Source organism: Saccharothrix obliqua (assembly GCF_019375475.1).
Taxonomy (GTDB): Bacteria; Actinomycetota; Actinomycetes; order Mycobacteriales; family Pseudonocardiaceae; genus Actinosynnema; species Actinosynnema obliqua.
Genome location: NZ_JAHXGQ010000006.1, coordinates 115344 through 228561, shown reverse-complemented (window position 1 = coordinate 228561; position 113218 = coordinate 115344). Strand labels below are relative to the sequence as shown.

At 73.0% G+C, this 113218-nt stretch carries 109 protein-coding genes, 4 tRNA genes and 1 pseudogene (2 of these 114 only partly in view); 53 read left to right on the top strand and 61 right to left on the bottom strand.

Going from position 1 to position 113218, the window contains the following annotated elements:
- Together KZQ38_RS20590 and pheA are read right to left on the bottom strand one after the other, a co-directional pair.
- Positions 1 to 503, bottom strand: partial view of a histidine phosphatase family protein gene (locus tag KZQ38_RS20590; RefSeq protein ID WP_219443760.1) — the 5' portion only. It extends 118 nt beyond the left edge of the window; the window shows 503 of its 621 coding nt (coding positions 1-503); its start codon is at positions 501 to 503; the stop codon falls past the left edge of the window.
- Positions 500 to 1393 (bottom strand): prephenate dehydratase, encoded by an 894-nt coding sequence (gene pheA, locus KZQ38_RS20585; RefSeq protein ID WP_219443759.1) that lies wholly within the window; start codon positions 1391 to 1393, stop codon positions 500 to 502. Before pheA ends, KZQ38_RS20590 begins: the two co-directional genes overlap by 4 nt.
- 103 nt (positions 1394 to 1496) lie before the next feature.
- Here pheA and KZQ38_RS20580 point away from each other — a divergent pair, with 103 nt between their 5' ends.
- The gene (locus KZQ38_RS20580; RefSeq protein ID WP_219443758.1) at positions 1497 to 2108 is read left to right on the top strand and encodes a macro domain-containing protein; all 612 of its coding nucleotides are present in this window, start codon (positions 1497 to 1499) and stop codon (positions 2106 to 2108) included.
- 73 nt (positions 2109 to 2181) lie between these two features.
- Here the strand turns inward: KZQ38_RS20580 and KZQ38_RS20575 are convergent, their stop codons facing one another.
- Positions 2182 to 2664: a GNAT family N-acetyltransferase gene (locus tag KZQ38_RS20575; RefSeq protein ID WP_219443757.1), complete on the bottom strand. Its 483-nt coding sequence runs from the start codon at positions 2662 to 2664 to the stop codon at positions 2182 to 2184.
- A gap of 61 nt (positions 2665 to 2725) precedes the next feature.
- On the opposite strand from KZQ38_RS20575, the gene KZQ38_RS20570 reads away from it, so the two are divergent.
- Positions 2726 to 3349, top strand: a complete 624-nt coding sequence (locus KZQ38_RS20570) for a response regulator (protein WP_219443756.1) — start codon at positions 2726 to 2728, stop codon at positions 3347 to 3349.
- A 149-nt stretch (positions 3350 to 3498) separates the two neighbouring features.
- On the opposite strand, the gene KZQ38_RS20565 is transcribed toward KZQ38_RS20570, so the two are convergent.
- The 7 genes from KZQ38_RS20565 to KZQ38_RS20535 all read right to left on the bottom strand — a co-directional run bounded on the left by KZQ38_RS20565 (position 3499) and on the right by KZQ38_RS20535 (position 13747).
- Complete coding sequence (locus tag KZQ38_RS20565; RefSeq protein WP_372452264.1) at positions 3499 to 4614, bottom strand: GAF domain-containing sensor histidine kinase; 1116 nt, start codon at positions 4612 to 4614, stop codon at positions 3499 to 3501.
- 5 nt (positions 4615 to 4619) lie between these two features.
- The gene (cydD, locus tag KZQ38_RS20560; protein WP_219443754.1) at positions 4620 to 7772 is read right to left on the bottom strand and encodes a thiol reductant ABC exporter subunit CydD; all 3153 of its coding nucleotides are present in this window, start codon (positions 7770 to 7772) and stop codon (positions 4620 to 4622) included.
- Positions 7773 to 8357: 585 nt separating this feature from the next.
- On the bottom strand, positions 8358 to 9359 hold the full coding sequence (gene cydB, locus KZQ38_RS20555) for a cytochrome d ubiquinol oxidase subunit II (RefSeq protein WP_219443753.1): 1002 nt from the start codon (positions 9357 to 9359) through the stop codon (positions 8358 to 8360).
- Positions 9360 to 9368: 9 nt separating this feature from the next.
- A complete protein-coding gene (locus KZQ38_RS20550; protein ID WP_219443752.1) occupies positions 9369 to 10844 on the bottom strand; it encodes a cytochrome ubiquinol oxidase subunit I in 1476 nt (491 codons plus the stop codon).
- Positions 10845 to 11031: 187 nt separating this feature from the next.
- Positions 11032 to 11703 carry an IclR family transcriptional regulator gene (locus KZQ38_RS20545; RefSeq protein WP_219443751.1) on the bottom strand — a complete coding sequence of 224 codons (672 nt, stop codon included), beginning with the start codon at positions 11701 to 11703 and terminating at the stop codon, positions 11032 to 11034.
- 5 nt (positions 11704 to 11708) lie between these two features.
- Entirely contained in the window at positions 11709 to 12884 is a 1176-nt protein-coding gene (locus KZQ38_RS20540; protein WP_219443750.1) for a fumarylacetoacetate hydrolase family protein, read from the bottom strand.
- Complete coding sequence (locus tag KZQ38_RS20535; protein ID WP_308258501.1) at positions 12881 to 13747, bottom strand: hypothetical protein; 867 nt, start codon at positions 13745 to 13747, stop codon at positions 12881 to 12883. Before KZQ38_RS20535 ends, KZQ38_RS20540 begins: the two co-directional genes overlap by 4 nt.
- Positions 13748 to 13816: 69 nt before the next feature.
- On the opposite strand from KZQ38_RS20535, the gene KZQ38_RS20530 reads away from it, so the two are divergent.
- The 6 genes from KZQ38_RS20530 to KZQ38_RS20505 are packed head-to-tail and all read left to right on the top strand — an operon-like array spanning position 13817 to position 21996.
- A complete protein-coding gene (locus tag KZQ38_RS20530) occupies positions 13817 to 14992 on the top strand; it encodes a homogentisate 1,2-dioxygenase (RefSeq protein WP_219443749.1) in 1176 nt (391 codons plus the stop codon).
- A gap of 39 nt (positions 14993 to 15031) precedes the next feature.
- On the top strand, positions 15032 to 16177 hold the full coding sequence (locus tag KZQ38_RS20525; RefSeq protein ID WP_219443748.1) for an SWIM zinc finger family protein: 1146 nt from the start codon (positions 15032 to 15034) through the stop codon (positions 16175 to 16177).
- The gene (locus tag KZQ38_RS20520) at positions 16174 to 17598 is read left to right on the top strand and encodes a DUF5691 domain-containing protein (protein WP_219443747.1); all 1425 of its coding nucleotides are present in this window, start codon (positions 16174 to 16176) and stop codon (positions 17596 to 17598) included. The genes KZQ38_RS20525 and KZQ38_RS20520 overlap by 4 nt, the downstream gene beginning before the upstream one ends.
- The gene (locus tag KZQ38_RS20515; RefSeq protein ID WP_219443746.1) at positions 17595 to 18677 is read left to right on the top strand and encodes an ATP-binding protein; all 1083 of its coding nucleotides are present in this window, start codon (positions 17595 to 17597) and stop codon (positions 18675 to 18677) included. Before KZQ38_RS20520 ends, KZQ38_RS20515 begins: the two co-directional genes overlap by 4 nt.
- On the top strand, positions 18677 to 20851 hold the full coding sequence (locus KZQ38_RS20510) for a DUF5682 family protein (RefSeq protein ID WP_219443745.1): 2175 nt from the start codon (positions 18677 to 18679) through the stop codon (positions 20849 to 20851). The genes KZQ38_RS20515 and KZQ38_RS20510 overlap by 1 nt, the downstream gene beginning before the upstream one ends.
- Positions 20848 to 21996: a VWA domain-containing protein gene (locus tag KZQ38_RS20505; RefSeq protein ID WP_219443744.1), complete on the top strand. Its 1149-nt coding sequence runs from the start codon at positions 20848 to 20850 to the stop codon at positions 21994 to 21996. Before KZQ38_RS20510 ends, KZQ38_RS20505 begins: the two co-directional genes overlap by 4 nt.
- Here KZQ38_RS20505 and KZQ38_RS20500 read toward each other — a convergent pair.
- The gene (locus KZQ38_RS20500; protein ID WP_219443743.1) at positions 21993 to 22457 is read right to left on the bottom strand and encodes a hypothetical protein; all 465 of its coding nucleotides are present in this window, start codon (positions 22455 to 22457) and stop codon (positions 21993 to 21995) included. The two genes, KZQ38_RS20505 and KZQ38_RS20500, sit on opposite strands and share 4 nt — an antisense overlap.
- A gap of 90 nt (positions 22458 to 22547) precedes the next feature.
- Positions 22548 to 23021 (bottom strand): hypothetical protein, encoded by a 474-nt coding sequence (locus KZQ38_RS20495; protein WP_219443742.1) that lies wholly within the window; start codon positions 23019 to 23021, stop codon positions 22548 to 22550.
- Between the two features lie 155 nt (positions 23022 to 23176).
- Between KZQ38_RS20495 and KZQ38_RS20490 the strand changes: the two genes are divergently transcribed.
- The 4 genes from KZQ38_RS20490 to KZQ38_RS20475 all read left to right on the top strand — a co-directional run bounded on the left by KZQ38_RS20490 (position 23177) and on the right by KZQ38_RS20475 (position 26774).
- Positions 23177 to 23947 (top strand): DUF2470 domain-containing protein, encoded by a 771-nt coding sequence (locus KZQ38_RS20490; RefSeq protein WP_219443741.1) that lies wholly within the window; start codon positions 23177 to 23179, stop codon positions 23945 to 23947.
- A gap of 9 nt (positions 23948 to 23956) precedes the next feature.
- Positions 23957 to 24709 carry a CPBP family intramembrane glutamic endopeptidase gene (locus KZQ38_RS20485; protein ID WP_219443740.1) on the top strand — a complete coding sequence of 251 codons (753 nt, stop codon included), beginning with the start codon at positions 23957 to 23959 and terminating at the stop codon, positions 24707 to 24709.
- Between the two features lie 110 nt (positions 24710 to 24819).
- Positions 24820 to 26076 carry an alpha/beta hydrolase family protein gene (locus tag KZQ38_RS20480; protein ID WP_219443739.1) on the top strand — a complete coding sequence of 419 codons (1257 nt, stop codon included), beginning with the start codon at positions 24820 to 24822 and terminating at the stop codon, positions 26074 to 26076.
- A 41-nt stretch (positions 26077 to 26117) separates the two neighbouring features.
- Positions 26118 to 26774 carry a GOLPH3/VPS74 family protein gene (locus KZQ38_RS20475; protein WP_219443738.1) on the top strand — a complete coding sequence of 219 codons (657 nt, stop codon included), beginning with the start codon at positions 26118 to 26120 and terminating at the stop codon, positions 26772 to 26774.
- A gap of 207 nt (positions 26775 to 26981) precedes the next feature.
- Here the strand turns inward: KZQ38_RS20475 and KZQ38_RS20470 are convergent, their stop codons facing one another.
- Together KZQ38_RS20470 and KZQ38_RS20465 are read right to left on the bottom strand one after the other, a co-directional pair.
- Positions 26982 to 29102 (bottom strand): caspase, EACC1-associated type, encoded by a 2121-nt coding sequence (locus KZQ38_RS20470; RefSeq protein ID WP_219443737.1) that lies wholly within the window; start codon positions 29100 to 29102, stop codon positions 26982 to 26984.
- 1 nt (position 29103) lies between these two features.
- Positions 29104 to 29466, bottom strand: a complete 363-nt coding sequence (locus KZQ38_RS20465; RefSeq protein ID WP_219443736.1) for a hypothetical protein — start codon at positions 29464 to 29466, stop codon at positions 29104 to 29106.
- A 254-nt stretch (positions 29467 to 29720) separates the two neighbouring features.
- Here KZQ38_RS20465 and KZQ38_RS20460 point away from each other — a divergent pair, with 254 nt between their 5' ends.
- Together KZQ38_RS20460 and KZQ38_RS20455 are read left to right on the top strand one after the other, a co-directional pair.
- Positions 29721 to 30908, top strand: a complete 1188-nt coding sequence (locus KZQ38_RS20460) for an arginine deiminase (protein ID WP_219444006.1) — start codon at positions 29721 to 29723, stop codon at positions 30906 to 30908.
- A gap of 117 nt (positions 30909 to 31025) precedes the next feature.
- The gene (locus KZQ38_RS20455) at positions 31026 to 31580 is read left to right on the top strand and encodes a ferritin (RefSeq protein ID WP_219443735.1); all 555 of its coding nucleotides are present in this window, start codon (positions 31026 to 31028) and stop codon (positions 31578 to 31580) included.
- A gap of 43 nt (positions 31581 to 31623) precedes the next feature.
- On the opposite strand, the gene KZQ38_RS20450 is transcribed toward KZQ38_RS20455, so the two are convergent.
- The 3 genes from KZQ38_RS20450 to KZQ38_RS20440 form a co-directional block, all read right to left on the bottom strand.
- Positions 31624 to 31950, bottom strand: coding sequence for a DUF952 domain-containing protein (locus tag KZQ38_RS20450; RefSeq protein WP_219443734.1), 327 nt, complete (start codon positions 31948 to 31950; stop codon positions 31624 to 31626).
- A gap of 70 nt (positions 31951 to 32020) precedes the next feature.
- Positions 32021 to 32965 carry a DUF5926 family protein gene (locus KZQ38_RS20445; protein WP_219443733.1) on the bottom strand — a complete coding sequence of 315 codons (945 nt, stop codon included), beginning with the start codon at positions 32963 to 32965 and terminating at the stop codon, positions 32021 to 32023.
- Positions 32966 to 32982: 17 nt separating this feature from the next.
- Positions 32983 to 33690 carry a glycerophosphodiester phosphodiesterase family protein gene (locus KZQ38_RS20440; RefSeq protein WP_219443732.1) on the bottom strand — a complete coding sequence of 236 codons (708 nt, stop codon included), beginning with the start codon at positions 33688 to 33690 and terminating at the stop codon, positions 32983 to 32985.
- 93 nt (positions 33691 to 33783) lie between these two features.
- Between KZQ38_RS20440 and KZQ38_RS20435 the strand changes: the two genes are divergently transcribed.
- Positions 33784 to 35016 carry a cytochrome P450 gene (locus KZQ38_RS20435; protein ID WP_219443731.1) on the top strand — a complete coding sequence of 411 codons (1233 nt, stop codon included), beginning with the start codon at positions 33784 to 33786 and terminating at the stop codon, positions 35014 to 35016.
- 106 nt (positions 35017 to 35122) lie between these two features.
- Here the strand turns inward: KZQ38_RS20435 and KZQ38_RS20430 are convergent, their stop codons facing one another.
- Positions 35123 to 36214 carry a glycerophosphodiester phosphodiesterase family protein gene (locus KZQ38_RS20430; protein ID WP_219443730.1) on the bottom strand — a complete coding sequence of 364 codons (1092 nt, stop codon included), beginning with the start codon at positions 36212 to 36214 and terminating at the stop codon, positions 35123 to 35125.
- 152 nt (positions 36215 to 36366) lie between these two features.
- Here KZQ38_RS20430 and KZQ38_RS20425 point away from each other — a divergent pair, with 152 nt between their 5' ends.
- Both KZQ38_RS20425 and KZQ38_RS20420 read left to right on the top strand, forming a co-directional pair.
- Positions 36367 to 36870: a SigE family RNA polymerase sigma factor gene (locus KZQ38_RS20425; protein WP_219443729.1), complete on the top strand. Its 504-nt coding sequence runs from the start codon at positions 36367 to 36369 to the stop codon at positions 36868 to 36870.
- Positions 36863 to 37213 carry a hypothetical protein gene (locus tag KZQ38_RS20420; protein WP_219443728.1) on the top strand — a complete coding sequence of 117 codons (351 nt, stop codon included), beginning with the start codon at positions 36863 to 36865 and terminating at the stop codon, positions 37211 to 37213. Before KZQ38_RS20425 ends, KZQ38_RS20420 begins: the two co-directional genes overlap by 8 nt.
- Positions 37214 to 37298: 85 nt before the next feature.
- On the opposite strand, the gene KZQ38_RS20415 is transcribed toward KZQ38_RS20420, so the two are convergent.
- The 9 genes from KZQ38_RS20415 to KZQ38_RS20375 form a co-directional block, all read right to left on the bottom strand.
- The gene (locus KZQ38_RS20415) at positions 37299 to 37568 is read right to left on the bottom strand and encodes a hypothetical protein (protein ID WP_219443727.1); all 270 of its coding nucleotides are present in this window, start codon (positions 37566 to 37568) and stop codon (positions 37299 to 37301) included.
- A 134-nt stretch (positions 37569 to 37702) separates the two neighbouring features.
- Positions 37703 to 38605, bottom strand: a complete 903-nt coding sequence (locus KZQ38_RS20410; protein WP_219443726.1) for a DUF4328 domain-containing protein — start codon at positions 38603 to 38605, stop codon at positions 37703 to 37705.
- 2 nt (positions 38606 to 38607) lie between these two features.
- On the bottom strand, positions 38608 to 38946 hold the full coding sequence (locus KZQ38_RS20405) for a rhodanese-like domain-containing protein (protein WP_372452262.1): 339 nt from the start codon (positions 38944 to 38946) through the stop codon (positions 38608 to 38610).
- A gap of 84 nt (positions 38947 to 39030) precedes the next feature.
- A complete protein-coding gene (locus tag KZQ38_RS20400) occupies positions 39031 to 40617 on the bottom strand; it encodes a monocarboxylic acid transporter (protein WP_219443725.1) in 1587 nt (528 codons plus the stop codon).
- Positions 40614 to 40970: a DUF485 domain-containing protein gene (locus KZQ38_RS20395; protein ID WP_219443724.1), complete on the bottom strand. Its 357-nt coding sequence runs from the start codon at positions 40968 to 40970 to the stop codon at positions 40614 to 40616. The genes KZQ38_RS20400 and KZQ38_RS20395 overlap by 4 nt, the downstream gene beginning before the upstream one ends.
- A gap of 383 nt (positions 40971 to 41353) precedes the next feature.
- Positions 41354 to 43150, bottom strand: coding sequence for a sodium/solute symporter (locus KZQ38_RS20390; protein WP_219443723.1), 1797 nt, complete (start codon positions 43148 to 43150; stop codon positions 41354 to 41356).
- On the bottom strand, positions 43147 to 43587 hold the full coding sequence (locus KZQ38_RS20385) for a hypothetical protein (RefSeq protein ID WP_219443722.1): 441 nt from the start codon (positions 43585 to 43587) through the stop codon (positions 43147 to 43149). The genes KZQ38_RS20390 and KZQ38_RS20385 overlap by 4 nt, the downstream gene beginning before the upstream one ends.
- Positions 43584 to 44429: a LytR/AlgR family response regulator transcription factor gene (locus KZQ38_RS20380; RefSeq protein ID WP_219443721.1), complete on the bottom strand. Its 846-nt coding sequence runs from the start codon at positions 44427 to 44429 to the stop codon at positions 43584 to 43586. Before KZQ38_RS20380 ends, KZQ38_RS20385 begins: the two co-directional genes overlap by 4 nt.
- A 412-nt stretch (positions 44430 to 44841) precedes the next feature.
- Positions 44842 to 45708, bottom strand: a complete 867-nt coding sequence (locus KZQ38_RS20375) for a S49 family peptidase (protein ID WP_219443720.1) — start codon at positions 45706 to 45708, stop codon at positions 44842 to 44844.
- Positions 45709 to 45764: 56 nt separating this feature from the next.
- On the opposite strand from KZQ38_RS20375, the gene KZQ38_RS20370 reads away from it, so the two are divergent.
- Complete coding sequence (locus tag KZQ38_RS20370; protein WP_219443719.1) at positions 45765 to 45932, top strand: hypothetical protein; 168 nt, start codon at positions 45765 to 45767, stop codon at positions 45930 to 45932.
- Positions 45933 to 46258: 326 nt separating this feature from the next.
- Here KZQ38_RS20370 and KZQ38_RS20365 read toward each other — a convergent pair whose 3' ends face one another.
- The 4 genes from KZQ38_RS20365 to KZQ38_RS20350 form a co-directional block, all read right to left on the bottom strand.
- On the bottom strand, positions 46259 to 47518 hold the full coding sequence (locus tag KZQ38_RS20365; protein ID WP_219443718.1) for a sensor histidine kinase: 1260 nt from the start codon (positions 47516 to 47518) through the stop codon (positions 46259 to 46261).
- 50 nt (positions 47519 to 47568) lie between these two features.
- Positions 47569 to 48432, bottom strand: a complete 864-nt coding sequence (locus KZQ38_RS20360; protein WP_219443717.1) for an Fpg/Nei family DNA glycosylase — start codon at positions 48430 to 48432, stop codon at positions 47569 to 47571.
- A gap of 27 nt (positions 48433 to 48459) precedes the next feature.
- Complete coding sequence (locus KZQ38_RS20355) at positions 48460 to 48894, bottom strand: DUF983 domain-containing protein (protein WP_219443716.1); 435 nt, start codon at positions 48892 to 48894, stop codon at positions 48460 to 48462.
- Positions 48895 to 48992: 98 nt separating this feature from the next.
- On the bottom strand, positions 48993 to 50291 hold the full coding sequence (locus KZQ38_RS20350) for a sigma-70 family RNA polymerase sigma factor (RefSeq protein ID WP_219443715.1): 1299 nt from the start codon (positions 50289 to 50291) through the stop codon (positions 48993 to 48995).
- A 250-nt stretch (positions 50292 to 50541) separates the two neighbouring features.
- Between KZQ38_RS20350 and KZQ38_RS20345 the strand changes: the two genes are divergently transcribed.
- The 5 genes from KZQ38_RS20345 to KZQ38_RS20325 all read left to right on the top strand — a co-directional run bounded on the left by KZQ38_RS20345 (position 50542) and on the right by KZQ38_RS20325 (position 53099).
- Complete coding sequence (locus KZQ38_RS20345) at positions 50542 to 50940, top strand: DUF7674 family protein (protein WP_219443714.1); 399 nt, start codon at positions 50542 to 50544, stop codon at positions 50938 to 50940.
- Between the two features lie 27 nt (positions 50941 to 50967).
- A tRNA-Gly gene (locus KZQ38_RS20340) sits at positions 50968 to 51040 on the top strand.
- A gap of 147 nt (positions 51041 to 51187) precedes the next feature.
- Positions 51188 to 51613 (top strand): OsmC family peroxiredoxin, encoded by a 426-nt coding sequence (locus KZQ38_RS20335; RefSeq protein WP_219443713.1) that lies wholly within the window; start codon positions 51188 to 51190, stop codon positions 51611 to 51613.
- 93 nt (positions 51614 to 51706) lie between these two features.
- Positions 51707 to 52102 (top strand): hypothetical protein, encoded by a 396-nt coding sequence (locus tag KZQ38_RS20330; protein WP_219443712.1) that lies wholly within the window; start codon positions 51707 to 51709, stop codon positions 52100 to 52102.
- Positions 52103 to 52148: 46 nt separating this feature from the next.
- On the top strand, positions 52149 to 53099 hold the full coding sequence (locus tag KZQ38_RS20325) for a hypothetical protein (protein ID WP_219443711.1): 951 nt from the start codon (positions 52149 to 52151) through the stop codon (positions 53097 to 53099).
- Positions 53100 to 53105: 6 nt separating this feature from the next.
- Here KZQ38_RS20325 and KZQ38_RS20320 read toward each other — a convergent pair whose 3' ends face one another.
- Entirely contained in the window at positions 53106 to 54509 is a 1404-nt protein-coding gene (locus tag KZQ38_RS20320; protein WP_219443710.1) for an SdrD B-like domain-containing protein, read from the bottom strand.
- Between the two features lie 262 nt (positions 54510 to 54771).
- Between KZQ38_RS20320 and KZQ38_RS20315 the strand changes: the two genes are divergently transcribed.
- The 6 genes from KZQ38_RS20315 (at position 54772) to KZQ38_RS20290 (ending at position 63676) form a co-directional block, all read left to right on the top strand.
- Positions 54772 to 55896, top strand: coding sequence for a hypothetical protein (locus KZQ38_RS20315; protein ID WP_219443709.1), 1125 nt, complete (start codon positions 54772 to 54774; stop codon positions 55894 to 55896).
- Complete coding sequence (locus KZQ38_RS20310) at positions 55889 to 59551, top strand: FkbM family methyltransferase (RefSeq protein WP_219443708.1); 3663 nt, start codon at positions 55889 to 55891, stop codon at positions 59549 to 59551. Before KZQ38_RS20315 ends, KZQ38_RS20310 begins: the two co-directional genes overlap by 8 nt.
- A gap of 95 nt (positions 59552 to 59646) precedes the next feature.
- The gene (locus KZQ38_RS20305; RefSeq protein ID WP_219443707.1) at positions 59647 to 60279 is read left to right on the top strand and encodes a hypothetical protein; all 633 of its coding nucleotides are present in this window, start codon (positions 59647 to 59649) and stop codon (positions 60277 to 60279) included.
- On the top strand, positions 60272 to 61210 hold the full coding sequence (locus tag KZQ38_RS20300) for a hypothetical protein (RefSeq protein WP_219443706.1): 939 nt from the start codon (positions 60272 to 60274) through the stop codon (positions 61208 to 61210). Before KZQ38_RS20305 ends, KZQ38_RS20300 begins: the two co-directional genes overlap by 8 nt.
- Entirely contained in the window at positions 61207 to 62316 is a 1110-nt protein-coding gene (locus tag KZQ38_RS20295; RefSeq protein ID WP_219443705.1) for an acyltransferase family protein, read from the top strand. Before KZQ38_RS20300 ends, KZQ38_RS20295 begins: the two co-directional genes overlap by 4 nt.
- 28 nt (positions 62317 to 62344) lie before the next feature.
- On the top strand, positions 62345 to 63676 hold the full coding sequence (locus KZQ38_RS20290) for an acyltransferase family protein (protein ID WP_308258500.1): 1332 nt from the start codon (positions 62345 to 62347) through the stop codon (positions 63674 to 63676).
- Here the strand turns inward: KZQ38_RS20290 and KZQ38_RS20285 are convergent.
- Together KZQ38_RS20285 and gmd are read right to left on the bottom strand one after the other, a co-directional pair.
- Positions 63673 to 64980 (bottom strand): alginate O-acetyltransferase AlgX-related protein, encoded by a 1308-nt coding sequence (locus KZQ38_RS20285; RefSeq protein ID WP_219443704.1) that lies wholly within the window; start codon positions 64978 to 64980, stop codon positions 63673 to 63675. The two genes, KZQ38_RS20290 and KZQ38_RS20285, sit on opposite strands and share 4 nt — an antisense overlap.
- A gap of 60 nt (positions 64981 to 65040) precedes the next feature.
- The gene (gmd, locus tag KZQ38_RS20280) at positions 65041 to 66030 is read right to left on the bottom strand and encodes a GDP-mannose 4,6-dehydratase (protein WP_219443703.1); all 990 of its coding nucleotides are present in this window, start codon (positions 66028 to 66030) and stop codon (positions 65041 to 65043) included.
- A 373-nt stretch (positions 66031 to 66403) separates the two neighbouring features.
- On the opposite strand from gmd, the gene KZQ38_RS20275 reads away from it, so the two are divergent.
- Positions 66404 to 66778, top strand: coding sequence for a hypothetical protein (locus tag KZQ38_RS20275; protein WP_219443702.1), 375 nt, complete (start codon positions 66404 to 66406; stop codon positions 66776 to 66778).
- Between the two features lie 186 nt (positions 66779 to 66964).
- Here the strand turns inward: KZQ38_RS20275 and KZQ38_RS20270 are convergent, their stop codons facing one another.
- Positions 66965 to 67621 (bottom strand): response regulator, encoded by a 657-nt coding sequence (locus KZQ38_RS20270; RefSeq protein ID WP_257901880.1) that lies wholly within the window; start codon positions 67619 to 67621, stop codon positions 66965 to 66967.
- A complete protein-coding gene (locus KZQ38_RS20265; protein WP_308258499.1) occupies positions 67503 to 68432 on the bottom strand; it encodes a sensor histidine kinase in 930 nt (309 codons plus the stop codon). Before KZQ38_RS20265 ends, KZQ38_RS20270 begins: the two co-directional genes overlap by 119 nt.
- Positions 68433 to 68592: 160 nt before the next feature.
- Here KZQ38_RS20265 and KZQ38_RS20260 point away from each other — a divergent pair, with 160 nt between their 5' ends.
- Entirely contained in the window at positions 68593 to 68904 is a 312-nt protein-coding gene (locus tag KZQ38_RS20260) for a hypothetical protein (protein WP_219443700.1), read from the top strand.
- Between the two features lie 86 nt (positions 68905 to 68990).
- Here KZQ38_RS20260 and KZQ38_RS20255 read toward each other — a convergent pair whose 3' ends face one another.
- Both KZQ38_RS20255 and KZQ38_RS20250 read right to left on the bottom strand, forming a co-directional pair.
- Positions 68991 to 70784, bottom strand: coding sequence for a gamma-glutamyltransferase family protein (locus KZQ38_RS20255; protein ID WP_219443699.1), 1794 nt, complete (start codon positions 70782 to 70784; stop codon positions 68991 to 68993).
- A 76-nt stretch (positions 70785 to 70860) separates the two neighbouring features.
- Positions 70861 to 72156, bottom strand: coding sequence for a UDP-glucose dehydrogenase family protein (locus tag KZQ38_RS20250; RefSeq protein ID WP_219443698.1), 1296 nt, complete (start codon positions 72154 to 72156; stop codon positions 70861 to 70863).
- Between the two features lie 290 nt (positions 72157 to 72446).
- Between KZQ38_RS20250 and KZQ38_RS20245 the strand changes: the two genes are divergently transcribed.
- Positions 72447 to 73199 carry an SDR family NAD(P)-dependent oxidoreductase gene (locus KZQ38_RS20245; RefSeq protein ID WP_219443697.1) on the top strand — a complete coding sequence of 251 codons (753 nt, stop codon included), beginning with the start codon at positions 72447 to 72449 and terminating at the stop codon, positions 73197 to 73199.
- Here the strand turns inward: KZQ38_RS20245 and KZQ38_RS20240 are convergent.
- Entirely contained in the window at positions 73196 to 74833 is a 1638-nt protein-coding gene (locus tag KZQ38_RS20240; RefSeq protein WP_219443696.1) for a TM0106 family RecB-like putative nuclease, read from the bottom strand. The two genes, KZQ38_RS20245 and KZQ38_RS20240, sit on opposite strands and share 4 nt — an antisense overlap.
- A 118-nt stretch (positions 74834 to 74951) precedes the next feature.
- On the opposite strand from KZQ38_RS20240, the gene KZQ38_RS20235 reads away from it, so the two are divergent.
- Positions 74952 to 75386 (top strand): DUF6474 family protein, encoded by a 435-nt coding sequence (locus tag KZQ38_RS20235; RefSeq protein ID WP_219443695.1) that lies wholly within the window; start codon positions 74952 to 74954, stop codon positions 75384 to 75386.
- Here the strand turns inward: KZQ38_RS20235 and KZQ38_RS20230 are convergent.
- Positions 75364 to 77025, bottom strand: a complete 1662-nt coding sequence (locus KZQ38_RS20230) for a BCCT family transporter (protein ID WP_219443694.1) — start codon at positions 77023 to 77025, stop codon at positions 75364 to 75366. The two genes, KZQ38_RS20235 and KZQ38_RS20230, sit on opposite strands and share 23 nt — an antisense overlap.
- A gap of 91 nt (positions 77026 to 77116) precedes the next feature.
- On the opposite strand from KZQ38_RS20230, the gene KZQ38_RS20225 reads away from it, so the two are divergent.
- From KZQ38_RS20225 to KZQ38_RS20210, 4 genes are read left to right on the top strand one after another with little or no spacing between them, the layout of a single operon-like run.
- Positions 77117 to 77659, top strand: a complete 543-nt coding sequence (locus KZQ38_RS20225) for a hypothetical protein (protein ID WP_219443693.1) — start codon at positions 77117 to 77119, stop codon at positions 77657 to 77659.
- Between the two features lie 32 nt (positions 77660 to 77691).
- Positions 77692 to 78450 carry a YcnI family copper-binding membrane protein gene (locus KZQ38_RS20220; RefSeq protein ID WP_219443692.1) on the top strand — a complete coding sequence of 253 codons (759 nt, stop codon included), beginning with the start codon at positions 77692 to 77694 and terminating at the stop codon, positions 78448 to 78450.
- Complete coding sequence (locus KZQ38_RS20215) at positions 78447 to 78986, top strand: copper resistance CopC family protein (RefSeq protein ID WP_219443691.1); 540 nt, start codon at positions 78447 to 78449, stop codon at positions 78984 to 78986. Before KZQ38_RS20220 ends, KZQ38_RS20215 begins: the two co-directional genes overlap by 4 nt.
- Positions 78983 to 80005 (top strand): CopD family protein, encoded by a 1023-nt coding sequence (locus tag KZQ38_RS20210; RefSeq protein ID WP_219443690.1) that lies wholly within the window; start codon positions 78983 to 78985, stop codon positions 80003 to 80005. Before KZQ38_RS20215 ends, KZQ38_RS20210 begins: the two co-directional genes overlap by 4 nt.
- Positions 80006 to 80097: 92 nt before the next feature.
- Here KZQ38_RS20210 and KZQ38_RS20205 read toward each other — a convergent pair whose 3' ends face one another.
- The 3 genes from KZQ38_RS20205 to KZQ38_RS20195 all read right to left on the bottom strand — a co-directional run bounded on the left by KZQ38_RS20205 (position 80098) and on the right by KZQ38_RS20195 (position 82714).
- Positions 80098 to 80391, bottom strand: coding sequence for a hypothetical protein (locus tag KZQ38_RS20205; RefSeq protein ID WP_308258498.1), 294 nt, complete (start codon positions 80389 to 80391; stop codon positions 80098 to 80100).
- A gap of 95 nt (positions 80392 to 80486) precedes the next feature.
- Positions 80487 to 81377, bottom strand: coding sequence for an aminoglycoside phosphotransferase family protein (locus tag KZQ38_RS20200; RefSeq protein WP_219444002.1), 891 nt, complete (start codon positions 81375 to 81377; stop codon positions 80487 to 80489).
- Positions 81378 to 81391: 14 nt separating this feature from the next.
- On the bottom strand, positions 81392 to 82714 hold the full coding sequence (locus KZQ38_RS20195; protein WP_257901813.1) for a helix-turn-helix domain-containing protein: 1323 nt from the start codon (positions 82712 to 82714) through the stop codon (positions 81392 to 81394).
- 276 nt (positions 82715 to 82990) lie between these two features.
- Here KZQ38_RS20195 and KZQ38_RS20190 point away from each other — a divergent pair, with 276 nt between their 5' ends.
- Both KZQ38_RS20190 and KZQ38_RS20185 read left to right on the top strand, forming a co-directional pair.
- Positions 82991 to 83308: a hypothetical protein gene (locus tag KZQ38_RS20190; RefSeq protein WP_219444031.1), complete on the top strand. Its 318-nt coding sequence runs from the start codon at positions 82991 to 82993 to the stop codon at positions 83306 to 83308.
- Positions 83309 to 83321: 13 nt separating this feature from the next.
- Positions 83322 to 83684 carry a hypothetical protein gene (locus KZQ38_RS20185; RefSeq protein ID WP_121001034.1) on the top strand — a complete coding sequence of 121 codons (363 nt, stop codon included), beginning with the start codon at positions 83322 to 83324 and terminating at the stop codon, positions 83682 to 83684.
- A 242-nt stretch (positions 83685 to 83926) separates the two neighbouring features.
- Here KZQ38_RS20185 and KZQ38_RS20180 read toward each other — a convergent pair whose 3' ends face one another.
- Positions 83927 to 84826, bottom strand: a complete 900-nt coding sequence (locus KZQ38_RS20180) for an SDR family NAD(P)-dependent oxidoreductase (protein ID WP_308258497.1) — start codon at positions 84824 to 84826, stop codon at positions 83927 to 83929.
- Between the two features lie 113 nt (positions 84827 to 84939).
- Between KZQ38_RS20180 and KZQ38_RS20175 the strand changes: the two genes are divergently transcribed.
- Positions 84940 to 85554, top strand: coding sequence for a TetR/AcrR family transcriptional regulator (locus KZQ38_RS20175; RefSeq protein ID WP_219443688.1), 615 nt, complete (start codon positions 84940 to 84942; stop codon positions 85552 to 85554).
- On the opposite strand, the gene KZQ38_RS20170 is transcribed toward KZQ38_RS20175, so the two are convergent.
- Entirely contained in the window at positions 85551 to 86738 is a 1188-nt protein-coding gene (locus KZQ38_RS20170) for an amino acid deaminase/aldolase (RefSeq protein WP_219443687.1), read from the bottom strand. The two genes, KZQ38_RS20175 and KZQ38_RS20170, sit on opposite strands and share 4 nt — an antisense overlap.
- A 73-nt stretch (positions 86739 to 86811) precedes the next feature.
- On the opposite strand from KZQ38_RS20170, the gene KZQ38_RS20165 reads away from it, so the two are divergent.
- Positions 86812 to 88089 carry a D-arabinono-1,4-lactone oxidase gene (locus tag KZQ38_RS20165; RefSeq protein ID WP_443706242.1) on the top strand — a complete coding sequence of 426 codons (1278 nt, stop codon included), beginning with the start codon at positions 86812 to 86814 and terminating at the stop codon, positions 88087 to 88089.
- On the opposite strand, the gene KZQ38_RS20160 is transcribed toward KZQ38_RS20165, so the two are convergent.
- The 6 genes from KZQ38_RS20160 to KZQ38_RS20135 form a co-directional block, all read right to left on the bottom strand.
- On the bottom strand, positions 88086 to 88718 hold the full coding sequence (locus tag KZQ38_RS20160) for an NAD(P)H-binding protein (protein WP_219443685.1): 633 nt from the start codon (positions 88716 to 88718) through the stop codon (positions 88086 to 88088). The genes KZQ38_RS20165 and KZQ38_RS20160 overlap by 4 nt on opposite strands.
- A 14-nt stretch (positions 88719 to 88732) precedes the next feature.
- Positions 88733 to 89350, bottom strand: coding sequence for a hypothetical protein (locus tag KZQ38_RS20155; RefSeq protein ID WP_219443684.1), 618 nt, complete (start codon positions 89348 to 89350; stop codon positions 88733 to 88735).
- Positions 89351 to 89948: 598 nt separating this feature from the next.
- Positions 89949 to 92165 carry an ATP-binding protein gene (locus KZQ38_RS20150; RefSeq protein WP_219443683.1) on the bottom strand — a complete coding sequence of 739 codons (2217 nt, stop codon included), beginning with the start codon at positions 92163 to 92165 and terminating at the stop codon, positions 89949 to 89951.
- Positions 92159 to 92896: an SAM-dependent methyltransferase gene (locus KZQ38_RS20145; RefSeq protein WP_219443682.1), complete on the bottom strand. Its 738-nt coding sequence runs from the start codon at positions 92894 to 92896 to the stop codon at positions 92159 to 92161. The genes KZQ38_RS20150 and KZQ38_RS20145 overlap by 7 nt, the downstream gene beginning before the upstream one ends.
- Before the next feature lie 209 nt (positions 92897 to 93105).
- The gene (locus KZQ38_RS20140) at positions 93106 to 94062 is read right to left on the bottom strand and encodes a ketopantoate reductase family protein (RefSeq protein ID WP_219443681.1); all 957 of its coding nucleotides are present in this window, start codon (positions 94060 to 94062) and stop codon (positions 93106 to 93108) included.
- 271 nt (positions 94063 to 94333) lie between these two features.
- Positions 94334 to 94416 (bottom strand) — tRNA-Leu (locus tag KZQ38_RS20135).
- A 116-nt stretch (positions 94417 to 94532) separates the two neighbouring features.
- On the opposite strand from KZQ38_RS20135, the gene KZQ38_RS20130 reads away from it, so the two are divergent.
- The 7 genes from KZQ38_RS20130 (at position 94533) to pknB (ending at position 104002) form a co-directional block, all read left to right on the top strand.
- Entirely contained in the window at positions 94533 to 95696 is a 1164-nt protein-coding gene (locus tag KZQ38_RS20130) for an FHA domain-containing protein (RefSeq protein ID WP_219443680.1), read from the top strand.
- Positions 95697 to 95751: 55 nt separating this feature from the next.
- Entirely contained in the window at positions 95752 to 96213 is a 462-nt protein-coding gene (locus KZQ38_RS20125) for an FHA domain-containing protein FhaB/FipA (RefSeq protein ID WP_219443679.1), read from the top strand.
- Positions 96210 to 97595, top strand: coding sequence for a PP2C family protein-serine/threonine phosphatase (locus KZQ38_RS20120; protein ID WP_219443678.1), 1386 nt, complete (start codon positions 96210 to 96212; stop codon positions 97593 to 97595). Before KZQ38_RS20125 ends, KZQ38_RS20120 begins: the two co-directional genes overlap by 4 nt.
- A 4-nt stretch (positions 97596 to 97599) precedes the next feature.
- Complete coding sequence (locus KZQ38_RS20115; RefSeq protein WP_219443677.1) at positions 97600 to 99063, top strand: FtsW/RodA/SpoVE family cell cycle protein; 1464 nt, start codon at positions 97600 to 97602, stop codon at positions 99061 to 99063.
- Positions 99060 to 100523, top strand: coding sequence for a peptidoglycan D,D-transpeptidase FtsI family protein (locus KZQ38_RS20110; protein ID WP_219443676.1), 1464 nt, complete (start codon positions 99060 to 99062; stop codon positions 100521 to 100523). Before KZQ38_RS20115 ends, KZQ38_RS20110 begins: the two co-directional genes overlap by 4 nt.
- The gene (locus tag KZQ38_RS20105) at positions 100523 to 101944 is read left to right on the top strand and encodes a serine/threonine-protein kinase (protein WP_219443675.1); all 1422 of its coding nucleotides are present in this window, start codon (positions 100523 to 100525) and stop codon (positions 101942 to 101944) included. Before KZQ38_RS20110 ends, KZQ38_RS20105 begins: the two co-directional genes overlap by 1 nt.
- A gap of 69 nt (positions 101945 to 102013) precedes the next feature.
- Positions 102014 to 104002 carry a Stk1 family PASTA domain-containing Ser/Thr kinase gene (gene pknB / locus KZQ38_RS20100; protein ID WP_219443674.1) on the top strand — a complete coding sequence of 663 codons (1989 nt, stop codon included), beginning with the start codon at positions 102014 to 102016 and terminating at the stop codon, positions 104000 to 104002.
- Between the two features lie 35 nt (positions 104003 to 104037).
- Here pknB and KZQ38_RS20095 read toward each other — a convergent pair whose 3' ends face one another.
- Positions 104038 to 104682 carry an aminodeoxychorismate/anthranilate synthase component II gene (locus KZQ38_RS20095; protein ID WP_219443673.1) on the bottom strand — a complete coding sequence of 215 codons (645 nt, stop codon included), beginning with the start codon at positions 104680 to 104682 and terminating at the stop codon, positions 104038 to 104040.
- 66 nt (positions 104683 to 104748) lie between these two features.
- Here KZQ38_RS20095 and KZQ38_RS20090 point away from each other — a divergent pair, with 66 nt between their 5' ends.
- On the top strand, positions 104749 to 106095 hold the full coding sequence (locus KZQ38_RS20090) for an FAD-dependent oxidoreductase (protein ID WP_219443672.1): 1347 nt from the start codon (positions 104749 to 104751) through the stop codon (positions 106093 to 106095).
- Between the two features lie 6 nt (positions 106096 to 106101).
- Here KZQ38_RS20090 and KZQ38_RS20085 read toward each other — a convergent pair whose 3' ends face one another.
- Both KZQ38_RS20085 and KZQ38_RS37175 read right to left on the bottom strand, forming a co-directional pair.
- Positions 106102 to 106260, bottom strand: a complete 159-nt coding sequence (locus KZQ38_RS20085; RefSeq protein ID WP_219443671.1) for a hypothetical protein — start codon at positions 106258 to 106260, stop codon at positions 106102 to 106104.
- Positions 106260 to 107699, bottom strand: a complete 1440-nt coding sequence (locus KZQ38_RS37175) for a class E sortase (RefSeq protein WP_308258496.1) — start codon at positions 107697 to 107699, stop codon at positions 106260 to 106262. The genes KZQ38_RS20085 and KZQ38_RS37175 overlap by 1 nt, the downstream gene beginning before the upstream one ends.
- Before the next feature lie 145 nt (positions 107700 to 107844).
- Between KZQ38_RS37175 and crgA the strand changes: the two genes are divergently transcribed.
- Entirely contained in the window at positions 107845 to 108111 is a 267-nt protein-coding gene (crgA, locus tag KZQ38_RS20075; RefSeq protein WP_219443670.1) for a cell division protein CrgA, read from the top strand.
- Positions 108112 to 108324: 213 nt separating this feature from the next.
- Positions 108325 to 108738 (top strand): PH domain-containing protein, encoded by a 414-nt coding sequence (locus KZQ38_RS20070; protein ID WP_308258495.1) that lies wholly within the window; start codon positions 108325 to 108327, stop codon positions 108736 to 108738.
- Between the two features lie 37 nt (positions 108739 to 108775).
- On the opposite strand, the gene KZQ38_RS20065 is transcribed toward KZQ38_RS20070, so the two are convergent.
- Together KZQ38_RS20065 and KZQ38_RS20060 are read right to left on the bottom strand one after the other, a co-directional pair.
- Positions 108776 to 109636: a rhomboid family intramembrane serine protease gene (locus KZQ38_RS20065; protein WP_219443668.1), complete on the bottom strand. Its 861-nt coding sequence runs from the start codon at positions 109634 to 109636 to the stop codon at positions 108776 to 108778.
- A gap of 9 nt (positions 109637 to 109645) precedes the next feature.
- Entirely contained in the window at positions 109646 to 110194 is a 549-nt protein-coding gene (locus KZQ38_RS20060; protein ID WP_308258494.1) for a peptidylprolyl isomerase, read from the bottom strand.
- A 113-nt stretch (positions 110195 to 110307) separates the two neighbouring features.
- Here KZQ38_RS20060 and KZQ38_RS20055 point away from each other — a divergent pair, with 113 nt between their 5' ends.
- On the top strand, positions 110308 to 110907 hold the full coding sequence (locus tag KZQ38_RS20055) for a hypothetical protein (RefSeq protein WP_219443666.1): 600 nt from the start codon (positions 110308 to 110310) through the stop codon (positions 110905 to 110907).
- 51 nt (positions 110908 to 110958) lie between these two features.
- On the opposite strand, the gene KZQ38_RS20050 is transcribed toward KZQ38_RS20055, so the two are convergent.
- Complete coding sequence (locus KZQ38_RS20050) at positions 110959 to 111510, bottom strand: DUF2020 domain-containing protein (protein WP_219443665.1); 552 nt, start codon at positions 111508 to 111510, stop codon at positions 110959 to 110961.
- Between the two features lie 127 nt (positions 111511 to 111637).
- On the opposite strand from KZQ38_RS20050, the gene KZQ38_RS20045 reads away from it, so the two are divergent.
- A complete protein-coding gene (locus KZQ38_RS20045) occupies positions 111638 to 112060 on the top strand; it encodes a DoxX family protein (RefSeq protein ID WP_219443664.1) in 423 nt (140 codons plus the stop codon).
- Positions 112061 to 112377: 317 nt separating this feature from the next.
- On the opposite strand, the gene KZQ38_RS20040 is transcribed toward KZQ38_RS20045, so the two are convergent.
- From KZQ38_RS20040 to KZQ38_RS20025, 4 genes and pseudogenes are all read right to left on the bottom strand, one after another.
- A tRNA-Ala gene (locus KZQ38_RS20040) sits at positions 112378 to 112450 on the bottom strand.
- A 38-nt stretch (positions 112451 to 112488) separates the two neighbouring features.
- Positions 112489 to 112605, bottom strand: a pseudogene (locus tag KZQ38_RS20035) (DLW-39 family protein); the annotation flags it as partial.
- A 35-nt stretch (positions 112606 to 112640) separates the two neighbouring features.
- Positions 112641 to 112714 (bottom strand) — tRNA-Ile (locus KZQ38_RS20030).
- A gap of 54 nt (positions 112715 to 112768) precedes the next feature.
- Positions 112769 to 113218, bottom strand: partial view of a DUF3566 domain-containing protein gene (locus KZQ38_RS20025; RefSeq protein WP_219443663.1) — the 3' portion only. The gene runs 357 nt beyond the window's last position; the window shows 450 of its 807 coding nt (coding positions 358-807); the start codon falls outside the window, past its right edge — the gene reads right to left on this strand; it ends in the stop codon at positions 112769 to 112771.

Genomic DNA, 113218 nt, shown 5'->3' with positions numbered 1-113218 from the left:
CGCACGTTCGTCGCGAGGCCCAGCGCGCCCATCCGGATCGCGCCGCCGTGGCTGACCAGCACGACCGTCTCGTCGGGCCGGTGCCGCGCGGCCTGCTTCCCGACCGCCGCGACGAACCGGTCGATCACCTGCCGACCGCTCTCGCCACCCGGGATGGTCGCGTCCAGGTCACCCGCGGTCCACGCGTGGACGGCCACGAGGAACAGCTCGAACGCCTCCTTGTCGTGCCGGCCCTCCAGGTCGCCGCAGAAGATCTCGTGCACGCCCTCCAGCACCTCGACGTCCAGGCCGAACGCGGCGGCCACGGGGGCGGCCGTCTGCTGTGCCCGCACGGCCGTGCTGGCGTACACCGCGGTCACCCGCTCGGTCGCCGCGAGGTCGGCGGCCAGCGCCGCGGCCTGCGCCACGCCCGCCTCCGTCAGCGGCGGACCCGGTGGCCGCGTGTCCAGGGCCATCTTGAGGTTGGACGCGGTCTCCCCGTGCCGCACCAGGATCAGCTTCACGCGCGCCGCCCTCCCCGCACCTCGGCCAGCCACTCGGCCGCCGCCGCGAAATCGTCGTCGACCCGCGCCCGGTCACCGCCGCCGGACGCCTTCGGGTACGAGCCCAGGAAGCGCGTGTCGGGGCAGTGCCGCCGCAGGGCGGCCAGCGCGTCGCCGACGCGGGGTTCCGCGACGTGGCCGTCCAGGTCGATGTAGAACCGGTACTCGCCGAGCGCGCCCTTCGTGGGCCTGCTCTCGATCCGGGTCAGGTTGATCCGCCGCAGCGCCAGCTCCGCCAGCAGCTCCGACAACGCGCCCACGCGGTCGGTCGCCGTCACCACGACGGAGGTCCGGTCGTGGCCGGTGGGCTCGGGCAGCGGACCGGGCCTGCGCAGCAGCAGGAAGCGGGTCTTGGCGTCGCGCACGTCGGCGACGTCGGTCGCCAGGACCTCCAGCGGGTAGTGGTGGACGGCCACCGGCGCGCTCACCGCGGCGTCGTACTCACCCGCGAGGACGGCCCGCGCGGCGGCGGCGGTGGAGGTGGTGGCGACGACGTCGACCGAGGGCAGGTGCTCCGCCACCCAGTGCCGCACCTGGGCGAGGGCGTGCGGGTGGCTCGCGATGGTCTTCGGCTCCGCCGCGCCGGGGCGGACCAGGATGCTGAACCTGATGTCCAGCACGGTCTCCGCGACGGCGACGAGGGGTTCGCCCTCGGTCAGCGCGTCCATGGTCGCGGGCACCGCGCCCTCGACGGAGTTCTCCACCGGCACGCACGCCGCGTCCACCTCGCCCCGCCTGGTCGCGGCGAGGGCGGCGGGCACGGTGTCGAACGGCGTGAGGTCCCGCGCGTCCGCGAAGGCGCGGGCGGCCTGCTCGGTGAAGGTTCCCTGCGGTCCGAAGTAGGCGAGCACGGCCGCAACGATACGAGCAGCACGTCCGGTGATCGTCGTTGAGGCGAGGATCACCCGCCCGGACGGTGCCCGCCCCCGTTCCACCGGACCCCGGTGTCCTGGAATGCTTGCGGGTGTGTCCGCCGATACGGAGGGTGAGATCAACGCTCCGGCTGCTGTTCCCCGTCTGGTGCTGTGCGCCGTCGACGAGCCGCTCGCGACGGCGTGGTCCGGTGTCGCCGGTGGCCGGCCCGGTGTCGAGGTGCACCGGGGCTCGGTGCTCGACATCGTGGCCGAGGCCGTGGTGAGCCCCGCGAACTCCTCGGGCTGGATGCGCGGCGGGATCGACGCCGTGTACGCCCGTGCGTTCCCGTTGGTCGAGGAACACGTGCGCAGCGCGATCCTGGCCCTGCACGGCGGTGAGCTGCCGGTGGGCGAGGCGCTGGTCGTGCCGACCGGCGAGGTCGAGCCGGAGTGGTTGATCAGCGCGCCGACCATGCGCCTGCCGGGTGAGCTGCTGCCGGCCGACACCGTGCACCCGTACCTGGCGGCGCGGGCGGTGCTGAGGCTCTGGCGGGACGGCCGGCTGGACGACGGCAGGCGGGTGCGGGACGTGGTGCGCACGATCGCGATGCCGGGCCTGGGCACGGGTGTCGGTGGGGTCGCGCCGGAGACGTGCGCACGCCAGGTGGCCGCCGCGTGGGACGAGGTGTTCAGCCCACTGCCCCGCAAGTGAGCCTCGTCACACAGGTTGTGCACAGCCTTGTGGACAACTACCACAACGCCTGTGGACAACCTGGGGAGCGCGGCTAGCGCGGCGCGATCCACCGTTCGAGGTCCAGTTCGTCGGTGATGGGTATGCCGTACTCGCCGACCGAGGGGATCTCCGGTTTCAGCCGGCGGGACTCGCGGACCGCGTCCGGGCGCAACGCGGTGAGCCGGAACCCCCGCCGCTGGTAGAAGCGCAGGGCGTCGAGGTTGTCGTTGGTCGTGGTGAGCCGGATGCGGGAGCAGCCGAGCTGCCGTGCGCGTTGCACGGCCGCGTCGACCAGCGAGCTGCCCACACCCCGGCCTCTTCGGAGCGCGTCGATCGTCACGATCTCCATCAGGCCCTCGGACGTGGCGTAGGTGAGCAGTCCGACGACCTGGTCCTGGTGTTCCACCAGGAACCCCGGCAGGCTGGCCGGGAAGAAGACCTGTCCGTGGGCGACCGCGGTGTGCGCGCCCCACAGTTCGAGGACCAGTCGCCCGACGACGATCCGGTCGGCTTCCTCGATCACGCGTACGAGCATGCCTTGCACTGTCTTGGCGTCCGCTTGATCGCGGTACCGGCATTCGACCTATGGTTGGTTCGTGCCCGTGCGCGTGTTGCTGGTCGACGACCACGAAGTGGTCCGCAGGGGTCTGCGGGAACTGCTCGACGACGAGGACGACATCACCGTGGTCGCCGAGGCGGGCGGGGTGGACGAGGCGTTCGTCCGCGCCACCGCGACGTCGCCGGACGTGGCGGTGGTGGACGTCCGGCTGCCCGACGGCACCGGGGTCGAGCTGTGCGGCAGGCTCCGCGGTTTGGGTGTGCGCTGCCTGGTGCTGACCGCTTTCGACGACGAGGAGGCGTTGGTCGGCGCGATCGCCGCGGGTGCGGCGGGGTACCTGCTCAAGCAGGTGCGGGGGCAGGACCTGGTGGTGGCGGTGCGGGAGGTCGCGGCCGGCCGGTCGTTGCTGGACCCGCAGACCACGGCCCGGGTGCTGGACCGCATGCGCCGCCCGCCGGAGGTGGACGTGCTGGACGCGTTGACCGACCAGGAGCGGCGCGTGCTGGACCTGATCGGCGAGGGCATGACGAACCGCCAGATCGCGGAGCGGTTGTTCCTGGCCGAGAAGACGGTGAAGAACTACGTGACCTCGGTCCTCGCGAAACTGGGCATGGAACGCCGCACCCAAGCCGCAGCCTGGGTAGCCCGCCGCTCACGCTGAAGCTCCCCGCCCCGGCCCCGCGCCCGCCTCGCGCCCGCCCGGTGGCCCGCACCCACGGCCGGTCGGCCCCGGCCCTGCGGCCCGCGGCCCACCGCTCGTAGTCCGCCGCCCGCAGTCAGCCGCCCCACCGGCAGCCGCCGGGGCGCCGCTCAGCCGGAACGCAGCGGCACGTGCCAGCTGATCGTGGTCCCGGTGCGTGGCGACGACGACACCTCGCACCCGCCACCCGCGGCCAGCGCGCGTTCCTCCAGGTGCCGCAACCCCCGCCGCGCCACACCACGCGGGATGCCGCACCCGTCGTCCGCGACCCGCAGCAGCAGCCGTCCCGCGTCCCGCACCACCCCGATCTCGACGTGGCTCGCACCGGAGTGGCGGACCACGTTCGACAACGCCTCCCGCAACGCGGCCCGCGCGTGATCGGCCAACTCGGGCGGCACGTCGGCCAGGTCGCCGTCCACCCGCACCTCCGGCTCGAACCCCAGCAGCTCCCCCGCCGTACGCGCCTCCGCCACCACCGAACCACGCAGGTCGGCATCACCGGGACGACCGGGATCGGCACTGCGCAACGCCCGCACCGTGGCCCGCACCTCCGCCATCGTCTGGTCGAGCTGGTCCACCACACCGGCGAGCCGCTCCGCCTCCCGACCCTCCAACCGCAGCCGCCGGTTCAGCAGCTCCAACTGCACCCCCGTCGCGTACAGCCGCTGGATGATCACGTCGTGCAGGTCGCGGGCGATCCGCTCGCGCTCCTCGTAAACCGCGATCCGCTGCCGCGCCGTCGAACCCTCGGCGAGCACCACCGCCAACCCGGCCTGCGCCGCGAACGCCGCGAGCACGTCCACGGTCCCACCGGCGAACGGCACCGCGCCCTTGCGCCGGTACACGGCCAACGCCCCGATCCGCCGCTCCTTGGTCCCGAACGGCGCGACGGCGAACGGCCCGTACCCGCGCAACGCCTTGGGCACGAACGGCGCGGTGCGCGGGTCGGTCGTGACGTCGTCGGCCACCACGGGCACGCCGGTGCGCGCCGCACGGGCCGCCGAGGACCGGCTGGACAACACGATCCCCACCGGGTCATCGTCGCCGGAGGACGCCTCCACGGTCAGCGTGCCGTCGTCACCGGTCACCATGGCCAGGCCAAGGTCGGCCTCGGCGAGCGCCACGGCCCGCCGCACCACCAGCGGCAGCACGGCGTCCGGGTCGTCGCCAGCCAGGGCGGCGGCGGTGATCTCGGTCGAGGCGGCGAGCACCAGGGCGGGGTCCACGACCGTCAACGGTAGGCCCCGACCCCGACCCGCCCCCGGGACACCTCCAGCACCAGGTCCGCCCGCGCGGCCTCGTCGGGCCGGTGGGTGATGTGCACGACGGTCCGGTCGAGCCCGTCGACCAGGTCCAGCAGGTCCCGCGCGGACGCCTCGTCCAGGTGTGCGGTGGGCTCGTCGAGCAGCAGCACGTCCGCGTCGTGCAGCAACGCGCGGGCGAGCGCGACGCGTTGCGCCTCGCCACCGGACAACGCGGTCGGCCCGATGCGCGTGTCCAGGTCGAGTCGCAGCCCGACGCGGTCCAGCACGGCACGCAGGGCGGCGTCGTCCGCGCGCGGGTCGCCGATGCGCAGGTTGTCCCGCAACGACGTGGTCACCAGCAACGGTTCCTGCGGGCACCACGCGACCCGCGCCGGCCGTCGCACCACACCGCCCGCCGGCGGCAGGAACCCGAGCAGCAGCGCGAGCAACGTCGACTTCCCCGCACCGGACGGCCCGACCACGGCGACCTTCGCGCCCACCGGCACGTGGCAGGTGACGTCGACGAGCGCGGGCGCGGACGCGCCGGGCCACCGGGCCGTGACGTCGTCCAGCGCGAACGCCACGCCCCCCGGCGGGTCGACCCGCTGTGGCACCAGCGGGTCGACCCGCTCCGCCGCCGAAGCCCTCCCCCTGGCTCCGGCCCGCGGTTCCGGGATCGCCGACAGCTCGGCGATCCGCCCGTACGCCTCGCGCAGCGCGACCCGGTGCTGCGCGGCGGCGGGCAGGGCGGACAACGGCTCGGCCAGCGCCAGCGGCACCAGGCCGAGGACCGGCGCGAGCAACGGGTCCACGCCCGCCGCGATGGCCGCGCACGCCACGACGGCGAACCCGAGCGCCAGGTGCACGACGCCGGTCGCCGCACCCGCGCCGAGCGCCTGCCGGCGGGTCAGCCGGGCCAGTTCGGCGTCGTGGGCGGCGAGCGCGGCCCGTGCCCTCCGGTCCGCGCCGAACGCGATCAGGTCCGGTGCGGCGGTCAGCAGCGTCAGGACGTCCTCCGACACGCGTCGCCTGCCGCGTGCCAGCACGGCGCTGGCCCGGCGTTCCACGGCGACCGCGACCAGCGGCGCGAGCGTGCCGCCGACGACCAGCGCCACCGCCAGCGCCAGCGCCGCCCACGGCGAGATGAACCAGAACAACACCACCGCGGCGAGCCCGACACCGGCGGCCACCAGCGGCGGCTGGAGCACGCGGGGCACCAGGTCGCGGACCACGTCCACGTCGTCCACGAGGCGGGTCAGCTCCGCGCGGCCGGGTCGCAGTCCACGCCACAGCCGCACCCGCAGGTCCTCGGCGAACCGGAACGCGGCGTCGTGCGACACGAGCCGTTCCAGGTACCGGAGGACGCCCTTGGCCAGGGCGAACGTCCGCACGCCCACGACGAGGACGGACAGCGTGAGGATCGGCGGCTGGGTCGCGGCCTTCGCGATCAGGTGGGCGGCGAGCGCGGTGAGCGCCACCCCGGCGGCCGAGGCGGCGACCCCCAGCGCCGCCCCGGCCAGCACCCGGGCGGTCGGCCGGGGGCTGCGCGGACGTGCCGCCCGGTCGACGTCGTGTTCCACGGCGACGGCCGGCACGGCGGTGTCCGCCGCGTCGGCCGTGCGGTGGGTGGCGAGCAGAACCGCCGCGCCCCCGTCCGCCGCACGCCGCACGGCGGCCATGACGAGGGACGCGGTGGCCGGGTCCAGGTGCGCGGTGGGCTCGTCCAGCAGGAGCACGGAGGCACCGTCCCGGACACGGGTGAGGGCACGCGCGACAGCCACCCGTTGCCGTTCGCCGGTGGACAGCCCGGCGATGGGCCGGTGCACCAGGTGCTCGGCGGCCACTTCGGCCAGCACACCCGGATCGACCCGGCCGGTGGTGAGTTCGAGTTCGTCGGCAACCGTGCGGCCGGCGAACGCGGGCCGCTGCGGCACCCAGGCGATGGCGTCCCGATCCACCAGGACCTCACCGCCATCGGGCCGGACGAACCCCAGCAACACCCCGAACAACGTCGACTTCCCCGCCCCGCTGGGCGCGTCCAACCGGTGCACCTCGCCCGGCCGAACGACGAAGTCGGCCCCATCCGGCGCGAACCGCCCCCGCCGCCGCACCCGCAGGTTCCGCACCTCGACCCCGGCGAAGCCCGGCACCCCGCCGCCGCGCACCCCGGCGGCCCCACGCACTGGCGGCTCGGGCACTTCGGCCACCCGTCGCACCGCCTCCACACCGTCCTCGGACGCGTGGTGCGCCGCACCGGCCGCCCGCAGCGGCAGGTAGCACTCGGGGGCGAGGATCAGCACGACCAGGCCCGTCCAGAGGGACAGTTCGCCCGAGACCAGGCGCAGGCCGATGCCCACGGCGATCAGCGCCACCGACAGCGACGCCACGATCTCCAGCACCAGCGCCGAGAGGAACGCGATGCGCAACGTGCCCATGGTGGCCTTGCGGTACCGCTCGCCGACGTCCCGCACGGCGTCCGCCTGCGCGGCGGCGCGGCCGAACGCGGTCAGCACGGGCAGCGCCCGCACGAGTTCGGCAAGCCGGCCGGACAGCTTCTCCAGGGCTGTCGCGGCGGCGCCCACCCGTGCCGCGGTGAACTTGCCGATGAGGATCGCGAACACCGGGATCAGCGGCAGCGTCACCGCCACGAGCACCGCGGACGTCGGGTCGGTGACGAAGATCCAGCCGCCCACGAGGACCGGCACGACGGCCGTGGTCACCAGGGCGGGGAGGTAGCGGGTGAAGTAGGCGTCGAGGGCGTCCAGGCCCTTGGTCGCGAGGACCGCCAGTTCGGCCGGTCCGCGGTCGACGATCCAGGCCGGGCCGAGTCCGAGCGACCGGTCCAGCACGGCGGCCCGCAGTTCCTCCTTGGCGTTGGCCGCCGCCCGCGCGGCCACCGCCTCGGTCGCCCACGCCAACGCGGCCCGCACCACGACCGCACCGGCCAGGGAGAGCAGCGAGCCGTTCATGACCAGGGCCGAGGCGAGTGCCACCGCCTGCCACACGAGGGCGGCGGCGGACAGCGCGGCGAGCACCGCGCACGAGGCCAACGCCCGGCGCGCCGACGGCGAGAGCGCCGGCAGCGCGCCGAGCGGACCTCTCCCCGGCTTCTTGGCGGAAGGGGCTCCGGGGACGTCCACGCCACGACGGTAGTTCGACCGACCCGCCCCGACTCAGGTACGACGGTCCCGTCCCGGGCGGGACCTAGGTCCTGCTCCGGACGGCCTCATCCGCCGCACGCCGCCCTCCAGCACCGCGCCCACGAGCACAACGAGGTCTAACTTTCAGGGAGCCTGCCTGAAAGTTTGGCGGGCCTTGGTTGGCGGGCCTTGAGGCGGGGACTCGGTCGGCGGAGGTCGGTTGGCCAGGCGGGGCGGCCTGAGCGGGGCGACCTGGGCCGGGATGTCTGGGCGGCGCGGTCGGGCGCTGGGGTCGGGCGCTGGGGTCGGGCGGCGCGGTCGGGCGATGGGCGCTGGGGGGGCGCTGGGCTGCGGTGGGCGCTGGGGGGTGGGCGCTGGGGGGTGGGCGCTGGGGGGTGGGCGCTGGGGGGTGGGCGCTGGGGGGTGGGCGCTGGGGGGTGGGCGCTGGGGGGTGTTGGCTGATCGGCGGGGCGGCCTTGGGTGGTGGGCTTGGGTCTGCGGGCTTCACCGCGGGCGAATGACTCTATGGCCGTCCGGGTGCCCCGGTCAGGGGCGTCCGGACGGCCGGGCGGTCCGGGCGTGGGCTCAGGGGACGTGTACCCGGGGGATGTGACGGGTGCCGATCCGCTTGCGGAACACCCAGTAGGTCCAGCCCTGGTAGACCAGGACTGCCGGGGTGCCGAAGGCGGCTACCCAGGTCATCACGGTGAGGGTGTACGGGCTCGACGCGGTGTTCTCGACAGTCAGCGTGTACGCGGGATCCAGCGTCGACGGCAGCACGTTCGGGTACAGCGCCCCGAACAACGCCACCACCGTGCACGCCACCGCCACACCCATCAGCGCGAACGCCTGACCCTCGCGGCGCAGCGCCAGCCTCGCCAACGCACCGAACGCCGCCAGCGCCACCGCGATCGACGCCGCGTACGTCCACACCGTCCCGAACCGGATCTGGACCAGGAGCAACAGCACCACCAGCGGCAGGAGGGCGATCGGGGCCAGCCTCAAAGCCAGCGCACGCGCGCGTTCCCGCACCTCCCCCTCCGTCTTCAACGACAGGAACACCGCCCCGTGCACCAACGCATACCCGGCCACGGCCAACGCGCCCAGCAAGCTCTCCCACGTGATCGCGGCGAACGGCGACCCGACCCGGTCACCCGCGGCATCCAGGGGCAGGCCGAACACGTTGGTGGTGAGCACCAAACCCACACCCAGCGCCGCCACCCACGAGCCCGCGAAGATCACCACGTCCCACGTGCGCCGCCACCGCGCGCCGTCCACCTTGCCCCGGTACTCGAACGCCACCCCGCGGCCGATCAGGGCCAGCAGGAACAACACCAACGGCAGGTACGCCGAGCTGAACAACGACGCGTACCACCCGGGGAACGCGGCGAACGTCGCCCCGCCCGCCACCAGCAACCACACCTCGTTGCCGTCCCACACCGGGCCGATGGTGTTGATCAGCACCCGGCGCTCGGTCTCGTCCCGCCCGAGCACCGGCAACAACATCCCGACGCCGAAGTCGAAACCCTCCAGGAACAGGTAGCCCAGCCACAGCAGGGCGATCACGCAGAACCAGAACGTCTCCACGACTACCCCTCAGTACGCGAACGACAGGACGTCGTCGCCCGACTTCGACCCGGTCCCCGGACCACCGGGCGGCAGCACGCCCGCCACGCCACCCCGGACGTACCGGCGGATCAGGAAGACCTCCACGCACGCCAGCACGCCGTACACCAGCGTGAGCGAGATCAACGACGTCAACACCTCACCGGGCGTCGAGTTCGACACCGCCCGCGCGGTGAACATCCACACCCCGTCCACGCCGCTCGGGTTCGGCACCACCACGAACGGCTGCCGCCCCATCTCGGTGAAGATCCAGCCGAAGCTGTTGCCCAGGAAGGGAGTCGCGATGCTGCCCAGCGCCAACCACTTGAACCACCGCCCGCGCGGCACGCGCCCGCCACGCGTCAACCACAGCACCAGCAGCCCGACACCCGCCGAGATCGCGCCGAAGCCGATCATCAGCCGGAAACCCCAGTACGTGACCGGCAGCACCGGGACGTAGTCGATCGGCTGCCCCGACAGCTCGCCCAGCCGCTCGTCCACCGGGTAGTTCGTGCCGTACTTCTCCTGGTACATCGGCACCAGGTCCTCGACGCCCTTCACCTCGGTGGTGAAGTCGTTGTGCGCCAGGAACGACAGCAACGCCGGCACGGTGATGCTCTTGACGCTCTCGCAGTCCGGCCGCGACACGTCGCCGATCGCGAACACCGAGAACGCCGCGGGCGACTCGGTGTGGCACAACGCCTCCGCCGCCGCCATCTTCATCGGCTGCTGCTCGAACATCAGCTTGCCCTGGAAGTCGCCGGTGATCGCGAGACCCGTGAACGCGACCACGCCCACCCACGTCCCGAGCTTCACCGACGACCGCCACACCGGCTCGTCGTCGCCCCGGCGCCACAGGTGCCAGGCGGCGATGCCGACCAAGAACGCCGCGGCCACGGCGAACGCGCCGAAGATGGTGTGCGGGAACGCGGCCAGCACGGTGCTGTTGGTCAGCACCTCCCAGATCGACGTGAGCCGCGGCCTGCCGTCCTCCATCACGACGCCGACCGGGTGCTGCATCCACGAGTTCGCCGCGAGGATGAAGTACGCCGATGCGATGGTGGCCAACGAAAAGGCCCACGCGCACGCCAGGTGCACGCGCTTCGGCAGGCGGTCCCAGCCGAAGATCCACAGCCCGAGGAACGTGGACTCGACGAAGAAGGCCACCAGGCCCTCCATCGCCAGCGGCGCGCCGAAGACGTCGCCGACGAAACGCGAGTAGGCGCTCCAGGTCATGCCGAACTGGAACTCCTGCACGATGCCGGTCACCACGCCCATGGCGAAGTTGATCAGGAGCAGCTTGCCCCAGAACTTCGTCATGGCGAGGTACTTGCGGTCCCCGGTCCGGACCCAGGCCGTCTGCATCCCGGCGACCAGGAGCGACAGCCCGATCGTCAGCGGCACCATCAGGAAGTGGTAGACGGTGGTGATGCCGAACTGCCACCGCGCCAGGTCGAGAACGTCCACGGCCACGACGCTAGGGCGCGGGCCCGGTCGCGATCAGGTACGACGGTCCCGGTCGGCCCGGGACCAAGGTCCCCCCGGCCGGACAGCCGGGCACGGCGGACGCGGAGGCATGGCCGGCGAGACGGGACACGGAGAGCCCGGCCGCGAGCAGGCGACACGGCCACGCGCACCACGAGCACCCCCGCGGTCACCGCAACGCTTCAGAGACCTCCTGCGCCGCCCGCACCACCTGCGGCCCCACGACGTCGCCGTCCAGCTTCTCCAACGCCACCACGCCCACGCTGGCCCGCAACCCGGGCACCCCGCGCACCGGCGCCGCGACGCCGAACGCGCCCGGCTGCAACTCCCCGGTCGACTGGACCCACTGCCGACCCTCCGCCGCCAGGCCGATGGCCTTGCCCGCCGCACCCCGGTGCACGGGATGACGGGACCCGACCCGGTACGCCACGTGGTACGCCGTCCACGACGGCTCGACGACGGCGACCGCCTGCGCCTCCGACCCGTCCGCCACGGTCAGGTGCGCGGTGGCGCCGACGTGCTCGGCCAGGGTCCGCAACGCGGGCTGCGCGGCCAGCCGCAACTGCGGCAGGACGTTGGACGCCAACCGCAGCACGCCCAGCCCGAGCCGCACCTTCGAACCCTCCCGCCGCACCAGGCCACGCGACTGCAACGGCACCAGCAGGCGGTACACGGCAGCCCGCGACGCGCCTATGGCGGCGGCCAGCTCGCTGATCGACGGCGCCTCCGACTCGGCGTCGGCGACCGCCTGGAGCAGGGCCAGGCCCCGCTCCAGGGTCAGCGAACTCTCCTTCGACCCGGCGGGCGCGGGCAGCCGGCCACGCGGGTCAGGTCTGGCCACGGGTCCTACCTCTCCTCTTCAGCGGGCGACACGGTGCCGACCACCTCGGCCAGGCCGACGACGGAGCCGTGCTCACCGGGGGCGGTGGCGGTGATCCGCACCGTGTCGCCGTCCTCCAGGAACGTCCGGCCGCCGTCGACGTCCACCAGGTCCTTGCCGCCCCAGCTCAGCTCCAGGAAGGAGCCGCGCTCGTCGCGGGACGGGCCGGAGACGGTGCCGGACGCGATCAGGTCGCCCGGCCGAACCGTAGCGCCGTTCGCGGACAGGTGCGCGAGTTGCTGGGCGAAAGTCCAGGACATCTCCCGGAACGGGGGCCTGGCCACGCGCACCCCGTTCCACTCGACCTCCAGCCGGATGTCGAGGCCCCACGGCCGCTCCTCGACCAGGTAGGGCAGCACGTCGTTGCCCAGCGGCGGCGGGGTCACGCGGGCCACCGCGAACGCCTCCAGCGGCGTGATCCACGCCGACACCGACGTCGCGAACGACTTGCCCAGGAACGGCCCGAGCGGCTGGTACTCCCACGCCTGGATGTCGCGGGCGGACCAGTCGTTGACCAGGACCACGCCGAACACGTGGTCCACGGCCCGCGACGGGCTCAGCCGGGACGCCACCGGACCGCCGCACACGAAGCCCACCTCGGCCTCGATGTCCAGCCGCCGGGTCGGCCCGAACTCCGGTCCGGGCGAGGACCGGCGCTGGCCGTGCGGGCGCACCACGGGCGTGCCGGAGACCACGACGGTCCCGGCGCGGCCGTGGTAGCCGATCGGCAGGTGCGTCCAGTTGGGCAGCAGCGGGTCGCCGTCCGGGCGGAAGATCCGGCCGACGTTCTCCGCGTGGTGCCGCGACGAGTAGAAGTCCACGTAGTCGGCGACCCGGAACGGCAGCACCGCGCCGGACAGGGCCGTCAGCACGGCGCCACGCGGCGCGGACGCCGCCGTCACGAGGTCGAGCAGCCGGGCCCGCAGCTCGCTCCACGCGGGCCGGCCGGCGGCCAGCAGCGGGTTCAGGTCGTCGGCGGCCACGAGGTGCGCGAGGTCGCCGAAGTGGTCGGCGATGGGCCGCAGCGGCAGCGCCTGGTCGCCGACGCGCACGGCGATGCCGTCCGCGATGACGCCGTAGGGCAGGGTCTGCGGCCCGAAGGGCGCGTCGGCGACGAACGCCGGGTCTTCGATCCACGTCACAGCAGGCCCAGTTCTTCCAGGTCGGTGATGGGCTCGTCCAGGGAGCACGAGCCGTAGGAGGCGAACACCCCGCGCACGGCGTGCGCGGCCTGGTCGGACAGCCCGGACGCCTCGGCGGCCAGCGCCTCCGCGTCCGACGACGACAGCGCGGCGCGCACGTCACCGCCGGACAGCGCACGCGCGGTCGCCACCAGCAGGTTGAGGAACCCGTGGTGGGTGAAGCCGGTTTCCGCGTCCGTGTAGCGGACGGCGTGGTGCAGGCCCGCGGTGGCCTTGAACGCGACACCACCGCCGGACACCACGGACAGGAAGTCGGCGACCTCGTCCACGCTCGGGAAGTTCTCCCGGGACAGGCCGCCGCACCGCAGCTTCGGCCAGCTCCCGTGCTCGATGACCCGGCGGACGCCGTCGAGCCACTCGGCACCGCCGCGGCGGGGCTCGACGACGCGGATCACGTCCTCGGGCACGAACTCGGAGACGCGTTCCAGCCACACCTCGTCCACGTCGGACGGCGCGGGCATCTCGACCATCCGCAACGCCAGCAACTCGCTGCGGGATTCCACGATCGACACGGCCTTGGGCACACCACCCAGGCCCGTGTCGATGATCAGGGAGAGGGCGATGGGCTTCACCGGCTTGACCTTGATCAGCTCGGTGATCAGCTCCGCCAGACGTGACGCGGGACACAGGAACAGCCCCACCGCGCCTGCCCACTCGCCGACCCGCGCGTCGAGGTGACCGCGGACGGCGTCGGGCATGGTCGCGTTGCCCGGCGGGAACAGGGCGGCGTCGTCGACGAGCCGCGCGAGCAGGGGCGGAGTGCCGCGTGGACCGGGCGCACGGAGTTCGAAGGCGCTTGACACGGCTGACACGCTAGTGGCGTACCGGTCTATGAACAAAGATGTCCGACTATCGAACGCCCGGAGTGAACGATGGCGTACTACCGCCAGGTGGGTGAGATACCCCGAAAGCGCCACACCCAGTTCCGCACGCCGGAGGGCGGCCTGTACGCGGAGGAGCTGATGGGCGTCGAGGGCTTCTCGGCCGATTCGGCGCTGCTCTACCACCGCCACCTGCCGACCGCGATCGTCAACGCGGAGACCGTCGAGGACACCCGCGGCGCGTTGACGCCGAACCTGCCGCTCAAGCCGCGCGCGTTCAAGACCCAGGACCTGACCTGGTCGGGAGACGAGGACGCGGTCACCGGCCGCCGCCGGCTGTTCGGCAACGCGGACGTCACCATCGGCTTCGTGCGGGCGGGCGCGCCCAGCCCGCTCTACCGCAACGCCGCCGGCGACGAGCTGCTGTACGTGCAGACCGGCGACGGCGTCGTGGAGACGATTTACGGCGCGCTGCCGGTCGCCGAGGGCGACTACGTGGTCCTGCCGACCTCGTGCACCTACCGCGTCGTGCCCAACACCCCCATGAACATCCTGGTGCTGGAGGCCACCGGACACATCGGTCCCCCGAAGCGCTACCTGTCGGCCAAGGGCCAGTTCCTGGAGCACGCGCCGTACTGCGAGCGCGACATCCGCGGACCGGCCGAACCGCTGCTGGTGGACGGCGAGGACGTCGAGGTCCTCGTGCGCCACCGCGCCGGGCTCACCAGGTTCACGTACGCCAACCACCCGTTCGACGTCGTCGGGTGGGACGGCTGCCTGTACCCGTGGGTCTTCAACATCCGCGACTTCGAGCCCATCACCGGCCGCGTGCACCAGCCGCCGCCCGTGCACCAGACGTTCGAGGGGCCGAACTTCGTGGTGTGCTCGTTCATGCCGCGCAAGGTCGACTACCACCCGTTGGCGATCCCCGTGCCGTACAACCACGCGAACGTCGACTCCGACGAGCTGATGTTCTACGTGGGCGGCAACTACGAGGCGCGCAAGGGCTCCGGCATCGGCATCGGCTCGCTGTCGCTGCACCCGTCGGGCTGCACGCACGGCCCGCAGCCGGGTGCGGTGGAGGCGTCGCTGGGCGCGGACTTCTTCGACGAGACCGCCGTCATGGTCGACACGTTCCGCCCGCTGGAGCTGGGTGAGGCGGCCACCGCGGCGGAGGACCCGAAGTACGCCTGGACGTGGGCGCGGCGGGGTCCCGACTTGGGGTGATCACCGCGCTGTCGGTGGTCGCCGCTACCTTCGGCGGTCATGGACGCGCGTGCGGTGACGCCGGCCGGCCGGGCACCCCGGTCGGCCGCCGCCACGCGCCGGTCCGCGGAGGACCGGCCCGCCACCGGACAGGCCGAGCAGGATCGCGACCAGGCCGCCGCCGGCCGGTCCGCGGAGGACCGGCCCACCATCGACCCGCCCGGCGAGGACCACACCCGGCCCGTCGACGAGCGCACCCGGCCCATCACGGCCGACTCGCCGGAGGCCGTGCGGCGGGCCCGTGCGCGGGAGAAGACGGCACGCGAGCGGGCGGAGGCGGTGCGTGGTGGCGTGCGCGCCCTTGCCGACTGGCTCGCGGACGTGGCGGACGCGGGTATCGCCGGACTGCCCGCGCGTGACGCGGCGTGGTGGCACGCGATCACGGCACGCATGGTCGACGCGCAGGCGAAGGGCCTGGCGTCGGCCGTCGAGGAGCTGCGGTCGCTGGTCGCGGCGGGTGGGCGGACGTGGGCGCACGACGCGGCCGACCGGCTCGGCGGCCTGCACCTGCTGACCCGCTCGGCGGAGGCCGACGCGCCCGTCGTGCGCCGCCGCCTGGGTTACGCCGTGACCGAGGAGGAGGCCCGCGCGGGCGAGGGCTGGACCGACCGCTGGCTGCCCCTGCTGCGCCTGGACACCGACGACGGCCTGGTGCGCACCGTCCGCCAGTGGGTGTGGGGCCGGGCGCACGGCTGGGTGGTGGCCATCCGACACGCGGGCGGCGGGGCGCGTCCCGAACCCCTGCTGCCGCACGGCGTCGAGGTGACCGGGGTGCTCCACCCGTACCCGGGCGTCGCTCCACGGCGGGTCGCCGCGGGCGAGCTGGGCGAAGGCGGCTTACCCGGGCCGCTGCCCGCGCCACCCGACTGGCGGACCGCGTTGGCGGACGTGGCGGACGTGTTGCGGGGCGACCCGTGGCAGCGCCTGCACCCGGTCGGCTGCGCGTCCGCGCGGCTGACCGCCGACACCCGGCGGCTGGTCGACGGGACGGGCCGGGCGCTCCCCGTGCGGGCCGACCTCGCGCTGGACCAGGCGGTGGCCCTGACGGCGGGTGACCCGTTCGACGCCTGGGGCCTGTGGAACGGGCGCGAGCTGGCCCTCGGGGCGATCGCCGCACCCGGCGAACCACCGGAGGTAGTCGGATGACCGCCGACTGGGACGCGGCCGTGCGCGACCTGCTGGTCGGCGCGCACCGCGCCGGCACGTCCCCGACCGAGCTGCTGGACCGCTGCGCGGCCCTGGGCGTGGCGGCGCACGGCGCGTGGCTGCCGCCCGTCGTGGACGACCCCCTGCTGGCACCCGCGCCGACCGACCGCGACCACGTGGCCGGACCCGCCGCCCGCGAGGTCCTGGCCCGCATCCTCGACCTGGACGACCAGTTCCTGCTCACCGAGTGGTGCGGCCTGGCCACCGCGCGGCGGACCGTCGCGCACCCCAAGGAGGTGCCCGCGCTGCTCGGCCTGGCCACCACGCACCCCGGGCTGCGGCAGGCGGTGACCGCGGTGCTCGGCACGCGTGGCCGGTGGCTCGCGGCGCTGCGCCCCGGCTGGGCGTGGGCGGCGGGCGGGCCGGTCGCCGACGTCGACCCGGAGGACGCGCTCGACCTGCCGGGCCCGGCGCGGCAGGCGGCCCTGCGCCGGGCCCGCGCCGCCGACCCGGACGGCGTCCGCGCGTTCGTCGCCGCGCGGTTCACCGCGCAACGCCGGGCCGTGGACCGCCAGGCGTTGGTCAACGCCCTGGAGACGAACCTGTCCCCGGCCGACGAACCCCTGCTGGAGCAGGCGTTGGACGACCGGGCGATCGGCGTCCACGACGAGGCCCTGCGGCTCCTGCGCGGCCTGCCCGGCGCGCGCCTCGCGGCCCGCGCCGCCGAGCGCCTGCACCGCGGGCTGCGGCTCACCGCGAACGGCTTCGACGTGCGGCCCGACGGGCTGTGGGCGTCCGCCGAACCCGAGCCGGACGAGGCGCGGGACCTGTTGCGCGACGGTTCGGAGGCCGGTGTCGAGGGCCGCGTCCGGGGTGCGGCGGCGAGCGTGCCGCCGAGCCACTGGACCGACCGCCTGGGCACCGACGACGCGGGCGCGGCCCGCGTGCTGGAGCGCGGTCCGTGGGCGGCGGCGTTGCTGCGCGGCGTGGCGCGGCGGCTGCGGCTCGCGGTGGACGCCGGGCCGTGGGCGCTGGCCGCGACCCGCGCGCTGACCGGCATGGAGCAGCTGGAGATGCTGGCGGCGCTGCCCGCGGACCTGGCGGCGCTGACCATCGCCGAGGTGGCCCGGCACTGGAACTACGACCTGCTCGACCACGCCTGCGCGCAGCTGCCCGCCCCGTGGTCGCCCGCGGCGACCGAAGCCCTGCTGGACCGCTACGCCGCCACCCGGGACCCGAGGTGGCGTGCGGCCCGCCCGCCCGCCGTGCTGCTGGCCAGGGGCGACGCCGCGGTGCTCGGCGCGTGCTGGGACCGCATCACGGCCCGCTGGCCCGAGCACACCGCCGACCTGGACGTGCTGCGCCTGCGGGTGCGGTTGCGCGACGCCTTCGCCACCCGACCGGAAGGACCACCGCCGTGACCACCGAGACCGTGCTGCGGCCGTCCGCCGAGCAGCAGCACGCCGCCGAGCTGGACGCCCTGGCCCGCGCGGACGACCGGCCGCGACCGCCGCGGTGGCGCATGTCGCCGCAGGCCGTCGTCCGGTACGTGCTGGGCGGCACGCTGCCCGACGGCACCGTGATCACGCCGAAGTACGTGGGCGACCGGAGGTTGGTGGAGATCGCCGTCGGCACCCTCGTCACGGACCGCGCGCTGCTGCTGGTGGGCGTGCCCGGCACGGCGAAGTCGTGGCTGTCGGAGCACCTGGCGGCGGCGGTGAGCGGTGACTCGACGCTGGTCGTGCAGGGCACGGCGGGCACCGGCGAGGACGCCGTCCGGTACGGCTGGAACTACGCCCGGCTGATCGCGGAGGGCCCGAGCGAGGCGGCCATCGTGCCCAGCCCGGTGCTGACCGCGATGCGGACCGGCGCGGTGGCGCGGGTGGAGGAGCTGACCCGGATGCCCGCCGAGGTGCAGGACTCGTTCATCACGATCCTGTCGGAGAAGCTGCTGCCGGTGCCGGAGCTGGGCACGCAGGTGCGTGCCGTGCCGGGTTTCACGGTGATCGCGACCGCCAACGACCGCGACCGGGGCGTCAACCAGATGTCGTCGGCGCTCGCGCGCCGCTTCAACACGGTCGTCCTGCCGCCGCCCGCCACCGAGGACGACGAGGTGCGGATCGTGGCGACGCGGGCCGCCCAGCTCGGCCGCGCCCTGGAGCTGCCCGCCGAACCACCCGCGCTGGACGAGGTGCGCCGGGTGGTGCGCATCTTCCGCGAACTCCGCAGCGGGTCCACTGTGGACGGTCGCACGCAGCTGAAGCGGCCCAGCGGCAGCCTGTCCACGGCCGAGGCGATCTCCGTGGTCACCAGCGGCATGGCGCTCGCGGGCCACTTCGGCGACGGCTCGGTCACCGCCGAGGAGCTGGTGTCGGGGCTGCTCGGCGCGGTGGTGCAGGACCGCGTCTCGGACGCCGTCGCGTGGCAGGAGTACCTGGAGGCCGTGGTGCGGGAGCGCGCCGACTGGCGCGACCTCTACCGCGCCTGCCAGGACCGCTGATGGCCGACTTGCCGGACCGGGTGACGTTGCTCGGCATCCGGCACCACGGCCCCGGTTCGGCCCGCATGGTCGAGGCCGCGCTGGCTCGCGTGCGGCCCGAGCTGGTCCTGGTGGAGGGTCCGCCGGAGGGCGACGCGCTGCTGCGCCACGTGCCCGACCTGACGCCGCCGGTGGCGTTGCTGCTGCACGACGAGGCGGACCCGGCGAGCGCCGCGTTCTGGCCGTTCGCCGAGTTCTCCCCGGAATGGCGTGCGTTGCTGTGGGCGCACGGCGCGGGCGTGCCGGTGCGGTTCTTCGACCTGCCCGCCGCCGCTTCCCTGACCGGGGGCGGCGGCCCGGCGCTGGACCCGTTGGGCGTGCTGGCGGAGGCCGCCGGGTTCGACGACCCGGAGCGCTGGTGGGAGGACGTGGTCGAGCACCGCACCGAACCGGCGGACGTGGCGCGGGCGGTGGTGGAGGCGATGACGGCGTTGCGTGCCGAGTTCGCCGACGAGGTGGACGAGCGGACGTCGCGCCGCGAGGCCGCGATGCGCCGGAACCTGCGCCAGGCGTTGCGGGACACCGACGGGCCGGTGGCGGTGGTGTGCGGCGCGTGGCACGTGCCCGCGCTGACCTCGCTGCCCGCCGCCGCGGCCGACGCGGCGTTGCTGAAGGGGTTGCCGCGCAAGAAGGTCACCGGCACGTGGGTGCCGTGGAGCCACGGCAGGCTGACCACCGCGTCCGGTTACGGCGCGGGTGTCGCGTCGCCCGGGTGGTACGCGCACCTGTGGGAGTGCGCGGCGCGGGGTGACACCGTGCCGCGCTGGTTCGCCCGCGCGTGCGCGGTGCTGCGTGCCGAGGACCTGCCCGCGTCGACGGCGAGCGCCGTGGAGGCGGTGCGCCTGGCGGAGGCGCTGGCCGCGTTGCGCGGACGCCCGTCGCCGGGGCTGTCGGAGGTGCTGGACGCGGCGCGCACCGTGTTGTGCGACGGGAACCAGGCGCCGTTGGACCTCGTGCACGCCGAACTCGTGGTCGGCGAGCGGCTCGGCGCGGTGGGTGGCGACGTGCCCACCTCGCCGCTGGCGGCGGACCTCGACCGGTCGGCCCGCCGGCTGCGGCTGCCGGTGCGGGCGCAACCCCGGTCGATCCGGCTCGACCTGCGTGGGGAGACGGACCGGGAGCGCTCGAAGTTGTTGCGGCGCTTGGCCGTCCTGGACGTGCCGTGGGGCGTGCCGGACAGCACGCGCACGCTCGGCACGTTCGCCGAGGCGTGGCAGTTGCACTGGCGGCCGGAGTTCGCGGTGGCGTTGGCGACGGCGGCCCGGCACGGCGTCACCGTCGTGGCGGCGGCGCGGCAGGTGCTGGGGCTGCGCGCGGCGGCGGCGACCCGCGTGCCCGAGGCGGCCGAGGTGCTGGGTGACGCGGTGCGGTGCGAGCTGCCCGAGGCGGTCGACGGGTCCCGCGCGGCCCTGGACCGCTGCGCCGCGTCCGCGACGGACGCCCTGGAGCTGCTGGCCGCGTTGCCGGACCTGGCGACGACGGTGCGGTACGGGTCGGTTCGCGGGACGGACCCCGAGTTGTTGCGCACGGCGTTGCACGGCCTGCTCGCGCGGGGCGCGGTGGGGTTGCCGACGGCGTGCCGCGACATCGACGACGACACGGCCGAGCGCGCCGTGGCGGCCGTGGACGGCGCGGACGACGCGGTGCGCCTGGCCGCCGACGACGAGCACGCGGCGACGTGGCGGCGGGCGTTGTCGGCGGTGGCGGGGATGTCGGACGCGCACGGGCTGCCCGCGGGTCGCGCCACCCGTTTGCTGTGGGAGGGCGGTGAGCTGGACTCGGCGGCGGTCGCGGCGCGGTTGCGGCGGGCGGTGTCGTCGCAGGCGGGCGCGACGGCGTTCGTGGCGGGGTTCCTGCGCGGGTCGGCGGCGCTGCTGACGGCCGACCCGAGGTTGTTCGGCGTGGTCGACACGTGGCTGGCGGAGCTGCCGGGTCCGGACTTCGAGGCCGCGCTGCCGCTGCTGCGGCGCGCGGTCGTCGGGTTCACGCCGGCGGAGCGCCGGATGCTCGGCGACCGCGTCCGGGGCGCCGCGTCGACCACCGGCCCGGGTGCCGAGTGGGACGAGGGGATCGCCGCCGAGCTGGTCGGGCACGTCCGCGCGCTGCTCGCACGAGGTTCCGGAGGCCACCCATGACCGATGAGAACGAACGCCTCCGCCGCTGGCGGCTGCTGCTCGGCGGTGCGGCCGGCGACCTCGTGGAGCTGGGTGCGGACGACCTCCGGCGGGATTCGGCGCTCACCGGGCTCTACGGCGGCTCGCCCGCCGGTGGGCGAGCGGGCGCGCTGGGTGGCTCGGCGCCGGTCCTGCACCGGTGGCTGGGCGACATCCGCGAATACTTCCCGTCCTCCGCGGTGCGGGTGATGCAGCGCGACGCGGTGGACCGCCTGGGGCTGCGGCAACTCCTGCTCGAACCCGAACTCCTCGCCGGTGTCGAGCCGGACGTCCACCTGGTCGGCACGCTGCTGTCGCTGTCCTCGGCGATACCGGACCGCACCCGCGAGACCGCGCGCTCGGTGGTGCGCTCCGTGGTCGCCGACATCGAGCGCCGCCTGGCCGACCGGCTGCCGGCCGCCGTGCGCGGCGCGGTCGACCGGCCCACCCGGCGCCCGCGGCCGGCGGACGTCGACTGGGCGCGCACCATCCGCGCGAACCTCCGCCACTACCAACCCGCGCAGCAGACCCTCGTGGTGCAGGACCTGATCGGCCACACCCGGCGCGGGCGGACGGCGTCCCTCAAGGACGTGGTGCTGCTGGTGGACCAGTCGGCCTCGATGGCCGAGTCGCTGGTCCACTCGGCGGTCCTGGGCGCGAGCCTCGCGTCGCTGCGGTCGGTCGACACCCGGCTGGTCGTGTTCGACACCGAGGTGGTCGACCTGACCGAGCACCTGGCCGACCCGGTGGACCTGCTGTTCGCCACGCAGCTCGGCGGCGGCACCGACATCAACCGGGCGGTGGCGTACGGGCAGACGCTGGTGCGCCGCCCGATGGACACCGTGCTGGTGCTGATCAGCGACCTGTACGAGGGCGGCGTGGCGCGGGAGCTGCGGCACCGGGTGCGGGAGCTGGTCGGCAGCGGCGTGACGGTGGTGGTGCTGCTCGCGTTGTCGGACAGCGGCACGCCCGCGTACGACCACGAGCTGGCCGCCCAGCTCTCCGAGCTGGGCGCGCCCGCGTTCGCGTGCACCCCGGACCTGTTCCCGGACCTGCTGGCGACCGCGCTGCGCCACGAGGACGTGGCGGCCTGGGCCGAGCGCAACGACCTCCCGGTCGGCCGCTAGCGGATCACCACGCGGCCCAGGGTGAGGAACGGCGTGCCGCGGGTCAGCACGGCGGTGCGCCCGCGCTCGTCGGGTCCGGCGAGCCACACCAGGCCGGTGCGGCGCACCTGCTCGCGCACCCGCTCGGGCATCTCCGGCAGCCGCAGGAACGTCCGGTCGGAACCGGCCGTCTCCAGGTACGCCTGCCTGCCGACGCGGGCACGACCGGGCACGAAGGTCACGGCGACCTGGTGCCACGGGAAGCCGGCCGCGATCCGCCGCACGGTCCGGCGGCTGAAGAAGTGCCGCAGCCCCGGCACCGCGAACTCCACGCACAGCGGGATCAGCACGAACACCCAGCGCGACTCCAGCCACACCGAGACCAGCCACACCGCCAGGAACGACAGCAGCGCGAGCCCGATGAACCGGACCGCGCGCCGGTCCTCCCGGACCAGGCACCGCCGCGTCCACTCCTCGCCCACCACTGCTCCCACACAACCAGAAATCGCCGTCACCGGCCCGGATAGCCGCACAAATGATCACCAAAACGCGCTGAGAGAAAACTCTCGGGGTCACCGCCGCCGCACGCGGGCCGGGAACAGCCGGGGCACGCCCCGGAACGTCACGACGGTGTTGCCCGCGCGGTCGGGCGCGACCAGCCACGCCCGCCGGTGCCCGGTGATCCGGCCCCGGACGAGCGGACCGGCGTTGACGTCGAGCACGAACTGCTGCTCGGCGTGCACGACGAGCAGCCCGTTGCGCCAGTGCACCCGCTCGTACCGCCAGACGCGGTCGGCCATGACGCGCGTGAGCGGCTGCCGGCGGGTCATCGCGAACACGACGACCACCACGGAGAACGCGAGCAGCGCGAGCGGCAACTCGGGGTCGACGTCCGCGAGGAGCACCAGGGCGAGCTGCCCGCCGAACGCGAGCACGCCGAGGATCACCCAGATGAACGCCCGTCGACTTGCGATCTCCAGGCAGTACCGGGTCCACTGGTCGTCGAGGGCCGCACCACCGGTGGACGGCTGGTTCGGCGTGGGCACATCCACCTCCCGGGAAGGCGTCGCCGGTCGGGGAGACCAGGTTAGGGCCACCGACCACGCCGCGTCTGCGTGAATCCGCGAAGCCGTCCGCCCATAGTGGGACTACCACCGGCGCCCAACTCCAAGTTAGGCTGCCCTAAGTTGGGAGGTGAGCGGTGACCGAGACCCGTCGACCGCCGGCCCCGCACCCGGCGGAGCGCGCGCGCACGATCGCCGCCCGGGGTGGGCGCGCGGCCCTGTTGCCCTCGGACGGCACGGAGCACCGGGTGCACCCGGTGCTGCACCACGTGCGTGCCGGCGGCGACACCACGATCCTGCTGCCCGACGACCACCCGCTGGTCGAGGCGGCCCGGGACACCGAGATCACCGCCATGCTGGAGATCGCCGACCACGCGGCCGTGGCGCTGCGGGAACCGGTGCGCGGCCTGCTGTGGATCACGGGCTGGCTGCGCGTGCTCGACCCGGCGCAGGCCCGCGCGGCGAGCCTGGACGTGGCCGAGGAGCGCCCCGACCCGAGGCTGCTGGACGTCGGCCACGGCGCGGCGGTGCTGCGGCTGAACCCGGCGTCGCTGGTGGTGGCGGACGCGGAGGGCACCGTGTCGTTGCGCCCGGAGCTGTTCGCGCAGGCCGAGCCCGACCCGTTCCACCGGCAGGAGGACCACTGGCTGCGACACCTGGAGCTGTCGCACCGGGACGTCGTCGGCCTGCTGTCCCAGCACCTGCCGGACGAGCTGCGCGGCGGCCACGTGCGGCCACTCGGCCTGGACCGGTTCGGGCTGCGGTTGCGCGTGGAGACCGCGGCGGAGGACCACGACGTGCGGATCGCGTTCTCCCGGCCGGTGGCGGACCCGGCGGAGCTGGCGGTGGAGCTGCGCAGGCTGATGGGCTGCCCCTTCCTGGCCGGTCAGCGCCGGTCGGGCGGTTAACCTGCGCGGGTGATCGAGGACAACCGCCGCGCGTTGCGGGTCGAGGTCCTGCTGGTGTTCGCGGTGACGCTGGGCCTGTCCGGCCTGCGGAGCCTGGTGCGCCTGCTGGACAGCCTGCTCAAACCGCAGCCGCTGAACGAGCAGTCGGTGGCCATCAACGTGCCGCAGGCCCGGTTCGACCTGCTGGACCTGGCGGCGCAGCTGCTCTCCGTCGGGCAGCTCGCGGCGTGGGGCTGCCTGGGCCTGTACCTGCTGTGGCGTGGCGGGGTGCGCCCGGCCGCGCTCGGCCTGGACCGGACCCGACCCGGGCGGGACGCGGTGGGCAGCCTCGGCCTGGCCGCGTTGATCGGCCTGCCCGGCCTGGCCTTCTACCTGCTGGCCTGGAATTTCGGCCTCAACCTCGCCGTGCAACCGTCCACTTTGGACGAGTCGTGGTGGCGCAGCGCCACGTTGGTCCTCGCCGCCGGTGGCAACGCGTGGGCGGAGGAGGTGCTGGTCGTCGGCTACCTGCTGACGCGCCTGCGGCAGCTCGGGTGGCGTGACGGCACGGCGTTGGCGGCCAGTGCCGTGCTGCGCGGCAGCTACCACCTGTACCAGGGCTTCGGGGGGTTCGTCGGCAACGTGGTGATGGGCCTGGTGTTCGGGTGGGTGTGGCAGCGCACCAACCGGTTGTGGGTGCTCGTCGTGGCGCACGCGCTGCTCGACGTCGTGGCGTTCGTCGGCTACACGCTGCTGCGCGGGCACCTCGACTGGTTGCCGTGACGGTCCGCCTTTCGGTTGACTGCCGCTCAGCTTCCGGGCTGACGCGCGCGTGATCGACTCCTTGCCAGCATGGGTGCGGCCGATTCGGCAACCGAGGGGAAACGCAACCAGTGTCCAGAAAACTCCACCGCGCCCTGGCCCTCACCGCGGGCCTGGCCGCGGCCACCACGTTGCTCGCGCCCGTCGCGAGCGCGGAGCCGACCGCGGCGCCGCCGGGCCGGATATCGCTGCCGCAGCTCAGCGGCAGGCACCCGGTCGGGACCACCGACCTGCACCTGGTCGACAGCAGGCCCGACCCGTGGCGGCCCGCCGACCGGCGTGAGCTGATGGTCACCGTCACCTACCCGGCGCACCGCGACGGCGAACGCGCGTCGTGGATCTCGCCCGGCATCGCGCCCGTCTTCGACGAACTCGCGGCCACCCCGTTCCTGTTCGACGTGCCGCCGGGCACGGTCGACTGGCTGGGCGCCAAGCGTCACGCCCGCACGGGCGCGACCGCCGACCGCGTCCGGGGCGGCTGGCCGGTGGTGTTGTTCTCGCACGGCTTCGGCTCGGCCAAGGAGCTGAACACGGGGCTCACCGACGATTTGGCCAGCCGCGGTTACGTCGTGGTGTCCCTGTCGCACACGCACGAGGCGGGCGTGGTCGAGTTCCCGGACGGCCGGGTGGTGCCGGGCACCGTCACCCAGGACGACCCGCAGGTGCTCAAGACCGCGATCGACACGCGCGTGGCGGACACCAGGTTCGTGCTGGACCAGCTCGCCCGGCTGGACCGGGGCGACAACCCGGACGCCGAGCGCGACCCGTTGCCGCGTGGGCTCGCGGGGTCGCTCGACCTGTCGCGGGTCGGCATGTTCGGCCACTCCTACGGCGGTTTCACGGCCGGCGAGACGATGCACCACGACCGGCGGATCGACGCGGGGATCAACGTCGACGGCGCGATGGGGTGGGGCGGGCAGCCGGGCGAGGTCGTGAAGCAGGGGCTGGACCGCCCGTTCATGTTGGTGGGCGGTGATTTCAAGGACCCCGACACCGGCCGCGTGCTGGAGCACTCGCACGTCGCACGGGAACTCGACGCGACGTGGGGCGACTTCTGGCCGAACCAGCGCGGGTGGAAGCGCGACCTGCACTTCGACCGCGCCACGCACTACAGCTTCACCGACCTCCAGGTGATCACGCCGCAGCTGGAGCGCCTGCTGGCGCCCGGGAAGCGGCAGGAACTGGTCGGCGAGATCGACCCCCGGCGGTCGTTGGGCGCGCAGCACGACTACTTCGCGGCGTTCTTCGACCTGCACCTGAAGGGCAAGCACACGCGGGTGTTCGACCGGGCCGACCCGCGTTACCCGGACACGCGGTTCATCGCCTGACGTCGCGCAGGGTGTCTTTCGAAGCCGCATAAGGTGGAACCATGCTGACCCTCGCCGACGAACTGGCCCTGCTGGCCTACGACGACGACGGCAGGCGCGCGCTGGCCCAGCCCGCCCTGGGTCACGGCCTGGCGGGCGCGGTGCTGGTCGAGTTGACGGTCGCGGGGCGGATCGACGTCGTGGACAACCGCGTCGTGGCGATGGGCACGGCTCCGCTCGGCCACCGGGCGTTGGACGCGGCGTTGACGGCCATCGCGGCCGACAAGCTGCGCAAACCGGCGGACTGGGTGGAGCGGCTCGGGCGGGGTGTCACCGAGGACGTCCTGGACGGCCTGGCCGACCAGGGCGTCCTGCACCGCGAGCAGGACCGGGTGCTGTGGGTGTTCCCGCGCACCCGGTTCCCGTCGCCGGGCGGCGTGGAGCCGCCGTTGGAGACGGAGGTGCGACGCCGGCTGACGGCGGCTGTGGTTGCTGATGGCCCGGTGGACGCCCGCACCGCCGCGCTGTGCGCGATCATCGAGGCGGTGCGGTTCGACGGCAAGGTCTTCGCGGGGCTGCCACGCGACCGCGTCCGGGCGCGGCTCGCCGGGATCGCCGCCGACCACCGGGCGGCGGACGCGACGCGTGTGGCGATCGAGCAGGTGCACGCGGCGCTCACGGCGGTCGTGGTGGCGGCCGTCCCGGCAGCCACCGGCTGACCGGCCGGGTCACGTATCTATCAGGGAGCCTGCCTGATAGATAGGCCCCGCCGGAAACTTTCAGGCAGGCTCCCTGAAAGTTCCGGCTCCGCGTATCTATCAGGCAGGCTCCCTGAAAGTTTCGGCCCCGCGTATCTATCAGGCAGGCTCCCTGAAAGTTTGGTGCCGGGGGCGCGGCGGGGACCGGCCGCCGTGTGTGCCGGCCGGTCAAGCCACCAGCAGGAAGCGCGCCGCCGTGCGCGCCGCGCCGGCCGTGGCGGCGAGCGCGACCTCGGCCGAGTCGATCAGGTCGGGGTCGAGGTCGGTCACCGCGACCGCCGAGTTCTCCGCGATCCGGCGGGCGGGTTCCGCTAACGCGGAGGCGAACGCCCGCCATCCGGCGGCCTCCGGGCTGTCTCCGCGTTCGAGGCGTGGCGGGGCACCGCGTGGCAGGGCACCGCGGGCCGAGTCATCGCGTGGCAGGGCACCACGCGCCAGGCCGTCGGGTCCCTCTACCGCGAGCGTCGCACCGACCTCCGCGAGGCCCACCCCCGCGCCACGCAGCACACCGGCGTAGACCGCCCCGCGCACCGCTCGCACGGTCCGCTCCACCAGCCCGACCCGGTCTTCATCCACCCGCAGCACGGCCGCCGCGGTCGCCGCGTCCGCGTACCTCGCGTTGTCGGCGACGATCGTCGTGTCCCGGTCCGTGACGACGACCCTGGCGGCGTGCCCCAACGACCCCTCCCCCGCCGCCCGCACCAGATCGGCGTCCAGCACATGACCGCCGACAACGGCCTGCGCCCCGGGCAGCCACTCGTCGTCCACGACCACCGCCACCACACCCTCACGCCGCGCCAACTCGCGCAACGCCTGGTCGGACAGCCCCGAGCACAACACCAGCAGGGCGCGTTCCTGCGCCAACCGCACCACGGGCGTCGGGTCGACCAACTGCCCGACGAACAACCCGACCGCCACGTCGTCGATCACGGCAACCCGCCGCACCGGGTCGGTGGCGAACCGCGCCGACGCGTACCCGGCCTCGATCCGCAGGCCGGCGGTGACCGTGAAATCCATGCCGTCCCGCAAACCGCGCTCGACCACCACCGCACCACGCCGCCCGGCGGCGTCCACCGCTCGCCCGACGACACGACCGACCTCCACATCACCGGCCGCCGCCGTGGCCAGGCGGACCGGGTCGGCCAGCGGCTCGGCCGCTCCCACGATCAACTCGGCCGCACGCCCCGCCGCCGCCAGCACGCCGGCACGCAGCCGCACCGGGTTGTGGCCCTCGCGCATGGCCTCCACCAGCCGGGTTATCGCGCCCTGCGCCACGGCTACGGCCGTCGCGGCACCGTCACCGGCTTCCAGGTGCACCGCCGTCACCAGCTCACGCACGTAGGAGGCACCCAACAGGTCACGCGGGTCGTCGGGCGCGAACGCGGCGGCGATGGCGGCGGAATCGCCCAACTCCACCGGGCGGCCCCCCGTGAACACCACGGACCGCCTGCCCAGCGGGCCCAGGGTCCGGCACACCGGCTCGGCGGCGGCCCGGAAGCCGCGTGCCACGAGGAGTTGCCCGGACGTGTAGGACGCGGACTGCCGCACCGTCACCGGCACACCGGACGCACGCGCCACCCGCAACGCCGCACCGGACGACTGGGCGAAGAACTGCGGCGTCTGGTCGGGCCGGCGGCGACGGACCTCGCGGGACGCGTAGGCCGACCACTCGTTGACGTCCACCCAGCCGTCGCCGTCGAGGTCGGCCGCGCCGCTGGCCAGGCCCTCGATCAGCACGTCGGTGAACAACGACGCACGCGGTGCGGACAACGACAGGGTGTCCTCCTCGAACGCGTACTCGTAGGCGTTCGAGGCGGTCAGCACGACGTACCCGGAGCCGGACTCCACGACCGGCGCGTCACCGGCCTTGAAACCCTCCACGAACGCGCCGCTGAAGCAGCAGTCCAGCACCAGCACGCGACCCGCGGCGTGGCAGTCCTCCAACTGCTCGTGCACGAAGGACCGCGCGACGGCGGTGCCCGCGGGCCGGTCGCGCACCGTGTTGGCGGCGGCGAAGTACAGCCGCCGGGACGGCGTGGTCAGGCCGTGGCACGAGAAGTACAGCAGCACCAGGTCGTCGCCGGACCGGTCGGCGACGAGGTCGGCGACGGCGCGGCGGATCTCGTCGTCGGCGGCGTCGCGCAGCACCCGGACGTCGGTGAACCCGCCCACGTCGGGGTCCTCCAGCAGGGCGGCGAGCCGCTCCACGTCCTGGGCGGGCGCGCGGAGCCTGCTCAGCCCGGTGTCCTCGTACTCACCGGTCGCGACGAGCAACGCGTGCCGCCCCACCTCAGTCCTCGACCTCCGGCGCGGTCCCGTGCCTGCGCAACCACTCGGCGACCAGCTCCCGCTGCGTGGCGGCGTCGGCGCCCTGCACGGTGATGGACTCGTCGCCGGACCTGAGCACGATCTTGCGCGCGCTGCCGCGCTGCACGAACGCCGTGACGACCGACGCGATCGCGGCGGCGACCGCGGCCGGCACCGCGCCGTTGAGCAGCAGCTCGGTCAACGCGAGGCCCGCGCCCGACTTGGCGCCGTCGGGCAGCTCGGCCGGCGCGTGCCGGGCGTCGGCACGCGCGCCCCGCACCAGCTCGTCCAGCAGCATGTTCGTCGCGGACGCGGCATTGGGCGCGTCGACGGTCAAGTGGAACAAGGCAACCCCTCCCCGGTGCTGGTGACGATCATCCCAGTCCGGGGCGCAGGCCAGGTGAGAACGCAACGTTTGAACATCACATACGCCCATTGGTTTAACGATTCGCTGCGGACAGCCGTTCATACGAACGGGTTTCGCCAGAAAACCTCGTCCGGAGCTGCATGTTTCTCCGACGTCGGGTTACCCTCGCCTACGTGACTGCGCACATCGCCCAGAAGGTTGCCGACGACGGCGCGCCGCACCCGGCGCCGCGGGTGGACAGCGAGGTCGGTCCGCTGCGCACGGTGCTGCTGCACCGGCCGGGCGCGGAGCTGAAGCGCCTGACCCCGCGCAACAACGACCAGTTGCTGTTCGACGGCGTCCCGTGGGTGGACCGGGCGCAGGAGGAGCACGACGCGTTCGCCGAGGTGCTGCGCGGGCGCGGCGTCGAGGTGCTGCTGCTGTCGGACCTGCTGGTGAACGCGCTGCACGACGACCGGGCGCGGATCGCGGGCATCCACACCGCGGTCAACGAGCGCCGCCTGGGCATCGACCTGGCGGACGCGCTGCGCTCGCACCTGTCCGGGGCCGGGCCGGAGCAGCTCGCCACCGCCCTGATGACCGGCATGACGTTCGAGGAGCTGCCCGCCGCCGAGGGCGCGTCGCTGGTGCGCAAGATGCACCACCCGCACGACTTCGCGGTGGACCCGCTGCCCAACCTGCTGTTCACCCGCGACTCGTCGGTGTGGGTGGGCGACCGGGTGGCGATCACGTCGCTGGCGCTGCCCGCGCGTGACCGCGAGACGGCGTTGACCGACCTGATCTACGCCTACCACCCGCGGTTCCGGAAGACGGGCCGCGCGTACGGCGCGCACACCGCGCCGGTGGAGGGCGGTGACGTGCTGCTGCTCGCGCCGGGCGTGCTCGCCATCGGCGTGGGCGAGCGCACCACGCCGGCGGGCGCGGAGTCGTTCGCGCGGTCGGCGTTGGCGGACGGCCTGGCGCACACGGTGCTGGCGGTGCCGATCACGCAGGAGCGCGCCACCATGCACCTGGACACGGTCTGCACGATGGTCGACCGCGACGCCGTGGTGATGTACCCGGCGGTGCGGGACAACCTGGACGCCTACCCCGTCCGGTCGGACGGCGCGGGCGGCGTGGTGGTGGACGACCGCCGGCCGTTCCTGTCCGCCGCGGCGGACGCGATGGGCATCGAGCGGCTGCGGGTGATCGACACGGGGTTGGACCCGGTGACCGCCGAGCGCGAGCAGTGGGACGACGGCAACAACACGCTGGCCGTCGGGCCGGGCCTGGTCGTGGCGTACGAGCGGAACGTGGAGACCAACGCGCGGCTAGAGGAGGCGGGCGTGGAGGTGCTGCGGATCAGCGGCTCCGAGCTGGGCTCCGGGCGTGGCGGGCCGCGGTGCATGTCGTGCCCGATCGACCGCGCCGCGCTGGTCTGACGCCACTCGGGAAAGGTTCCCGACGAATTAGGGGAACCTTTCCTAAGTAATTTGGGCCATATTCGGTCAGCCTAACCTGCAATGCGTCCCGGCGCATTTTCGGTTAATGTTCGCACTATGACCGCCAACGTGAAGAACATTGCCCGTGCGGACGGGTTCCACGACCTGCTGCGCGCGCAGGTCCGCCACGAGTTCACCGCGTCGCAGCAGTACGTGGCCATCGCGGTGTGGTTCGACGGCCAGGACCTCCCCCGCCTGGCGGCGCACTTCTACCAGCAGGCGCTGGAGGAGCGGAACCACGCCATGATGATCGTCCAGTACCTGCTGGACAACGACCTGAAGGCGACCATCCCCGGCGTGGACGACGTGCGCACCGATTTCGGCGCCGCGCGGGAACCGGTGGCGCTGGCGCTCCAGCAGGAGAAGACCGTCACCGAGCAGATCGTGCGCCTCGCCAAGACCGCCCGCGAGGAGGGCGATTACCTCGGCGAGCAGTTCGTGCAGTGGTTCCTGAAGGAACAGGTCGAGGAGGTGGCGTCGATGAACACGCTGCTCACCGTGATCGACCGCGCGGACGGCAACCTGTTCCACGTCGAGGGCTTCCTCGCCCGCGAGAGCACCCCCGAGGCCGCCGACCCGACCGCGCCGCGCGTCGCGGGCGGAGCGGTCTGAGCCGGCACGCGTGAACTCCCCGGCGTCGGGGAGTTCACGCGGGTCACAGCACGGGCAGCGGGCGGAACACGCCGTCGGCGTCCGGCGGGAACTCGTGCACGGCCACCACGGCGTCGGCCGGGATCGGGCCGTAGACGTGCGGGAACCACGGGCCCGCCTCGTCGCCGTCGCCCGGTTCCCACAGCACCGGCAGGCCCTCCGGGTCGACCATCAGCAGCACCAGGTCCGACCGGCCCGCGTACAGGCGGTTGGCGGGCAGGTGGACGGTGCCGGGGTCCGAGCAGTGCACGAAACCGTCCGGGTCGAGCGGGATCGCGCCGGACTCCCGGGCCCGCGCCCACTCCTGTCGCGACGCGATCCGCAACAACATCAGTCCACACCTTCCCCGGTACTTGTCCACAGGCTCCTGTGGACAACTGTGGATACCGCTGTGGACAACCTCACCGCAGGGTGATCTGGCGACCCCGGAGACCGTCGCGGGACCGCCGCTCGGCTTCCGTCAGCGGCTCGTCGTCCAGGCTGGTCAACGCGTCCCGCAAGCGCTTGCCCAGCGCTTCGGCGGGCGTCGCCCACTCGCTGGAGTGCAGTTCCCGGTCCAGGTCCCACACGGGCACCAGCAGGCCGTGCGCGCGGAACGAGCCCGCGTACCGCGAACCCTCGCCCAGGTCCAGCTCACCACGCACGGACAACCGCGCCAACGCCGCCAGCAGCCGCTCCTCCGGCTCCGGCCGCACCCAGCGCAGGTGCGCCTTGTCGCCCGCGTCCACCCAGTACGCCGCCTCCACGCCCGGCGCGGCCACCCGCTCGGTCGGCAGGATCGCCGCGTTGGCACGCTCCAGGGACAACGCCACGTCACCCGCGGGCTCGTTGTCCGGCGGCAGCCACCACGCGAAGTCGGCGTGCAGCTCGGGCGCGAGCGCGGCGTCGACGTCCAGCAGGTCCTGGAGCCGGCCGGGGTTCGTGCCGTCGTCGGGGCCGACCACCGGCAACGCCTCGCCGGTCGGCGCGGTGAGCGCCCACCGGACCGCACGTGCCAGGTCACGGCTCAGGTCACCCGACCGGGTCTGCACCTGGAGACCGACGAACGCCTTGCCGTCGGCACGCACCAGCGCGGCGGCGGCCATCGGCAGGACCGACGCCAACGTCACCTCGCGGGGCGCGTCCAGCAGCGGCAGCCGCACCGTCGCCGACGGCACGAACTCGCGCAGCGCGATCAGCTCGGTCTCCGCCGCGAGCCCCTCGAACGGGCGGGCGACGATGACGTCCGCCGCGCCTCCCGCCGCGCCGTGGCACGCCTTGTAGCGCTTGCCGGAACCGCACGGGCACGGTTGGCGCGGGTTGACGCCGTCCGCCGGCTTGTTCTTCACGGCCGTCCGCTTGGCCACCGCCGCCTCCTCGGGGATCAGGGCTGGTCGGGCGTCAAGTTAGCCGCAAGCACGCCGCGTGTCTGCCCCGGGTTGTTGGTCGCCAGGTACCGCACGCCGCGCTCCGCGCACAACGCGATGTCGGCGGGTTCGTCGACCGTCCAGCAGTACGCGCCCGCACCCCGGCCGGGGTGGCGTTTGAGCAGGTTGACGCCGGGTCCGGCGATGTCCGCGTACGGCGGCAGCCGCCGCGGCCAGTACCGCCCGAACAACAGCACGGTCGGCACGTCGGGCGCGAGCGCCTTGAACCGCCGCACGGCCGCGGCGGAGAACGACATCATCACCGCGTCCACCCGGTGCCGGGCCAGCTCGTCCGCGAGGCGGTGCTCGACCGCGCCCCGGTAGCGCACCGGGTGCTTCGTCTCCACGAACAGCCGCAGCCCGTGGTCCGCGACCAGCCCGAGCAGCTCGGCCAGCGTCAGCACCGGCGCGGGCGCGCCGCCGAGCCGGCTGCCGAAGTCGTGGCGGCGCAGTTCGGCCAGGGTCATCGAGCTGACCGCGCCCCGGTCGCCGCTGGTGCGGTCGATGGTGCGGTCGTGGACGCACACCAGGTGCCCGTCGCGGGTCAGGCGGACGTCGCACTCCACCCCGTCCGCGCCCTGGGCGACCGCCAGTTCGTAGGCGGCGAGGGTGTGCTCGGGGCGTTCGGCCGATGCCCCGCGGTGAGCGACTAGTTCCAGCGGCACGAAGAGCAATGCTCCTGGTGGAGCACCGAACGGGTCAACTCGGCTACCACTGGTCACGGCCGGCTGAACATTTGAAATAACAACCACACTCGGATGGACGCGAGCCGCGCTCAAGACCTACCGTCCGTCACCGTGACACCCTTCGACCAGCACGATCCCGCCTTCATCGCCGATCCGTACCCGGTGTTCGCCGCGCTGCGCGCCGAAGCCGAGGTCCATTGGCACGAGGAGATGGGCATCGCGCTGGCCGTGTCGCACCGGTCCGCCTCGGCCGTCCTCCGGCACCGCTCGCTCGGGCGGCTGTGGACCGACGCCAAACCCGTCGAGGAGTTCACCGGCTTCAACCTGCTGCACCGCAACTCGCTGCTGGAGAACGAGCCGCCCACGCACACCCGGCTGCGCCGCCTGGTCGCCGCCGCGTTCGGCCGCGGTCACGTCGAGCGGCTGCGGCCGTGGATCGCGGAGCTGGCCGACCGGCTGGTGGACGAGCTGGTCGCGAAGGTCCGCAGCGAGGGCGGGGCGGACCTGCTGTCGCACGTCGCCGCGCCGTTGCCGGTGGAGGTCATCGCCGAGCTGCTGGGCGTGCCGGACCGCGACCGGCCGCTGCTCCAGCCGTGGTCCAACGCCATCGTGAAGATGTACGAGTACGACCTCGCGCCGGAGAAGCGGGCCGCGGCCGAGCGCGCGTCCACCGAGTTCGTGGCCTACCTGCGCGAGCTGGTCGCGCTGCGCCGCGCGAAGCCGGGTGCGGACCTGGTGTCCGACCTGGTCGCGGTCACCGACGCGGACGGCGCGAAGCTCACCGAGGACGAGCTGGTCGCCACCGCCGTCCTGCTGCTCATGGCCGGTCACGAGGCCACCGTCAACGTCATCGGCAACGGCGTGAACGCCCTCATGACCCACCGCGACCAGTGGGACAGGGTCGTGGCGGATCAGTCCCTCCTCTCCACGGCGGTCGAGGAGCTGATCCGCTACGACTCCCCCCTCCAGCTGTTCGAGCGCACCGCCACCGAGCCCGTGGAGATCGCGGGCTTCCGGGTCGAGCCGGGGCAGAAGATCGCGGCGCTGCTGGGCGCGGCGGCCCGCGACCCCGAGGTGTTCGTCGACCCGGACGTGCTCGACGTGACCCGCACCCCCAACAACCACCTGGGCTTCGGGATGGGCATCCACTACTGCCTGGGCGCGCCGCTGGCTCGCATCGAGGTGCAGGCGGCGTTGTCCGCGCTGGCCCGCAAGCTGCCCGGGGCGGTGCTCGCGTCGACGCCCCGGCGACGGGCGGAGTTCGTCATCCGGGGCCTCCACGAGTTGCCGCTCGCCGAGGGGTAGCTGCCCCGTGGGTGACGCGGCCGGCGGGTGGTTGGCGCGCGGGGCAGCAGCCGGCAGGACCACCCCGCCGGCGCGGGAGGACGGTGGTCGGGCGGGGCGCTAACTATCAGGCAGGCTCCCTGAAAGTTTCGCGCGGGGCGGCAACCTCCAGGACCACCCCATCGGCGCGGGAAGGCAGCGGCCCGGTAGGGCTGGGGCGCCGGTACCGCTCCGGCAGCCGGAAACCCCGCTCACGCAGGACCGTGCGCAACCGGTCCGGGTAGTCGGTGATGATGCCGTCCACGCCGTCGTCGATCAGCTTGTGCATGGTGGCGGTGTCGTCGACCGTCCACGGGATGACCTTCAACCCGTGCGCGTGCGCCTCGTCCACGAGCGCCTTCGTGGTGAACGGGACGTAGTCGGGGTCGCCGACCCGGCCGTTCTGCGGGTTGCCGTGCACCGGTGACAGGGCGGACGCGCCGAAGCTCCGCACGGCACGCACCACGCTGCCGCCGAAATCGGCCAGGTCGAGCCCGCCCGTCCACGGCGAACCCGGCCGCAGGAACTCCGGCTGGGTGAGGGCGACCAGCGGCAGCCGCGGTTCGACCTCCCGCCAGCGCATCAGCGTGCCCCAGTCGAACGACTGGATGGTGACGTTGCGCAGGAAGCCCGACCTGCGCACTTCCCGCGCCGTAACCGCCACGAACTGCTCGCGCGGCGCCGTCTCGTGCGGCGCGGCGGCCTCCACCTTCGTCTCGATGTTGAACCGCACGTCCCACGCCCGGTACCGGCGGGCGAGGGCGAACACCTCGGCCAGCGTCGGCATCCGGGCACCCGGCGACAAGCGCTGGCCCGGGTGGTCGGGCGCGCGGCGCGACCCGCAGTCCAGCGTGCGCACCTGCGCGAACGTCAGGTCCTTCACGTACTTGCCCGCGTACGGGAAGTCCGGGTCACCGGGTGTCGCGGGCGCGGTGTCGACGCACTTGGCCGGGTTGGTCCGCCGGTCGTGCGTCACCACGTCCCGCCCGTCACGGGTGATCTGCACGTCCAGCTCCAACGTGGAGACACCGACCTCCAACGCCCTCCCGAAGGCGGCCAGTGTGCTCTCCACCGTCAACCCGAGCCCACCGCGGTGGGCCTGGAGGTCGAACCGCCGGCTCGCGGCGGCGACCCCGGGCACCGCCAACGCCATCACCAACGCCACCACAACGACCCGCATACGGCCACCGTGGCACGCACCAGCCCCCACGCCGACGAACTGCGACTGAACAACCGGCGACACCCGTGTGCCGCCGGTCACAGGAGCAACAACACGGGGCCGAGCGGCGTCATGTCAGTGCGGACGGGGGCGCCGGCAGGACGGAGAGCGGGTTGGGGGCAGCGTCGTTCGACGAGTTCGTCCACGAGCACCAGCAGGGCCTGGTCCGGTACGCGGTCCTCCTGTCCGGCAGCCGGGCGGACGCCGAGGACATGGTGCAGGACGTGCTGGTGCGCGTTTACCCGCGCTGGGAGCGCCTGACGCCCGCGACGGCGTACGCGTACGTCCGGCGCGCGGTGACGAACGAGTACCTGTCGTGGCGGCGGAGGTGGAGCAACCGGCACATCCGGCCGGTCGGCACGGACCTGCCGGAGGAAGCGCACTTCGACCCGGCCCGGGACGAGGCGGACGAGCGGTTGTGGCGACTGCTGCGCAAACTACCGCGGCAGCAGCGCGCGGCCGTCGTCCTGCGGTACTACGAGGACCTCACGGACCAGGAGATCGCGGGTGTCCTCGGGTGCCGGGTGCCGACCGTGCGGTCCCACGTCAGCCGCGGGTTGGCGGCGCTGAGGTCGGCGATCGGTGAGCCGGAGCGTGCGTGGAGGAACCATGGCTGACGTCGAGGAAGAGCTGCGGCGGGTGCTCGCCGAGCGGGCCGCCGACGTGCGCTCCTCCCTGTCCGGCCCGGCCATCCGCGCCCGTGCGGCGGCTCGGCGTGCCGCGGTGCGCCGGATCGCACCCCTGGTCACGGCCGCCGCCGTGCTGCTGGTCGTGGTGACCGCGCTGGGACTGGCCGGCCGGGGCACCGCACCGGTCGAGCCGGCCACCCGACCCGTCACCACCGCACCGCCGACGCCGCCCTCGGTCACCGAGCGGACCACCTCGCGACCGACCGTCACCAGCCGTTGGCTGACGACCACCACGGCGCCGACGTCCTCCCGGTTCTCCGGCCGCCGCTGAACCGCTGCAACAGAACCGCACCGGCCCGCGTGGAGATCACGGGAGCGGACCGACGTTCCCCTTTCCCGAGGAGGACTCCCATGCGTTACCCCAGGGCGCTGCGCACCCGTCGGGCCGCGGTGGCGGCCGTGGTCTCGATGGGCGTGCTGCTGGTCGGCGGCGCGACCATGACCGCGTTGGCCGAGCCGGCACCGTCCGCGCCGGTGGCCACCACCCGACCCAGCACCCCGGCCTGGCCGACCACCACCCGGCCGAGCACCCCGACCTGGCCGACCACCACGTGGCCGAGCACGCCCCGGCCCACCGTCACCACGCGGCCGAGCGCGCCGACGACCACCAGGCCCAGCGTCCCCACGACTCACACGACCAGGCCGAGCGTCCCCACCACGACCTACACCACGCGGCCGACGCACACCACGCGGCCCAGCACGCCGGCCTGGCCGACCACCACGCACCGGTAACCCCGCGACCGCCGGGGGTTCGCCGCGATCAACGCGGTGAACCCGCCGGCCGGGCGGCCCGCAGCACCGGCTCCGGGGCGCCCTGCACGTCCACCACGCGCATCCGCCGCAACGCCGACGTCGGCACGGGCAGCAGCGACGCCGTGATCCGCCGGACCAGGACCGCCGTCACGGCGGCGGTCGCGGCGGCCAGCACGTCGGACACCGCGTGCAGCAGCACGCCGTCCGCCAACGCCTGCACGCCCGACCGGAACGACCACACCACGGTGAACGCCGTGCACAGCACGGTGACCACCCACAGCCCCCACCACCACCGCACCAGCCGGGACGGCCGGGGACGGATGTCGGCGGGCAGCCGCAACGCCGTGTGCTCCAACTCGGCCGCCACCGAACCGGGCACCACCAGGTTCAACCCCGGCACCAGCACGCCCACCAGCACCTCGGTGTCGGACCGGGCCGGGCGGTAACCGGCGGCGGACGAGGCGGCGGCGCGGGCGCGGCGCAACCACAGCACGGTGAACACCAACGCCGCCGCCGCGGCGAGCAACGCCACCGCGGACGACGCACGCACCATCGCGTCCGACACGTCGACCGTGCCCGCGGGCAACGCGCCGTACCGGCTCGACAACACCAGCACGTACCGCCACACCTCGCTGCCCGCGGCCCACAGCGCGGTCACGCAGGCGAGCACCAGCACGTGCGACGCGGTCCGCGCCAGCCGCTGCGCCTGCGCCACGGAGCCGGCGGGCTCGGCGTCCGTCGCGACCGACGTCGGCCAACGCCACGCCAGCAGCGGGAAGCCCCAGCGGGGCGGCACGGGGTAGGACGGCGGCCCGCTGTACGGCCGCGGCGGCGCACCCAGCGGACGGCGCGAGTACGCCCCGGGCGGCGGGGACGCCACCCAGTCCACGCGCATCGGCTGGAGCGCCATGCTCAGATGACCTCCGGCTCCGCGCCCTCGACCTCGCCGACGAGGGGACGGCCCTGAGCCGCCCACACCTGCATACCGCCGTCGACGTTGGTCGCGTCCCAGCCGTTGGCGTTCAGGTACTGCGTCACCCGCGCGGACCGGCCGCCCGCCCGGCAGACCACGTAGAACTCGACGCCGTCGGGCAGCTCGCCCAGCCGCTGCGCGAGTTCGCTCATCGGCAGGTGCAGTGCGCCGGGCGCGTGGCCGGCGGTCCACTCGTCGGCTTCGCGGACGTCGAGCAGGACCTTGCCGTCGGGCAGTTCGGTCGGCACCGCCGACACGTCAACACTGGGAACGGTCACGGGGACAATGCTGCCACGGCGACCGGTGAGGCCGGGATAAGGCGGGCCGCTCCCCCCGTCACCAGGACGGGGGAAGCGGGTGCTTCAGTGCGAGACCGCCTTCTCCGCGCCCACGCCGGTGAGCGCGCGGACCTCCATCTCGGCGTACTTGGCGTCGTCGCGCTCCTTCGACAGCACCGTGCCGAGGTAGCCGAGCAGGAACGCCACCGGGATCGACACGATGCCCGGGTTGGACAGCGGGAACAGGTCGAAGTCGGCGTTCGGGAACATCGACGACGGCTTGCCCGACACGGCGGGCGACAACACGATCAGCGTGATCGTCACGACGAGGCCGCCGTAGATCGACCACAACGCGCCCGAGGTGTTGAACCGCTTCCAGAACAACGAGTAGAGGATGGTCGGCAGGTTCGCCGACGCGGCCACCGCGAACGCCAGCGCCACCAGGAACGCGATGTTCTGCCCGTTCGCCGCGATGCCGCCGAGGATGGACACGACGCCGATCACGATCGCGGTCCGCCGCGCCACCCGCACCTCGGCGTCCTTGTCCTCCACCTGGCCCTTCTTGATGATGTTGGCGTAGATGTCGTGCGCGAACGACGCCGACGCGGTGATCGTCAGACCGGCGACGACCGCGAGGATGGTGGCGAACGCGACGGCGGCGATCAGGCCCAGCAGCAGCGGCCCGCCCAGCGCCTCGGCCAGCAGCGGGGCCGCGGAGTTGGCCTTGCCGGGCGCGCCGAGGATCTTCTCCGGCCCGACCAGCGCCGCCGCGCCGTACCCGAGCACCAGCGTGAACAGGTAGAACAGGCCGATCAGCCAGATCGCCCACACCACCGACCGGCGGGCCTCCTTGGCCGTGGGCACGGTGTAGAAGCGCATCAGGATGTGCGGCAGGCCGGCGGTGCCGAGCACGAGGGCCAGCGCCAGGGACAGGAAGTCGAGCTTGGTGGTGCCGCTCGCGCCGTACTGGAGGCCGGGGCCGAGCAGCTTCTCGCCCGCCTTGGGCGCGTTCTCGACGGCGGACCCGAGCAGCGACGACAGGTTCAGCCCGTACTTGGCGAGCACCCACACCGTCATCACGCCCGCGCCGACGATCAGCAGGACCGCCTTGATGATCTGCACCCAGGTCGTGCCCTTCATGCCGCCGATCAGCACGTAGGCGATCATCAGGGCGCCGACGACGGCGATGACCAGGGCCTGCCCCAGCTTGCCGTCGATGCCGAGCAGCAACGCGACCAGGCCGCCCGCGCCCGCCATCTGCGCCAGCAGGTAGAAGAACGACACGGCCATGGTGGACGTGGCCGCCGCGGCGCGCACCGGGCGCTGCCGCATCCGGAAGCTCAGGACGTCGCCCATCGTGTACTTGCCGGTGTTCCGCAGCAGTTCGGCGACCAGCAGCAACGCCACCAGCCACGCGACCAGGAAGCCGATCGAGTACAGGAAGCCGTCGTAGCCGTAGACGGCGATCGCGCCCGCGATGCCCAGGAACGACGCGGCGGACAGGTAGTCGCCCGCGATCGCGATGCCGTTCTGGGGCCCGGTGAACGCGCGGCCCGCCGCGAGGTAGTCGGCCGCCGTCCTGGTGTTGCGGCTGGCGCGGATCACGATGAACAGGGTGGCGACGACGAACAGGGCGAAGATCCCCGTGTTCAGCAGGGCGTTGCTGTTCACTGCTGTGTCCCTTCCAGTCGCTCCCGGATCGCCTCCGCACGGGGGTCGAGGTTCTTGTTCGCGTGCCGCACGTAAAGGGTGGTGATGAGGAACGTGGACACGAACTGGAGAAGGCCGAAGACCAGACCGACGTTGATGTTGCCGACGAGCTTGCGGGACATGAACTCGTGGGCGTAGTCGGCGAGCACGGCGTAGAGCAGGTACCAGGCGAGGAACAGCCCCGCCATGGGGAACACGAAGTTCCGCAACCTGCGGCGGAGTTCGACGAAATCGGGACCGGCCTGCGCGGCGCCCCAGTCCGGCGTCGCCCCGGTGGGGGCGGCGCCGTCCGCCGCGTTCTGGGTGGTGCTCACGATCCCCTCCTCGCACTTGTCCACGTCGGGAACGCCGCGAAGACACCTCCAGCGCGTCCCGGTACGCGCAGACGGTAAGGAGACGTGGGTCACGTCTGAAAGACCCCGTAGGTGCACTTGCGCTCAACAGTCGAGTGATGCGATGAGCGGTAGGAATGCTGAGACGAACAACCTTGCCCCGAAGTGAACCTCGGCTGTAGCTGAATCGAGTTACGCCATCTCACCTGATCGAGAGGCTTCCTCACGAAACGCGGTCAGGGCGCAGGGCTGAACGGGTGGCGCGCGAACCCGGCGGCACCAGTGGCGGGCACGCACGCGCCAACCGCCTGCGAACCCCCGCCGCCACCACCGCCCGTGGCGAACACCACACCGCCCCGGTGGCGTCAGGGCTGGTCCCACGCCCGCGGGTCGCGGCGCTCGGCCAGGCGTGCCTTCTCCTCCGCCGTGCCGAACCGCTGCACGTCCCGGTCCCGCATGAAGCCCAGCGGGTCCGGCGCGTGGAACCGCAGCAGGATCTGGTTCACGTCCTCCGGCCGCCGCCGGCTGGTCAGCTTGCTGATCATCACCATGGTCAGGAACGACACCGGCACCGTGACCAGCGCGGGCATCGAGAACACCGACGGCGCCCAGCCGCCCGTGTACGAGCTGATCACCGTGATCGCCTGCGACCCGATCACCAGGCCGCCGCCCACCACGAGACCCGCGACCGCGCCCACCCACGTCAGGCCGCGCCACCAGATGCCCAGCACCAGCAGCGGGCAGAACGTCGACGCCGCCAGCGCGAACGACATCGCCACCGTCAACGACGCGTCCGACCGCGGCAGCACCAGCGCCAACCCGATCGCCACCGCGCCCGTCAGCACCGTCGCCCACCGGAAGTCGCGCACCTTGCCCGGCAGGATGTCCGTCGACACCACACCGGCCACGCTCACCACGAGACCCGACGACGTGGACAGGAACGCCGCGAACGCGCCCGCCGCCACCACCGCGCCCAGCACCTGGCCCAGCAGGTTCGGCTGCATCGTCTCCGGCAGCAGCAGCACCGCCGCGTCCGTCTTGCCGGACACCAGCAGTTCCGGCAGGTACAGCCGGGAGATCACCCCGAGCACCGTCGGGAACACGTAGAACAGGCCCAGCAGGTACAGCACGTGCAACGCCGTGCGCCGCGCCGCCCGCCCGTCCGGGTTCGTGTAGAACCGCACCAGCACGTGCGGCAGGCCCATCGTGCCCAGGAACGTCGCGAAGATCAGCGAGTACGTCTCGAACAACCCGCTCGGGCCACCGGTCTGCGGTTTCAGCCAGTGCTCGTTGTCGGTCGGCGAACCCTCCACCACCGGCACCGGCGCGCCTGCCTCGAACCGCAGCACCGTGCCCTTGCCGACGGTGTACGTGCCGGGCGTCCAGAACACGTCGCCGTCCGCGCGGCCACCGTTGACCTGGCCCGTCGCCGACAGCTCCATCGGCACCACGACCTGGAGCCGCACCTGCTCGGCGGTGGTCACCGACACCGGCTCGTGGAACCGCAGCACGTCGGCGTGGTCCACCGGCTTCGCGCCGTTGCCCGGACCGCCCAGGAACACGGCGAACAACACGAACGTCGGCGCGGCGATCGCGAACAGCTTGCCCCAGTATTGGAACGCCTGCACCAGCGTGATCGCCCGCATCCCGCCGCCCAGCACGTTCACCACCACGATCACGGTCACCAGCGCGCCGCCCAGCCACGCGGGCAGCCCGGTGATCGTGTTCAGCGTCAGGCCCGCCGACTGGAGCTGCGGCACCAGGTAGAGCACGCCGATGCAGATCACGAAGAACGTGCAGAACTTGCGCAGGTTCGTGGAGCCCAGCCGCGCCTCGGCGAAGTCCGGCAGCGTGTACGCGCCCGACCGCCGCAGCGGCGCGGCCACGAACAACATCATCGCCAGGTACCCGGCGGTGAAGCCGATCGGGTACCAGAGGGCGTCGATGCCGTCCTTGAGCACCAGTCCCGCGACGCCGAGGAAGGACGCGGCCGACAGGTACTCGCCGGAGATCGCCGCCGCGTTGCGCGTCGCCGGGATGGCGCGGCGCGCCACCAGGAAGTCCGGCGTCGTGTTCGCGCGGCGGGAACCCACGTAGCCGAGCAGGAACGTGATCGCCGCGACGACCACGACCAGACCCAGGCTCCAGAGGTTCCTGGTCACCGGTCCACCGAGCTGACGAAATCGTGCTCGTGGCGCTCCGCGAGTCTTCGGTACGCGTAGCCCACGCCGTAGCAGAGCGGGAACGGGACCACGCCCAGCAGCAGCCACGGCAGCGGCACGCCCGCGACCTCGACGTCGGACACGGCGGGCACGAGGTAGAACAGCAGCGGCAGCGCGCCGAGCAGCACCAGCGTGCCGACACCCAGCACCGCCGCCGTCCGGAGCTGCTGGCGGATCAGGTCGCGGATCAGCTTCTCGCCGACGCTGGTCTGCTCCTCCAGCTCGATGATCGTCCGCAGCACCCGGCCCCGGCCGCGCGGGTCGGCCAGCACCACCCGCCGGCGGCGGTTCTTGCGCGCGGACACCGGCAGCCAGGCGTCGCGCTCACCTGGCTGCGGCTGGTCCGGCTGGCCGGGCGGGCCGGAGTGCTTGCTCATCCCCAGCTGCTCTTCGGGGGACGGACGATGCGCTCCTTCAGCTCGCGGGTGTGCCGCCTGCTGACCGGCAGCTCCTTCGCGCCGTCACCCGAGCCGATGACCACCGCGTAGCCGTTCGACGTCATCCGCAGCTCCGTCACCAGCGGCAGCGCCACCAGGTAGGAGCGGTGGATGCGCACGAAGCCCGCGTTCTCCCAGCGCTCCTCCAGCTGGGCGAGCGGGATGCGCACGAGGTGGCTCTGGCCGTCGCTGGTGTGCAGGCGCGCGTAGTCGCCCTGCGCTTCGACGTAGCGGACGGTCGCCCGGGGCACGAGCTTGATGGTGCCACCCAGCTCGACCGGGATGACCTCGTCGTCGGTCGGCTCCTGGGGCGCGGGTTCCGGTGCGACCGCGGGCGTCGCCGCGACGCGTTCCACGACGCGGGAGATCGCCTTGTTGATGCGGTCTTCGTTGATCGGCTTGGTGACGAAGTCGAGCGCGCCGACCTCGAACGCCACCACCGCCTCGGAGTGCTCCACGCCCGTGACGAACACGAGGGCGGGCGGTGCGCGGAAGGCGCCCAGCACGCGAGCCAGGTCCGTGCCGCTCAGGCCGGGCATGTTGATGTCCGCGAACACGGCGTCCACCGGGGGCAGGCCCGCGCGGGTGCGGTCCATGACCTCGGAGTCGTAGTCGCCCCGCAGGATGCGCAGGGCCTCGGCCGCGTCGAAGGCGGTGAGGACGCGCCGAATGTGCGGGCTGCTCTCCAGCAGGTACTTGATCTCGCTCAGACCGGGCGCCTCGTCGTCCACCGCCAGGACGAGGAGGCCGGCGTTGTCCTGGGTACTCACTGTGCCGCGCATCTTGCCCAGTCCCGCGGTCCCGTGTCTACGCGGGGGCGCGGGCGTGTGGCGGTATGGGCGCGCGGGCGCGCTGGGGTGTGGGGGTGTGGGCGCATGGCGGTCGAGGTGCCCGTGGGGGGCCGACGCGCGCCCACGCAGGTACACGCGCCCGTGTCGGCGCATGTGTCCGTGTGCGCCGGGCACGTGCCCACGCAGGTACACGCGTCCGTGTCGGCGCACATGCCGGCGCGGGCCGGGCTCGTGCCGACGCGGGCCGGGCTCGTGCCGACGCGGGCCGGGCTCGTGCCGACGCGGGCTGGGCTCATGTCGGCGCGGGATGCGTTCGCGCGGGCCGAGCCCGGGGCCGCCCGGGGCGACGTCATCGTCGGCCGCGGGCGGGTGGTCCGGGTCGCCGGTCGGGTGCGGTCCGCGTTCACAAGCCGAAGCGCGACCAGCGGGCCCGGTCCTCCAGGGCGGCGAGCGCCGACGGCAGGAAGTCCCCCGATCGAGTGGTGCTCCCCGCCAGCCCGAGCCGTGCGAGCAGCGGTTTGCGCGGCTCGGCGATCACGATCTCCGCGTCCGGGTAGCGCTTGGCGACGACCGAGCGCAACGTGCCCAGGTCGTCCACCAGCCCCAGCTCGCGGGCGCGCGCGCCGGTCCAGACCTCGCCGGTGAACAGCTCCTCGTCCGTCCCCCGCAACTTCGGCCCCCGCCGTTCCCGCACCCAGGCGGCGAACTGGTCGTGCAGGTCCCGGTGCAACCCCCGCAACCACTCCACGTCCTCCGGTTTCTCCGGCTGGAACGGGTCGAGCCGCACCTTGTGCTCACCCGCCGTGTACACGCGCCGCTGCACCCCGTGGCGCTCCAGCAGGCCGTCCAGCCCGAACCCGGCCGACACGACGCCGATCGAGCCGACCAGCGAGGTCCCGTGCGCGAACACCTCGTCCGCCGCGCACGCCAGCCAGTACCCGCCCGACGCCGCCACGTCCTCGCAGAACGCGATCACCGGCACCCGCTTCTCCGCCGCCAGCTCGCGGACGCGCTCGGCGATCAGCGCCGACTGCGTCGGCGCGCCACCCGGCGAGTTCACCAGCAACGCCACCGCGACCAGCCGGTCGTGCCCGAACGCGCGGGTCAGGGCGCTCTCGACGGTTTGCACGTTGATCGTGTTGCGCGCCATGGGCGACGGGTTGGGCGTGATCACGCCGTGCAGGCGCACCGCGGCCACCACGGGGCTGCGATCCGCCCGATCGGCCACGATCCGGGGCAGGCGAGCCGTGATCTTGTCCGTGACGCTCATGGACCCGACCTTACGTCGCGGCTCGGGAGCCGTGGTGGCGGAGCTAACATCGGTCGGTGACGTTCAACCCGATCCGGTGGCTGGAGCGGTACGTCGAGTGGTGGGACGAACGCGGCCGGCAGAACGCGGATGGGCCGTCCCCCATGCACATCTACTGGATGTGGATCTTCTGGTCGGTGTGCGCCGTCATGCTCATCACGACCCTGGCCATCGCCGCGGCCTGAACCGCCGTCGGGTCGCCGCCGTCGGGTCGCCGCCGTCGGGTCGCCGCCGTCGGGTCGCCGCCGTCGGGTCGCCGCCGTCGGGTCGCCGCCGTCGGGTCGCCGCCGTCGGGTCGCCGCCGTCGGGTCGCCGCCGCCGGGTCGCCGGCCGTGTCCCGCACCGCGGCGTCCGCATTCCTCCCGGGCACGCGCAGGGGCACGCGCGGGCCTCGCCTCCGTGGCTGGCGCCTCGCCGTGGGGGCCGCTTCCTTCGTTTACGGCAACGAAATCCTCCGCCAGAAAGTGCCCGATCTCCTATCGCTAGATCGGGTGATCAACAAAACCGCTGGTCAAGCGCGGATCGCGGGCTGCTCGGACGTCTCCTCCAGCTTCGGCGGCACGAGGGGGAGGTTGGTGCGCACGCCCGGCGAATACTTGGGGACCTTCAGAATGATCTTCATGCCGGCATCCGGCGCGGTTTCCACGACCAAGGCGTAGTCGTCGCCGAACACGGCCCTCATGCGGTGGTTGATGTTGCCCAGCCCGACGTGCGCGCCGGTCTGGTGGGCGTCCTTCAAGTCCTCGAACAGCCGGTCCGGGTCCATGCCCACCCCGTCGTCCTCGACCGAGATCAACGCCTCCGCGCCGTTGTCCTCCGCGATGATCGTCAGCAACCCGCCACCCGGCTTCTTCGCCAGCCCGTGCCGCACCGCGTTCTCCACCAACGGCTGCAACACCAGGAACGGCAGCACGACCTGCAACACCTCGGGCGCGATCTTGAGCCGCACGTTCAACCTGGGCCCGTACCGCGCCTGCTCGATGGTCAGGTAGCGGTGGATGTTGGTCAGCTCGTCGGCGAGCGTCGTGAAGAACCCGTCCGTCCGGAACGAGTACCGCGTGAACTCCGCGAACTCCTGCAACAGCTCCCGCGCGTGCGACGGGTCGGTCCGGATCAACGACGAGATCGTGTTCAGCGCGTTGTACACGAAGTGCGGCGAGATCTGCGCCCGCAGCGCCCGGACCTCGGCCTGCGCCAGCGCCTGCCGGGACTTCTGCAACACCTCCAGCTCCAGTTGCGTCGACACGAACCGCGCCGTCTCCTCCGCCATCCGGATCTGCCGCTTGTTCGCCACGCCGCTGACGACGATCAACGTCCCGGCGACCTCGGACTCCACGATCAGCGGCACGATGACGGCCGAGTGCAACGAGCACGGCCCGGGCAGCTCGCAGTCCAGCTTGCGGTGCTCGACGTGCTCCTTGTGGCACTCGCCGATGGCCCGCTCGATGTACGCGCGCAGGAACTCGTAGTGGTCGTTCGCGCCGCCGTCCCACGAAAGGACGGTGCCCTCGTGGTCGGTGATGCCGACCGCCACGCACCGCAACATCTCCCGCAGGTGCGGCGTGGCTTTGTCGGCGGCGTCCTGCGTGAGCCCTTCCCGCAGGTCCGCCGACGCCTTCGACATGCGGTGCAGCATGTCCATCACGGCGTCTTCCACGGATGTGCTCACCCGGCGGGCCCGGCAGAGCATCACGAAGAGGCCGAGCACCGCCAGGGTCGCGATGACGCCGAGGACCGCACGTTGGGTCAGAAGGTCACGCACGGCGTCCATGCTGTGCCGTGCGGTGGTCCCGAGGCAAGGGCAAGTCCTCGGAGGGCGAACTACTTGAGCAACCTGGAGAGCCGGCGGTCGGCGAGCGGCTTCCCACCGGTCTGGCAGGTGGGGCAATACTGGAACGCCCGGTCCGCGAACGACACCTCACGCACCGTGTCGCCGCACACGGGACACGGCAACCCCGTACGCCCGTGCACGCGCAGGCCCGAGCGCTTCTCGCCCTTGAGCCGGGCCGCGGACTGGCCGACGGACCGCCGCACGGCGTCGGTCAGCACCCGGACCAACGCCTCGTGCAGCCGGTCCAACGCCTCGTCGTTCAACTTCCCCGCCGTCGCGTAGGGCGACAGCCGGGCCATGTGCATGACTTCGTCGGAGTACGCGTTGCCGACCCCCGCCATGAGCGTCTGATCGGTCAACGCCGTCTTCAGCCGCTCGGTGCGCCCGGCGAACAGGTCGGCCAACTGCGTCCTGGTCACGGACAACGCGTCGGGGCCGAGCCGGGCGATGCCGGGGACGGTCCGCGGGTCGTCGGTCACCCACGCGGCGAGTCCCTTCTTGGTGCCCGCCTCGGTGAGGTCGAACCCGGGCCCCTCGCCGGGTGGCCCGAGGTGGACGCGCAGGGCGAGCGGGCCCTTGCCGGGTTTCAGGGGCGCGGCGGACAGCTGGTCGGACCACCGCAGCCAGCCGGCCCGCGCCAGGTGCACGACCAGGTGCAGCCCGTCGCAGTCCAGGTCCAGGTGCTTGCCGAACCGGCCCGCGCCGGTCACGGTGCGGCCCTGGAGGTCCGTCCACGGCGGCGTGAACGTCTTCAGGACCTGCAACGACGCCACGTCGACGCGGTGCACGACCCGGCCGACGGCGTGTTCACGCAGGTGTTCGGCCAGCGCTTCGACCTCGGGTAGTTCCGGCACGCGTCCAGTGTCACCCGAGGCGGCGCGTCAGTCGACCGGCTGCAACGGCCCGTCCAGGTCGGGCAGCGAGTACATCTCGATCTTGCGGGCCACGTTGGAGACCTCGTTGCGCACGGTCAGGAAGCCGCGCACGGACCCGACCCACCGCTCCGGCGGCAGCTCGTCGGTCTTCTTCGCCTCGGCGGCCACCAGCCACGGCCTGCGCACCGCCCAGCGGACCGGGAAGAACAGGAACAGCAGGACCAGGGCGAACAGGAGCCAGCCGGGCACGACCACGTCGGCGGGCTTCCAGGCGACCAGGACCACGGCCAGCACGACGACGTACGCGAGCATCAGCACGCCGGGACCCTGGCCACCGCTCACGTCGTGCTCGAAGTCGGCGTCGGCCGACGGGTTGCGCCACTCGATCTGGCTGCGCACCGTCCACATCCGGCCGTCCGCACCGCGCACCAGCCGCGTCATCACCGTCTCCTCAGCAGTCGGGCGATCACCGAAGCGGCCTCAACGCTACCGGCAAACCCATGCATCCTTTGAGTGAACTGCCGGGTAGCGGGCCGTGGTCAGCGCGGGACGAGGGCCACCGGTGTGGGGTGCACGGTCACCGTGGTGGGCGTGACGTCGACCGGCGAGGTGCCGACCAGTGGCGTTCCCGGCTCCGTGGTGGTGGTCGTGGTGGTCGTCGTCGTGGTGGTCGTCTCGTCCGGGTCTTCCAGCACCCGGTAGTCGGCGGTGGTCGTCGTCGTGGTGGTGGTCGACGCGGAGGGCGTCACCTCGGAGGTCACCACGACGGTGCGCGGCGGTTCGGTCACCACCTTCGTCACCACGCGGGTGTGGTCGACGCGCACCACGGGCGGCGCGGCGGGCGACGTCTCGCTGACCGGCACGCCGGTGACGGTGGGCCCGGTGGAGCACAGCGCCAGCACGTTCTCGCCCTGCGGCTGGTCCGGCCCCGGTTGGACGAGGGCCGGGCCGGGCGCGCCGGTGAACACGCCCGCGAGCACGCCGAACAGGCCGACCGCGACGGCCGACGCGGAACCGGCCAGGACCAGCTTGACGCGCCCGGTGAGCCACGCGGCCTTGCCCAGCACGACGGGTGCGGCGAGGGCGGTCGCGGCGAGCGGCACGGCGATGCTCGCCGCGTGCGCCCGCAGCGTCGAGCACACCTCGGTCAGCTCGGCGTGCAGGGCGTTGCAGGACGAGCAGGTCTGGAGGTGCTTGCGGATGCGCCGCTGCTCCGCGCCCTGCACGCCGCCCGCCGTGTAGGTGCCGAGCTTCGCGACGACGGAGCTGCACGCGCGCGGGCCGGCGTCCTCGGCGAGGTGCGCTTGGAGGTAGGCGGCGCGCAGCCCCTCGCGGGCGCGGCGGGCGAGGGCGGCCATGGCGTTCGGGGACAGGCCGAAGCTGGGCGCGACGGCGGCGGGCCGCTCGCCCTCCACCTCGACCTGCCACAGCACGGTGCGCCAGCGCTCGGGGAGGCTGGTGAAGGCGCGGGAGATCAACGCCTGCTCGGGGCGGGTGGCGGTGGCGTCGGGGAACGGCTCGACGCGGCGCGACAGCTCCTCGTCCTCCACCGGCACGTCCCGCCGCCGCCCGCTCCACTCCCACGCGACGCGGCGGGCGACGGTCAGCAGGTAGGTGCGCACGTGGTCGGTCGGGCCGCTGCCGCGGCGGATCGCCTGGAGGACCCGGAAGAACGCCTCGGCGGTCAGGTCGTCGGCCTCGGCGTGCTCGCGCACGTGGCGCAGCGCGAACCGGCGGACGGCGTCCGCGTGCCGGGTGAACAGCTCGCCGAACGCCGAGTCGTCACCGGACCTGACCCTGGCGAGCAGTTCCCGGTCGACATCGGCATCTCCGGCCATCCGCGCCCGGCACCTCCCGCCCGCCCTGTGCTCCGAGGTCAAGATGCCACAGCTGGATCGAAGCGCCCCGAAGCGATAGCGAGGTGATACCGAAGACCCGACGACCGGAGTGGGCCGTTCGGAGCAGGTGAACGCACCGGGTGGCGCACCCACCGGGTGTGAGCGCTCGGTGACGACCCGATCACGGGTGGGCGTCAGGTGGTCGCCGTTCACGTGGCGGCGGCGCGCTCGGCGGGTAGTGTCCTGCCGCGTGGGCGATTGGCGCACAAGGGCTTCCGCCCTTCTTCCCGAGCTGAGCGCGGTCGTCGAGCGCGAGTCGTGGTCGTGCCACGTGTTCCTGTCGGAGCTGTGGCAGTTGGCGGCGGACGCGCACCGCGACGGCGACGGCGACCTGCTGCGCCGGGTGTACGGGTTCGCGCACTGGTGCTTCCGGCAGCCGGAGCAGTTCCTGTCGAACGCGTCGGTGGTGAGCTTCTACGAGCACGTGTTCGACGAGTGGGAGCTGCGGGACCAGGTCGCGCCGTGGCTGCCCGCGGAGGTCGTGGCCAAGGTCCGGCCGCTCTGGGAGTGGCGGTGGTCCGCGGAGCGGTTGACCGAGGTCGACCGGCTGCTGGCGGACAAGGCACCCCCCGGTGCGAGCGTGGTTTGAGGCGTGGTCTATAGTTCTTCGTGTCAGGCGGATGTAGCGCAGTTGGTAGCGCATCACCTTGCCAAGGTGAGGGTCGCGAGTTCGAGTCTCGTCATCCGCTCTCCCGAAAGGGGCTCCGGGTTCTCCCGGGGCCCCTTTCGCACGTTGTGGGTGCGATCACCGGCACCCGGGGCGGGCGGCGGCCGGTGATCGCCGTTAAGTTGGCCGGTGCAGGCTTCACACGCTTCCGAGGACGGGGTTCACCGACATGGCCACCACCCGCAAGGCGACCACGAACTGGACCGGCAACCTGCTGGAGGGCAGCGGCACCGTGGCGCTGGAGTCGTCCGGCGTCGGCTCGTTCGACGTGTCCTGGCCGTCGCGCGCCGAGCAGGCGAACGGCCGGACCAGCCCGGAGGAGCTGATCGCGGCGGCCCACTCCTCGTGCTACTCGATGGCGTTGTCGCACGGGCTGGCGCAGGCGGGCACCCCGCCGCGGACGGTGGAGACGTCCGCCGAGGTGACGTTCCAGCCGGGCACCGGCATCACCGGCATCCACCTGACCGTGCGGGCCGACGTGCCGGGCCTGGACGCGGACTCCTTCGCCGCGGCGGCCGAGAACGCCAAGGAGAACTGCCCGGTGAGCCAGGCGCTCGCGGGCACCACCATCACGTTGTCCGCCGAACTCGCGTAGCCCCCGGACGCCGGCCCTAGCACGCGCGTTGGGCCGGCATCAAGGGCCTACTAGCGATTTGACCCACTTGAGTGAGGTCGGTAGTCAAGGTCAATGCTCACCGCAGCGGGTGGTCCGGCCCGGCTGGCCCTCGGGGCGCTGGCCGGCGCCGCCGCGGCAGCCCTGTGGGCGCACGGCGTCCTGGTCCGGGAGCCGCAGGCGATCCAGCCCGCCGGTGAGGTGGGCGTCGTGGTCGTGACGGGGAGTTCGCAACCCGCCCGGACCGCACCGGCGGCCGAGCCGACGACCGCTCCCCCGTCGAGCACCACGACGACCACCACGACCCGCGGCACCACCACGACGACGCGCACGACGACCGTCACGACGACGACCACCACGGCCGTCACCACGACGACCGACCCGCGACCGACCACCGACCCGCGACCGACGACCACCACGACCCGCGCCACCACGACCACCACCAAGCCGTGCGGATTGATTTTCTGCTGACAAACCTGCCGAGGACTTACCCAACGTGTTTTGGCAAGATCCCCGCGTGACGTTCAGCCAGGAGCCTGACCAGTCTTCGCCGAGCAAGTTCCAGCCGAGCAACGACGCGCCCACCCTCCGCATCCAGCCCGTCGACACCCGGAACCCGGGTGAACGCACGTCCATGGCCGGCGTCCTCGCCGACCTCCCGGCGACCCCGCCGGGTGAGGTGCCCGTCCAGCCCACGGCCACGACGCCGCCGAGCGCCCCCAAGGGCGTGGTGCCCGAGGGCGCGGTGGACGAGGCCGCGGTGAGCAGCCTGGCCGCGGCCTTCCTGGCCGCCGCGGCAGAGCCACCGGCCGCCGAACCGCCGCGCACCAACGGCAAGCCGGTCAACGGCGTCGTCATCAACGGGACCACCCCGAGCAACGGCAAGCCGGTCAACGGGACCAACGGCACCGCCGTCAACGGCGTGGCGATCAACGGCAAGCCGACGAACGGCACGGCGGTCAACGGCAAGCCGACCAACGGCACCGCGGTCAACGGCACCACGAACGGCAAGGCGGTCAACGGCAAGGCACCGCACAGCAACGGCACGCCCGCCGTCCCCGTCGACGGCGTGCAGCTGCCGCCGTCGTTGGGTGGGCCGGCGAAGGAGTCGCGGGGCTTGTTCACGCCCGCCCTCCCGGTGGACGACGAGGTCGCACCAGCACCGCCGACCACGCCCTTCCCCGTGGCACCGCCGAAACCGGCGGCGGAACCGCTCACCGCGGCGTTGAACCCGGTAACCCCGGTAACCCCGGAGGCCCCGCCGGCGCCGGACCCGGCGGCCCACGCGGAAACCGTGGTGTTCGCGCCCGTGCGACCGGCCGCGCCGGTCCAGCCGGCACCACCCCAAGCAGCGCCGGCCGAGCCCAAGGCGGCGGAACCGCCGAAGCCCGCTCCCAAACCGAAGAGCAGGCTGCGGCGGATCGCGCGGAAGATCGTCGGGCCGACGATCCTCACCAAGCGGAACTGAGTCGGGTCAGGCCGCGGGGACCAGGGTCATGTGCTGACCGCCCCGGCAGTAGGGCAGGCACGTGCCGACGAACAGGTTCCCGCTGCCCTTGATCTCCCACGAGTCCCCGATCAGCTTCACCTCGTACGGGCCGGCCGGGACGCCCGTGAACGCCACGTGCCCCCGCGCGTCGGTCTTGCCCCTGGCCACGACGCGACCGCTGATCCGGTCCTTCAGCCCGATCCGCACCCCGGACACCTCCTCGCCCGGGTCGACGGTCGAGTCGCCGTCGAGGTCCTGGTAGAAGGCCAGCCACGTGTCGGCGGGCGGTGCGGGCACGCGGGCGAAGTCGACCGCGACCGGGAAGCCGCGCGGGTTGTCGTCGGGACCGAAGTCGCAGCCCACGTTGGTCGACCCGAAACCGGTCGCCTTGTCCGGGACGACGCCGCTGATGGTGATCTTCCGCTTGGCGCCCGCGGGCACGGTGACGCCGGGGCCCTGCCACTCCAGGTCGCCGAGCCGGAGGTCGACCAGGTGCGGCCCTTCGCCGCCGCTGCGGTCGCACCCGGCCTTGATGCCGGTGATGTCGGTCGTGCCGGTGTTGGTGAGGGTGATGACGACTTCGGCGCGGTCGCCGACCTGGTGGGTGTCCTGCCGGAACTGCGCCTTCGCGGTCAACCGGTCGCTCAACGGCCGCACGGCCCGGTACTCGACGTGTTCGTCGCCGTCGACGTCCACCTCGCGCCCGGACGGCAGGACCCAGCCGTCGGGTGCTTCGTGCACCCACAACCCGTACCGGCGCACCGGCAGGTCGGTGAACCGGTAGCGGCCGTCGGCGTCGGTCCGGGTGGTGCGCTTTCGGTCGAAGGAGCCGTCGTACGCCTCCAGCAGCACGCCCGCCAGCCCCTCGCCGGGGTCGGCGGTGTTGTTGTCGTTGCGGTCGCCGTAGACGACGCCGCCGAGGGTCCCGGTGGCGGAACCGGGATCGGTGACGGGGACGGCCAGGTCGAAGGTGTTGTTGTCCCGGTGGTCCGTGTCGCTGTACGACCAGGCGGTGATCCGGACGACCGGCGCACCCTGCCACTGGTAGATCTTGCCGGGCACGGTGGTGGTCACCGCCGCGCCGGGCTCGATCGCGGTGCCGGGGTACTTGAGCGGCCCGAACTCCAGCAGCCCGAGGTAGGAACCGGACAGCGTCCTGGCGTCGACGTAGGTCCGCTCGGCGGTCGAGCCGCCGATGTTGGTGGCGGTGATCCGGACCGGGATCTCCTGGCCCACCAGGAAGGGACCGCCGACCACCTCGGCGGTGACCGTCACGTCGGCGGTGATCGTGTCCGCGTGCGCCGCGGACGTGGTGCTCAACGCGGTGGCCGCGGCCAGCGCGAGCACGACGGGAACGCGCGCCGAACGGCGCGCTCTGTGCGCGAACAACTCGTTTCCCCCTGTGAGACGGGCATCCGAGGTCCCCCGACCCCTGGTGACCTGCCGGACACCGACCGTCATGGCCGGTCGAACGTAACCGAGGGTTCGCCGCAAACCGCTGTGCGTTCGCAAAAACCGGTGCGTGTCACCGAAGCCCCGGACCACGTGCGCCTGCGGGCCACAACGACCGCATCACAAGTGCCCGATGCCCGCAGGCGCTCCCGGACCATGCGTCACAATGGCGCTCGCGCGCAGACATGGAGGAGCAGGGATGTCCTGGCAAGAGGAGCTGTCGGAACTGGACCGGACCTTGGCGGAGGGTCGGATCAGTGCCGACGACTACCGACGTCGCCGAGATGAGCTGCTCGCGTCGGCGAGCAGCGGCGGTGGCACGCCGGGCGGGCAGCAGGGGCAGAGCCCCTTCGCGCCGCCGTTCCGGTGGGAGGCGTCGCCGCCCCAGCAGCAGCCGCCGAACCCCGACGCGACCCAGGTCGTCGGCCCCGGCGCGGCCAACCCGGACGCCACGCAGGTGGTCTCCGGCAGGCCGCCCGCCGACGCGGAGCGCACCCAGTACGTGCGCCCGGTGGCGCACCCCGGACCGCCGCCGGGACAGCAGCAGCCACCGCAGAACTGGCCGCCGCAGCAGCAGCAACCACAGCAGGCCGGCACCCCGTGGGGTGGCGGTGACGGGTTCGGCTCCTACGGCGACGCCGGCCCGTCCTGGATCGCGCAGGGCCCCGAGGTGTTCGACGAGGGCGGTGGCGGTGGCAAGAAGAAGGTCATCGGCATCGTCGTGGCCGTCGTGCTGCTGGCGGGCATCGCGTTCGGCGCGTACATGATCTGGGGTCGCGGCGAGTCCACGGCCAGCGGTGGCAACACCGAGACCACCAGCACCACCCCGACCACGACGACCACCACCGCGCCGCCCGACCCGATGCCGATCGGCAAGCTCGCGGGCAAGGTGACCCAGAACAAGTCGGTGACCGCGTTCTCCGCCGTGCCGAACCTGAAGTACCTGCTGGACAGCGAGGCGCAGGCGTACACGACGGCGGGCGCGGGCAAGGCGAAGCTCGCGCAGTTCACGTTGGACAGCGGCGCCAGCGGCGTGATCCTGATCGTGCAGGCGAGCGACGACAAGGCGGCGAACGCGGCGGCGCTGGCGCTGCACGAGATCCAGCTCGGCAACGGCATGACCGTGTTCAAGGACAGCCCGACGACCGTGCTGACCGGCCAGATCGACTCCGCGAACGGCTCGAACGCACGCGTGCGCGGCCACTACGGCAGCGACGGCATGATCGTGCGCGTCGACGTCGCCGCGCCGAACCTGACCGCCGCCCAGAAGGGCTTCACCGAGGTCCTCGAAGCCGAGCTGAAGGTGCTCAAGGCAGATGGCTGACCGCGTCGGCGTGACCACGTGCACCGTGGTCGCGCGGAACTACCTGCCCGCCGCCCGCGTCCTGGCCGCCTCCTACCTGCGGCACCACGAGGACCACGAGTTCGTGATCGCGGTGATCGACGCGCCGCGCGGCTCGGGCACCGCGCAGGGCAGGCTGCGGACCGTCGGGCCGGAGGCGTTCGGGCTCGACCCGGAGGACTACCTCCGGATGGCGACCTCCTACAACGTGACCGAGCTGGCCACGGCGGTGAAGCCGTACCTGCTGCGGCAGTTGCGCGAGCGGTCCGACGTCGTGATCTACCTCGACCCGGACATCGAGGTCTTCGCCCCGATGCCGGAGCTGGCGGAACTGGCGACGGCGCACGGGATCGTGCTGACGCCGCACCACCTGCGCCCGCTGCCGCGGGACGGCAAGGACCCGAGCGAGGCCGTCATCATGGGCTCGGGCATCTTCAACCTGGGTTTCGTGGCGACCGGCCCGGGTTCCGAGGAGTTCCTGGACTTCTGGGCGGAACGGCTGCGGCACGACGCGGTCGTCGCGCCGGAGCGGCAGCTGTTCACCGACCAGCGGTGGGTGGACCAGGTGCCCGCGTTGTTCGACAACCACGTGCTGCGCGACCCCGGTTTCAACGTCGCCTACTGGAACGTGCACGAGCGGCCGGTGACGCGGGACGACGACGGCGTGCTCACCGCGGGCGGTCGACCGCTGCGGTTCTTCCACTTCAGCGGTTACCGGCCGGAGCGCCCGTGGCTGCTGTCGCAGCACGCCGCCGCCCGGCCGCGCGTGGTGCTGTCCGCGCACCCGGCGGTCAAGGAGCTGTGCGACTCGTACCGCGTCCTGTTGCAGGACAACGGTTATGCCGAATCGCTGGAGTCGATCCCGTACGGCTTCGCGAAGATGGCCGACGGCACGCGCCTGACGCCCGCCGTGCGCAAGCTGTTCCGCGACGCGTGGGTGAAGGCGGAGCGCGACGACGAACCGCTGCCGCCGCACGCGTTCGGCGCCGACGGCGGCGCCGCGCTGCGCGAGTGGCTGGCCGCGCCGCCGGACGACGCGCCCGCGGGCACCGTGCTCAACCGCCTCACCACCGCGTTGTGGGAGGGCAGGCCGGACCTCCGTGCCGCGTTCCCCCGGCCGCACGGCCGCGACGCCGCGCCGTTCCGCGCGTGGTGCGGCACGTCGGGCGTCACCGAGGAGTCGCTGCCGGACTGGGCGCTGCCCGCCGAACCCGTGGAGCCGGCCGAACCGGTGGACGAGTTCGGCGTGAACGTCGTCGGCTACCTGACCGCGGAGCTGGGCGTCGGCGAGCTGGGCCGCATCGCGCACGACGCGATCGCCCGCGCGGGCGTGCCGGTCAGCTCGGTGGTGGAGGACCGGCTGGTGTCCAGCCGCACCGGGATGCCGGAGCCGGACACCAAGGGCGACCCGCGTTACCCGATCACGCTGCTGTCGGTGAACGCCGACCAGACGCAGGCGGTCCTGGAGAACCGGCCGCACGTCGGCCACCACCGGTACCGGATCGGCCTGTGGGCGTGGGAGCTGGAGCAGTTCCCGGGCTGGATGCACTCGGCGTTCCACCTCGTGGACGAGGTGTGGACGATCAGCGAGTTCTGCCGGGAGGCGATCGCCAAGCACACCGCGAAACCGGTGAAGGCGATCCCGATGCCGGTGCGCGACCCGGGTCCGGTGGACCGGCCGGAACGCGCTCCCGGCGACCCGGTGCGGTTCCTGTTCGCGTTCGACTTCCTCAGCATCGGCGAGCGCAAGAACCCCTGGGGTGTCCTGGAAGCGTTCCAGCGCGCGTTCCCGGACCGCGACGACGTGCGCCTGGTGCTCAAGGCGGTGAACGGGGCGAAGCGCCCGGACGTCGCGGAGCGGCTGCGCGTGCGGGCCATGGAGGACCCGCGGGTCGAGCTGGTCGAGCGGTACCTCACGGTGCAAGAGCTGAACGACCTGTACGCGGCCAGCGACTGCTACGTGTCGCTGCACCGCAGCGAGGGCTTCGGGTTGACGGTGGCCGAGGCGATGGCCCGCGCCATCCCGGTGATCTCCACCGACTACTCCAGCACCGCCGAGTTCGTGGACGAGCGCACCGGCTGGCCGATCCCGTACCGGCTGGTCGAGGTCGGCAGGGGCAACGAGCCGTACGAGGCGGACTCGCTGTGGGCCGACCCGGACCTGGACGCCGCCGCGCGCGCCATGCGCGAGGTCGCCGACGACCCGGCGGAGGCGGCACGCCGCGGTCGGGCGGCACGCGAGCACATCCTGCGCACCCGGTCCATGGACCGCGCCGCGAAGTGGATGGGCGAGCAGCTGCGCCAGGCGTACGAGAAGCGCTCGACGGCGCGGTCCGGCGCGGCGCCCGCCGCGGGTCCCGCGGACAACCCGCTGCGCCCGCTCCAGGACTCGCGGCAGGCGTTGCTGTGGCGGGCGGACGCGGGCGCCGCGTCCCGCACGCCCCTCGCGCCCGCGCTGCGCAAGGCCGTGCTGCGCGCCATCGACCACTACGACGTGCACCAGCGGCGCGTGCTCGGCGCGATCGTGGACGGCGTCGAGGGCACGTTGGGCGACGTGGTGGCGCGGATCGCGGCGCTGGAGTCGTCCACCGAGGCGGCGCGCTGGGCGAGCACCGGCGTGCAGAACCGGCTGACCTCCGTGGAGGGCCGGGTGCGGGAGGGGCTGTCCCGCGTCGAGGGTTCGGTGACGGACCTGGAGCGGCGGCTGGACGGCAACCTGGACCGGTTGGCGGCGCGGCTGGACGAGGGCGAGCGCAAGGCGTTCGACATGTTCCTGGAGCGCGACCGGGGCCAGGACGCGCGGGACCAGCGGATCGCGGAGCTGACCCGCGAGGTCGGCGCGGCGCGGGACGCGGCGCGGTTGCGGCACGCGCCGGTGCCGGCGGGCGCGGACGTCGTGGTGTGCGACGCGGGCGCGTTGCTGCTGCCGGTGGACCGCGTGATGCTGCCGTGGCTGTCGTACTACCGCAGTTGGGAGCGCGAGGAAGCGGACCTGATGGCGGAACTCGTCGGCAACGGCGCTTTCCTGGACATCGGCGCGCACGTCGGCTACCACTCGCTGCGGTTGCTCCAGCGCTCCTCGGGCGTCACGTCCGTGGTGGCGGTGGAGGCCAGCCCGGTGAACGCGGATTACCTGCGGCGCAACGTGGCCGCGAACCTGTCGCCGGCCGCGGCGGAGCTGGTGTCGGTGCTGCCGGTGGCCGCGTGGGACACCGACGCGGAGATCCTGCTGGTGCCGGACGGCGACAACAGCGGCGACCACCGCGCGCACGCCGTCACCGACGGCGGCCGGGACGGCGTGGTGGTGCCCGCGGTGCGGCTGGACGGCCGGCCGGAGGTCGTGGACCGCCGGATCTCGCTGGTGAAGGTCGACCTCCAGGGCCGCGACCACCGGGCCCTCGCGGGCCTGACGGCCGTGCTGGAGCGCGACCGGCCGCACGTGGTGTGCGAGTTCTGCCCGGAGGCGATCGAGGAGCTGGGCGACGACCCGGCGGACGTCCTGCTCGGTTACCGCAAGCTCGGCTACTCCCCCGCCCCGCTCGGCGCGACGCCGGGCGACCACGCGGACGAGGACCTGATCCGCGCGGCCCGGGAATCCGAAACCACGTTCATAACACTGTGGCTTCGCCCACTCTGATCTGCGGATTCCGGTAACGCCCGAGCGCCGCCCTGCGACAATCCAGGGCGGCGCCCTGGTGTCGGCGCGCCGCGATCCGGGCTGGGGGGTGTCGAGTGGCGGGTGAACGCGCGCCGAAAGCGGTCTCGCTCGCCGTCGTCGTGGTGCTCGCCGCGGTGTGCCTGGCGTCGTGGGCGGTGTGGGGCAAACCGGTGCCCGCCGCCGCCTGGCACGTGCCGCCCACCGGCGAGGCGGGCCGGATCGCGGGTGACCCGCTCGTGCTGGCGCTGGCCGATCCCGGCGGCCGGCCGGGGTTCAACCCGGACGTACGCCACTTCGGCGATGTCGCCGACCTGAAGTTCTTGCACCACAACGAGATCGCGGCGGTCGAGGAGGAGGGCGCGGGCGCGGCGCGGTTCGCCCAGGCCACCGACCACCCGGCCGGTCGCGTGCTGGTGTTCGTGGTGCGGATGGCCGACCGGGACGCCGCGCGTCGCGCCGCCGACCGGCTGGACGAACTCCAGCTCGCCTTCGGCCTGGAGCGGCGTGGTGGCGTGGCCGGTGTGGAGCGGGTGGTGGGCACGCCCGCCGCCGCCGACGACACCTCGGCGCGGCCGACCGCGCGTGCCCACTACACGCACGACGACCTGTTGGTGCGGCTGCAAACCGACGCCGGTGCACCCGAGGCGCTGGACCGGTTCGCCGACGTGGTGGCCCGCCAGGTGAAGGCGCTGCCCGCCGATGGCTGAGCCGATCGCGGTGCGCACGCCCCCGATCGCGCCGGGCGTCCGCGTCGTCACCGCCGCCGGCGTGTGCCTGCTCGCGTACAGCTACCTGGTCGGCCTGTGGCCGAACCGGCACGGTTTCACGCCGGCGTTCGTCGAGGTCGTCCGGTCGTGGGTGAACAAGCCGAGCGGGCTGGGCGAGGACTTCGGGTTCCTGGGCACGGCGCTGCTGCTGATGGCGGCCGGGTACGGGCTCGCCGGCGGGCGCCGCGTGGTGGCCGCGCACCTCCCGGTGCTCGCGGGCGCGGTGGCGGTGGGCGCGGCGCTGTGGGCGGTGGGCGCGGAACCGTTGCTGGACAGCGCGGTGACCGCACCCGTCCTGGCGCTCGTGCTGGTCGCCGCGCTGGTGCCCGCGCTGCGCCCGCTGGAGCGCCGTGAACCGGGCCTGGCGTCGTTCGTCCTGCTGGAGGCGGGCTGCCTGGTGGCGTTGCTGTGCGGTTGGCTCGCCGACGGCGGTCCGGAGGTGCTGCGCCTGGTGGGCACGGCCGCGACCCTGGTGCCACTGCTGGTGTTCGGGCGGCTGGCGGCGTTGTTCCGCGCCGGGCGGCTGCCCGCCGCGCACGGCGTCGGCCTGGGCCTGCTGTGCCTGGTGCTGACCGTGCTCGGCGACCTGTTGTTCCCCGAGCAGGTCGGGTACTGGCGACCGCTGGGCGCGACCGTGGCGGCGCTGCTGTTCGTGATCGCGCTGCCGAGGGGCGTGGCGGCGGCCGGGTGGACCGCGGTGCGCCGGCTCGCCGACCGGGCGCTGCCGCTCGCGGTGGCCGTGCCGGTCGTCGGGTACCCGGTGCTGGGACTGCTGGACTTCCTGCCGTTCGGCGTCGCGCTGGCGGTGGCCGTCGCGGCCGTCGGGTTGGCGGGCGAGGGCGCGCACCGCGCGGTGGGGGGTTCCGCGTGACGGCGACCGAGGCGCGCCCGGAGGCGACCACGCGCAAGACCGGCTACATGCACGGGCTGGACCTGTTGCGCGTCATCGGGTCCTGCGCCGTCGTGCTCACCCACCTGACGGCCTGGTACGGCTTGAAGGACCCCGGTTTCTGGGTGGTGACGGCGGTCCAGGAGGGCGTCGTCGGCACCCTGCACCTCAACGACCACCTGCACTTCTTCGGCGTGGCGGTCTTCCTCGTGGTCAGCGGGGTGGTCGTGACGCACGTGGCGGACCGCGAGTCGCCCGGCCAGTTCCTGCGGCGGCGCGTGGTCCGGCTGATCCCGCTGCTGTGGGCGGCGACGCTGCTGGGCTGGCTCGCCATCAAGTTCGGGCTGTACCGGACCTCCGCCGACCCGGCCGCGCTCGGTTTCGGCGACCTGGCCGCGAACCTGGTGCTGGGCGGGTTCTTCCTGTCGCCGCCGGTGGTGGTGCTGGGCGTCACCTGGACGCTGCTGATCCAGATCGGCTTCTACGCCTACGTGGCCGCGACGATCCCGGTGCTGCGCCGCCTGCCGTGGGCCGCGCCGCTGGCCGCCGCGCCGCTGTGCTTCGTGGTGGTCCTGGCGACGTTCGACGTGTCCGTGCCGGGGCTCTCGCAGGTCGGCAGCCTGATCGGGTACCTGCCGCTGCTGTGCCTCGGGCAGCTCGTGTCGCTGGTGCACTCCCGCAAGATCGCGCCGCTGACCGGCATCGCGATCGGGGTGGCGCACTTCGCGGTGGTCGTGTGGGTGGACAAGCTCTACCGGTACTCGGGCATGGGCGAGGCGGTGCCGAGGACCCTGCTGTTCGGCGTGCTGCTGACCGTGCTGCTGGTGTCGATGGACGGGCCGGTGTGCCGGTCGCCGTTCGTGCGCGGCTGGGCGAAGCGGACCTACGCCGTGTACCTGGTGCACATCCCCGCGATGTACCCGCTGCTCGGGCTGCTCACGCCGCTGGTCGGGCCGACGCTCGCCACGGTGGCGGGCCTCGCCGCGGTGGCCGCGGTGACCGAGGTGCTGCACCGCTTCGTGGAGGTGCCCGCCGATCGCGCGATCCGCCGGTGGGAACGCCGCAAACGCGAGCGTCGATCGGACTAGCGCCCGACCCGCCGACAGCACGCCCCCGGTGGCGTTACCCTCCGGAGGGCTGTGGTCACGCGGCGAGAGGGGCGGGTTGCTGGACACCGAGCGGAAAACCCGGATCGCGTTCATCGACATCGGCCGCGCGAGCGCGGCGGTCCTGGTCTTCTACAGCCACCTCGCCGAGCAGTGGGTGGCCAAGCGGGAAACCGGACCCACCCCGGTGGTGACCCTGATCGACTCGCTGACCAGCGAACCGGTGCACATGGGCGCACAGGGCATCGGGCAGGTCGGGGTGCCGTTCTTCTTCCTGGTCAGCGGTTTCGTGGTGACGCCGATCGCGCTTCGCATGGGGCAGCGGCGGTTCACCGCCAACCGGCTGGTGCGCGTGCACACGCCGATGTTCGTGGTGGTGCTGCTCACCGCGGGCGCGTTGTGGCTGGGCGTGCAGCCGTTGACGGGCAACAACCCCGAGCTGTCGTGGTGGGCCGTCCTCACCAACATGCTCGTGATCAACTACCTGATCGTGCCGCAGGTGGCGCTGGTCGGGGTGGCGTGGACGCTGATCGTGGAGCTGATCTTCTACGCGGTGCTGGTGCTGGTGCTGCCGGTGCTGCGGCGGTGGGTGTGGGTGGGCATCGCGGCGCAGCTCGTGTTCGTGTTCGCGGTGCTGATGAGCGCCCGCGCGTTCGGGCCGTCCTGGTTCCTGTTCGCGGTGAACGTGTCGTACCTGCCGATCCCGTTGCTGGGGCAGGTCATCTGGGCCACCACGGCGAAGAAGGTCCCGCTGTGGTTGGGCGGGGTGTTCGGCGGTGTCGCGTGGGCGTTGTACGTGTTCGTCGACGGCCCGGACATGGGCCGCCTGGACGGGTCGTACAGCCTGGCGCTCGCGGGCGCGGTGCTGTGCTTCCTGCTCGGGCTGTTCGCCGAGCCCGGGCTGCGGGAGCGCCGGCTGTGGGTGGCGTTGTCCGAGCGCAGCTACTCGATCTACCTGCTGCACGGCCTGGTGGCGTTCGCGGTGCTGGACGTGCTGCGGCCGGCCGTGCCGCTGTGGCTGGCGATGCCGCTGGCCGTGGCCGCCACGTTCGGCGTGGTGGAGTTGAGCTACCGGTACGTGGAGCGACCGAGTCACGCCCTGGCGCGGCGGCTGTCCCGGTCACCACGCCGACCCGCGCCGGAGGCGGTGGCGCGGGCCGCCGAGCTGGGTGTGGCGGAGCTGCGCGTGCGGGCCGATGCCGAGCGCACGGAGGAGATCCCGGTGGAGCGCACCGACGAGATACCGCGGGCACCGGCCCGCCACGGGCGGACGGACGGGTCCGCGGTGACGGTGCGGGCGTTGCTGGCGGCACGCGACCGCGAGCGGCGTGGCGGGCCCTAGCGACGCGGGCGGGCGGCCAGTTCCGCGGCCACGACGTCGATCACGGACGGCTTCAGCATCGGGTAGATGCCGCCGACCAGGTTGCGCTCGGCCGCGACCAGCACCACCACGTCGGAGTCGGCGAGCACGCGGGCCAGCCCCTGCGGGTCCTTGTTCGCCATGTCCACGTGCCGCAGCTCCAGCTCGGTGAACCCGGCGGCGACGTACGGCGCGGAGTAGTAGCCGAACGAGTCGCCGACCATCGCGGCCTTGGCGTCCACCACGCCGTCCTTGCGGTCCTGGGTGAAGCGCCTCGGGTCGCGGTCGTTCTCCGGCGGTGGCATGGGCGCTTCCCGCTCGCCGTCCGGCCGGACGGCGTACGCGGGGATGGAGTCGACCTCCTGCCTGCCGATCAGCTTCGCGAGGTCGCCGGGCCGGTCGTCCTCACCGGTGCGCTCAACCTCCCACGTGCGGGTCGTGCCCGGCCGCACCTTCTCCGCCACGGCGCGGCCCAGCACCACGCTCCCGTCGTGCGTCCAGTGGCTGTCGTACTTCGAGTAGGCCGGCGTGCCGTTGTTGCGCTCGGCGGCTTCGCGGAGACCGGCCCGCAGGTCGAGGACGTCGTGGCCCTGGATGTCCTGCCAGAACCGGTCGCGGCCGGTGGCCAGGCAGTCCCGGCCGAAGTACCGCGCGGGCAGGAAGTCCGGGGCCATCGTGCTCTTGTTCGGCGCGGCGGCGAGGACGAACTTCCGCCCGGACGACTCGACGGCCGCGCGCAGCCGGTCGATCCGCGCGTAGGTGTCCTCCGGTGCCACGGGCGGGTTGCAGGCGTACTTGATGTCGGTGCCCAGGAACAGCCAGTCGCCCTTGCCCTCCACGACGGTCACGAACGCCGTCGGTTCCGGTCGGTCCAGCGACGGGTCCTTGGGCGGCGGCACGACGGGGCCCACCGGGCCCTGCGGGCGGTCGAACTTGGGTGCCTCCCCGAACACGCCGCGGCTGATGCCGTCGGCGACCGCGACCGCCTTGTCGCGCAGCGGGATGTGGTCGGCGGCCCACTTCTCCAGCTTGGGGAAGAAGTCCCAGCCGTCGGTGGGTGACGGGAAGTGCGCCAGCTCGCGGTTCTCGAACTCCGCGGGGCGCATGCCGACGGCGAGCATCGCCATCGGCAGCAGGAAGAACAGCACGGCGGCGTAGCGGGCGGTGCGCTGGCGGGCGCTGTGCCGCGGCCGGTAGAGGGCGTGCTCGACCGGCAGGAACGACTCCGGGAGGACCGGCAAGGACGTCGCGGCCTGCTTCGGTGCCCCCACCTGGTCCGTGCTCACCCCCAGAGGGTAGCCGGCGTGGTCACCGCGGTGCGCCGGTTTCGCCGACCGCGGCGCGGATCACGCCAGGCCGGCCTTGCGGGCCTCCACGTCCAGGTCGTGGTCGACCATCATGGCGACCAGCTCGTCGAAGGCGACCTCGGGCTTCCAGCCGAGCTTCTCGTGCGCCTTGCCGGCGTCGCCGACGAGGAGGTCCACCTCGGCGGGCCGGAAGAAGCGCGGGTCCTGGGTGACGTGCCGCTCCCAGTCCTCGATGCCGGCGTGGGCGAACGCGGCGGCCACGAAGTCGCGGACCCGGTGCGTCCGGCCGGTCGCGATCACGTAGTCGTCCGGCTCGTCCTGCTGGAGCATCTGCCACATGGCCTGCACGTAGTCGCCCGCGAAACCCCAGTCGCGCCGCGGTTCCAGGTCGCCCAGCACCAGGGTGTCCTGGAGGCCGAGCTTGATCCGGGCCACCGCGTTGGTGATCTTGCGGGTGACGAACTCCAGGCCGCGCCGGGGCGACTCGTGGTTGAACAGGATGCCGGAGCACGCGTAGAGGCCGTAGCTGTCGCGGTAGTTGACCGTGATGTCGTGGCCGAAGACCTTGGCCACGCCGTACGGCGAGCGCGGGTAGAACGGGGTCGTCTCGCGCTGCGGCGTCTCGCGGACCTTGCCGAACATCTCCGAGCTGGACGCCTGGTAGAAGCGGATGGGGTTGTCGGTGCTGCCACCGGCCATCCGGATGGCCTCCAGCATCCGCAGCACGCCGAGGCCGGTGACGTTGGAGGTCAGCTCGGCCTGCTTGAAGCTGAGCGCGACGAACGAGATGGCGGCGAGGTTGTAGACCTCGTCGGGCTGGGTCTGCTCGACGGCGGAGATGAGGCTGGTCAGGTCCTGGAGGTCGGCGGAGACGACCTCCACGAACGGCAGCTCCTGCTGCACCAGTTCCGCGCGGGGGTTGCTCTGCCCCTTGACCAGCCCGAAGACCTCGTACCCCTTGCTGTGGAGGAGTTCCGCGAGGTACCGGCCGTCCTGCCCGGTGATGCCGGTGATCAATGCGCGAGCCACCGCGCCAGGATAACCGCGCGGGTGAGCGCGCTTTCACCCGATCCGGCAAGTCTGCCGAGGTCGCGGGTTGGTCCACCGGGTCCGGGGCAACCCGGACCCATGAACGACGTCTGTTCCGGTGAGACCGCCCGCGAACGCCCCGGAGGCACCGATGTGGCTTGCTGTGAGCCTGGTCACTTTGGGAGCGGTCACATTTTCGGCGCGCACCCTATGGTCGCTGCGGATCGCGCCGAAAAGCGAGCGGCATCGCGCGCGGATTGGCCGTACTTCGTCCACCTAGGCCCTATGGGGGATTGTGCGGTTGCCGTACGATCCATTTCAGGTCAGCAGACCTGTACCTGCTAGGGGACCTCAGAACAGAGGTAGGTGCGCCATGGATCTCGCACTGAGCAAGGTCATCGAGCTGCGCGAGAGCGGTTTCCAGTTCCTCCACCTCCGGGACGAGGACGGGCAGCTCGACCGCATCATGGCGTTCAAGCAGCGCCGCGGCTTCATCGACTCGATCCTGTTCTGGTCGGAGTCGGAGGCCCGCGCGGGCCGCCTACCAGCGGTTCGGGACAGCACGCGGGCCGCGCAGGCGGTCTGGATCTACGAGGGACCCCTCGTCGAGGCGGTGGACCGGTTGCTCGACCTGCCCGAGCCCGGTACGCGCAACGCGCCCACGCTGATGAGGCGGACGGCGTCCGACCTGGCCGTCGTGACGACGCTGCCGTTCAAGCTGAAGCTGCCACCAGGCGCCATCGCCTGACACCCGTTCGAGGTCACCCAGCCCCGCGCCGACAACGCGGGGCTTCCGGCGTTGGTCACCCTCCGTGCAATATCGGTGGTGATCCGCTTGCTTTCCGTAACGGGAATATGCACCCTTGTTGGTTGCGCCCCGGAATGCATGTCGAATAGTGCCAATACCCTCGGTTACCAGAGCTATAACAATTCCTCATACCGTCGGGTTATGGCCGCCGGGCCGCACCAAACCGGATTCGTAGGCGAGCACGACCAGCTGTGCCCGATCGCGCGCACCCAGTTTCGTCAGCACGCGGCTCACGTGCGTGCGGGCGGTCGCGGGCGAGATGACCAGGTGCGCGGCGATCTCGTCGTTCGACAGACCACCCGCCACCAGCGCCAGCACCTCGCGCTCCCGCGTGGTCAGCTCGCGCAGCGCGCGGTGGTCCGGCCTGCGGTGCTCGGGCCGCGCCGCGAACTCCTCGACCAGCCGCCGCGTCACGCTCGGCGCGAGCAGCGCGTCACCCCGCGCCACCACGCGCAACGCGTGCAGCAGCTCGACCGGGTCGGTGTCCTTGAGCAGGAACCCGGACGCGCCGGCGCGCAACGCCTCGAACACGTAGTCGTCCACGTTGAACGTGGTCAGCACGAGCACCTTCACCTCGGGCAGCGCGGCGCACACGTCGCGGGTCGCGGCCAGGCCGTCGACGCCGGGCATCCGGATGTCCATCACCACCACGTCCGGCCGGTGCTCACGCGCGAGCCGCAGGGCCTCCGCCCCGTCGCCCGCCTCGCCGACCACCTCGAACCCGTCCTCGGTGTCCAGCAGCAGGCGGAACCCCGCCCGCACCAGCACCTGGTCGTCGGCCAGCACCACCCTGATCACGCGCCACCTCCCACGGCAGAACCGCACGCACCTCGAAGCCGCCACCCGGCGCGGGACCGGCCGCCAGCGTCCCGCCCAGCGCCTCGACCCGCTCCGTCATGCCCCGCAGCCCGGCGCCCGCGCCCTGCGGCACGCCCGCGCCCGACCCGTCGTCCCGCACGACCAGCACCAGCCCGGCGGCCGTGCGCTCGAACGAGACCACCACCTCCGTGGCGTCCGGCGCGTAACGCAGGGCGTTGGTCAGCGACTCCTGCACCACCCGGTACGCCGCCGCGTCGACCTGCGCGGGCAGCTCGCCCGGCACGCCCTCGACCCGGGCCCGCGGCACCGGGCCGACCAGCTCGTCCAGCCGGGCCAGCGTCGGCACGGGTGCCGCGCCACCGCCGGTCCGCAGCACGCCGAGGGTGGCCCGCAGGTCGTCCAGGGCGTGCCCGGACGCCTCCTTGATCGCCCGGAGCGCCTTCACCGCCTCCTCGGGCCGGCGGTCCGCGACGTGCGCCGCGACACCGGCCTGGACGTTGATCATGGCGAGGCTGTGCGCGACCACGTCGTGCACCTCGCGGGCGATCCGCAGCCGCTCCTCCTCCAGCCGCCGGTCCCGCCGCTCGGCGAGCCGGAGCCTGCGCAGCGACAGCACGGCGACGGCCGGCGCGACGATCAGCGGGCCCCAGTGGCCGGTCACGTAGTACAGCCAGGTGGACAGGCCGGTCGCGGCGATGACGGCCAGCGGGAAGCGCCGCCGCCACAGCAGCGGCGCGAACGTCGCCGCGAACCACGCCCACACCAGCCAGTCCACGTCGCCGACCGTACGGGAGCACCCGCCGCCCGACATCGGTCGTGGAGCGTGGTCCCCGGTACGTCAGCGGACGTACGGGCCACCGGAGCGGGTGAAGAAGTTGGCTCACTGGAGTTAGCGAGCTTGCCCCGGCACCCCCCGGTGCGAAACTTTCCGCCCCATGAACCTCCGCAAGACCATCGCCGGCGCCGCCATCACCCTCGGCGGCACCGCCGCCGTGCTCGGGCTGAGCGGCGTCGCGCACGCCGCGCCGGACGCGCCGCAGGTCCGGCCCGTCGGCGTCGGCCCGTTCGCGTCGATCGACCCGACCGACCCGGACGGCACCATCCAGGTGTTCAACAAGCCCGACAGCCTCCAGACCCTCACCAACGCGCTGACCACCGGGAACGTGCCGGGCCTGCTCAACGCCGCCGCGCAGGGGAACCCGGTGCTCGACGGCCTCGCGAGCGCCCACCCGCTGTTCGGCGGCTGACGCCGGCAGCGCCACCAGCCGGCACGGTCCCGGCCCCCTCCCCCTCGGGCCGGGGCCGTGCCAACCCCCTCCCCACCGGGTCCGGCTCAGCGGCCGACCGCGTAGCCCTGGCTGCCGCGCGCGTTGGCCGCGGCCCGCAGCAGGCCGCCCCGCCGGTCCCGCGCCACGGCGGACAGCCGGCCGAGCGCCCACGGGCCGGCGTCGACCACCGCGTGCCCGCGCTCGGCCAGCTCGGCCAGCGCCGCCGGGCCGAGGCGCGACTCGACCACCAGCTCGCGAGGCGTCCACGAGCGCGGGAAGAACGAACTGGGGAACGCGTTGCTGTGCCACATCGGCGAGTCGATGGCCGCCTGGAGGTTCAGGCCGCCCGCGGTGTGCGCGAGCCAGAACCCGAGCTGCCACTGGTCCTGCTGGTCGCCGCCGGGCGTGCCGAACGCCACGGCGGGCGCGCCGTCGCGCAGCGCGAGCGACGGCGACAACGTGATGCGGGGCCGCTTGCCCGGCGCGAGCGAGTTCGGCAGGCCCTCGTCCAGCCAGAACATCTGCGCCCGGCTGCCCAGGCAGAACCCCAGCGACGGGATGGTGGGCGAGGACTGGAGCCACCCGCCGGACGGCGTGGCCGAGATGATGTTGCCCCACCGGTCCACCACGTCGACGTGCACGGTGTCGCCACGCACCACGCCGGTCCGGGACACGGTCGGCTCGCCGAGCGCGCCGACCACCTCCCGCGGCGGCGCGACCGGGCCCCGGCCGAGGTGCGCGGGCAGCACCGGGTCGAGCCCGAGCGGCGAACCGGGCCGCAACGCGCCCGCCGCGCCGTCGGAGACCAGGGCACGCCGCCGCGCCGCGTACTCGCGGGACAGCAACGCTTCCAGCGGCACGTCCGGGTGGTCGCCGTACCACGCCTCGCGGTCGGCGAACGCGAGCTTGGCGCACTCGGCCGCCAGGTGCACGGTCGCCGCGGTCGGCACACCGTCCACGTAGGACAGCCGGTCGGCGAAACCCTCCAGCAGCCGGAGCTGCTGGAGCAGCACCGGGCCCTGCGTCCACGCGCCGGCCTTGGCGATCGACCACTCGCCGAAGTCCGCGACCACCGCGTCCTCGTAGGTCGCCTGCCACGACGCCATGTCCTGACCGGTCAGCACGCCCGCGTGGTCGCGGCCCGAGTCGTCCCGGAACGCGGTGCGGCAGAACTCCTCCACCTGCGCCGCGACGAAGCCCTGCGACCACGCGCGGCGCGCGGCCTCCAGCTGCGCCTCGCGGTTCGCGCCCGCCGCCTCGCCCGCCGCGAGCAGCCACTCCCAGGTGTCGGCGAGCTTCGGGTTGCGGAACCGCGAGCCCGGCACGGGTGGCGCACCGCCGGGCAACCACAGCGCGGCCGACGACTTCCAGTGGTCGCGGAACAGGTCGGCGACCCGCTCGACGGTCGCGGACACCCGTTCCAGCAACGGGAAACCGTCCCGCGCGTAGCCGATGGCGTAGGTCAGCACCTCGCGCAGCGTCTTGGTGCCGTGGTCGCGCAGCAACGTCAACCAGCCGTCCCACGCGCCCGGCACGGTGGCCGCGAGCAGGCCGCTGCCGGGCACCAGGTCCAGGCCGAGGTCGCGGTAGTGGGCGGCGGTCGCGCCGGCGGGCGCGACGCCCTGCCCGCACAGGACGCGCGGCGTCGGGTCGGCCGCCGTCGCGAACACCGCGGGCACCTCGCCGCCCGGCCCGTTCAGGTGCGGTTCGACGACCTGGAGCACGAAACCGGCCGCGACGGCGGCGTCGAACGCGTTGCCGCCGTCCTCCAGCACCGCCATGCCCGCCCCGGAGGCGAGCCAGTGCGTGGACGCGACCATGCCGTGGGTGCCGACGAGTTCCGGGCGGGTGGTGAACACGTCGACAACCTACGTGGACGACGCGTTGGTGGTTAACCCCGGTCGACGCAATCGCGACCCGGTCCGCCGGGTCGGCTCAGCCCGCCGCCGCCGGCTGCCGGCGACCCAGCCCGTGCCGCGCCAAACCCGCGCGGCGCAAGGCGTCCACGTCCAGGTGGTCCCGCGTGTCCAGCACCACCGAACCGCTCATCAGCGCCGCCGCGCGACCCCAGTCCAGGGTCCGGAACTCCGGCCACTCCGTGAGCAGCACCACGGCATCGGCATCCCGAACCGCGAGGTAGGCGTCCTCCACCACGGTCATCCCGGGCAGCGGTCGCCGGACCTCCGGGTCGTAGGCGGTCAACGTCGCGCCCTCCAGCGCGAGCAGCTCCGCCACGGCCAGCGCCGGCGAGTCGCGCAGGTCGTTCGTGCCCGCCTTGAACGCGAGGCCGAGCACACCGATCCGCGCGCCCGCCAGCACGCCGCCGACCGCGTCCCGCACCTTGTCCACGACCCGCCGCTGCTGCCGCCGGTTGGCCTCGATGGTGGACCGCACCAGGCCGAAGTCCACGCCCACCGACTCGGCGATGCGGACCATGGCGTGCGTGTCCTTGGGCAGGCACGAACCGCCCCAGCCGGGACCGGGCTTGAGGAACGACTGCCCGATGCGCCGGTCGTGGCCCATGCCGTCGGTCACCGCCGACACGTCCGCGCCCACCAGCTCGCACAGCTCGGCGATGGCGTTGACGTAGGAGAGCTTCATGGCGAGGAAGCAGTTGGCCGCGTACTTGACCAGCTCGGCGCTCGCCGCGTCCATCAGCACGGTGGGCGCGCCCAGCTTGGCGAACAACGCGGCGACCCGCTCGGCGGCGGTCGGCGAGTCCGACCCGACCACGATCCGGTCGGGGTGCAGGAAGTCGCGCACCGCGCTGCCCTCGCGCAGGAACTCCGGGTTCGACACCACGGCCACGTCCTCGCGGCCGAGCAGTTCGGCGACCCGGGTCGACGTGCCGACCGGCACCGTCGACTTGCACACCACGACCGTCCCGTAGGGGAGGACCGCGCGCAGGTCGCGGGCCACCGACTCGACCGCCGACAGGTCGGCCGCGCCGCCCGCGCCCATCGGCGTCGGCAGGCAGAGGAACACCACCTCGGCGTCCGCGACGGCCGCCCGCGCGCCCTCCACGAACTCCAGCCGCCCGGCGGCCCGGCCCTCCGCGACCAGCTCGGTCAGGCCGGGTTCGAGGATGTCGACCTGCCCGGCACGCAGCCGGGCGACCTTCAGCGCGTCCACGTCCGCGCACACGACCCGATGACCCAGGGACGCCAGGCAGGCTCCCGTCGTCAGGCCCACGTAACCCGTTCCCACGACCGCGATCCGTCGGACGAACATGGTTCGACGGTGGCAGCCGAAGTTGGCCGTGGGTCAAACACGAGTTGTATGCGGAGAGTGAGGTCGGTAGTCCTCGGGGGCTACCCGGAACAGCACCTCCGGCGGACGCGGGGGCACGCCCGGCACGGGCATCGTGGGGGTGTGGAAATCGTGCTGATCACGCTGCTGTTCGTGGGTATGGCGCTGCTCGCGGCCGTGCCGTTGGTCGCAATGCTGCACTTGGCCGACCACCGGCGATGAACGGCCGTTAACCTCTGGAGCCGGCAGTGTCGCCGGCAACGGAGGATGGCATGGAGATCGAGGGAACCGCGGCGATCGTCACCGGCGGTGCGTCCGGACTGGGCAACGCGACCGCGCGGGCGCTGGCGGCCCGCGGTGCGACCGTGCACGCGCTGGACATCAAGGTGGACGACGCCGAGCCCGTCGACGGCGTGACGTTCGTGGCCGCCGACGTGACCTCCGAGGACGACGTGCGGGCGGCCGTCGAGCGCGCCGCCGGCTCCGGCCGCCCGCTGCGGATCGTGGTCAACTGCGCGGGCATCGGCCCGTCCGCGCGCACCGTCGGCAAGGCCGGACCCCACCCGCTCGACCTGTACCGCAAGGTCATCGACGTCAACCTGGTCGGCACGTTCAACGTGCTGCGCCTGGCCGCCGCCGCCATGGGCGCGACCGAGCCGCTGGAGCACGGCCAGCGCGGCATCATCGTCAACACCGCGTCCATCGCGGCCTTCGACGGGCAGATCGGCCAGGTCGCCTACGCGGCGTCCAAGGCGGCCGTGGCGGGCATGACGCTGCCCGCCGCGCGTGACCTGTCATCGGTGGGCGTGCGGGTGATGACCATCGCGCCGGGCATCGTGGACACCCCGATGCTGGCGACCGTCTCCGAGGAGTTCCGCGCCGGGCTCGCGGCGGGCGTGCCGTTCCCGAAGCGCCTGGCCCTGCCCGAGGAGTACGCGCGGCTCGCCGTGGCGATCGTGGAGCACGACTACCTCAACGGCGAGGTGATCCGGATGGACGGGGCGCTGCGGATGGCGCCCCGCTAGAGGTCGCCCGCGAACGGCAGCCCGGCCATGGCGTCCGAGGTCATCCACTCGCGCAGCGCGTGGGTGGCCCGGACGTCGTCCTCGTTGTACTCCAGCAGCCGCCGCCGCTGCGCCGGGTCCGGTGGCGCGCCGTCCATGCCGACCGCGTCCCGGTACCAGCGCATCGAGTTCTCGCCGCCCGCCTCCGGGTCGCGCCACGCGAAACCGGCGACCGGCGCGATCGTCTTGAGCCCCTTGCCGTGCGCGCACAGGAACTGCTCCTGCACGATGCCGAACAGGTCGACCCACGAGTCGGACGAGATGAACTCCCGCACCTGCGCCGCGGTCGGGATGCCGGGCCTGCCCTTGAACCGCTCCGCCGAGCCGAGCAGCCAGCGGTTCTCCGCCAGCTCGTTGTAGCAGTAGGCGCGGAACGACAGGCCGCGTGCCCGCGCCCGCGCCCGGACGCCGGTGAGCCAGCCCCAGAACTCGGCGAACGAGCGGGCCTCGTCGTCGCACGGCAGCGGGTCCCACGTGGCGAACGCGCGGTAGCCGGGCTCCTCCCCGATGTCCGCGCCGGACAGCCACGAGCCCCACATGTACGCGCCGAGGTCGCCGAAGCTCTCCATGTCCACGTCGACCTCGACGTCGGCGCGCGGCACGTCCAGGCTCGGCATCCGGCGCACCACGGTGAGGTCGCGCAGCCACGCCCGCGCCAGGACCACCGCGTCCGCGTAGGGCATACCCACCAGCGGCGTGACGGGTTCGGCGTGCGGCTCCAGCCGGGCCAGCTCGTCCACCGTCGACACACCGGCCTTGCGCAGCGCCGCGGCGTCCTCACCACGCACCACGAGGCTCACGTCCCGCGCCGACCGCAGGTCCGCCTCGCACACCGGCCACCACGGGCACGACCGGCACTCCACGATCCGCGACGCGCGGGCCAGCGGCTCCGCCCCGGTGGCCGCCGCGGTCGCCACGGCCAGCCGGTCGGAGAACCGGGAGTCGTACTCGGCGAGCGCGGACCGCCCGCCGGGCCAGGTGGGCGCCTCCAGGTCGTGCCACACCACCACGTCGCCGTCCATGCCGACGACACCGCCGTAGGACCGGCCGGGCGCGGCGTGCCCGGCGGCCTGGAGCTGCCGCCGCGCGTGCGCGAGGCGGAGCTGGTCGCGGGGCTGCGGCCGGACCTTGCGCAGCGGGTCGACGCGTGCGCCGCCGGGCAGCGGGTCGGCCAGCGGCGAGGTGCGCGCGCCGCTGCCGGGGTCGGTGACCTTGTGCCGCACGACGAGCACCGGCACGTACCCGTCGGCGTCCTTGACCAGCAGGTCGATGCCGCCACGCCGCCCGCCGCGCGGGTCGCGGGGCAGGGCGGCGCCCCAGATGTACCGCGCGCCGGCCGCCATCGCGGAGGCGGTGCCGCGCTCGCGGTCGGCCGTCGGCGCGTCCGCCGGGATCTCCACCAGTTCCGAGCCGACCACCCGGGCCAGGGCCGCGGCGACCGAGCGGCGGTGCTCGGTGGCGTCGGCCTTGCGCAGCTGCCCGGTGGGGTCCGGCGCGGCCTTGGGGGCGTCTCGCATGGCTGGATCGTGTTCGAGGTGCACCCGCCGCCGGCAACGAGTGACCACGCCGGCGTCCAGCAGCACCTGGGAAGTCACGGCTGAAAGGGTATGCCGCCCCGGTGACGCTTGTACCGGCAACCTGATGGTCGGTACTCGATCTTTTGTGCGGGACCGGCCGCGGACCTCTAGGGTGCGGTCAGGAGGTGGCACGACGATGGCACGCGAACGGAGCAAGGGCTTCACGCCCGGCCGGGCGAAGAACCTGGTCGGAGTGGCGAAGGTCGTGGCACCCGCGTTGATCCCGGTGGTCGCGCCGCTGGTGGCGCGCGCGGCGGCGGAGGTCGGCGACCGCTACGACCGGTACCGGGCGCGCCGCCTGGGCGTGCCGGTGGGTGACCTGGCGAACTACACGGGTCGGGGCGCGCGGCTGCACGCGCGCATCGCGGGTTTCACGTCACCCCTGGGTGAACTGCGGGCGGACGACGCCGCGTACGTCGAGCGCACCGAAGCGCGGCTGGCGCAGCTCACGGCCGCGGTGCGGGCGTCCGAGCGGATGCCCGCGCCACGCCGCAAGGCCGCGCACCGCGCCATCGGCGCGGACCTCGACGCGCTGGAAGCGGAGCTGCTCAGGCGTCTCGGCGTGACCTGACCAGCTTCTCCACCGTGCGCAGCGAGGTCTCCTCGGGTCCGCGGGCGACCTCGTCCATGACCTCGGCCACGCGTTCCTCGCGCCGGATCAGCGGGTCGCTGCGCAGGTCACGTGCCAGTGACACGCACAACCCGACCATGACCGCCGCGAACGGCAGGGCGGCGATGATGGTCAGGTTCTGGAGACCCGTCAACGCGTTCGAGCCGCCGACCAGCAGCATCACCGCCGCGACCGCGCCGGTCAGCACGCCCCAGAACACCACGACGCCCTTGCCCGGCTCGATCGATCCGCGCTGCGAGAGCGTGCCCATCACCACCGACGCCGCGTCCGCGCCGGACACGAAGAAGATCGCCACCAGGAGGATCACCAGCACGGCCGCGACACCGGCCAGCGGGAACTGGTCGAGCATCGCGAACAGCTGGCTCTCCGCCGACGACTCGCCCGCCAGGTCCGCGCCCTCCCGCTGGAGGTGGATGGCGGTGCCGCCGAACACGCAGAACCAGATCAGGCTGACCGCGCTCGGCACGCCGATCACGCCCAGCACGAACTGCCGGATGGTGCGGCCCCGGCTGATGCGGGCGATGAACATGCCGACGAACGGCGTCCACGAGATCCACCACGCCCAGTAGAAGATCGTCCAGCCGGACAGCCACGTCTCCGCCGCCGCGCCGCCGGACGCGGCGGTGCGGCCCGCCATGTCCGCCAGGTCGCGGAAGTAGTCGCCGATCGCGGCGGGCACCAGGTTCAGCACGAACACGGTCGGCCCGACCACGAAGACGAACGCCGCGAGCACCACCGCCAACACCATGTTGATGTTGGAGAGCCACTGGATGCCCTTCGCCACGCCGGACACGGCGGAGGCGACGAACGCCACCGTCAGCACCGCGATGATGCCCACCAGGACGGCGTTGCCGACGCCCCAGCCCGCCATGGTCAGGCCGCTGCCGATCTGGAGCGCGCCCAGGCCCAGCGAGGCGGCCGAGCCGAACAGCGTCGCGAAGATCGCGAGCACGTCGATGGCCTTGCCCGCGGGCCCGTTGGCCCGGCGCTCACCGAGCAGCGGCGCGAACGCCGCGCTGATCAACTGGCTGCGCCCGCGCCGGAAGCTGCCGTACGCGATGGCGAGGCCCACGATGGCGTAGATCGCCCACGGGTGGACCGTCCAGTGGAACAACGTGGTGGCCATCGCCGTCTGGAGGGCCGCGTCGGTGTTGCCCTCGACCGTGCCCGGTGGCGGTTTCACGAAGTGTGAAAGCGGTTCGTTGACGCCGTAGAACATCAACCCGATGCCCATACCCGCGCTGAACATCATCGCGATCCACGACACCGTCTTGAACTCGGGCCGCTCGTCGTCGCGTCCCAGCGGGATGCGGCCGTACCGGCTGATCGCGAGCCACAGCGCGAACAGCACGAAACCCGAGGCCACGAGCACGAACGCCCAGCCCAGGTTCCCGATGACCCAGTTCAGGGCAGCCTTGGAGGCCCTGGCGAGCGAGTCGGTGCCGAAGACGCCCCAGACCACGAACGCGAGCGTCACACCGGCGGCGACACCGAACACGACGCGGTCGGTGCGTGCCGGCCGCGGTGCCGCCGGCTGGCCGGGTAGGGGCTGGTTGACGGGATGTCGCGGGGTTTTCACGCGTAGCCCGTACCCCCTTTCGGAGCAGTCCAAACCACCGCTTCGCCCATGCCCCTCGCTCGTCGGGTCGTTGTTCTCCTACGCTCGGTGCATGACCCGACGTCCGGCACCGACCCGCCTCGCGCGGGCCGCTCTGCTGGCCGTGACGTCGACCGCGCTCAGCGTGGCCGCGCACGGGGTCGCGGGTGGCGGGTTCACCGAGTTCGCGCCCGCGCTCCCGCTGACCGCCCTGGTCGCCCTCGCGGGCACGGCGCTCGCCGAGCGCGGGCGCAGCCCGTGGACCGTCCTGGCCACCCTGGGCGTCGCCCAGCTCGGCCAGCACACCCTGCTCAACCTGGGCAACCACGCCGCCGGCCACCCGGAACCGGCGCTCGGCCCGGTGGCCATGACCGCGGCCCACGTGGTGGCGGCACTGCTCACCGGCCTGCTGCTGGCGCGGGCGGACCGGGCGTTGACGGCGCTGGCCACGGCCGTGGCCCGGCTGGTACCGGTGCGGTGCGCGCACGTCCCCACCGCGCACCGCGTGAGCACGCCGGCGGGGCCCGTGGCGGTGGACAAGCCGACCTCGGTGCTGCTGCGGCGCGTGCACGGTCGTCGCGGCCCCCCGCCGGTCCTGATCACCCGAGTCGGATAACACACCCCTCTGGCATCAGGAGCCACAACTTCATGTCGACGAATCGTTCCGGCGTGCGCGCGCTCGCCAAGGGCGGCGCCGTCCTCGCGACCGCCGCCGTCATCGCCCTGGGCACGGCGGGCGCCGCGTCCGCCCACGTCAGCGCCTCCACCCCGGGCCCGGCCGTGCAGGGCGGGTACACCAAGGTCACCATCCGGGTGCCCAACGAGCGGCCCAACAGCGGCACCGTGAAGGTCGAACTCGCGCTGCCCGCCGAGTACCCGCTCGCGTCGGTCAGCACCAAGCCCACCCCCGGCTGGAAGGCCGAGGCGATCAAGGGCAAGCTCGACAAGCCGGTGCAGAGCCACGGCCGCGAGGTCACCGAGGCCGTGCGCACCATCGTCTTCACCGCGGACCCGGGCGTGAAGATCGAGCCCGGTCAGTTCAACGAGTTCGACCTGTCCATCGGACCCCTGCCGGACAACACCGACAAGTTCGTCATCCCGGCCAAGCAGACGTACGACAACGGCGAGGTCGTGGACTGGAACGCGCCGCCGCCCGCCGAGGGCGGGGCCGAGCCGGACAAGCCCGCGCCGGTGCTGAAGCTGGTCCCGAAGACCGGCGGCGACGACCACGGCGGCGGCACGGCCGAGGCCGCGAAGACCGACGACCACGCCGAGGCGGCGGCCGGCGGCACCGACGACACCGCCCGCTGGCTGGGCGGCGCGGGCCTCGCGGTCGGCGCGCTGGGCCTGGGCTTCGGGGTCGGGGCCGTGCTGCGGTCGCGTCGCGCGGGCAAGCCGGCCGCATGAGGCGCGTGTTCTCGCTGCTGGCCGCCGCGCTCCTGGCCGGCGGCCTCGCGGTCGTCGGCGCGGGCACCGCGTCCGCGCACAACGTGCTGGTCAGCAGCGATCCCAAGGACGGCCAGTCACTGGAGACCGGTCCCGCGGAGATCACCCTGGTGTTCGACCAGCCGGTGCAGGCGGGCGACAAGTTCAACACGATCAGCGTGCAGGCCCCGGACGGCACCCGCTGGGAGGACGCCGCCGACCCGGTCGTCCGGGACAACTCGGTGATCTTCAAGGTCCGCACGCTCGGCCCGGCCGCCGAGTACCGGGTGGACTACCGCATCCTGTCCGCCGACGGGCACTCGGTGACCGGTGACCTGAAGTTCACCACCACCAAGGAGGGCGGCGGCACGCCGGCGCCCACCGCCGCGGCGGAGCAGGACTCGGGCGGTGGCGGCGGCGTGCCCATCTGGGTGTGGATCGCGGGCGCGGTCGTGCTGCTCGGCGGCGGCGTGTTCTTCGCGCTGCGCGGTGGCGGCAGGGAGCCGGCCGGCCGGTGACGACGAACCGGACCACCGCGGCGACCGACCGGTACCGGGTGCTGGTCGGTCTGCTCGCGGGCGGCGCGGCGGGGGTGTTCCTCGCCCTGGGCCTGTCCACCACGCCGGTGGACGTCGGCGTGGCCCAGCCCGCCGCGGTGGTCCGGTTCGCCCACCCGCTGCTCCGCACGTTGCTGGACCTGGCGGCCACGGCCACCGTCGGGCTGAGCCTGCTGCCCAAGCTGCTCGGGCCGTCCCGGCCGAACCTGACCGAGCCGGTGCTGCGGGTGGCCCGGCCGGCGGCCGTGGTCGCGGCGGCGGTGTGGGTGCTCGCGGCCCTGCTGTCCATCGTGCTGCGGGCCTACGAGACGCGGCCGGACGTGGCGCTGACCATGGGTTCGGTCGTGGACTACGTCCAACGCGTCGGCGCGGGCCAGGGGTTGTTGTTCAGCGCCGTGTGCGCGTTGTGCTCGCTGGGTGTCGGCGTCGTCGCGGTCCGCCGGGGCGAGGCCGTGCCCGCCGAGCTGCGCATCCTGGTGTCGATGTTCGGCATCCTGCCGCTCCCGGTGACCGGGCACGCGGCCAACTGGGAGTACCACGACTACTCCATGATCTCGATGGAGCTGCACGTGCTCGGCGCGGCGGCGTGGACCGGTGGGCTGGGCGCGTTGATCGCCCTGGTCGCCCACCGCCGCGGCCTGCTCGCCGAGGCGTTGCCGAAGTTCTCCCGGCTGGCCACCGCGGCCCTGCTCGCGGTGTCGGCCACCGGCTTGTTCAACGGCCTGCTGGAACTGGCCCTCAACCCGGTGCACAGCCTGCCGGGTTCGCTGTTCACCACGTCCTACGGCCTGATCCTGCTGGGCAAGGTGGTGTGCGCCGGGGTGCTCGCGTTGTTGGGCGCGCACATCCGGTGGCGGCTGCTGCCGCACATCGCGCGGCACCGCGCCACGGCGTTGATCGGGTGGGCGGCGGTCGAGCTGACCGTCATGGGTGTGGCGTTCGGCCTCGCCGTGGTGCTCTCCCGCGCGCCGGTGGCCTAGGAGCCGTCCCCCGAGCCGGAGCGCGGCCCGGCCCCTGTCGGCGCACGCGTCGGTGAGCGGACCGTTCGGAGCGCCGAGCTGCGCTGAACGGCCTAGTCGGTGATCAGTCGCGCGGTGGGGTCCTCGCGCAGCCGGCTCAGCCGGTCCATCGCCCGGTGGCCGCGGCGGTCCAGCTCCGCCGCGTCGATCCAGCCGTGCGCGTAGTACCGGTAGTCCTGGGCGAGCTTGACCAGCTCGGCGAGGTAGTCGGCGGACCGGCGGCGGCGGTCCTCGTCGAACGACGCCAGCAGCGGCAGTTGCGTGTCCACGACCTCGTCCAGCATCCGCGCGGCCTTCAACGCACGTCTCGCGCGCCAACGCCGCCCACCCACCAGCCTTGCGATCACGCGCACACCTCACCGCACTCGTGCGTCCCCCGTCGCCGCGTGTGTCGTGTGAGGGGGGCTCGGTGTTACCGGTTCGTACGCACGCCCCGAAGCCTTCAGCGGTAAGGGGTCCAGGGTGTCGTGGTGTCGCCCGCGCGCAGGGCCGCGAGGCGGCGGCGCAGCTCGCCGCGGACCCCGGGGTGGCTGCGCAGGATCGGCAGGACGCTGGTGGTGAGCTTCAGCTCCCGCACGTCCCGCAGCACCGCGAAACCCGACCACCGCGTCACGTCGAACCCGTACACGCCGGCCAGCTGCCGGTACCAGCGCTCGGGGTGGCCGAACCGCGCCACGCCGACCGGCAGGGTGCTCAGGTCCCACTCCCGCGGCCCGACGCTGGTGGAGTCGAAATCGCAGATCACCGGTCCGCCGGGGCTGGGGATGAGGTTCCCGGGGTGCGCGTCGCCGTGCAGCACGCCCTCCGGCAACGCGGTGCGCAGCCCGATGAGCCGGTCCGCGAGCACCGCCAGGCGCTCCTCCAGGAACTCCCGGTCCGGCGCGGACAGCTCCTCGGCGTCGGCGATGCGCTTGCGCACGTCGTCCAGCGGCGACCAGCGGGGCAGCTCGAACGGCGGCGGTGGCAGCGCGTGGATGCGGCGCAGCAGCACGCCGAGGTCGTGCCCGTCGACCGGCGGACCGCCGGCGGGGACGGTGTGCCAGATCGTCGCCAGGTGCCCGCCCACCGCCAGGGGCTGCGGGAAGTCCTCGACCAGCCGCACCGCGGGCACGTCGTGCCCGGCCAGCCACCGGGCGACGCGCACCACCTTCTCCGCGCGGTGCCGCAACGCCATCGACCCGACGATCCGCACCACCACCCGGTCGCCGGGCAGGTCGAACACCGCGTTGGAGGTGAACTTGACCAGTGTCGCGCCCTGGTGCGCCAACCCCAGTTCGGCGCACAGCCGCTCCAGCACCGCGGTCAGCGCGGTGCGGGTGAACCTGCCGTCCAGCCCGACCCCCGGGCTCAGGCGGCGCTGTCGTTGCCGGTGAACCTGGCGACCCGGTCGGCCAGCTCCCGCGCGTCGGGGTTGTTGCGGCGCTTCTCCGCCTCGACCTGCAACGGCCGCATCCGGTCCTTGGTGCGCACCGACTTCAGGCCCTCGGACAGGTCGATCGCCTGCCGCCCGATCCGCGCGCCGTGGTCGATGTCGCCCTGCAACAGGTGGTTGATGGACAGCGAGGTGAGGTTGAACGAGCGGCTGCGGCTCATGTCCTCGCCGTAACCGCCGATCGCCTTGGACAGCGCCGGGATCGCGATCCGCGTGTACTTGGTGTCCACGGTCTGCGCCAGCTCGGTGTGCACCGTGCCGATCATCGCGGACAGGTCGTTGGCGTCGAAGAACTTCGCCCACGCGGGCGCTTCGCTGATGTTGGCCCGCGCGAACTCGTCGCGGGCGCGGCCGAGCAGCTTGAGCGCCTGGTCGTCGGAACCCATCTTGGCGTAGGCCCACGCCTCGTTGGCGCACAGGATGCCCACCGCCAGCTCGGAACCGGAGTTCTGCGCCGCGAGCTGGCCGAGCTGGAACACCTTCAACGCGTCGTCCGGCGCGTTCTGGTGCAGGTAGACCCGGCCCATCCGGTACAGGATGTTCGCGACCAGCTCCTCCTTGCGGCCCTGCTTGGCGAGCCCGAGGGCCTGCGCGAAGTGCGTGCGCGCCGAGTCGTACAGGCCGGTGTCGAACGACGTCCAGCCGGCCAGGTTGTGCAGGTCGGCGAGGGCGACGTAGAGCCGCTCCTTCACCAGGTCCGTCGCGTTGGCCCCCAGCATCTGCTGCCCCCACGAGAGCTGGGCGACGACGGCGTCGCGGCACGAGCCGCCGCCGTACTGGTAGTCCAGCGTGCGCAGCGCCCTCGTCGCCGCTTCGACCTGGCGGACGTCGGTCATCCCGATCCGGCCGGGAGCGGGCGTCTGCGCGGGCGACGAGGCCCAAGACCCGGAGTCCGTGCCGAACACGGCCGCGCCGACGGTGATGGCGGCGGCGTGCGCGAGGAACTTCCTTCGCTTCACCGACTCGTCCTCCTCAGACTGGGGTGCCTCCGCGGTCGCGGCCACCCGCACTGCCGTGGCCTCGTCGTAGGCGAGGCCCATGTACCCCCTGGGGACGCCCAGTCCCTGCGCGATCCTGGCCAGGACGTCGTAGGCCATGACCTGACGACCCTTGAGGATCTCGGAGACCTCGGACTGCGACTGGCCCGTCAGCGCCGCGATCTGGCGCTGGGACACGCCGTGCCGCCGGAGCAGCCGGTACACCGAGCTGATCTCCCGCCTGGCCAGCGCGTCCCGCATCTCCTGCTGGTCCCAGACGTCTGGTGTAACAGGAGAGCTTTGCGAACCGATGGTGTTCAATTGCGCCCCCTCACAGTCCCTTGGGCGTCAACGGCAGACTAGGGGCACTCCCCCAAGTGCAGGAAGTGTCGATCGGCGAGGCTGATCGGCCCTGCCGAACTCCGTTGACCGCTTACCGTGGAACGGGCACCGGCCAGCGCTGTGACGTCCCGATCCGGGTTGAATCATCGCAATCTGGGTTCCGGTAAGCGAGCGAGTACGGAGAGGAACCCGGCAGTGGACCTGATCGAGCGGGCGCCGACCACCCCGAGTGGTTCGGCCGCGCACGTCGCCACGGCCGCCTCCCCGTCCTCTCCGACTGTCCGGGAGTCGACCGACCTCGACTCCGGATGGCGCGGCTCGACCGGGCAGCGTCGCTGGTGGCGGATCCGTTGCAGCGACGTGGTGGACCGGGAGCGCTGCCTCACCGTGCTGGTCGACCGGGGCCACGTGGTCCTGGTCGGCCCGCCGGGTGAGACGGCGGTCCTCTCGGCCGACCAGCTCGGGCAGCTCAGAGCCGCGCTACGCGAAGCCGCCGAGCAGGCGGAAAGGTGACGGTGACGTTTCGGTGGACGAGATCCTCGGACAAGTTCTTCGCAACGCGGTGTGGGAACGGCTGGACCTGCTCACCGAGCTGGCCAACGAGGCCGACGCCCCGTCCCTGCTCTCGGTGGCGCGGTCCGAGCTGCCCCGCCTGACCGAGGGCTGGCGGGCGTTGCTGGCGGCCCACGAGCCGGACGAGAAGGGCAACTGCCCGGAGTGCTCGGGCCGGTGGCGGCAGCAGAAGAGCCCGTGCTCGGTGTGGCGGGCGGCGTACGAACACCTGGTCGCGGGCGGCCTCGCCCCGCGCCCGGCTCGACACCTGCGCTCGGCCCCGGTGACCCCTCCGGTCACCCGGACGCGTCGCGCGGCGGTGCTGCGAGCCCACTGACAGGCGGGCCCCGACCTGTCGTTCCCCCGACGCGACACGGTCGAGCACCCGCCTACTGGCCGGCGGTCCGGGACGAGCGAACCCCCGACCGCGACGAACGGACCGCCGGCCGGCCAACCACACACAGACATCCGCGGGCCGGTGTTGTGCACACCTTCCCTCCCCGACCGACACCGGTCCGCGGGCACCACGTCGGCCCCGGTGCCCGCTCCTCCCGCGCGGGCACCGGGGCCGTTCGGCGTTCAGCGGTGGGTGCCGGTGCGCCAGGTCAACGCGCCGACGGCACCCGGGAACACCCGCCCGAACACCTCGAACGCCTTGAGCTGCCAGGGGAACACCCGCTCGGCGCGGTCCCGCTCGACGGCGTCGGCGATCTCCGTCGCGACCCGGTGCGGCGACACGGTCGGGATGAGCCGCGCGATGGCGGGTACCCGTTCCTCGGCGCCGGGGTTGTTGACGAAGTAGTCGCTGGTCACCTTGCCCGGCACGACCTCGGTGACGCCGACGCCCGTGCCGCGCAGGTCCAGCCGCAGGGCGGCGGTCAGGCCGCGCAACGCGTAGCGGGCGGCGGCGTACCCCGTCGCGCCCGGCCACGGCAGCCGCGACACCGGCGAGTTCACGGTGACCACCCGACCGCTGCCGCGTGCCCGCATCCCGGGCAGGAACTCGCGGGTCAGGTGCAGCGCCGCGCCGAACGGCACCGCGGTCATGGCGGTCAGCTCGTCGTGCGGCGTCTCGTCCAGGAACAGCCACCGGCCCGCGCCGGCGTTGTTGACCAGCACGTCGGGCGTGCCGTGCGCGGCACGCACCTCCTCGGCCAGGGCCCGGACGCGGTCGACGTCCGCCAGGTCGGCCGGGTGGGTGAACGCCCGCCCGCCGAAGTCCCCGATCCGCCCCGCGACCACGCCGAGCGCGTCCGCGTTCCGCGCGACCAGCACGACCACCGCCCCGCGCCGCGCGAACACCTCCGCCGTCGCCGCGCCGATGCCCCGCGACGCACCGGTGATCACCGCCGTCCGCCCTGCCAGCCGCACCCGTCGCTCCTCCTCCTCGGCGGCACGGCGTGCCGCCGCCACCACGCGGGTGATCGCCGGATCGCCGTCCTGGATCGGCGAGCGGTCGGGTCGGCGGTCCGGGCGCACCCGCCTCAACGTGAAACCGATTCGGATCGTAGGCGTGTTGCGGCCTGTCCGGAAGTGCGGACGCCGCCGAGCGGGCACTATGGAATCCCGCAACCCACCGAGCAGGAGTCGCCGTGACGAGTACGACCCCGCTGCGCCGGCAACCGGTGCAGCAGCGCAGCGCCAAGCGCGTCGAGCGGATGCTCGAAGCCTGTGCCTCGCTCATCGAGGAGGTCGGCTACGACGGGGTGACAACGACACTGATCGCCGAACGCGCCGGGGTCGCCGTCGGCTCGCTGTACCAGTTCTTCCCCGACAAGCGGGCCGTCGTGCAGGCGCTGACCATGCGCAACCTGGAGAAGTTCATCCAGACCATCGACGGCCGGTTCTCCACCGCCGCGCTGGACCACTGGTGGGACGCCGTCGACTCCATCTTCGACGTGTACGTCTCGATGCACCGCGAGGTGCCCGCGTTCAGCAAGCTGCACTTCGGCGACGTGGTGGACCTGCGCCTGCTGGACGACCGCCGCGACAACAACACCGTCATCTCCGACCGGATCGCGGAGATGATCTCGACCAAGTTCGACATCCCGCTGGTCGAACTCCAACTGCCGATCTCGATCGCGGTCGAGGCGGCGGACGGCGTGCTGAACCTCGCGTTCCGCAAGGACGCGGCGGGCGACCCGCGCATCCTGGCCGAGGCGAAGGCGATGGTGCGCGGCTACCTGTCCACGCGCCTGCCCGACTAGCCGAAGGACCTGCCCTCGCCGCGGTAGGTCGGCTCGGTCCGCACCACCGCGTCGCCCACGACGACGTGGTAGTGGCTGAACCGCTCGGCCGGCTCGCCCGCCTTGGCGTGCCGCAGCCACACCCGGTCGCCGGGCGCGAGGGCGTCCGCGGCACGCCCGGTGACCGGGGTCTGCACCTCGCCCGCGCCCTCCAGCGCGGTGAGCCGGAGACCGCGGGGCAGGTACGGCGTGGGCAGCCGGTCGGGCGTGGCGGTGCCGGACGCGACGTACCCGCCGGCGAACAACGTGGCCACGCCCCGCGCCGGCCGCCGCACGACGGGCAGCGCGAACAACACCGCGGGCCGCGGGTGGAACCGCCGGTAGCCGTCGAACAGGGTGGGCCCGACCAGGCCGGAACCGGCGGCCAGCTCCGTGACCGCCGGGTCCGCGCCGCTCAGCTCCAGGCTGCCGGTGCCGCCGCCGTTGACGAACTCCAGGTCCGCCGACCGCCGCACGGCCGCGACCGCCGCGGCACGCCGCGCCACGAGTTCGGCGGCGGAGTGCCGCTGGACCCAGCGCAGGGCCGCGCCGAGCAGCGGCTTGCCGGGCGGCGCGTCGCCCAGGCCCGCGACCTGGCCCTCGTAGGCCATCACGCCCACCAGCCGGAACCCGCGCCTGCTCGCGATGCGGTCGGCGAGCACGCCCGCGTCCCGGGCGCGGTGGACGGGCGAGCGGCGGGGACCGATGTGGACACCGGGCGCGGGTCGCCAGGACACGTCGAGTTCCAGGCACACCCGGATCTCCGGGTGCGCGTGGCCGAGCGCGGCGGTGACCAGGTCGAGGTGCTCGGTGGAGTCCACCACGAGGGTGACGCGCCGGCGGGCGGTCTCGTCCCGCGCGAGCACGCGCAACGCGGCGCGGTCGGTCGTGGGGTACGCGACCAGCAGGTCCTCGCTCACGTCCAGCTCCGACAGCCACAACGCCTCGGCCAGCGAGTAGCACATGACGCCCGCGTAACCGGGCTGGGCGAGCACGCGCTCCAGCAGCCAGCGGACGCGCACGGACTTGCTGGCGATCCGGATCGGCTTGCCGCCCGCGCGGCGGGCCAGGTCACGCGCGTTGTGGTCGAACGCGTCGAGGTCCACCACCGCGAACGGCGGGTCGAGGTCCGCCGTCGCGCCGTCCAGCCGGGTTCGGGGCCGCATGTCCTCACGGTACTTGAAAGGTGAAATGTATTCACCTACGGTGCGTGGATCACGTCACACCGGAGGTGGGCACTTGGGCACGCCGTGGACGAACTGGGCACGCACGGCGTCCGCGTGCCCGCACCGCGTCGAGCACCCGGCGAGCGCCGACGAGCTGAGCGCCGTCGTCGCCGGCGCGAGCGCCATCCGCCCGCGCGGCAGCGGCCACTCGTTCACCGGCATCGCCGTCGCACCCGGCGCGGCCCTGGACCTGGACCGGTGGACCGGCGTCACCGAGGTGTCCGGTGAGCTGGTCACGGTCCGCGCGGGCACCACCATCCGGCAGCTCAACGCCCAGCTCGACGTGCTCGGCCTGGCCATGCCCAACCTCGGCGACATCGACGCCCAGACCATCGCGGGCGCGACCGCCACCGGCACCCACGGCACCGGCGCGCGGCACGGCGGGCTCGCCACCCGCATCGCCGCGATGGAGGTCGTGCTCGCCGACGGCGAGGTGGTCCGCTGCTCGCCCACCGAGCGACCCGACCTGTACGACGCGGCCCGCGTCGGCCTCGGCGCGCTCGGCGTCGTCAGCACCCTCACGCTGCGCTGCGTGCCCGCGTTCGTGCTGCACGCCAGGGAGAGCCCGGCGCGGCTCGACGCGGTGCTGGAGGAGTTCGACCACCTCACCGCCGTGGAGGACCACGTGGAGTTCCACTGGTTCCCGCACGGCGACCACGTCATCCTCAAGCGCAACAACCGGGTGGACGAGCCGCCCGCGCCGCTGTCCGCGCTCCGCCGCTTCTACGAGTACGAGGTCCTGGAGAACGGCGCGTTCGGCCTGGTCTGCCGGATCGCGCGGACCGTGCCCGCGACGACCCGCGGCCTGAACCGGCTGTGCGGCAGGCTGGTCTCCGAACGCGTCTACCGCGACGTGTCGCACCACGTGTTCGTCACCCCGCGCCGGGTCCGGTTCGTGGAGTCGGAGTACGCCGTGCCGCGGGCCGAGCTGCACGGCGTGCTGCGCGAGCTGCGCTCGGCGGTGGCGAAGCTCGACCACGGTGTCGTCGTCCCGGTGGAGGTCCGCGTGGCGCAGGCCGACGACATCTGGCTGTCCACCGCGCACGGCCAGGACACCGCGTACATCGCCGTCCACCAGTACCTCGGGATGCCCTACCGCCGTTACTTCGACGCGTTCGAGCGGATCGCGACGGCGGTCGGCGGACGGCCCCACTGGGGCAAGCTGCACACCCGGACCGCCGACACCCTCGCACCCGCCTACCCGCGCTTCGCGGACTTCCGGGCGCTGCGCGCGCGGCTCGACCCGACCGGCAAGTTCGGCAACGCGCACCTGGACCGCGTGCTCGGCTAGAACGCCTCGGCCACCGGCGTCGGCCCGGACACCAGCTCGTACACGTGCCCCGCCGTGCCCGGTCGGTCCAGCAACGCCACCAGCACCGCCGCCACGTCGGCACGCGGCACGGCGCCGGACACCGGCCCCTCGGACAGCTCGACCCGACCCGTGCCCGGTTCGTCGGTCAACCGGCCGGGTCGCAGGATCGTCCACGCCAGCGGCCGGGACCGCAGGTCCTCCTCGGCCGCGCGCTTGGCCGCGAGGTAGGCGTCGAACACCTCGTCACCGGTCACCCGGTCCAGGCCGATCGCGCTGATCTGCACGAACCGCGCCACACCCGCCGCTTCGGCCGCCGTCGCGAACAACACCGACGCGGCCCGGTCCACGGTGTCCTTGCGGGCCACCCCGCTGCCGGCACCCGCGCCCGCCGCGAACAACGCGGCGTCCGCACCCCGCAGGGCCTCCGCCACCTCGTCCACGGACGCCCGCTCCAGGTCGCACAACACCGGCGACGCGCCCGCGGCACGCACGTCCGGGAAGTGCGCCGGGTCGCGCACCAGCGACACCACCTCGTCACCGCGCCCGGACAGCAGCCCGGACGTCAGCAGGGCGATCTTCCCGTGCCCACCTGCGATCACCACGCGCATGGGACGACGGTAGATCAGGACGCCGTCGCCAGCAGCTGCTCGTACACCAGTTCATTCACCCAACGGGTGGTCGCGGTGTCCTCGACCGGCACGGTCTCGTTGCGGCCGGCCACGTCGGTCGACAGGTCGCAGTCCTCGTCGGCGAGCAGCACCGACACGCCGTACCGGCGCACGCGCGGCAGGCAGTTGCCCAGGTAGTCGTGGGTGAGCGCGACCGAGGCGGGCAGCACCGCCGCGGCGTTGCCGAACCGGGCGAACGGCACGGCCGACGCGAGCGCGGTCCGCCAGTGGCGTGCCACGGCCAGCACGCCCACGATCCGCACGGCGGCGGGCGGCACGCGGCCGTCCATTTCCGGCCACACCCAGGTGGACACCGTGGTGCGGTCGGGTTCGGGGCCCGCGCCGAGGCAGACCCGCTCGGCGTGCGCGTCGGGCACCAGCTCGGCGACGACGGTCACCCGGCGGCCCATCAGCACCATCTCGGGGAGCACCACACCGTGCCAGCCCAGGCGCAGCGCCGCGGCGGCGGCCAGGTCCTCCGCGGGGCCGGGCAGTTCCGGGACCGGGATAGCGGTGGACGTCAGCGCCCGTGCCTCACCGGTGTCCGCGATCCGTGCTGGTGTGCTGCTCACGCCAGGGCCTCCTCGGCAACCACGGCGGGACGGGGCCCACCGCGTTTCGACTCGTGCTCTGCACTAGAGCTACCACCCGGGCCGGCCCCGACCCCCCGGCTCGCGGACCCCCTGCGATCGACGGCCCCGAGCCATCGGTGACCGGTCGATACCGCTTGACGGGAGTTCGGCCCGGCGATGCTGCCGTCCGGGTGACACCGGCCGCCGCAAACCCCCCGAAAACGTGCTCAGCGTGCACAACGCCCCCACGGGCCGGCCCCCGAAGTGACGCGCGCCACCACACGCCCCACCACCCGACCGACCGCTCATCGCCCGAAACCGACCGACCGCCCCGCACCACCCGCTCGGCGCACACCGGACCCGGTCGTCCGGCGGGACCGGCCCCCCGGACGATCCCGCCGGACGCCTACCGCGCGGCGGGTGCCACCACGGGACCCGCCACCGCGCCCGGACCGCCGACACCCCCAAGACGACGGGCCGGCATCCGCAACTATGCCGATCGGACCGATCCGACCACTCCGGATGCGTGTGGTCAGTTGTGGTCAAAGCACGCGCAAGCCGTGACTCGGGGCCACCGCACCCGTGCCGACGCGGCGCTTCACCACGGCCGGACGGCCTGCACCCGCTGGATGATCTCGTCCGCCCGCGGGTCGGAGAGCTGGTCGTACAGCTCCCACGCCCGCTCACGCGCCGCCCGGCCGGGCTGCCCGACCGACTCCAGCAGGTCCGCCTGCCGCAGCAACGCGCCCGCCTCGCCCCGCCGGTCGCCGCCGCGCCGGTACGCGACCAGCGCCCGCCCGGCCGCGTGCACCGCCTGCGCCGCGTCGCCACGCGCCTCGAACACGTCGGCGAGCTTGAGCCACGCGCGGCCCTGGCCGTCGAACACCTCCAACGCCTCGTACAGGTTCAACGCGGCGCGGACCTCCTCCTCCACCGCGTCGCGGCCGGTGGCGCGCAACGCGTCCACCCGCCCGAGCAGGACCTCCGCCGTGCCCTCCTCGTCGCCGACCTCCGCGAAGATCCGCAACGCCTCCTCGGCGTGCGCCAACGCCTCCTCCGGCCTGCCCTCGTCGACGGACAGCAGCACCAGGCCGGCCAGCGCCCACGCCTGCCCGTGCCGGTCCTCGCGCCGCCGCCGCACGGCCAGCGCGTACTCGTACCGGGCGCGGCTGGCCTCGAACGACCGCTGCTGGTGGAACGCCTCCGCGAGGTTCGCGGACACCCGCGCGTCGGCCTCCGCGTCCAGCGCGCGCCGCGCCGCGCGCAACGCGGCCTCGTGCGTCTCCAGCCACACGCCGAGCGGCTTGCGCACCTGGAGCCAGTCCCACAGCACCACGGCGAGCTGCCACGCGGGCGTCCACTGCCGGTACCGGTAGGCGAGCCGGATCATCGGCGCGAAGTTGTCCGACTCGGCGTCGCACCAGGCCAACCCGGCCAGGTCGGACGTGAACCGCCACGGCTCCACGCCCTCCGACGCGCGGGGCAGCGCGAACGGGACCGCCCGGTGCGGCGCCAGCACGCGCCCGGCGGCACGGGCGGTGTGCACGTACCACTCGATGAGCCGCCGCACCGCCGCCGCGCGCGCCTCCTCGGTCTCCTCGGCCAGCGCGCGTTCCGCCGCGTACGCCCGCAGCAGGTCGTGCAGCCGGTACCGGTCGGCGGCGCACGGCTCGACCAGGTGCACGCTGGTCAGCTCCTCCAGCACCCGCAGCGCGGCGTCCTCCGGCAGACCGGTCAGCGCCGCCGCCGCGCCGACGCCGAAGTGCGCGCCCCGGTACAGCCCGAGCAGCCGGAACACCCGCGCCGCCCGGTCCGGCAGCTCCCGGTAGGACCACCCGATCACGGCCCGCATCGCGGTCGACCGGTCGCCGGTGTCCAGGCTGTCCAGCCGCTGCCGCTCGTCGTCCAGCCGTGCCGCCAGGTCGTGCGCCGCGTGCCGGGGGTGCCGCGCGACCCACTCGCCCGCGATCCGCAGCGCGAGCGGTAACCGGCCGCAGCGCTCGACCAGCCGGTCCAGCGCCGCCGCGTCCACCTCGGCGCCGACCACGCCGCGCACCAGCGCGGCCGACTCGTCCACCGACATCGGCCGCACGGTGACCCGCGTGACGCCGGTGCGCACGGCCAGCCCGGTCAGCTCGCGCCGCGACGTGACCAGCACGGTGCACGAGCCCGCGCCGGGCAGCAGCGGCTCGACCTGCTCCACGTCCGCCGCGTTGTCCAGCACGATCAGCACCCGCCTGCCGTCCAGCGCGGACCGGAACGTGGCGGCGCGCTCGGCCAGGCCCGGCGGCACGTCCCGCATCCCGAGCGCGGCCAGGAACTCCTCCAGCACGTCCGCCGGGTGCGCGGGCCGGTGCGCGGCCGAGTAGCCGTGCAGGTTCGCGTACACCTGGCCGTCCGGGTAGTCGTCCTTCACGTCGTGCGCGACGCGCAGCGCGAGGCTGGTCTTGCCGATGCCCGGCGGGCCCTCCACCACGACCACCCGCGGCGCGCCGTCGGCGCCGCCCGGGTCACCGCCGATGGCCGCGCGCAGCAGCTCCCGCTCCTCGGCCCGCCCGACGAACGGGTTGACCACGGCGGAGAGCTGCGCGGGTCTGCGGCGCAGGGTGGCGATCAGCCTCCCGCCCGCGCCCAGGGCGCGGTCGACCTGCTCGGCGAGGTCGAGCTTGGGCGCGCGCCGCCCGCGCTCCACGCCCGCCAGGTGGCTCGGGTCGTAGTTGGTGTGCTCGGCCAGCGACCGGAACGACCGGCCCTGCTCCTCCCGCAACGCCTTCATCAGCTTGCGGAACGTGTCGTGCTCACCGGTGCTCAGCATCGGACGACCGCCGCGTAGTACGGGTAGCGCGTGGCGGGGCAGTCGCCGTGCGGCCACGACGGCACGGGCACCAGCCCCGGTGCCACGGGCTCGCCGGGCGGCAGCAGCGCCGCGACCTCCTGCCGCGTGCGCAGCGTCGGACCGCCCGGCCACACCGCCGCCACCGCGTGCAGCACCGGGTCGGTGTCCGCGCTCGGGTGCGACAGCACCAGCAGGCTGCCCGGCGCGAGGCGCGAGCAGTATGCGGTCACCACGCCGCGCGGGTCGTCCGCGTCCCGCACGAACTGGAGCACCGACACCATCAGCACCGCGACCGGGGCCGTGAAGTCCAGCCCCCGCGCCGCGCCCAGCACCGCGTCCGCCCGGCGGCAGTCCGCCTCGACCGCGGTGACGCCGTCCATCCCCTCGACCGCCAACGTGGTGTGCGCCACCACTTCAGGATCCACGTCCACGCACACGGTGCGGCAACCGCGATCCCGCACCAGGGCGAACACCGAGTCGTCGCGGGGCGCGCCGCACCCGATGTCCAGGAACTGGCGCACGCCCTCGGCCAGGCAGAACCGCGTGGCGCGGCCGAGGAACGCCCGGTTCTCCCGCGCCAGCCGCGCGGGCGCGGAGGACAGCCTGCCCACCTCGGTGAGCAGCCGCCGGTCCGGGTCGAAGTTGGCGATGCCGCCCAGGAGGCCGTCGTACACGCCGGCCATGGTCGGTTCGCCAAGCTCACTGCTCACCGCTCAACCCTGGCGACCGGCGGTGCCACCGGCAAGCACCGCGCCCGGTTGTCACACCAACTCCGCAACCCCGTCGATCGGACGCCGCCGACCGGACCGGTTCGTGTACCCGCAGCGGAGTAACGGACGTCACAGGGCGACCGCGGCCGGGCCGCCCCGGACCGACCGGCCACCCGGACGGGGGTGGCCCGGACGAGTGGTTGTGGCGTTCAACCGTCCAGGGCGAACTCCGGCTCGGCCGCCGCCAGCCGCGGCACCGGGACGCCCAGCCGCCGCGCCTCCGCCAGGGCGTCCCGGCAGATCACCCGCGGCTCCTCGGCCGCGGGGTCGGCGTGCGCCGCGAAGTTCGCGCGCACCGGGGGCACGTGGTCGAGCAGCCAGGCGAGCGCGGTCGCCGTGAGCCAGGCGGGCGCGCGGTACGGCAGCACGCCCGCCCGGTGCCGACGCAGGTCCACGCCACGCGCCGCCACCAGCGGCAGCAGCTCGCGGACGGCGAGGTGGGCCTCGCGCAGGTCGTGCCGCGCCCCGATCAACCCGGCCAGCGAGCCCACCCGCAGGCCCTGCGAGTGCAGCCCCGCGTCCGCCGCGAAGTGCAGCCACAGCCACCCGCGGAAGTCGGGCTCCTCCCGCAGCCGGAACCCGGCCGTGCGGAACGCCTCCCGCACGGCGCGCTCGCGTTCCGTCGGCGGCGTGCCGAAGGTGCCGAAGACCACCGACCGCAACAGCATCCCGCGCAGCACGCCGTCCGCACCGAAACCACCGCCCGCCTGCGGGAAGCCCCAGGCGACCCGGTCCGCGGGCAGGCTGCCGACCGCGGTCGCCGGCTCGGCCCAGGTGTTGCCGAAGACCAGCGCGGTGGCGTTGCCGAGGCGTGGCGCCAGGAAGTCCGCCGCGGCCGTGAGGCGGTGGTGCGGCACGCTCAGCACGACCAGGTCGAAGTCGTGGTCCGGCGTCAGCTCCTCGCGGAAGCGCACCGGCCACCTGCGCACGACGCGCTCACCCCGCACCCGGCGTCGCCGCAGGTCGAACAGGTCGAGGTCCACCGCTCCCCCGTACGCCGCCGCGCGGCCCGGCCGGACGTAGAACTCGACGTCGTGCCCGGCGCGTTCCAGCGCCCAGCCGTACACCGTGGCGATCACACCTCGACCGAACATGAGAACCCGCAAGCCGCACCCCGCCCGCAGTAGGACCGGAACCGATCTCCGCTCCTGCCAGTGTGGCCGCGATCGCGGGGCGGGCGCGGGCGGCGGCTGTGATCAACACCACCGGCCCGACCGCCGTCGACGGACCGGCGCAGTGGTCCGAGTCACACGGAATCGGGGTCAAAAAACCCGGAACAGCAGTAAGGCCCCGCCGGAGCGGGGCCTTACCGTTACCACCTGTACCGGACCACTTACTCGCGGTCCGCAGGGTTGATTTCCATCAACCCGCTATGTGTGGGCGAGGGGGGAGTTGAACCCCCACGTCCTTTCGGACACACGGACCTGAACCGTGCGCGTCTGCCATTCCGCCACTCGCCCGGAGCGACGTGGAGAACACTAGCACGGCCCACGTCCGGGTTACCAATTGCCCCGTGTACCGGCACGTCACCCCGGATACGATCGGGGTCGGAAGTCGACCGAGTCGGAGGGTTGCCGTGGGCCTCGTACAGCGCTTCGAGCGCCGTCTCGAAGGCATCGTCGGCAACACCTTCGCGCGTGTGTTCGGCGGCAACGTCGTCCCGCAGGAAGTGGCGCAGGCCCTCGCGCGGGAGGCGGAGGTCAACATCCGCGAACTGGCGGGTGGGCGGCTGTTGGCACCGAACCACTACCAGGTCCTGCTGGGTCCCCAGGACCACGATCGGCTTGCCGGTGACGGCCAGGATGAACTACGCATCACCCAGCTCCTCGGGGACTCCATCCGAGAGCACCTCGATGAGAGCGGATGGGATACCTATGGTGACGTCGTAGTCTCCCTGGAGCGCTCCGACGCGCTGCACACCGGACAGTTCCGAACCAGCTCGTCCGTCGACCCCGATGTGAAAGTTTCCAGCCGACGGTCAGCACCACCTCGCACAGGAGACGGATCCATGAGCCAGCCTCCCGGCTACGGACAAGGACAGGGCCAGCCCGGCTACGACCCCTACGCGCAGGGCGGCTACGGCCAACAGCAGCAGCAGGGCTACGACCAGGGCTACGGCCAGCAGCAGCAGGGTTACGACCAGGGCTACGCCGGCGGCCAGCAGCAGGGTTACGGCCAGCAGGGCTACGACCAGGGCTACGGCCAGCAGCAGCAGGGCTATGACCAGGGTTACGGCCAGCAGGGCTACGACCAGGGCTACGGCCAGCAGCAGCAGGGTTACGACCAGGGTTACGGCCAGCAGGGCTACGGCGGCCAGCCCGGTTACGACCAGGGCTACGGCCAGCAGCAGGGCTACGGCCAGCAGGGCTACGACCAGGGCTACGGCCAGCAGGGCTACGGCGACCCCGCCCAGGGCTACGCCCCGCCCGCCGTCCAGTCGGGCCCGCGCCAGCTCAACGCGACCCTGCACCTCGACGACGGCTCGAACCGCACGTACAACCTGAAGCAGGGCGGCAACGTGGTCGGCCGCGGCCAGGAGGCGGACTTCCGCCTGCCCGACACCGGCGTCTCCAGGAGGCACCTGGAGATCACCTGGGACGGGCACAGTGCCATGCTCGCTGATCTCGGTTCGACAAACGGGACCACGGTGAACGGCACTCCGGTGCAGACTTGGCAGCTCGCGGAAGGCGATGTCGTCCGCATCGGCCACTCCTCGCTGGTCTTCCGCACCCAGGGCTAGTTGGTCGAGACGGGCGAAGGCGTGACGGCACTCAAGGCAGGAGCGGTTACAACCGGTGCCAGAGCTGGTGATGCAGCTGACCAGAGCGGGTTTCCTCGTCCTGCTCTGGTTGTTCGTGTTGGCTGCGCTGAGGGTGGTCCGGTCCGACCTGTACGCGGCGTCGGGGCTGCGCGTTCCGACGCCCGGCCTGCGTAGAGGGGCCAAGAAGGCCGCGAAGGGGAGCAAGGCGCCCCGCCAACTCGTCGTGACGCACGGCGCGCTGGCGGGCACCCGCATCTCCCTGGACGGCAGGCCGATCCTGATCGGGCGCGCGGACGACTCCACGCTCGTGCTGGACGACGACTTCGCGTCGACCAGGCACGCGCGGCTGTCGATGCGCGGCACCGACTGGTACGTGGAGGACCTGGGCTCCACCAACGGCACCTATCTCGACCGGGCGAAGGTCACGGCCCCACTCCGGGTCCCGCTCGGCTCCCCGATCCGAATCGGCAAAACGGTGATCGAGCTGCGCTCATGACCCTCGTCCTTCGATACGCGGCCCGCAGCGACCGGGGCCTGGTGCGTTCCAACAACCAGGACTCCGTGTACGCGGGTCCCCGCCTGCTCGCGCTCGCCGACGGCATGGGCGGCCACGCCGCGGGCGAGGTGGCGAGCAAGGTGGTGATCGCCGCCCTCGCACCGCTGGACGACGACGAGCCGGGCGACGACCTGCTCGGCCAGCTCCGCGACGCGGTGATCGCCGGCAACGGCGCGATCTCCGAGCTGGTGCAGTCCGACCCGGACCTCGACGGCATGGGCACGACGCTCACCGCCGTGTTGTTCGCCGGTTCCCGGCTGGGCATGGTGCACATCGGCGACTCCCGCGCCTACATGCTCCGCAACGGCACGTTCACGCAGATCACGCACGACGACACGTTCGTGCAGTCGCTGATCGACGAGGGCCGGATCACCGAGGAGGAGGCCGCGACGCACCCGCAGCGCTCGCTGCTGCTGCGCGCCCTCACCGGCCACGAGGTGGAACCGCGCCTGATGGTGCGCGAGGCCCGCCCCGGCGACCGCTACCTGCTGTGCTCCGACGGCCTGTCCGGCGTGGTCAGCCTGGAGACGCTGGACGAGGCGATCCGCATCCCGGACCCGCAGGCGTGCGCGGACCGGATGATCGAGCTGGCGCTCAAGGGCGGTGGACCGGACAACGTGACGGTCGTGGTCGCCGACGTGGTCGACGTGGACTTCGGCGAGGACGCCCCGATAGTGGGCGGCGCCGCCGGAGACGGCAGCGACGACGCACCGCCACCCGACTCGCCCGCCTCGCGGGCGAGTTCGATAACGGGGCCCCGACCGGTCCCGCCGCGCCCGGAACCGCCGCAGCCGCCACCGGACCCGCGTCGTCGGCGCGGCACGCGGCTCAAGGCGCTCGGCCTGGTCGTGTTCCTGCTCCTGCTGCTGGCGGCGGCCGGCCTGGGCACCCGCTGGTACGTCCTGCGCCAGCACTACGTGGGCGTCGGACCGGACGGCGAGGTGTCGGTGTTCCGCGGCGTGCCGGGCAGCGTGCTCGGCTTCGACCTGCACGCGCTGGTGGAGGGCTCCTGCCCGCCCGGCGCGCAGGCGTGCGAGCCGATCACCGTCGACGACCTGAAGGTCTCCATGCGCGACGTGGTCCGCAACGGCATCACCGACGTGGACGGCCTGGAGGAGACGCGGGAGGCCATCCGCCGCCTGCGCACCGAGCAGACCCTGCCGCTGTGCCCCCGGGACCAGCCGACCACCACCACACCGACCACCACCACACCGGTGGACCCGTCGGCCACCACCACGGCGCCGACGACCACCACCTTGGAGGGCACACCGCTGCCCTCGCTCGCGCAGAAGCCGGGCACTGATTGCCGGAAGGGTCAGTAGGCGTATGGGTTCGCCGGTCACCGGCGCGGAGGGAGCACCGCTCGCGGCGGCGAGCAGCACGTCGCCGGGGTTGAAGCCGCCCACCAGACGGTCCACGGAACTGGTCCTGCTCGCGTTCGCCGCGGGCCTCGTCACGATCGCGCTCATCCTGGTGGACGCCAACCAGGAGAAGGAACTCACCATCCAGATCCTCTGGCTGGGCCTGTCCTTCCTGGGCGTGCTCACGGTCGCGCACCTGGCGGTCCGCCGCTGGGCGCCGTACGCGGACCCGGTGATCCTGCCGTGCGTCGCGCTGCTCAACGGCCTGGGCCTGGTCATGATCCACCGGATCGACCTGGCCATGGCGGACGTCGCGCTGCCCGGCGGCCAGCCGTGGTCGGACGCCGCGCCGAAGCAGGTGCTGTGGACGGCGATCGCGCTGGTGCTCTTCTGCGCCTCGTTGAAGGTGTTGTCCGACCACCGCACGCTCGCCAAGTACGGCTACACGTTCGGCTTCCTGGGCCTGGTGGCGCTGGTGCTGCCGGGTGTGCTGCCGAGCTTCATCGCGCCCGAGATCAACGGCGCGAAGATCTGGCTGGCGTTCGGCGCGTTCTCCATCCAGCCGGGTGAGTTCGCGAAGATCCTGCTGATGGTGTTCTTCGCGGCGTTCCTGGTGTCCAAGCGCGACCTGTTCACCACGGCGGGCCGCCGCGTGCTGGGCCTGGACCTGCCGCGGGCCCGCGACCTGGGTCCGCTGGTGGCCGCGTGGGCGGTCGGCGTGAGCATCATGGTGCTCCAGAAGGACCTGGGCTCGTCGCTGCTGTTCTTCGGCATCGTGCTGGTGCTGCTCTACGTGGCGACCGAACGGGCCGCGTGGGTGGTGCTGGGCGTGGTGATGTTCAGCATCGGCGCGGTGGTGGCGTGGCAGCTCTTCGGCCACGTGAAGATCCGCGTGCAGAACTGGCTGGACCCGTTCGAGGACGCCCGCGACGCGGGCTACCAGATCCTCCAGTCGTTGTTCGGGCTCGGCACCGGCGGCCTGTTCGGCGCGGGCCTCGGCGGCGGTCGGCCGGACCAGATCCCCGAGGCGAACACCGACTTCATCACCGCGGTGATCGGCGAGGAGCTGGGCTTCGTCGGCCTGTCCGCGGTGCTGCTGATCTACACCGTGCTGGCGATGCGCGGCCTGCGCGCGGCGTTGTCGGTGCGGGACACGTTCGGCAAGCTGCTCGGCGGCGGCCTGGCGTTCGCGGTGGCGTTCCAGATCTTCATCATCGTCGGCGGCGTCACGAAGCTGATCCCGATGACCGGCATCACCGCGCCGTTCCTGTCCAAGGGCGGTTCGTCACTGCTCGCGAACTACATCCTGGTCGCGCTGCTGTTGCGGATCTCCGACGCGGCGCGCGGCCCCAAGAGCACGCCCAAGCCACGCCCGCAGCAACCCGCGATCGCCGACCAGTTCACAGTCATGGTGGAGCGTCCCAAATGAACAAACCGCTCCGCCGCGTCGGCCTGGCCATGATGGCGATGATGGTGCTGCTGCTGGCCAACGCCACGTACGTGCAGGTCATCAAGTCCGACGACTACCGGACCAACCCGTTGAACCGCCGCGTGGTGCTGGACCAGTTCTCCCGCGAGCGCGGCCAGATCATCGCCGCGGGCGGCGAGACGATCGCGACCGTGGAGAAGACCACGGACCGGTTGCGCTACCTGCGCAAGTACGCCGGGCCGGCGTACGCGCCGGTCACCGGCTACTTCTCCACGGTGTTCGGCGCGAGCGGCCTGGAGCGGGCCGAGGACGACCTGCTCAGCGGCTCGGACGACCGGCTGTTCTCGCGCCGGGTGTCGGACCTGATCAAGGGCCGCGACCCGAAGGGCGGCAGCCTCCAGCTCACCGTGGACTACGCGCTCCAGCAGGCCGCGTACGACAGCCTCCAGGGCGTCACCGGCTCGGTGGTCGCGCTCCGGCCGCAGACCGGCGAGATCCTGGCGATGGCGTCCACGCCGTCGTACGACCCGAACGTGCTGGCCAGCCACGACGTCGACGAGCAGCGGGAGGCGTGGAAGGGCCTGATCGCGGAGGACGCGAACCTGCCGATGCTCAACCGCTCGGTGGCCGGCCTGTACGCGCCGGGCTCGACGTTCAAGCTGGTCGTGGCGGCGGCGGCGCTGGCCGAGGGCAAGACCAAGGAGAGCGAGGTCGACGGCCGCCCGGTGATCACGCTGCCGGGCACCCAGACGACGCTGCCCAACTTCAACGACACCAACTGCGGCAACGGCGTGACGGCCACCCTCCAGGAGGCGTTGGCCAAGTCGTGCAACACGGCGTTCGCGGTGCTGGCCGACCAGCTCGGCAAGGACAAGCTGAACCGGCAGGCGGCGAAGTTCGGCTTCGACGACGCCGACCTGGAGATCCCGCTCGGCGTGGAGACCTCCACGCTCGGTCCGATGCCGGACCGGCCGGCCATCTTCCAGACCGGCATCGGGCAGCGCGACGCCCTGGTCACGCCGCTGGAGAACGCGGTGGTCGCGGCGACCATCGCGAACGACGGCGTGCGGATGCGCCCGCACCTGGTGCAGAAGGTGCTCGCGCCCGACCTCCAGGTGATCAGCGAGGACAAGGGCGACGACGTCGCCGAGGCGATGCAGCCCGAGCACGCCCGCGCGCTGCGCGACATGATGGTGGAGTCCGAGAAGAACACCTTCCAGGGCGGCCGGCTGTCCGGCGTGTCCATCGCGTCGAAGACCGGCACCGCCGAGCGCGGCGAGGACGTCAAGAGCACCAAGCCGAACGCGTGGTACGTGGCGTTCGCGCCGGCCGAGAAGCCGGAGATCGCCATCGCCGTCATCGTGGAGAACGGCGGCGACGCGGGCCTGGCCGCCACCGGCGGCAAGGTCGCGGCGCCGATCGGGCGCGCCGTGATCGGCGCGTACCTCGGGAGTCGCTGATGCTGACCTCCGGCCAGTTGCTCGCCGAGCGGTACCGCCTGAGCAGGCGGATCGCGGTGGGCGGCATGGGCGAGGTCTGGGAGGCCGCGGACACCCGCCTGGACCGGCGGGTCGCGGTGAAGGTGCTGAAGGCCGAGCTGTCCGGCGACGCCGAGTTCCTCAACCGGTTCCGGATCGAGGCGCGCACGACGGCGTCGCTGAACCACCCCGGCATCGCGGCGGTGCACGACTACGGCGAGACGGCGTCCGTGCCGGACGGGCCGGAGGACACCGCGTACCTGGTGATGGAGCTGGTCGAGGGCGAGCCGCTGGCGGCGATCATCGCGCGTGGCCGGCTCGGCGCGGACCGCACGCTGGACGTGCTGGAGCAGGCGGGCAACGCGTTGCAGGCGGCACACGAGCGGGGCCTGGTGCACCGGGACGTGAAGCCGGGCAACATCCTGGTGACGCCGACCGGCCAGGTGAAGATCACCGACTTCGGCATCGCGAAGGCGGCGGACGCCGCGCCCGTGACGCACACCGGCATGGTGATGGGCACCGCCCACTACATCGCGCCGGAGCAGGCGCTGGGCCACGCGGCGGAACCGGCGAGCGACGTGTACTCGCTGGCGGTGTGCGGTTACGAGTGCCTGACCGGGCACCGGCCGTTCCTGTCGGAGAACGCCGTGACGGTGGCGATGATGCACATCCGCGACATCGCGCCGCCGCTGCCGCCGGACGTGCCGCCGGGGCCGCGGGCGCTGATCGAGGCGACCATGGTGAAGGACCCGCGCCAGCGCTACCGCAACGGCGGCGAGTTCGCGGCGGCGGTGGGCGCGGTGCGCGCCGGCCGGCCGCTGCCCGCGCCGACCGGGCTCGCGATGGCGGTGGGTTCCGCGCCGCTGCCCGCGCTGACCGCGCCCCCGCCGGTGGTGGTCACCGGACCCCGTCCGGGTGGTCAACTGGCACCGCCGCAGCTGAACACTCCGCGCACGGGCGCTTTCGGTCCGTTGCCGCTCCCGCCGCGACCACCGGGGCGCAACCGGGCGCTGCTGTGGGTTATGGTCGCTGTGCTGGTGGCCGTGCTGCTGGTACTCGCCGTGGTCATCCTGCGCGGGTTGGGCAAAGACGACGAGGTACCGGGTGGGACGAGTCAGCAGGGCACCACGAGTGCCCGCCCGTCCACCTCAGGTACCACCGGACCGGATTCCACCGACCGTCTGCCGAGCAGACCGACGGTCACGATCACGCGGGACGACCTCCTCGGCCTCCCGGCCGACGAGGTCGCGAACAGGCTTGCCGGGCAGCGGCTCGAACCGGAGGTGCGCACCGAGCAGGGTGCCGCGCCGCGGGACCGGTCGAGCTGCCTGGTGCGGGACGTCAGCCCGAGCGGCGAAGTTGCGATCGGCTCACGGGTGGCGGTGACGTGTGTACCGGCGTAACGGCCGAACGGTACGAAGGCGGACGGAAGCGATGGCAGGACCGTTGACGAGGAGCGGGACGAAGCACTGATGAGCACTCCGCGACTGCTCTCCAACCGCTACGAACTGGGTGAGACCCTCGGCTACGGCGGCATGTCGGAGGTCCACAAGGGCCGGGACGTCCGGCTCGGCCGGGACGTGGCGATCAAGGTGCTCCGCGCCGACCTCGCTCGGGACGCCCAGTTCCAGGAGCGGTTCCGCCGGGAGGCGCAGAACTCCGCCGCGCTGAACCACCCGGCCATCGTCGCCGTGTACGACACCGGCGAGACCAACACCGAGTACGGCCCGCTGCCCTACATCGTCATGGAGTACGTCGACGGGCGGACGCTGCGGGACATCGTGAAGACGCAGGGACCGCTGACCGGCAAGCGCGCCATGGAGATCATGGCCGACGTGTCGGCGGCGCTGGACTTCAGCCACCGGCACGGCATCGTGCACCGCGACGTGAAGCCCGCGAACGTGATGATCACGCGGTCCGGCGCGGTGAAGGTCATGGACTTCGGCATCGCGCGGGCCGTGCACGACGGCCAGGCGGCGGTGACGCAGACGGCGGCCGTGATCGGCACGGCGCAGTACCTGTCGCCGGAGCAGGCGCGTGGCGAGGCGGTGGACGCGCGGTCGGACGTGTACGCGTCCGGCTGCGTGTTGTTCGAGCTGCTCACCGGTGAGCCCCCGTTCACCGGCGACTCGCCGGTCGCGGTGGCGTACCAGCACGTGCGGGAGGACCCGAAGCCCCCGTCGACGTTGAACCCGAAGGTGACGCCCGCGCTGGACGCGATCGTGCTGAAGGCGATGGCGAAGGGTCCGGCGAACCGCTACCAGTCGGCGGCCGAGATGCGTGCGGACCTGGTGCGCGTGCTGTCCGGCCAGCGCCCGTCCGCGCCCGCCGTGATGACCGCCGAGGACCGCACGGCGGTGATGAACCAGTCCCCGCGCACGGAGGTCGTCACCGGCGGCAGACACCGCCCGTCCGCGTTGCGCGAGGAACCCGCCGACTACGACCCGGTGGCGGAGGAGGAGCAGGAGCGGCGGGCCCGCCGCAAGAAGACGATCATGATCACGCTGGTCGTCCTGCTGTGCATCGCCGTCATCGCGCTGGCCGCGTGGATCACCAAGTCGCTGCTGGACGGTGATGACGGCGGCGCCAACGCGAACCGGGTGAAGATCCCCGACGTGACGGGCCAGACGGCGAGCGCCGCGCAGGAGACGCTGCGCGGGATGGGCCTGGACGCGATCCTCGTGCCGCGCCCGTGCCAGCCGGGCACGCAGCCCGCCTGCACCGCGGACGACGTGGACAAGGTCCTGGAGACCGACCCGCCGATCGGGCGCGAGGTGGACAAGTTCACCCGGATCAACCTGGTCGTGGGCGCGCCCGCGGACCAGGTCGACGTGCCGGACGTGAAGGGCCTGTCGCCCGCCGACGCGCAGAAGAAGCTCGAAGCCGACAAGTGGGTGTTCAAGCAGGCCACCGAGACGATCCAGGTGGACGACCCGAGCCTGGTCGGCAAGGTCGCCGACCAGAGCCCCGCGGTGGGCACGAAGGCCGCGCGCGGCAGCACCATCACGGTGACCCTGGGCCGGGGCCCGGACACCGTGCAGCTGCCGGACGTCACCGGGCAGACCTCGCAGTCGGCACGCGCCACCCTGGAGGGCAACGGTTTCCGGGTGCAGTTCAAGGAGGTCGACAGCCCGGAGGACCAGGGCGAGGTGATCGCGCAGAACCCGCAGGCCGGGCGCGTGGACAAGGGGACGATCGTGACGCTGAGCGTGTCGCGGGGCAACCAGTTCCTGATGCCGGACCTGACCGGGTTGACCGAGGGCCAGGCGCGGTCGCGGCTGAACGCGCTGGGCTGGAGCGGCGACCTGAACGTGTCGAGCAAGTCCACGACCAACGACGTCAGCCAGAACAACAAGATCGCGGACACCGAGTACAAGCGGGACCAGGCGGTGGGCAAGGGCGCCCGGATCAACGTGGTCCTGTACGAGTTCAAGGTCGTCCCGACCAGCTCGACCAGGTAGGCGGTGGCGGGGGTCCGGCCGGACCCCCTCGCCGGTCAGCCGAGCCGGGCGGCCGAGGCCAGTTGACGCATCCCGTTCTCCAGCTGGGCCACGGTGCTCTCCGGCACCTCGAAGCCGCACACCGCGAGCCAGTTCGCCAGCATCCGGTGGCCGCCCTCGGTGAGCACGGACTCCGGGTGGAACTGCACGCCCTCCACCGGCAGCGTGCGGTGGCGCATGGCCATCACGACGCCGGTGTCGGTGCGGCCGGTGACCTCGAACTCGGCGGGGATGGTGTCCGGCAGCACGGTCAGCGAGTGGTACCGGGTGGCGGTGAACGGGGTCGGCACGCCGGCCAGCACGCCCGCGCCCTCGTGGTGCACCACGGAAGTCTTGCCGTGCAGCAGTTCCGGTGCGAGGTCGACCGTGCCGCCCCACACCGCGCCGATGGCCTGGTGGCCGAGGCACACGCCGAACACCGGCACGCCGCGGTCCGCGCAGTGGCGGATGACGTCCATGCTCCGGCCCGCCTTGTCGGGCGTGCTCGGTCCGGGGCTCACCAGCACGCCGCCGACACCGGAGACCTCGTCGAGTTCGACGGCGTCGTTGCGCCGCACCACGCACTCGACGCCGAGCTGGGCCAGGTACTGCACTAGGTTGTAGACGAAGCTGTCGTAGTTGTCGACCACGAGCACGCGCATGGCCGCCAGCGTAGCCGTGACCAACCTCTCGTCAGTAGTGAGCTTAGGCTCACCTAACCTATAGGTATGACCCGTAACCTGCGCGTCGCCGTGGTCGGAGCCGGTCCGGCCGGCATCTACGCGGCAGACCTCCTGACCAAGTCGGACGCGGACGTCTCGATCGACCTGTTCGAGCGGATGCCCGCACCCTACGGTCTGATCAGGTACGGCGTCGCGCCGGACCACCCGCGCATCAAGGGTATCGTCACCGCGCTCCAGCGGGTCCTGGACCGCCCCGAGATCCGGTTCTTCGGCAACGTCGAGTACGGCGTGGACGTCAAGCTGGACGAGCTGCGCCAGTTCTACGACGCCGTCATCTTCTCCACCGGCGCGGAGAAGGACCGCCCGCTGGACATCCCCGGCATCGACCTCGCCGGCTCGCACGGCGCGGCCGACTTCGTCTCCTGGTACGACGGGCACCCGGACGTGCCGCGCACCTGGCCGCTCGACGCCACGCAGGTCGCCGTGCTCGGCGTCGGCAACGTCGCCCTCGACGTGGCCCGCATCCTCGCGAAGACCGCCGACGAGCTGCTGGTCACCGAGATCCCCGACAACGTCTACGAGGGCCTCAAGGCCAGCCCCGTCACCGACGTGCACGTGTTCGGCCGCCGCGGGCCCGCGCAGGCCAAGTTCACGCCGCTGGAGCTGCGCGAACTCGACCACTCGCCGAACGTCGAGGTCATCGTGCACCCGGAGGGCATCGACTTCTGCGCCGCGAGCATGGCCGCCATCCGCTCCAACAAGCAGGTGGAGATGGTCGTGAAGACCCTCCAGGAGTGGGCGATCCGCGACGTCGGCAACCGCACCCGCCGCCTGCACCTGCACTTCCTGGAGGCCCCGGTCGAGGTGCTCGGCGCGGACGGCCGCGTCGCGGGCCTGCGCACCGAGCGGATGCGGCTGGTCGGCGACGGCGGCGTGGCGGGCACCGGCGAGTTCACCGACTGGCCCGTGCAGGCCGTGTACCGGGCGGTCGGCTACCTGTCGTCGCACCTGCCGGACGTGCCGTTCGACCACACCACCGGCACCGTGCCGCACCAGGCGGGCCGCGTCCTCGGCCTGGACGACCAGGCCGTCACCGGCGTGTACGTCACGGGGTGGATCAAGCGCGGCCCGATCGGGCTGATCGGGCACACCAAGGGCGACGCGCTGGAGACCGTGACCAGCCTGCTCGCCGACGCGCCCGGCCTGCCGCAGGCGCCGGTGGCCGACCCGGACGCCGTGGTCCGCTTCCTGGAGCAGCGGGCCGTGCCGTTCACCACGGTCGAGGGCTGGCGCAAGCTGGACGCCCACGAGATCGCGCTCGGCCAGGCCAGGGGCCGCGAGCGGGTGAAGGTCGTGGACCGGGAGGAGATGACGGGGGTCTCCCGGTCCTGACCGGCCCTACTGGGTGGTCGTCACGTTGTTGAACGGCAGCTTCGGCTCCACCCACGGGAACACCACGAACATCAGCAGGGCCACCACCCCGGTCACCAGGACCAGGGCCGCCAGCAGGCGCACCGGCAGCGGGCCGGGGAGGTGGCGCCAGATCCAGCCGTACATCACTGCTCCTTGAGTTGCTCGGGCAGGAAGCCGGGCGCCTTCGGGTAGCCCTGGTCCAGCACCGCGTGCACGATCAGCCGCTGCTTGTCCGAGAAGCGCGGGTGGCAGGTGGTCAGCGTCATCAGCGCGACCTGCTGCGCCTCCGGGGCCGTGCCGGTGAAGTGCGGCACCGCGTTGATCACCTCGCCCTGCGTGGGCAGGACGATCTCCTGGCCGACCGTCTTCTCGTAGGAACCGCCGAGCGGCGCGACCTTGGCGCACCGCGGGTCCTTGGCCTTCGCGCCGTCCGCCCAGCCGGCCACCTCGGACGCCTTGGGCAGCATCCGGTAGACGAACCAGTGGGTCTGCGTCTCGACCACGATCGCGTCGCACGACTCCAGCAGGTCCAGGTCGTTGAACGGCGCGCCCTTGCCGACCCGGTGACCCGCGACCGCGAAGTTGCCCGGGTCGCCGGGCAGGGCGGTGTCGACGTAGTGGCCGGGACCGATCTCCAGGTCCTTGTCGGTGGTGCCCTCGACCACGGAGAACTTGTAGTCCGGGCCGAAGACCGGGATGTACATCTTGGCGAACGCCTGGCCCGCGATCAGGTCGTACTTGGCCTGCCGCTGCGGGTCCGCGCCCTCGACGGTGTTGGCGTTCCACCGGTTGTCCAGCGCGCTCGTGGCGTCGTCCTGCTTGCCCGCCGAGATGAGGTCGGTGACGTAGACCTCGTAGACGACGAAGAGCAGGATCACCAGGCCGGCCGTGATCAGCAGCTCGCCCGCCGTGCGGACGGTCTTGCGCGCGGCGCTGTCCTTGGGCGGGGGCGGCGGGGTGTCGTCCTCCTCGTAGTCGTCCTCGTCGTCGTAGTAGTCGTCGTACTCGTCCTCGTACTCCTCGTGGACGGGTTCGATGACCTCGGTCGGCGGGTCGACCGGGCGGGGCCGCGGCCGGGGAGATGGACCGGGCGGCGGACCGGGCGGCGGGGGGAGGCTGCCGGAGAACGCGTTCGTGTACTGAGTGGCGTCGGCGGCCCGGCCGGCCACGACACCACGCGGCTCGGCAACCGGCCGCCGGTCGAACCCGTCCGCCGCCCCGCGCGACCGGGGTCCGACCTCGCCCACGGGGTCGTAGCCCGCCGCCCCGCGCGGACGGTGAACGGCCTCGTCCACCGCCGGGTCGTGACCGACCGCCCCACGCAGGCGGCGTCCGACCTCGTCCACCGCGGGCACCGGGTCGTAGCCCGCCGCCCCACGCGAGCGGGGTCCGGCCTCGTCCACCGCGTGCGCCGGACCGTGGTCTGCCGCGCGCGGGCGGCGTGGTGGCACGTCGCGCACCGGCTCGGTGATCTCGGTGATCTCCTCCGGCGCGAGCGGTGGGGTGGGCCGCCGCGGTCCCGGTCTGGGACGCGGTGGCGGGCCCGACGGGCCGCCGCGGGGCGGGGGCGGGTCGTGGCTCACCGAAAATCCTCCCGGTCCGAACTTCCTGGACTACCGGCACTGCGCAGTGCTTCAGTGACCTGCTCGGCTACGTTAACGTGTTCATCCAGCAGTGGACGTAAACTCGTGCCACTGGAGGCTCATCCACCCGTCAGGCGAGGACAGAATGCCCAAGTCCAAGGTCCGCAAGAAGGCCGTGTACACGGCGCCGGCCGATCGCCGCACCCCGGTGAAGGTGAAGGCGGCCGGTCCGTCGCACCCGGTCTACATCGTCGTGATGCTCGGCATGATGCTGCTCGGCCTGGCGTGGCTGGTGGTCAACTACATCGCGGGTGACAAGGTCCCCGTGATGATGGACCTCGGGAGCTGGAACTTCGGCATCGGGTTCGCGCTGATGATCATCGGCCTGCTGATGACCATGCGGTGGCGCTGACCACTCGTTACGCCACGTGCCCCGCGGCCCGGACGTGCACACGTCCGGGCCGTTGCGCGTTCGCCCGCCGTTCACCCGGTTCACCACCCCGTCACCGAAGCACAGCGGTGTAACTCATCCCCAATGGGGACAACTCCTGTGGACAACTTTGCGCCAAAATGCACAAGCGCCGGTAGAGCCCTCCAGTTGTCCACATGCGGAACACTCGACAGCGTGAGCGAACCCCGATCCTGGTCCCCGAAACCGGCCGTCGTCGCCGTCTCCTGGGCCGCCGCAGCCGGTGCGCTGCTCGCCGCCGTGCTCGGCTCCGAAGCCACCACGAAGGTCCTCCTGGGCGCCGTCGCGGCTCTCCTGGCGGCGTTCGCCGCGTACGGGACGCTGTTGCGCCCGAAGCTGACGGTTGACGAAACCGGCCTGACCATCCGCACCGTCACCGGCCCGCGGCACCTGCCGTGGCACGAGGTGAAGGTGAAGCTGGTGCACACCCGGCGGCTCGGCCGCGAGGTGCCGACCGTGGAGCTGGACTGGCAGCGCGGCGAGGACGAGCAGCTGTTCGTGCTCACCACGGCCGACCTGGGCACCGACCCGCGCGAGGTGGCGGAGGTGCTGCACGCGTTGCGGCCGTGAGCCCCGGTCCGGCGGCGGACCGCGCCGCCGGACCGGGTCACCCGAGTTGGGCCGTGCGCACGAGGGCGATGACGATCAGCAGCACGAACGCGCCCACCACGGCCGACGCCTGCCACAGGTCGCGGCGTTGCGCCGGCGCGTACACCAGGCCCGCGGTGACCGCCGCGCCGATGACCAGCCCGCCGAGGTGGCCGAGCAGCGAGATACCGGGCAGCGTGAAGCTGATGACCAGGTTCAGGGCGATGACGCCGAGCGCCGAACCGGGGTTGAGCCGCAGCCGCAGCACGGCCACCAGCAGCGAGCCCATCAGGCCGTACACCGCGCCGGACGCGCCCGCGACCGGCGCGTTCAACGCGCCGAACAAGTACACCGCGACACCGCCGCCGAGCAGCGACACCAGGTACACGGCCAGGAACCGGACCCGGCCGAACACCGGTTCCAGGTCCCGGCCCAGCACGTACAGCGCGATCATGTTCAACGCGAGGTGCGCCGGGCCGAAGTGCAGGAAGCCCGACGTGACCAGCCGCCACCACTCGCCGTAGTAGATGCCCAACGGCCACAGCACCAGGTCGACGAACAGCGGTGAGCGCTCGTTGTTCAGCACGCTGCCCGCCTGCACGGCGGAGATCAGGAACAACAACGCGTTCAGCCCGATGAGGATGGGCGTCACCAGCGGTTTCGGGGCGAACTCCGCCCCGACGAAGGTCTTGCCGCGGCGCGTCGTCCGCTGGGCCTCGGCCACGCAGTCCACGCACTGGTAGCCGACCGACGCCTCGCGCAGGCACTCCGGGCACGCGGGCCGCTCGCACCGCGTGCACCGCAGCCCCGTGGCCCGGTCGGGGTGCCGCGGGCACGCCGCGGCGCCGACCGGGTCGCCAGGGGCCACCGGCGAGTTCACGCGTCGACCTCAGGCCCGCTCGATGGAGACCTTCTCGATCACCACGTCGGTGACCGGGCGGTCGTTGGCGCCCGTGGGGGCGTTGCCGATCGCGTTCACCACGTTGATCGAGTCCTGGTCGGCGACCTCGCCGAAGATCGTGTGCTTGAAGTTCAGCCACGTCGTCGGCGCGACCGTGATGAAGAACTGGGAGCCGTTGGAGTTGGGGCCGGAGTTCGCCATCGCCAGCAGGTAGGGCTTGTTGAACTGGAGTTCCGGGTGGAACTCGTCGGCGAACTTGTAGCCGGGGCCGCCGCGGCCGGTGCCGGTCGGGTCACCGCCCTGGAGCATGAAGCCCGCGATCACGCGGTGGAAGATCGCGCCGTCGTAGAACGGGCCCGTCTTCTCCCCGCGCGCGTTGGTCTCGGAGTAGTCCTTGGTGCCCTCCGCCAGGCCGACGAAGTTCGCCACCGTCTTGGGCGCGTGGTCGGGGAAGAGGTTGATGCGGATGTCGCCCTGCGAGGTGTGCAGGGTCGCCGTCACCTTGGTCCCGACGAGCGATTCGTTGCTGTCTGCCACACCCACCATCGTGCCATCCGGAGGCGACGGGGTTCGGGAAGGGGCAGGATGGGTATTGCCGAAGGGTGACTGACCGACAGCTTGTGGAGCGCGATATGGATGAGGTTCAGGCCATGACCCGAGCCGGTGAGTCGGTGGGCAAAGCGGTCGGCACGGGCCTCCGCGCAGTCCGCCGCGGTGCCGTCCGCGCAGGTCACGCCGGTGCGGACGCCGCTGCCACGTGGGCAGAGCGCGCGGAGGGCAAGCTGGCCGAGCGCGGTGTCACCGCCGACCACGTCCGCAACGTGGTGGTGGACCGGGCGGGTGCGTTGGCCGAGAAGGCCGGTGAGGTCGAGAAGTCGACCCGCAAGTCCCGCAAGCAGCTGGCCAAGAAGGCCAAGGGCTACCGCAAGGACGTGCTGAAGGCCGCCGAGCGGGCGCGCAAGGAGACCAGGTCGCGTGCGAAGGACGTGCGCAAGGCCGCCAAGCAGGCCCGCAAGGACTACGCCGCCGCCCAGCCGCGCAAGCACCGGCGCTGGCCGTGGCTGCTGGGCCTCGCGGCGGCGGTGGGCGTCGCGGCGTACGTGGCGTTGACCCGCCGGCCGGAGGAGGTCCACCTGGAGGAGGTCGACGAGCGCGTCGAGCCCACCACCCCGGCCGCCGAGCCCGCGGCGGACGACCTCGCCGCGCGCAACGGCCACGTGACCGACCAGAGCGTGTCCGACCGGCGCTGACCCGACGTCTTCGCGCCCATCCCCGCCGGGGGTGGGCGCGAAGCGGCGTGCCTACAGGCCGAGGTTGCCGATGGCGGTCTCGGCGATCCGCTTGGCCTTGATGGTCTGCTGCTGGTTGCTGGTCACGACGACCGCGGCACCGTCCTTGGCGACCGCGTAGACCGCGCCCTGCTCGCCCGCCAGCGACCCGCCCGCCCAGCCGGCCGGCGCGCTCGCGGGGTTGGACTCGGCGACCGGCGCGGCCCGGTCGACCACGGCCTTCGCCGTGCCCGGATCACCCCGGAACACCCACACCGACAACTGCACGTCGGTCGCGTTCGCGTAGAAGAAGCAGGCCGGGTCCGGCTGGTCCGCGGACAACCGCACTTTCCGCACGAGTTGCCCGTTGGCCTCGGCGACGTACGCCGACTCCAAATAGGGACACGTCCCATCAGCGGTCGGTTCCGGCACGGGCGGCGGGCCCGCGGGGGCGGTGGTCGTGGTGGTCGGCGCGCTCGGCGTGGTGGTGACGGACGGCGGTGCGGCCGTCGTCCCGTCGGTGCAAGCCGTGAGCGCGCCGAGCACCAGCAGTGATGGCAGGGCGGTGCGCAGCGCTCGGTTCATAGGGCAGCCAGTCAATCAGAATTCCAACAGCGAATCGACAGGGTGACGACCTAGGCACGTAACGTTACGGGGGTTAGCTTGTCCTTACCCCAGCCAGGCCGCCCTGCGATGTGAGGACTGACCCAAGATGAACGTCTTTGACCGCGGTCGCGATCACGCCCTAGCGTTGTTCCGGATCGTCGTCGGCGTGTTGTTCGTTTGCCACGGAGCACAGAAGTTGTTCGGCGTGCTGGGCGCCAAGGGCGCGGTGTCCCTGACGTCGTGGCCGGCGGGCCCAGCCGGGCTGATCGAGCTGGTCGGCGGCGTGCTGATCATCATCGGCCTGGGCACCCGGGTGGCGGCGCTGATCGCGTCCGGCTCGATGGCCTACGCCTACTTCGTGGTGCACCAGCCGGAGGGCCTGCTGCCGATCCAGAACCACGGCGAACTGGCGGCCGTGTACGCCTGGGTGTTCCTGCTCCTGGTGTTCACCGGCCCCGGCGCCTGGGCCCTGGACCGCGTGATCGCGGCCCGCAAGCAGAACGCCTCGACCTCCCTGGCCAACGCCTGACAGCCAAGAGGTAGGAACACCGAAGGGGGCGTCACCGACGCCCCCTTCACCACATCCAGCCCCACCGGGACTCCCCACCGGGACTCACAACCCGGGGAAACAGCTCCGGCCCACAGCTCCGACCGGCCAAGAACCGCTCCGGCCTCCGGCCTCGCTCCACCGACAGCTATGCCAGCCCACCTCTGATGCCGGCCAAAGCGGGGGGTCCGGGGGGCGACAGCCCTCCCGGGGCGGGGCCCGGGGGCTCCGCCCCCGGAAAGCACAAAAGGGCGAGGCAGGTCCGCGCTACCCGCGGACACACCTCGCCCACTCGTCCGTGGAGACGAGGGGAATCGAACCCCTAACCCCCGCCTTGCAAAGGCGGTGCTCTGCCAATTGAGCTACGTCCCCCTCACAGGGGCGGCAGACGAACCGCCCGTGCGGGTTCAGTCGGTCGGAGCGGTGGCCTCGCGCCACAGGTCCGCGTCGGCCTTCGCCGAGCGGCTGCGCTTGACGAAGAACAGGACCGCACCGGCGACGGCGACCAGGGCGATGATCTTCTTCACAGCAGTTCCCCTCTGCAATCCTGCGAAACTTCCGGTGGGCCTAGGAGGACTTGAACCTCCGACCTCTTCATTATCAGTGAAGCGCTCTAACCGCCTGAGCTATAGGCCCTCGGGGCAACGACGGCAACACTACACGATCGACTGTCGCCGCCCCAAATCGGGGTCACTCGCGTTCGGACAGGGTCACTTCCAGGCCGCCCGCGAGGTCCGCCGACACGTTGTAGACGAACGCGCCGACCGTGGCCAGGGCCGTGAACAGGACGATGTTCACCGCGCCCACGATGGCCGCCACGCCGAACACGCGCCCCGCGCTGATCAGCGGGTCGCCGGCCGACTCGTTGCCCTGGAGCAGGTCGTTCGCGGTGTTGTTGATCTTGTCCCACACGCCCATGCCGTTCAGCACGCCGTACAGCACGCCGACCGCCACCAGCCACACGAAGAACAACGCCACGCTGAGCACCAGGGCGAGCTTGAGCACCGACCACGGGTCGACGCGCTTGACCTGGAGGCTCGCCCGCCGGGGACCGCGGCCGGGACGCCGCGCCGACGGCGAGCCGCCGGCCGGGCGGCCGTTCGACCCGCCGAGGTTCACCGACGTGCGACCCCCGCCCTG

What these genes read in the sequence shown, in the direction of transcription:
- KZQ38_RS20385 (WP_219443722.1), bottom strand. Translation starts at nt 43,587, where the DNA reads ATGAGCAAGCACTCCGGCCCGCCCGGCCAGCCGGACCAGCCGCAGCCA.
- KZQ38_RS20520 (WP_219443747.1), top strand. Translation starts at nt 16,174, where the DNA reads ATGACCGCCGACTGGGACGCGGCCGTGCGCGACCTGCTGGTCGGCGCG.
- KZQ38_RS20355 (WP_219443716.1), bottom strand. Translation starts at nt 48,894, where the DNA reads ATGACGCGGCTGGTGCGCGGTGCGGACGGCCGGATGTGGACGGTGCGC.
- KZQ38_RS20315 (WP_219443709.1), top strand. Translation starts at nt 54,772, where the DNA reads ATGTCCTGGCAAGAGGAGCTGTCGGAACTGGACCGGACCTTGGCGGAG.
- KZQ38_RS20525 (WP_219443748.1), top strand. Translation starts at nt 15,032, where the DNA reads ATGGACGCGCGTGCGGTGACGCCGGCCGGCCGGGCACCCCGGTCGGCC.
- KZQ38_RS20090 (WP_219443672.1), top strand. Translation starts at nt 104,749, where the DNA reads ATGACCCGTAACCTGCGCGTCGCCGTGGTCGGAGCCGGTCCGGCCGGC.
- KZQ38_RS20160 (WP_219443685.1), bottom strand. Translation starts at nt 88,718, where the DNA reads ATGCGCGTGGTGATCGCAGGTGGGCACGGGAAGATCGCCCTGCTGACG.
- KZQ38_RS20220 (WP_219443692.1), top strand. Translation starts at nt 77,692, where the DNA reads ATGTCGACGAATCGTTCCGGCGTGCGCGCGCTCGCCAAGGGCGGCGCC.
- KZQ38_RS20330 (WP_219443712.1), top strand. Translation starts at nt 51,707, where the DNA reads ATGCTCACCGCAGCGGGTGGTCCGGCCCGGCTGGCCCTCGGGGCGCTG.
- KZQ38_RS20120 (WP_219443678.1), top strand. Translation starts at nt 96,210, where the DNA reads ATGACCCTCGTCCTTCGATACGCGGCCCGCAGCGACCGGGGCCTGGTG.
- KZQ38_RS20195 (WP_257901813.1), bottom strand. Translation starts at nt 82,714, where the DNA reads ATGCGGGACGCGCTGGCCAGGCGGGAGATCAGCTCGGTGTACCGGCTG.
- KZQ38_RS20455 (WP_219443735.1), top strand. Translation starts at nt 31,026, where the DNA reads ATGACCGCCAACGTGAAGAACATTGCCCGTGCGGACGGGTTCCACGAC.
- crgA (WP_219443670.1), top strand. Translation starts at nt 107,845, where the DNA reads ATGCCCAAGTCCAAGGTCCGCAAGAAGGCCGTGTACACGGCGCCGGCC.
- KZQ38_RS20430 (WP_219443730.1), bottom strand. Translation starts at nt 36,214, where the DNA reads ATGCGGGTCGTTGTGGTGGCGTTGGTGATGGCGTTGGCGGTGCCCGGG.
- KZQ38_RS20150 (WP_219443683.1), bottom strand. Translation starts at nt 92,165, where the DNA reads ATGCTGAGCACCGGTGAGCACGACACGTTCCGCAAGCTGATGAAGGCG.
- KZQ38_RS20250 (WP_219443698.1), bottom strand. Translation starts at nt 72,156, where the DNA reads ATGTTCGTCCGACGGATCGCGGTCGTGGGAACGGGTTACGTGGGCCTG.
- KZQ38_RS20375 (WP_219443720.1), bottom strand. Translation starts at nt 45,708, where the DNA reads ATGAGCGTCACGGACAAGATCACGGCTCGCCTGCCCCGGATCGTGGCC.
- KZQ38_RS20350 (WP_219443715.1), bottom strand. Translation starts at nt 50,291, where the DNA reads ATGGCCGGAGATGCCGATGTCGACCGGGAACTGCTCGCCAGGGTCAGG.
- KZQ38_RS20420 (WP_219443728.1), top strand. Translation starts at nt 36,863, where the DNA reads ATGGCTGACGTCGAGGAAGAGCTGCGGCGGGTGCTCGCCGAGCGGGCC.
- KZQ38_RS20050 (WP_219443665.1), bottom strand. Translation starts at nt 111,510, where the DNA reads ATGAACCGAGCGCTGCGCACCGCCCTGCCATCACTGCTGGTGCTCGGC.
- KZQ38_RS20505 (WP_219443744.1), top strand. Translation starts at nt 20,848, where the DNA reads ATGACCGATGAGAACGAACGCCTCCGCCGCTGGCGGCTGCTGCTCGGC.
- KZQ38_RS20105 (WP_219443675.1), top strand. Translation starts at nt 100,523, where the DNA reads ATGCTGACCTCCGGCCAGTTGCTCGCCGAGCGGTACCGCCTGAGCAGG.
- KZQ38_RS20115 (WP_219443677.1), top strand. Translation starts at nt 97,600, where the DNA reads ATGGGTTCGCCGGTCACCGGCGCGGAGGGAGCACCGCTCGCGGCGGCG.
- KZQ38_RS20335 (WP_219443713.1), top strand. Translation starts at nt 51,188, where the DNA reads ATGGCCACCACCCGCAAGGCGACCACGAACTGGACCGGCAACCTGCTG.
- KZQ38_RS20380 (WP_219443721.1), bottom strand. Translation starts at nt 44,429, where the DNA reads ATGCGCGGCACAGTGAGTACCCAGGACAACGCCGGCCTCCTCGTCCTG.
- KZQ38_RS20095 (WP_219443673.1), bottom strand. Translation starts at nt 104,682, where the DNA reads ATGCGCGTGCTCGTGGTCGACAACTACGACAGCTTCGTCTACAACCTA.
- KZQ38_RS20225 (WP_219443693.1), top strand. Translation starts at nt 77,117, where the DNA reads ATGACCCGACGTCCGGCACCGACCCGCCTCGCGCGGGCCGCTCTGCTG.
- KZQ38_RS20310 (WP_219443708.1), top strand. Translation starts at nt 55,889, where the DNA reads ATGGCTGACCGCGTCGGCGTGACCACGTGCACCGTGGTCGCGCGGAAC.
- KZQ38_RS20245 (WP_219443697.1), top strand. Translation starts at nt 72,447, where the DNA reads ATGGAGATCGAGGGAACCGCGGCGATCGTCACCGGCGGTGCGTCCGGA.
- KZQ38_RS20300 (WP_219443706.1), top strand. Translation starts at nt 60,272, where the DNA reads ATGGCTGAGCCGATCGCGGTGCGCACGCCCCCGATCGCGCCGGGCGTC.
- KZQ38_RS20275 (WP_219443702.1), top strand. Translation starts at nt 66,404, where the DNA reads ATGGATCTCGCACTGAGCAAGGTCATCGAGCTGCGCGAGAGCGGTTTC.
- KZQ38_RS20235 (WP_219443695.1), top strand. Translation starts at nt 74,952, where the DNA reads ATGGCACGCGAACGGAGCAAGGGCTTCACGCCCGGCCGGGCGAAGAAC.
- KZQ38_RS20110 (WP_219443676.1), top strand. Translation starts at nt 99,060, where the DNA reads ATGAACAAACCGCTCCGCCGCGTCGGCCTGGCCATGATGGCGATGATG.
- KZQ38_RS20045 (WP_219443664.1), top strand. Translation starts at nt 111,638, where the DNA reads ATGAACGTCTTTGACCGCGGTCGCGATCACGCCCTAGCGTTGTTCCGG.
- KZQ38_RS20260 (WP_219443700.1), top strand. Translation starts at nt 68,593, where the DNA reads ATGAACCTCCGCAAGACCATCGCCGGCGCCGCCATCACCCTCGGCGGC.
- KZQ38_RS20365 (WP_219443718.1), bottom strand. Translation starts at nt 47,518, where the DNA reads ATGGACGCCGTGCGTGACCTTCTGACCCAACGTGCGGTCCTCGGCGTC.
- KZQ38_RS20085 (WP_219443671.1), bottom strand. Translation starts at nt 106,260, where the DNA reads ATGTACGGCTGGATCTGGCGCCACCTCCCCGGCCCGCTGCCGGTGCGC.
- KZQ38_RS20580 (WP_219443758.1), top strand. Translation starts at nt 1,497, where the DNA reads ATGCTTGCGGGTGTGTCCGCCGATACGGAGGGTGAGATCAACGCTCCG.
- KZQ38_RS20055 (WP_219443666.1), top strand. Translation starts at nt 110,308, where the DNA reads ATGACCCGAGCCGGTGAGTCGGTGGGCAAAGCGGTCGGCACGGGCCTC.
- KZQ38_RS20530 (WP_219443749.1), top strand. Translation starts at nt 13,817, where the DNA reads ATGGCGTACTACCGCCAGGTGGGTGAGATACCCCGAAAGCGCCACACC.
- KZQ38_RS20215 (WP_219443691.1), top strand. Translation starts at nt 78,447, where the DNA reads ATGAGGCGCGTGTTCTCGCTGCTGGCCGCCGCGCTCCTGGCCGGCGGC.
- KZQ38_RS20475 (WP_219443738.1), top strand. Translation starts at nt 26,118, where the DNA reads ATGCTGACCCTCGCCGACGAACTGGCCCTGCTGGCCTACGACGACGAC.
- KZQ38_RS20410 (WP_219443726.1), bottom strand. Translation starts at nt 38,605, where the DNA reads ATGGCGCTCCAGCCGATGCGCGTGGACTGGGTGGCGTCCCCGCCGCCC.
- KZQ38_RS20170 (WP_219443687.1), bottom strand. Translation starts at nt 86,738, where the DNA reads ATGCGGCCCCGAACCCGGCTGGACGGCGCGACGGCGGACCTCGACCCG.
- KZQ38_RS20575 (WP_219443757.1), bottom strand. Translation starts at nt 2,664, where the DNA reads ATGCTCGTACGCGTGATCGAGGAAGCCGACCGGATCGTCGTCGGGCGA.
- KZQ38_RS20510 (WP_219443745.1), top strand. Translation starts at nt 18,677, where the DNA reads ATGGCCGACTTGCCGGACCGGGTGACGTTGCTCGGCATCCGGCACCAC.
- KZQ38_RS20450 (WP_219443734.1), bottom strand. Translation starts at nt 31,950, where the DNA reads ATGTTGTTGCGGATCGCGTCGCGACAGGAGTGGGCGCGGGCCCGGGAG.
- pknB (WP_219443674.1), top strand. Translation starts at nt 102,014, where the DNA reads ATGAGCACTCCGCGACTGCTCTCCAACCGCTACGAACTGGGTGAGACC.
- KZQ38_RS20435 (WP_219443731.1), top strand. Translation starts at nt 33,784, where the DNA reads ATGGACGCGAGCCGCGCTCAAGACCTACCGTCCGTCACCGTGACACCC.